Annotated in this window: 111 protein-coding genes and 1 tRNA gene (1 of these 112 cut by a window edge); 75 read left to right on the top strand and 37 right to left on the bottom strand. The window is 54.1% G+C overall.

Features of this window, described 5'->3' with window-relative positions; genetic code table 11:
• Together HZS80_RS10605 and HZS80_RS10600 are read left to right on the top strand one after the other, a co-directional pair.
• On the top strand, positions 1 to 499 hold the 3' portion of the coding sequence (locus HZS80_RS10605; protein WP_179916057.1) for a TetR/AcrR family transcriptional regulator. Its footprint begins 89 nt before the window's first position; only the last 499 of its 588 coding nucleotides appear in the window; the start codon falls outside the window, past its left edge; it ends in the stop codon at positions 497 to 499.
• Between the two features lie 41 nt (positions 500 to 540).
• Entirely contained in the window at positions 541 to 1,317 is a 777-nt protein-coding gene (locus tag HZS80_RS10600) for a ZIP family metal transporter (RefSeq protein WP_179916056.1), read from the top strand.
• Positions 1,318 to 1,324: 7 nt separating this feature from the next.
• Here HZS80_RS10600 and HZS80_RS10595 read toward each other — a convergent pair whose 3' ends face one another.
• Entirely contained in the window at positions 1,325 to 1,804 is a 480-nt protein-coding gene (locus HZS80_RS10595) for a MerR family transcriptional regulator (protein WP_179916055.1), read from the bottom strand.
• Between the two features lie 68 nt (positions 1,805 to 1,872).
• Between HZS80_RS10595 and HZS80_RS10590 the strand changes: the two genes are divergently transcribed.
• On the top strand, positions 1,873 to 4,080 hold the full coding sequence (locus HZS80_RS10590; RefSeq protein ID WP_179916054.1) for a heavy metal translocating P-type ATPase: 2,208 nt from the start codon (positions 1,873 to 1,875) through the stop codon (positions 4,078 to 4,080).
• A gap of 72 nt (positions 4,081 to 4,152) precedes the next feature.
• Here the strand turns inward: HZS80_RS10590 and HZS80_RS10585 are convergent, their stop codons facing one another.
• A complete protein-coding gene (locus HZS80_RS10585; protein ID WP_035559019.1) occupies positions 4,153 to 5,166 on the bottom strand; it encodes an isocitrate dehydrogenase in 1,014 nt (337 codons plus the stop codon).
• Between the two features lie 506 nt (positions 5,167 to 5,672).
• Here HZS80_RS10585 and HZS80_RS10580 point away from each other — a divergent pair.
• From HZS80_RS10580 to cfa, 3 genes are all read left to right on the top strand, one after another.
• On the top strand, positions 5,673 to 7,163 hold the full coding sequence (locus tag HZS80_RS10580; RefSeq protein ID WP_035559016.1) for a SulP family inorganic anion transporter: 1,491 nt from the start codon (positions 5,673 to 5,675) through the stop codon (positions 7,161 to 7,163).
• A 19-nt stretch (positions 7,164 to 7,182) separates the two neighbouring features.
• On the top strand, positions 7,183 to 8,040 hold the full coding sequence (locus HZS80_RS10575) for a universal stress protein (protein ID WP_179916053.1): 858 nt from the start codon (positions 7,183 to 7,185) through the stop codon (positions 8,038 to 8,040).
• A 204-nt stretch (positions 8,041 to 8,244) separates the two neighbouring features.
• Positions 8,245 to 9,408 carry a cyclopropane fatty acyl phospholipid synthase gene (gene cfa / locus HZS80_RS10570; protein WP_374730579.1) on the top strand — a complete coding sequence of 388 codons (1,164 nt, stop codon included), beginning with the start codon at positions 8,245 to 8,247 and terminating at the stop codon, positions 9,406 to 9,408.
• Here the strand turns inward: cfa and HZS80_RS10565 are convergent.
• From HZS80_RS10565 to crcB (HZS80_RS10555), 3 genes are read right to left on the bottom strand one after another with little or no spacing between them, the layout of a single operon-like run.
• Entirely contained in the window at positions 9,405 to 10,367 is a 963-nt protein-coding gene (locus tag HZS80_RS10565; protein WP_179916052.1) for an arsenic resistance protein, read from the bottom strand. The genes cfa and HZS80_RS10565 overlap by 4 nt on opposite strands.
• Positions 10,368 to 10,395: 28 nt before the next feature.
• Complete coding sequence (gene crcB / locus HZS80_RS10560; protein WP_179916051.1) at positions 10,396 to 10,782, bottom strand: fluoride efflux transporter CrcB; 387 nt, start codon at positions 10,780 to 10,782, stop codon at positions 10,396 to 10,398.
• Positions 10,779 to 11,180 carry a fluoride efflux transporter CrcB gene (gene crcB / locus HZS80_RS10555; protein ID WP_035559003.1) on the bottom strand — a complete coding sequence of 134 codons (402 nt, stop codon included), beginning with the start codon at positions 11,178 to 11,180 and terminating at the stop codon, positions 10,779 to 10,781. The genes crcB (HZS80_RS10560) and crcB (HZS80_RS10555) overlap by 4 nt, the downstream gene beginning before the upstream one ends.
• Positions 11,181 to 11,351: 171 nt before the next feature.
• Here crcB (HZS80_RS10555) and HZS80_RS10550 point away from each other — a divergent pair, with 171 nt between their 5' ends.
• Positions 11,352 to 12,206 carry a universal stress protein gene (locus tag HZS80_RS10550; RefSeq protein ID WP_179916050.1) on the top strand — a complete coding sequence of 285 codons (855 nt, stop codon included), beginning with the start codon at positions 11,352 to 11,354 and terminating at the stop codon, positions 12,204 to 12,206.
• A 130-nt stretch (positions 12,207 to 12,336) separates the two neighbouring features.
• Here the strand turns inward: HZS80_RS10550 and HZS80_RS10545 are convergent, their stop codons facing one another.
• Positions 12,337 to 14,028 (bottom strand): 2-isopropylmalate synthase, encoded by a 1,692-nt coding sequence (locus HZS80_RS10545; RefSeq protein WP_179916049.1) that lies wholly within the window; start codon positions 14,026 to 14,028, stop codon positions 12,337 to 12,339.
• A gap of 194 nt (positions 14,029 to 14,222) precedes the next feature.
• On the opposite strand from HZS80_RS10545, the gene HZS80_RS10540 reads away from it, so the two are divergent.
• Both HZS80_RS10540 and HZS80_RS10535 read left to right on the top strand, forming a co-directional pair.
• Positions 14,223 to 14,708 (top strand): Lrp/AsnC family transcriptional regulator, encoded by a 486-nt coding sequence (locus tag HZS80_RS10540; protein ID WP_035558994.1) that lies wholly within the window; start codon positions 14,223 to 14,225, stop codon positions 14,706 to 14,708.
• Positions 14,709 to 14,788: 80 nt separating this feature from the next.
• Positions 14,789 to 15,148 carry a RidA family protein gene (locus HZS80_RS10535; RefSeq protein WP_035558991.1) on the top strand — a complete coding sequence of 120 codons (360 nt, stop codon included), beginning with the start codon at positions 14,789 to 14,791 and terminating at the stop codon, positions 15,146 to 15,148.
• Between the two features lie 11 nt (positions 15,149 to 15,159).
• On the opposite strand, the gene HZS80_RS10530 is transcribed toward HZS80_RS10535, so the two are convergent.
• From HZS80_RS10530 to HZS80_RS10515, 4 genes are all read right to left on the bottom strand, one after another.
• Positions 15,160 to 16,023 (bottom strand): MurR/RpiR family transcriptional regulator, encoded by an 864-nt coding sequence (locus HZS80_RS10530; protein WP_035558987.1) that lies wholly within the window; start codon positions 16,021 to 16,023, stop codon positions 15,160 to 15,162.
• Entirely contained in the window at positions 16,013 to 17,779 is a 1,767-nt protein-coding gene (locus HZS80_RS10525; protein WP_179916048.1) for a two-component system response regulator, read from the bottom strand. Before HZS80_RS10525 ends, HZS80_RS10530 begins: the two co-directional genes overlap by 11 nt.
• On the bottom strand, positions 17,776 to 20,388 hold the full coding sequence (locus tag HZS80_RS10520; protein WP_179916047.1) for an ATP-binding protein: 2,613 nt from the start codon (positions 20,386 to 20,388) through the stop codon (positions 17,776 to 17,778). Before HZS80_RS10520 ends, HZS80_RS10525 begins: the two co-directional genes overlap by 4 nt.
• A gap of 88 nt (positions 20,389 to 20,476) precedes the next feature.
• A complete protein-coding gene (locus tag HZS80_RS10515; RefSeq protein ID WP_179916046.1) occupies positions 20,477 to 21,832 on the bottom strand; it encodes an aldehyde dehydrogenase family protein in 1,356 nt (451 codons plus the stop codon).
• Positions 21,833 to 22,011: 179 nt separating this feature from the next.
• On the opposite strand from HZS80_RS10515, the gene HZS80_RS10510 reads away from it, so the two are divergent.
• The 12 genes from HZS80_RS10510 to lpxL all read left to right on the top strand — a co-directional run bounded on the left by HZS80_RS10510 (position 22,012) and on the right by lpxL (position 32,874).
• Complete coding sequence (locus HZS80_RS10510; protein WP_035558973.1) at positions 22,012 to 23,163, top strand: GNAT family N-acetyltransferase; 1,152 nt, start codon at positions 22,012 to 22,014, stop codon at positions 23,161 to 23,163.
• 212 nt (positions 23,164 to 23,375) lie between these two features.
• A complete protein-coding gene (gene ftsB, locus HZS80_RS10505) occupies positions 23,376 to 23,714 on the top strand; it encodes a cell division protein FtsB (protein WP_035558971.1) in 339 nt (112 codons plus the stop codon).
• Positions 23,711 to 24,418, top strand: coding sequence for a 2-C-methyl-D-erythritol 4-phosphate cytidylyltransferase (ispD, locus tag HZS80_RS10500; protein WP_035558967.1), 708 nt, complete (start codon positions 23,711 to 23,713; stop codon positions 24,416 to 24,418). Before ftsB ends, ispD begins: the two co-directional genes overlap by 4 nt.
• 17 nt (positions 24,419 to 24,435) lie before the next feature.
• Complete coding sequence (ispF, locus tag HZS80_RS10495; protein ID WP_035558964.1) at positions 24,436 to 24,924, top strand: 2-C-methyl-D-erythritol 2,4-cyclodiphosphate synthase; 489 nt, start codon at positions 24,436 to 24,438, stop codon at positions 24,922 to 24,924.
• Entirely contained in the window at positions 24,917 to 25,951 is a 1,035-nt protein-coding gene (gene truD / locus HZS80_RS10490; protein WP_035558961.1) for a tRNA pseudouridine(13) synthase TruD, read from the top strand. The genes ispF and truD overlap by 8 nt, the downstream gene beginning before the upstream one ends.
• Positions 25,952 to 26,120: 169 nt before the next feature.
• Positions 26,121 to 26,867, top strand: a complete 747-nt coding sequence (gene surE, locus HZS80_RS10485; protein ID WP_008956324.1) for a 5'/3'-nucleotidase SurE — start codon at positions 26,121 to 26,123, stop codon at positions 26,865 to 26,867.
• On the top strand, positions 26,854 to 27,531 hold the full coding sequence (locus HZS80_RS10480) for a protein-L-isoaspartate(D-aspartate) O-methyltransferase (RefSeq protein WP_035558959.1): 678 nt from the start codon (positions 26,854 to 26,856) through the stop codon (positions 27,529 to 27,531). The genes surE and HZS80_RS10480 overlap by 14 nt, the downstream gene beginning before the upstream one ends.
• Positions 27,528 to 28,487, top strand: coding sequence for a DUF368 domain-containing protein (locus HZS80_RS10475; RefSeq protein WP_035558956.1), 960 nt, complete (start codon positions 27,528 to 27,530; stop codon positions 28,485 to 28,487). Before HZS80_RS10480 ends, HZS80_RS10475 begins: the two co-directional genes overlap by 4 nt.
• 7 nt (positions 28,488 to 28,494) lie before the next feature.
• Positions 28,495 to 29,562, top strand: coding sequence for a peptidoglycan DD-metalloendopeptidase family protein (locus HZS80_RS10470; protein ID WP_035558953.1), 1,068 nt, complete (start codon positions 28,495 to 28,497; stop codon positions 29,560 to 29,562).
• A gap of 165 nt (positions 29,563 to 29,727) precedes the next feature.
• A complete protein-coding gene (gene rpoS / locus HZS80_RS10465; RefSeq protein WP_035558949.1) occupies positions 29,728 to 30,702 on the top strand; it encodes an RNA polymerase sigma factor RpoS in 975 nt (324 codons plus the stop codon).
• Positions 30,703 to 30,846: 144 nt separating this feature from the next.
• On the top strand, positions 30,847 to 31,947 hold the full coding sequence (gene alr, locus HZS80_RS10460; RefSeq protein WP_179916045.1) for an alanine racemase: 1,101 nt from the start codon (positions 30,847 to 30,849) through the stop codon (positions 31,945 to 31,947).
• A 12-nt stretch (positions 31,948 to 31,959) separates the two neighbouring features.
• Entirely contained in the window at positions 31,960 to 32,874 is a 915-nt protein-coding gene (gene lpxL, locus HZS80_RS10455; RefSeq protein ID WP_035558944.1) for an LpxL/LpxP family Kdo(2)-lipid IV(A) lauroyl/palmitoleoyl acyltransferase, read from the top strand.
• A 62-nt stretch (positions 32,875 to 32,936) separates the two neighbouring features.
• Here lpxL and speD read toward each other — a convergent pair whose 3' ends face one another.
• The 5 genes from speD to HZS80_RS10430 all read right to left on the bottom strand — a co-directional run bounded on the left by speD (position 32,937) and on the right by HZS80_RS10430 (position 36,614).
• On the bottom strand, positions 32,937 to 33,731 hold the full coding sequence (gene speD / locus HZS80_RS10450; RefSeq protein WP_035558939.1) for an adenosylmethionine decarboxylase: 795 nt from the start codon (positions 33,729 to 33,731) through the stop codon (positions 32,937 to 32,939).
• A gap of 259 nt (positions 33,732 to 33,990) precedes the next feature.
• Positions 33,991 to 34,410: an OsmC family protein gene (locus tag HZS80_RS10445; protein ID WP_179916044.1), complete on the bottom strand. Its 420-nt coding sequence runs from the start codon at positions 34,408 to 34,410 to the stop codon at positions 33,991 to 33,993.
• A 102-nt stretch (positions 34,411 to 34,512) separates the two neighbouring features.
• Positions 34,513 to 34,923: a gamma-glutamylcyclotransferase family protein gene (locus HZS80_RS10440; protein ID WP_179916043.1), complete on the bottom strand. Its 411-nt coding sequence runs from the start codon at positions 34,921 to 34,923 to the stop codon at positions 34,513 to 34,515.
• A gap of 3 nt (positions 34,924 to 34,926) precedes the next feature.
• On the bottom strand, positions 34,927 to 35,607 hold the full coding sequence (murU, locus tag HZS80_RS10435) for an N-acetylmuramate alpha-1-phosphate uridylyltransferase MurU (RefSeq protein WP_035558933.1): 681 nt from the start codon (positions 35,605 to 35,607) through the stop codon (positions 34,927 to 34,929).
• Positions 35,604 to 36,614, bottom strand: coding sequence for an aminoglycoside phosphotransferase family protein (locus HZS80_RS10430; protein ID WP_035558931.1), 1,011 nt, complete (start codon positions 36,612 to 36,614; stop codon positions 35,604 to 35,606). Before HZS80_RS10430 ends, murU begins: the two co-directional genes overlap by 4 nt.
• 70 nt (positions 36,615 to 36,684) lie before the next feature.
• Here HZS80_RS10430 and HZS80_RS10425 point away from each other — a divergent pair, with 70 nt between their 5' ends.
• From HZS80_RS10425 to apaG, 5 genes are read left to right on the top strand one after another with little or no spacing between them, the layout of a single operon-like run.
• Positions 36,685 to 39,135, top strand: a complete 2,451-nt coding sequence (locus HZS80_RS10425; RefSeq protein WP_179916042.1) for an LPS-assembly protein LptD — start codon at positions 36,685 to 36,687, stop codon at positions 39,133 to 39,135.
• A 39-nt stretch (positions 39,136 to 39,174) separates the two neighbouring features.
• Positions 39,175 to 40,200, top strand: coding sequence for a peptidylprolyl isomerase (locus tag HZS80_RS10420; RefSeq protein WP_179916041.1), 1,026 nt, complete (start codon positions 39,175 to 39,177; stop codon positions 40,198 to 40,200).
• Positions 40,200 to 41,264 (top strand): 4-hydroxythreonine-4-phosphate dehydrogenase PdxA, encoded by a 1,065-nt coding sequence (pdxA, locus tag HZS80_RS10415; RefSeq protein WP_179916040.1) that lies wholly within the window; start codon positions 40,200 to 40,202, stop codon positions 41,262 to 41,264. The genes HZS80_RS10420 and pdxA overlap by 1 nt, the downstream gene beginning before the upstream one ends.
• Positions 41,265 to 41,317: 53 nt before the next feature.
• Entirely contained in the window at positions 41,318 to 42,145 is an 828-nt protein-coding gene (gene rsmA, locus HZS80_RS10410; RefSeq protein ID WP_035558921.1) for a 16S rRNA (adenine(1518)-N(6)/adenine(1519)-N(6))-dimethyltransferase RsmA, read from the top strand.
• Positions 42,142 to 42,519 (top strand): Co2+/Mg2+ efflux protein ApaG, encoded by a 378-nt coding sequence (gene apaG / locus HZS80_RS10405; protein ID WP_008956340.1) that lies wholly within the window; start codon positions 42,142 to 42,144, stop codon positions 42,517 to 42,519. Before rsmA ends, apaG begins: the two co-directional genes overlap by 4 nt.
• On the opposite strand, the gene HZS80_RS10400 is transcribed toward apaG, so the two are convergent.
• A complete protein-coding gene (locus tag HZS80_RS10400) occupies positions 42,488 to 43,963 on the bottom strand; it encodes an FAD-dependent oxidoreductase (protein WP_035558917.1) in 1,476 nt (491 codons plus the stop codon). The genes apaG and HZS80_RS10400 overlap by 32 nt on opposite strands.
• A complete protein-coding gene (locus HZS80_RS10395; protein ID WP_035558915.1) occupies positions 43,963 to 44,142 on the bottom strand; it encodes a hypothetical protein in 180 nt (59 codons plus the stop codon). The genes HZS80_RS10400 and HZS80_RS10395 overlap by 1 nt, the downstream gene beginning before the upstream one ends.
• A 200-nt stretch (positions 44,143 to 44,342) precedes the next feature.
• On the opposite strand from HZS80_RS10395, the gene HZS80_RS10390 reads away from it, so the two are divergent.
• Together HZS80_RS10390 and HZS80_RS10385 are read left to right on the top strand one after the other, a co-directional pair.
• Complete coding sequence (locus HZS80_RS10390) at positions 44,343 to 45,161, top strand: symmetrical bis(5'-nucleosyl)-tetraphosphatase (RefSeq protein ID WP_179916039.1); 819 nt, start codon at positions 44,343 to 44,345, stop codon at positions 45,159 to 45,161.
• Entirely contained in the window at positions 45,161 to 46,285 is a 1,125-nt protein-coding gene (locus HZS80_RS10385) for a tRNA nucleotidyltransferase/poly(A) polymerase-related protein (RefSeq protein WP_281662316.1), read from the top strand. Before HZS80_RS10390 ends, HZS80_RS10385 begins: the two co-directional genes overlap by 1 nt.
• Before the next feature lie 4 nt (positions 46,286 to 46,289).
• On the opposite strand, the gene folK is transcribed toward HZS80_RS10385, so the two are convergent.
• On the bottom strand, positions 46,290 to 46,838 hold the full coding sequence (gene folK / locus HZS80_RS10380; protein WP_035558909.1) for a 2-amino-4-hydroxy-6-hydroxymethyldihydropteridine diphosphokinase: 549 nt from the start codon (positions 46,836 to 46,838) through the stop codon (positions 46,290 to 46,292).
• Complete coding sequence (folB, locus tag HZS80_RS10375) at positions 46,835 to 47,215, bottom strand: dihydroneopterin aldolase (protein ID WP_035558906.1); 381 nt, start codon at positions 47,213 to 47,215, stop codon at positions 46,835 to 46,837. The genes folK and folB overlap by 4 nt, the downstream gene beginning before the upstream one ends.
• Positions 47,216 to 47,318: 103 nt before the next feature.
• On the opposite strand from folB, the gene plsY reads away from it, so the two are divergent.
• Entirely contained in the window at positions 47,319 to 47,891 is a 573-nt protein-coding gene (gene plsY / locus HZS80_RS10370; RefSeq protein WP_035558904.1) for a glycerol-3-phosphate 1-O-acyltransferase PlsY, read from the top strand.
• Positions 47,892 to 47,898: 7 nt separating this feature from the next.
• Here plsY and tsaD read toward each other — a convergent pair whose 3' ends face one another.
• Complete coding sequence (gene tsaD / locus HZS80_RS10365) at positions 47,899 to 48,954, bottom strand: tRNA (adenosine(37)-N6)-threonylcarbamoyltransferase complex transferase subunit TsaD (RefSeq protein ID WP_035558901.1); 1,056 nt, start codon at positions 48,952 to 48,954, stop codon at positions 47,899 to 47,901.
• 224 nt (positions 48,955 to 49,178) lie between these two features.
• Between tsaD and rpsU the strand changes: the two genes are divergently transcribed.
• The 3 genes from rpsU (at position 49,179) to rpoD (ending at position 53,673) form a co-directional block, all read left to right on the top strand.
• Positions 49,179 to 49,394 carry a 30S ribosomal protein S21 gene (rpsU, locus tag HZS80_RS10360; protein WP_008956349.1) on the top strand — a complete coding sequence of 72 codons (216 nt, stop codon included), beginning with the start codon at positions 49,179 to 49,181 and terminating at the stop codon, positions 49,392 to 49,394.
• A 347-nt stretch (positions 49,395 to 49,741) separates the two neighbouring features.
• Entirely contained in the window at positions 49,742 to 51,595 is a 1,854-nt protein-coding gene (gene dnaG / locus HZS80_RS10355) for a DNA primase (protein ID WP_179916038.1), read from the top strand.
• Positions 51,596 to 51,822: 227 nt separating this feature from the next.
• A complete protein-coding gene (gene rpoD / locus HZS80_RS10350) occupies positions 51,823 to 53,673 on the top strand; it encodes an RNA polymerase sigma factor RpoD (RefSeq protein WP_035558896.1) in 1,851 nt (616 codons plus the stop codon).
• A 119-nt stretch (positions 53,674 to 53,792) separates the two neighbouring features.
• On the opposite strand, the gene HZS80_RS10345 is transcribed toward rpoD, so the two are convergent.
• Positions 53,793 to 54,428: a hypothetical protein gene (locus HZS80_RS10345; RefSeq protein WP_035558893.1), complete on the bottom strand. Its 636-nt coding sequence runs from the start codon at positions 54,426 to 54,428 to the stop codon at positions 53,793 to 53,795.
• Between the two features lie 187 nt (positions 54,429 to 54,615).
• On the opposite strand from HZS80_RS10345, the gene HZS80_RS10340 reads away from it, so the two are divergent.
• Complete coding sequence (locus HZS80_RS10340) at positions 54,616 to 55,983, top strand: L-serine ammonia-lyase (RefSeq protein ID WP_179916037.1); 1,368 nt, start codon at positions 54,616 to 54,618, stop codon at positions 55,981 to 55,983.
• Here HZS80_RS10340 and HZS80_RS10335 read toward each other — a convergent pair.
• A complete protein-coding gene (locus HZS80_RS10335; RefSeq protein WP_035558887.1) occupies positions 55,980 to 56,891 on the bottom strand; it encodes a LysR family transcriptional regulator in 912 nt (303 codons plus the stop codon). The two genes, HZS80_RS10340 and HZS80_RS10335, sit on opposite strands and share 4 nt — an antisense overlap.
• Before the next feature lie 132 nt (positions 56,892 to 57,023).
• Here HZS80_RS10335 and HZS80_RS10330 point away from each other — a divergent pair, with 132 nt between their 5' ends.
• From HZS80_RS10330 to mtgA, 4 genes are all read left to right on the top strand, one after another.
• The gene (locus HZS80_RS10330) at positions 57,024 to 58,007 is read left to right on the top strand and encodes an MBL fold metallo-hydrolase (protein WP_179916036.1); all 984 of its coding nucleotides are present in this window, start codon (positions 57,024 to 57,026) and stop codon (positions 58,005 to 58,007) included.
• Positions 58,008 to 58,052: 45 nt separating this feature from the next.
• A complete protein-coding gene (locus HZS80_RS10325) occupies positions 58,053 to 59,162 on the top strand; it encodes an S-(hydroxymethyl)glutathione dehydrogenase/class III alcohol dehydrogenase (RefSeq protein WP_035558881.1) in 1,110 nt (369 codons plus the stop codon).
• Positions 59,163 to 59,247: 85 nt separating this feature from the next.
• Positions 59,248 to 60,102, top strand: a complete 855-nt coding sequence (gene fghA, locus HZS80_RS10320; protein WP_179916035.1) for an S-formylglutathione hydrolase — start codon at positions 59,248 to 59,250, stop codon at positions 60,100 to 60,102.
• Between the two features lie 10 nt (positions 60,103 to 60,112).
• Positions 60,113 to 60,829: a monofunctional biosynthetic peptidoglycan transglycosylase gene (gene mtgA / locus HZS80_RS10315; RefSeq protein WP_035558874.1), complete on the top strand. Its 717-nt coding sequence runs from the start codon at positions 60,113 to 60,115 to the stop codon at positions 60,827 to 60,829.
• A gap of 80 nt (positions 60,830 to 60,909) precedes the next feature.
• Here the strand turns inward: mtgA and HZS80_RS10310 are convergent, their stop codons facing one another.
• Both HZS80_RS10310 and HZS80_RS10305 read right to left on the bottom strand, forming a co-directional pair.
• Positions 60,910 to 61,227 (bottom strand): EAL domain-containing protein, encoded by a 318-nt coding sequence (locus HZS80_RS10310; protein WP_479694279.1) that lies wholly within the window; start codon positions 61,225 to 61,227, stop codon positions 60,910 to 60,912.
• 31 nt (positions 61,228 to 61,258) lie between these two features.
• The gene (locus tag HZS80_RS10305) at positions 61,259 to 62,197 is read right to left on the bottom strand and encodes a DMT family transporter (RefSeq protein ID WP_179916034.1); all 939 of its coding nucleotides are present in this window, start codon (positions 62,195 to 62,197) and stop codon (positions 61,259 to 61,261) included.
• A 145-nt stretch (positions 62,198 to 62,342) separates the two neighbouring features.
• On the opposite strand from HZS80_RS10305, the gene HZS80_RS10300 reads away from it, so the two are divergent.
• The 3 genes from HZS80_RS10300 to HZS80_RS10290 all read left to right on the top strand — a co-directional run bounded on the left by HZS80_RS10300 (position 62,343) and on the right by HZS80_RS10290 (position 65,653).
• Positions 62,343 to 62,735 (top strand): DUF4168 domain-containing protein, encoded by a 393-nt coding sequence (locus HZS80_RS10300; protein WP_035558867.1) that lies wholly within the window; start codon positions 62,343 to 62,345, stop codon positions 62,733 to 62,735.
• A 280-nt stretch (positions 62,736 to 63,015) separates the two neighbouring features.
• On the top strand, positions 63,016 to 64,926 hold the full coding sequence (locus HZS80_RS10295) for a DUF294 nucleotidyltransferase-like domain-containing protein (protein WP_035558864.1): 1,911 nt from the start codon (positions 63,016 to 63,018) through the stop codon (positions 64,924 to 64,926).
• Position 64,927: 1 nt separating this feature from the next.
• Positions 64,928 to 65,653: a 3'-5' exonuclease gene (locus tag HZS80_RS10290; protein WP_179916033.1), complete on the top strand. Its 726-nt coding sequence runs from the start codon at positions 64,928 to 64,930 to the stop codon at positions 65,651 to 65,653.
• A 70-nt stretch (positions 65,654 to 65,723) separates the two neighbouring features.
• Here the strand turns inward: HZS80_RS10290 and HZS80_RS10285 are convergent, their stop codons facing one another.
• The 4 genes from HZS80_RS10285 to HZS80_RS10270 form a co-directional block, all read right to left on the bottom strand.
• Complete coding sequence (locus HZS80_RS10285; protein WP_035558858.1) at positions 65,724 to 67,364, bottom strand: BCCT family transporter; 1,641 nt, start codon at positions 67,362 to 67,364, stop codon at positions 65,724 to 65,726.
• A 220-nt stretch (positions 67,365 to 67,584) separates the two neighbouring features.
• Positions 67,585 to 68,460 carry a glycine betaine ABC transporter substrate-binding protein gene (locus tag HZS80_RS10280; RefSeq protein WP_179916032.1) on the bottom strand — a complete coding sequence of 292 codons (876 nt, stop codon included), beginning with the start codon at positions 68,458 to 68,460 and terminating at the stop codon, positions 67,585 to 67,587.
• 140 nt (positions 68,461 to 68,600) lie between these two features.
• Positions 68,601 to 69,428, bottom strand: coding sequence for an ABC transporter permease (locus HZS80_RS10275; protein ID WP_035558852.1), 828 nt, complete (start codon positions 69,426 to 69,428; stop codon positions 68,601 to 68,603).
• Entirely contained in the window at positions 69,428 to 70,630 is a 1,203-nt protein-coding gene (locus HZS80_RS10270; protein ID WP_035558849.1) for a quaternary amine ABC transporter ATP-binding protein, read from the bottom strand. The genes HZS80_RS10275 and HZS80_RS10270 overlap by 1 nt, the downstream gene beginning before the upstream one ends.
• Before the next feature lie 418 nt (positions 70,631 to 71,048).
• Here HZS80_RS10270 and HZS80_RS10265 point away from each other — a divergent pair, with 418 nt between their 5' ends.
• Positions 71,049 to 71,552 carry a hypothetical protein gene (locus HZS80_RS10265; protein WP_246361921.1) on the top strand — a complete coding sequence of 168 codons (504 nt, stop codon included), beginning with the start codon at positions 71,049 to 71,051 and terminating at the stop codon, positions 71,550 to 71,552.
• 162 nt (positions 71,553 to 71,714) lie between these two features.
• Here HZS80_RS10265 and HZS80_RS10260 read toward each other — a convergent pair whose 3' ends face one another.
• The 5 genes from HZS80_RS10260 to HZS80_RS10240 all read right to left on the bottom strand — a co-directional run bounded on the left by HZS80_RS10260 (position 71,715) and on the right by HZS80_RS10240 (position 77,827).
• A complete protein-coding gene (locus HZS80_RS10260; RefSeq protein ID WP_179916030.1) occupies positions 71,715 to 73,115 on the bottom strand; it encodes a sigma-54-dependent transcriptional regulator in 1,401 nt (466 codons plus the stop codon).
• Positions 73,116 to 73,126: 11 nt separating this feature from the next.
• Entirely contained in the window at positions 73,127 to 74,572 is a 1,446-nt protein-coding gene (locus HZS80_RS10255; protein ID WP_035558838.1) for a sensor histidine kinase, read from the bottom strand.
• A gap of 52 nt (positions 74,573 to 74,624) precedes the next feature.
• On the bottom strand, positions 74,625 to 75,821 hold the full coding sequence (locus HZS80_RS10250) for a PQQ-dependent sugar dehydrogenase (RefSeq protein ID WP_179916029.1): 1,197 nt from the start codon (positions 75,819 to 75,821) through the stop codon (positions 74,625 to 74,627).
• 130 nt (positions 75,822 to 75,951) lie between these two features.
• Positions 75,952 to 76,827 (bottom strand): AEC family transporter, encoded by an 876-nt coding sequence (locus tag HZS80_RS10245; protein ID WP_179916028.1) that lies wholly within the window; start codon positions 76,825 to 76,827, stop codon positions 75,952 to 75,954.
• Positions 76,828 to 76,912: 85 nt separating this feature from the next.
• On the bottom strand, positions 76,913 to 77,827 hold the full coding sequence (locus HZS80_RS10240) for a LysR family transcriptional regulator (RefSeq protein ID WP_179916027.1): 915 nt from the start codon (positions 77,825 to 77,827) through the stop codon (positions 76,913 to 76,915).
• Positions 77,828 to 78,017: 190 nt separating this feature from the next.
• Here HZS80_RS10240 and HZS80_RS10235 point away from each other — a divergent pair, with 190 nt between their 5' ends.
• On the top strand, positions 78,018 to 79,976 hold the full coding sequence (locus HZS80_RS10235) for a ligand-gated channel protein (RefSeq protein WP_035558826.1): 1,959 nt from the start codon (positions 78,018 to 78,020) through the stop codon (positions 79,974 to 79,976).
• A gap of 154 nt (positions 79,977 to 80,130) precedes the next feature.
• Here the strand turns inward: HZS80_RS10235 and HZS80_RS10230 are convergent, their stop codons facing one another.
• Positions 80,131 to 82,263, bottom strand: a complete 2,133-nt coding sequence (locus HZS80_RS10230; RefSeq protein ID WP_179916026.1) for a TonB-dependent receptor domain-containing protein — start codon at positions 82,261 to 82,263, stop codon at positions 80,131 to 80,133.
• 243 nt (positions 82,264 to 82,506) lie between these two features.
• On the opposite strand from HZS80_RS10230, the gene HZS80_RS10225 reads away from it, so the two are divergent.
• The 5 genes from HZS80_RS10225 (at position 82,507) to HZS80_RS10205 (ending at position 88,361) form a co-directional block, all read left to right on the top strand.
• Positions 82,507 to 83,478: an ABC transporter substrate-binding protein gene (locus HZS80_RS10225; RefSeq protein ID WP_374730578.1), complete on the top strand. Its 972-nt coding sequence runs from the start codon at positions 82,507 to 82,509 to the stop codon at positions 83,476 to 83,478.
• A gap of 53 nt (positions 83,479 to 83,531) precedes the next feature.
• Positions 83,532 to 84,500, top strand: coding sequence for a FecCD family ABC transporter permease (locus HZS80_RS10220; RefSeq protein ID WP_179916063.1), 969 nt, complete (start codon positions 83,532 to 83,534; stop codon positions 84,498 to 84,500).
• Positions 84,501 to 84,508: 8 nt separating this feature from the next.
• A complete protein-coding gene (locus HZS80_RS10215) occupies positions 84,509 to 85,624 on the top strand; it encodes a FecCD family ABC transporter permease (RefSeq protein ID WP_246361919.1) in 1,116 nt (371 codons plus the stop codon).
• The gene (locus HZS80_RS10210; protein WP_179916024.1) at positions 85,621 to 86,439 is read left to right on the top strand and encodes an ABC transporter ATP-binding protein; all 819 of its coding nucleotides are present in this window, start codon (positions 85,621 to 85,623) and stop codon (positions 86,437 to 86,439) included. The genes HZS80_RS10215 and HZS80_RS10210 overlap by 4 nt, the downstream gene beginning before the upstream one ends.
• Before the next feature lie 113 nt (positions 86,440 to 86,552).
• Positions 86,553 to 88,361 (top strand): ABC transporter ATP-binding protein, encoded by a 1,809-nt coding sequence (locus HZS80_RS10205; protein ID WP_179916023.1) that lies wholly within the window; start codon positions 86,553 to 86,555, stop codon positions 88,359 to 88,361.
• A 31-nt stretch (positions 88,362 to 88,392) separates the two neighbouring features.
• On the opposite strand, the gene HZS80_RS10200 is transcribed toward HZS80_RS10205, so the two are convergent.
• Complete coding sequence (locus HZS80_RS10200) at positions 88,393 to 88,983, bottom strand: hypothetical protein (protein WP_179916022.1); 591 nt, start codon at positions 88,981 to 88,983, stop codon at positions 88,393 to 88,395.
• A 112-nt stretch (positions 88,984 to 89,095) separates the two neighbouring features.
• Between HZS80_RS10200 and HZS80_RS10195 the strand changes: the two genes are divergently transcribed.
• The 19 genes from HZS80_RS10195 to HZS80_RS10105 all read left to right on the top strand — a co-directional run bounded on the left by HZS80_RS10195 (position 89,096) and on the right by HZS80_RS10105 (position 105,631).
• A tRNA-Ile gene (locus HZS80_RS10195) sits at positions 89,096 to 89,172 on the top strand.
• Positions 89,173 to 89,269: 97 nt separating this feature from the next.
• Complete coding sequence (locus HZS80_RS23855) at positions 89,270 to 90,322, top strand: site-specific integrase (RefSeq protein WP_179916021.1); 1,053 nt, start codon at positions 89,270 to 89,272, stop codon at positions 90,320 to 90,322.
• Between the two features lie 504 nt (positions 90,323 to 90,826).
• Complete coding sequence (locus HZS80_RS10185; RefSeq protein WP_179916020.1) at positions 90,827 to 91,042, top strand: plasmid-related protein; 216 nt, start codon at positions 90,827 to 90,829, stop codon at positions 91,040 to 91,042.
• Positions 91,042 to 92,007, top strand: coding sequence for a helix-turn-helix domain-containing protein (locus HZS80_RS10180; protein ID WP_179916019.1), 966 nt, complete (start codon positions 91,042 to 91,044; stop codon positions 92,005 to 92,007). The genes HZS80_RS10185 and HZS80_RS10180 overlap by 1 nt, the downstream gene beginning before the upstream one ends.
• Before the next feature lie 73 nt (positions 92,008 to 92,080).
• Entirely contained in the window at positions 92,081 to 92,410 is a 330-nt protein-coding gene (locus HZS80_RS10175) for a hypothetical protein (protein WP_179916018.1), read from the top strand.
• Positions 92,407 to 93,057 (top strand): TrbJ/VirB5 family protein, encoded by a 651-nt coding sequence (locus HZS80_RS10170; protein WP_179916017.1) that lies wholly within the window; start codon positions 92,407 to 92,409, stop codon positions 93,055 to 93,057. Before HZS80_RS10175 ends, HZS80_RS10170 begins: the two co-directional genes overlap by 4 nt.
• A gap of 9 nt (positions 93,058 to 93,066) precedes the next feature.
• The gene (locus HZS80_RS10165; protein ID WP_179916016.1) at positions 93,067 to 93,360 is read left to right on the top strand and encodes an EexN family lipoprotein; all 294 of its coding nucleotides are present in this window, start codon (positions 93,067 to 93,069) and stop codon (positions 93,358 to 93,360) included.
• Positions 93,357 to 94,352, top strand: coding sequence for a TrbL/VirB6 family protein (locus HZS80_RS10160; RefSeq protein ID WP_179916015.1), 996 nt, complete (start codon positions 93,357 to 93,359; stop codon positions 94,350 to 94,352). Before HZS80_RS10165 ends, HZS80_RS10160 begins: the two co-directional genes overlap by 4 nt.
• A gap of 3 nt (positions 94,353 to 94,355) precedes the next feature.
• Positions 94,356 to 94,649 (top strand): hypothetical protein, encoded by a 294-nt coding sequence (locus tag HZS80_RS10155; RefSeq protein WP_179916014.1) that lies wholly within the window; start codon positions 94,356 to 94,358, stop codon positions 94,647 to 94,649.
• Entirely contained in the window at positions 94,646 to 94,840 is a 195-nt protein-coding gene (locus HZS80_RS10150; protein ID WP_179916013.1) for a hypothetical protein, read from the top strand. Before HZS80_RS10155 ends, HZS80_RS10150 begins: the two co-directional genes overlap by 4 nt.
• A gap of 240 nt (positions 94,841 to 95,080) precedes the next feature.
• Positions 95,081 to 95,683, top strand: a complete 603-nt coding sequence (locus tag HZS80_RS10145) for a hypothetical protein (protein ID WP_179916012.1) — start codon at positions 95,081 to 95,083, stop codon at positions 95,681 to 95,683.
• 17 nt (positions 95,684 to 95,700) lie between these two features.
• A complete protein-coding gene (locus HZS80_RS10140; RefSeq protein WP_179916011.1) occupies positions 95,701 to 95,973 on the top strand; it encodes a hypothetical protein in 273 nt (90 codons plus the stop codon).
• Positions 95,974 to 96,600: 627 nt separating this feature from the next.
• Entirely contained in the window at positions 96,601 to 96,876 is a 276-nt protein-coding gene (locus HZS80_RS10135; protein WP_226938607.1) for a FitA-like ribbon-helix-helix domain-containing protein, read from the top strand.
• A complete protein-coding gene (locus HZS80_RS10130; RefSeq protein ID WP_179916010.1) occupies positions 96,873 to 97,298 on the top strand; it encodes a type II toxin-antitoxin system VapC family toxin in 426 nt (141 codons plus the stop codon). The genes HZS80_RS10135 and HZS80_RS10130 overlap by 4 nt, the downstream gene beginning before the upstream one ends.
• Positions 97,295 to 100,045, top strand: a complete 2,751-nt coding sequence (locus HZS80_RS10125; RefSeq protein ID WP_179916009.1) for a class I SAM-dependent DNA methyltransferase — start codon at positions 97,295 to 97,297, stop codon at positions 100,043 to 100,045. Before HZS80_RS10130 ends, HZS80_RS10125 begins: the two co-directional genes overlap by 4 nt.
• Positions 100,046 to 100,090: 45 nt before the next feature.
• A complete protein-coding gene (locus tag HZS80_RS10120; RefSeq protein WP_179916008.1) occupies positions 100,091 to 101,125 on the top strand; it encodes a hypothetical protein in 1,035 nt (344 codons plus the stop codon).
• 226 nt (positions 101,126 to 101,351) lie between these two features.
• The gene (locus tag HZS80_RS10115) at positions 101,352 to 102,362 is read left to right on the top strand and encodes a virulence RhuM family protein (RefSeq protein ID WP_179916007.1); all 1,011 of its coding nucleotides are present in this window, start codon (positions 101,352 to 101,354) and stop codon (positions 102,360 to 102,362) included.
• Positions 102,363 to 102,450: 88 nt separating this feature from the next.
• Positions 102,451 to 104,439: a DEAD/DEAH box helicase gene (locus HZS80_RS10110; protein WP_226938608.1), complete on the top strand. Its 1,989-nt coding sequence runs from the start codon at positions 102,451 to 102,453 to the stop codon at positions 104,437 to 104,439.
• A complete protein-coding gene (locus tag HZS80_RS10105) occupies positions 104,432 to 105,631 on the top strand; it encodes a GIY-YIG nuclease family protein (protein WP_179916005.1) in 1,200 nt (399 codons plus the stop codon). Before HZS80_RS10110 ends, HZS80_RS10105 begins: the two co-directional genes overlap by 8 nt.
• A gap of 259 nt (positions 105,632 to 105,890) precedes the next feature.
• Here the strand turns inward: HZS80_RS10105 and nadS are convergent, their stop codons facing one another.
• Both nadS and HZS80_RS10095 read right to left on the bottom strand, forming a co-directional pair.
• Positions 105,891 to 106,175 (bottom strand): NadS family protein, encoded by a 285-nt coding sequence (gene nadS / locus HZS80_RS10100; RefSeq protein WP_179916004.1) that lies wholly within the window; start codon positions 106,173 to 106,175, stop codon positions 105,891 to 105,893.
• On the bottom strand, positions 106,172 to 106,489 hold the full coding sequence (locus HZS80_RS10095) for a type II toxin-antitoxin system RelE/ParE family toxin (RefSeq protein ID WP_179916003.1): 318 nt from the start codon (positions 106,487 to 106,489) through the stop codon (positions 106,172 to 106,174). The genes nadS and HZS80_RS10095 overlap by 4 nt, the downstream gene beginning before the upstream one ends.
• On the opposite strand from HZS80_RS10095, the gene HZS80_RS23990 reads away from it, so the two are divergent.
• The 9 genes from HZS80_RS23990 (at position 106,452) to HZS80_RS24135 (ending at position 112,729) form a co-directional block, all read left to right on the top strand.
• Positions 106,452 to 106,676 (top strand): site-specific integrase, encoded by a 225-nt coding sequence (locus tag HZS80_RS23990; RefSeq protein WP_328515436.1) that lies wholly within the window; start codon positions 106,452 to 106,454, stop codon positions 106,674 to 106,676. The two genes, HZS80_RS10095 and HZS80_RS23990, sit on opposite strands and share 38 nt — an antisense overlap.
• The gene (locus HZS80_RS23515) at positions 106,612 to 106,782 is read left to right on the top strand and encodes a hypothetical protein (protein WP_246361917.1); all 171 of its coding nucleotides are present in this window, start codon (positions 106,612 to 106,614) and stop codon (positions 106,780 to 106,782) included. The genes HZS80_RS23990 and HZS80_RS23515 overlap by 65 nt, the downstream gene beginning before the upstream one ends.
• 13 nt (positions 106,783 to 106,795) lie before the next feature.
• The gene (locus HZS80_RS23510) at positions 106,796 to 106,930 is read left to right on the top strand and encodes a hypothetical protein (RefSeq protein WP_226938609.1); all 135 of its coding nucleotides are present in this window, start codon (positions 106,796 to 106,798) and stop codon (positions 106,928 to 106,930) included.
• Positions 106,931 to 107,289: 359 nt separating this feature from the next.
• Positions 107,290 to 108,147, top strand: coding sequence for a tyrosine-type recombinase/integrase (locus HZS80_RS10085; RefSeq protein ID WP_179916002.1), 858 nt, complete (start codon positions 107,290 to 107,292; stop codon positions 108,145 to 108,147).
• Complete coding sequence (locus HZS80_RS10080; protein ID WP_179916001.1) at positions 108,140 to 109,291, top strand: IS91 family transposase; 1,152 nt, start codon at positions 108,140 to 108,142, stop codon at positions 109,289 to 109,291. Before HZS80_RS10085 ends, HZS80_RS10080 begins: the two co-directional genes overlap by 8 nt.
• A gap of 328 nt (positions 109,292 to 109,619) precedes the next feature.
• Positions 109,620 to 110,681, top strand: coding sequence for a pentapeptide repeat-containing protein (locus tag HZS80_RS10075; protein ID WP_179916000.1), 1,062 nt, complete (start codon positions 109,620 to 109,622; stop codon positions 110,679 to 110,681).
• A 476-nt stretch (positions 110,682 to 111,157) separates the two neighbouring features.
• On the top strand, positions 111,158 to 111,694 hold the full coding sequence (locus HZS80_RS10070; RefSeq protein WP_179915999.1) for a hypothetical protein: 537 nt from the start codon (positions 111,158 to 111,160) through the stop codon (positions 111,692 to 111,694).
• Positions 111,695 to 111,792: 98 nt separating this feature from the next.
• Positions 111,793 to 112,170, top strand: coding sequence for a hypothetical protein (locus HZS80_RS10065; RefSeq protein WP_179915998.1), 378 nt, complete (start codon positions 111,793 to 111,795; stop codon positions 112,168 to 112,170).
• A 97-nt stretch (positions 112,171 to 112,267) separates the two neighbouring features.
• Positions 112,268 to 112,729 carry a plasmid fertility inhibition factor family protein gene (locus tag HZS80_RS24135; protein WP_374730575.1) on the top strand — a complete coding sequence of 154 codons (462 nt, stop codon included), beginning with the start codon at positions 112,268 to 112,270 and terminating at the stop codon, positions 112,727 to 112,729.
• Positions 112,730 to 112,867 lie beyond the last annotated feature (138 nt).

Genomic DNA, 112,867 nt, shown 5'->3' with positions numbered 1-112,867 from the left:
ATCCATGCGCGATTTGCTGGATGCGATGCAGCTATCGCGTAGTAGTTTGTACCAAGCCTATGGTAATAAAGAGGCGCTGTTTTTATTGGCGCTGACCCGCTACCGGGAAGAGCTGCTTGCGTCTCTGCGGGCAACGCTTGCCCAGGAAGCGAGCGCCTGGCAATTTATTGAGCAATTGCTGTTACGCATGGCCCAGCAGGCCCAAAGCGAACAGGCGGCGCTGGGTTGCCTGATCTTTAACTCGGCCACCGAATTGGGCAATAGCGGCTCCTCCGTTTCGAATGCCGCGGTGCAGAGTGTTCAGGCCATTACCGATTTTTTTGCTACGGTCATTGAGCAGGCGCAGCAAGAGGGTAGTATTTCCCTAGAGCGTGATGTACAAAGCTCAGCATACTTCTTAACCCTTTCTATATCGGGTCTGCGCATGCTGCTGAAAAGCGGTGCTAACCAGCGTCAGGCCGAACAATTAGTTGATAATATTTTGCGTGGATTGCGCTGAGCCAAGGGCACATTCAGCAGGGTGTTTCTGTAGGCTCAATAATGGAAAATACGTTGTTACTAGGATTTTTGGGCAGCCTAACCGCCGGGTTATTAACGGCGGTGGGTGCGCTACCGGTGCTGCTGGGTAAAACACCTAGCCGGGGATTTCGTGATCTGGCGCTGGGTTTTGCCGCTGGTGTGATGCTGGCGGCGTCGTTCTTTTCGCTGATTATTCCAGCGCTCGACGCTGCGGAAATCTATTATTCCGGTGGCCCTGTGCCCGCCGCGATTGTATGTGTCGCTATTTTGTTGGGTATGGGCGCGATTGCGCTCCTGAACGAACACCTTCCCCATGAGCATTTTGCCCAGGGGCGCGAAGGGCCGGAAGCAGCATCGCTTCGCCGGGTGTGGCTGTTTGTATTTGCGATTACTATCCACAACCTGCCGGAAGGCATGGCGGTGGGCGTCGGCTTTGGGGCCAATGGGTTAGAGGGCGGTATGCCCCTGGCGATCGGTATTGGCCTACAGAACATGCCAGAAGGGCTCGCCGTAGCGGTCGCCTTAATGGGCGAGGGCTACTCAAAGTGGCGCTCCTGGTCGATTGCTGCGCTAACCGGCCTAATTGAGCCCGTTGGCGGGCTATTTGGTGCCAGTATTGTCAGCGTTTCCCAAATACTGCTGCCTTGGGGCCTGGCCTTTGCCGCTGGTGCCATGTTGTATGTCATCAGTCATGAAATCATCCCCGAAACTCACCGCTGCGGGCACCAGAAAAAAGCCACTTTTGGTTTGGCGATGGGTCTGGTGATTATGCTGTTCTTGGATGTGTGGCTGGGTTGATCGCGCGTTAACCGATGACATCGGCGCCGCCGTGAGGCCCCGCTTGATGGCACAACCGGTGATCGCTGAGCACGTCAATAATATGGCACTGGCCAACATTGCCCCCCGCACACTGATTGATCATGCGTTTGAGCTCATCGCGTACCGAGGTGAGTCGTGCAAGTCGAGCCTCGACCTCGGCTAGGTGACGCTTCGCTAGCGTGTCTACCTCTTCGCAGGGCATAGTGGGGTAATCCGCCATTTGTAACAGCTCCCGTACCGCCTCCACTGAAAAGCCAAAATCCCGCGCATGGCGAATAAACGTCAAACGGCGGATAGCAGCAGTAGTGTAGCGCCGCTGATTGCCTTCGTTGCGCGGTGCTGAAGGCAGTAGCCCAATCTGTTCGTAGTAGCGCACCGTTTCTGGCTTGCAGCCGGACTCGCGTGCCAGCTCGCCAATGCCGATATAGCGCTCAGTGGGGGAGAGCGCTGGGGAATGTTCTTTCATTACTTGAACCTCTAGTCGCTATAGGTATTACGCTGCCTTTAAGATAGTCGAACAGGGAGTTCCATGCGATGAGTAACACGACCCCTACTAAAACCACGCAAGACAAGACCCCACAAGCGATGCCCACGCCCACCACCCTGCGCGTGCAGGGCATGGACTGCGGCGGCTGCGAACGTAAAGTCGAAGCGGCGTTAACGCGCTTAAACCATGTCGAAGAAGTCTCCGCGAGTTCTGTCGCCGGCTCGGTGCGATTGACCGCGCTGCCTGGGAAAACGCTGCCCCATTCCGAGATAGAGTCGACCATCACTGCATTGGGTTACCAGGTAATTGATGAGTCGGCGGACACGGCTGAAGCGACAACACATACGCCTTGGTGGAAAACGCCTAAAGGGCGTTTAGTGCTTGTGAGTGGGGTATTGCTGGCGCTTGCTTGGGCGCTTAAATTTGCCTGGCCCGCCTTGGGCACTTGGCCGTTTGTCGCCGCGACGGTGGTTGGCCTTGTGCCGATTGTTCAGCGTGCTGGGCAGGCGCTGAAGATGGGGAATCCCTTTACCATTGAAATGCTGATGAGCATCGCTGCCATTGGAGCGCTGGCGATTAACGCCGTCGCCGAAGCCGCGGTCGTGGTGTTTCTGTTTGCGGTGGGGGAGATGCTGGAAGGGGTTGCCGCCGCCCAGGCACGGCGCAGTATTTCTGTGCTTTCCAAACTGACGCCCTCTACTGCGCGATTAATGGAGCAAGGCAACATTCGTGACGTCGCTGCCGCTTCGCTTCAGCCCGGCCAGCGGGTGCAGGTACGCCCTGGTGACCGGTTACCCTGCGATGGGCTTATTATAGCGGGACGCTCCTCAATTGATGAAGCGCCAGTCAATGGTGAATCGGTGCCGAGTGAGCGTGGCGAAGGCGAGTCAGTATTTGCTGGCACCGTCAATCTGGATGGCGTGCTTGAGGTTGAGGTAACCCGCAGCGCTGGCAACAACACCATCGCCCGGGTGATTAAGCTCGTGGAGGAGGCTCAGGCGGCCAAAGCACCGGTGGCGCGTTTTATTGACCGCTTTGCGTTTTACTATATGCCTGCGGTAGTTGGGGTGGCTCTGCTGGTCGCGATCGTGCCGCCGCTGGTGTCGCCAATGCTGTGGTCGGAATCCATCTACCGCGCGCTGGCGCTGCTGTTGATTGCCTGCCCCTGTGCATTGGTGATCTCGACCCCCGCGGCCATTGCAGCAGGCTTGTCGGTGGGTGCTCGTCACGGCCTGTTGATGAAAGGCGGCGCGGTGTTAGAGCAGTTAGGCAAGCTTAAGCGAGTCGCGCTGGATAAAACCGGTACGCTAACCGCTGGCACGCCCACGGTGACAGATGTTGAGAGCTTTGAAGCTGACGGCAGTGTTGATAAAAACAGGCGGGATGAAATAGTGCGCCTCGCCGCTGCGCTGGAGCAGGGTTCGAGCCACCCCCTCGCCGTGGCGATTAGTGATTATTTTCACTGGCAGCAGGATGCTCCGCTGCCTACTGTGCAAGGTGCCCATGCGCTAGCAGGGCATGGCGTTGTTGGGCGGGTGGATGGACGTGAATTAATGCTGGTAAGTCCGCGCTACTTGCAACGTTTCAACCGGCCCACCAGTGACGGCGATAAGCGCATTGCCGCGCTGGAAGCGCAGGGCAAAAGCGTGGCCGTCTTGATAGAAACAGAGGTAGAAAGTGAGCGCCCGTTAGGGCTGATTGCCTTGCGTGATGAGCCCCGTGAAGATGCTCGCGAAGGAATCCAAGCGCTTGAGCGCCTAGGCGTACAGGCCGTAATGCTAAGTGGAGACAACGCCCGTACCGTGGCCGCCATTGGTGAGCAGTTGGGCATCGAAGCCGAAGGCGAGCTGATGCCCGAAGATAAAGCCCGGCGTGTGCGCCAATGGCAGGCACAAGGGCTTGGGCCGATAGGTAAAGTGGGCGATGGTATTAACGACGCACCGGCGCTCGCGGCAGCAGAAGTAGGCATCGCAATGGGCAGCGGTACCGATGTGGCGCTTGAAACCGCCGACGCCGCTTTGCTTAAAAACCGCGTAGTGGGCATTGCCGAAATGATAGCGCTTTCCCGGGCCACCATGCGCAATGTCAAAACCAATGTGGCCTTGGCGCTCGGCTTTAAAGCGCTGTTTCTGGTCTCTACGGTGCTGGGTATTACCGGCATGTGGGTAGCCGTGATGGCGGACACTGGGGCGACCGTGCTGGTCACCCTCAATGCGTTGCACTTATTGCGCTACCGCTTTAATGACCTGGACTAAATAACGACCGTGTTAGGGCTGGGCTCAAGCGAGCCCGGCTGTTTAGCTTTGTATCTGCTAGCGCTGTTGGTACTAGCTCTGTACGTATTCAACCAGTGCCTGGGCGAAGGAGTCGGTAGTGCCAGTGCCCCCCATATCAGGAGTGACCATGTCGCGACGGGTTTCCAGCACGGTACGGATACCCTGGCGGATAGCGGTGCCTTTTTCGTTCATGCCCAGGTGATCGAGCATTTGCGCGGCGGCCAGCAGCAGGGCACAGGGATTAGCAATGTTTTTGCCTTCGATATCCGGTGCGGAGCCGTGCACGGCCTCAAAAATTGCCGCTTTTTCGCCGATGTTTGCCCCAGGCGCCAGGCCCAAACCACCGACTAAGCCTGCACATAGGTCAGAAAGAATATCGCCAAACAGGTTGGTAGTGACCACTACATCGAACTGATGCGGGTTCATCACCAGCTGCATGCAGGCGTTATCGACGATCATCTCCTGGAATTCAATCTCTGGATACTCTTTGGCTATTTCGCGTGCCACGTCCAAGAACAGCCCAGAGCTGGTTTTGATGATGTTGGCTTTATGTACCGCGGTGACTTTTTTGCGGCCGTTGTTTTTGGCCAGTTCAAAGGCGTAGCGCACAATACGTTCAGAGCCCTTGCGGGTGACTTTAATCACCGAAATGCCGGTATTGCCATCGTCGATCATTTCCTGACCGTCGGAAAGGTAGGCGCCTTCGGTGTTTTCGCGCACGGTGATCATGTCGATGTCGTCATAACGCGATTTAGTGCCGGGGAAGCTAATCGCCGGACGCACGTTGGCGTAAAGATCAAAGTGACGGCGCAGCTGTACGTTGATTGAGGAGAAGCCCTTGCCAATCGGCGTCGTCAGCGGGCCTTTAAGGGCAATGCCGTATTTTTCGATGGCATCCAGCGATTCCTGGGGAATCAGCGTGCCGTGCTTTTCAAGCGCGCCCAGGCCGGCGTCAATATGTTGGTAGGTCAAGCCGCAATCTAACGCGTCGAGTACTCGTAGCGTGGCCTGCATAATTTCGGGGCCGATACCGTCGCCTTTGATGACTGCAATAGATTGGCTCATGTGCTGCTCCTCTTTAATCGGCAGGCTTATTCGGTAAAGAATGGCGTGCCGCTTCAACGTGAAAAGTTGGGAATTGACATCTCTTTTGGTGGCGCAATGGTACGCCAAATTGAACCTAGAGGGCACCCTGCAAAGGGTGTAGGACGGGTGCAGTCAGCAATAATTGCTGCTAGAATGCGGCGGCTTATTACAACGCGATTAACATTGCGTTCTTCTGACAGCAAGGCATAACGGTAATGACCCTCTCAAATTCAACACAAGCACTATCCACTTCAGGGCTGATGACTCCGCCCTAGGTTTTCCCCTCCCCAAGCGATACGTCTAGACACGTTAATTGCGTTGTCATGGCGTTACGGCATGCTATTGCCATTCTTCCGCCGATTGGCGGGCCGAACCTTAGATTGCTCCAGCACTGGCTCATTAGTCTGATACCGCGCGTCTTGCGTGCGCCACTGTGTCGCGTCGAGGGTTTGTAATATTTTAACCTCCAGCCATGGACTCCCTGAATGTCTCTCTATAGTAAGCAAGAGTGGTTTTCCAATATTAAAGGCGACACGCTCTCGGGAATCGTGGTCGCCCTCGCGCTGATTCCCGAGGCGATTGCCTTTTCAATCATCGCAGGCGTTGACCCCAAAGTTGGTCTTTATGCCTCATTCTGTATCGCAGTGATTATTGCCTTCACCGGTGGTCGCCCCGGCATGATTTCAGCGGCAACCGGCGCTATGGCGTTACTGATGGTGACGCTGGTGCGCGAACATGGGCTTGAATATCTACTGGCGGCAACGCTGCTTACCGGTGTCCTGCAGATTATAGCCGGTTACCTGAAACTCGCGGATTTGATGCGCTTCGTGTCACGCTCCGTGGTTACGGGATTCGTTAATGCGCTGGCGATTTTGATTTTCATGGCACAGCTACCGGAGTTGACCGATGTGACTTGGCATGTGTATGCCATGACGATGGCCGGATTAGGCATTATCTACCTGTTCCCCTATTTACCTGTCATCGGAAAGTCCATTCCCTCACCGCTGGTCTGTATTGTGGTGCTTACCGCGGTCTATATGATCAGTGGGATGGATATCCGCAGTGTCGGCGATATGGGTGAACTGCCCGATACGCTGCCTGTTTTTCTGTGGCCCAGTGTGCCGATGAACCTGGAAACATTATGGATCATTTTACCTTACGCGTTGATGCTGACTGTGGTGGGCCTGCTTGAGTCGATGATGACCGCCACCATTGTCGATGACCTGACCGATACGCCGAGTAATAAAAATCGCGAATGTAAGGGGCAGGGGATTGCCAATATTGGCTCTGGCCTACTGGGCGGCATGGCGGGCTGCGCCATGATCGGCCAATCGGTGATTAACATAAAATCCGGTGGGCGCACGCGCCTCTCTTCACTCATCGCCGGTGTGGTGCTGCTGATGATGGTGGTCTTCCTGTCGGATTGGGTATCGCAGATACCCATGGCGGCGCTGGTGGCGGTAATGATCATGGTGTCGATTGGTACCTTTAGCTGGGAGTCGATCCGCGACCTGAAAAAACACCCCCTCAGCACCAATATCGTCATGCTGGCTACTGTGGCGGTGACGGTCAGCACACACAACTTGGCCATCGGCGTGTTTGTCGGTGTGCTGCTGGCGGCGCTGTTCTTCGCTAACAAAGTGGGGAACATTCTCTACATCGGTTCACGAGAGATCGAAGCTGGCAAAGAGCGTGAATATCAAGTAGTCGGCCAAGTGTTCTTCGCCTCTTCTGAGCGTTTCACGGCCGCTTTCGATCTCAAGGAAAGTATCGAGAAAGTGACGATTGATCTTTCCCGAGCACACTTCTGGGATGTGACTGCCGTACAGGCGCTGGATCGGATCGTGATTAAATTCCGCCGTGAAGGCACTGAAGTAGAGCTTGTTGGTTTGAGCGAAGCCAGCGCGACGGTGGTGGATCGTTATGCGGTTCATAACGACCCCGAAGCGGTTGAAAAGTTGATGGGCGGCCACTAACCAACGCAAGGAGCGCAACATGACAGATCAAGTATTAGCCGCTATTGATGGCTCCCAGTTTTCTGAAGGTGTTTGTGATTACGCCGCCTGGGCAAGCTTGGCCATGGATGCACCGTTGACCTTTGTGCATGTGGTCGACAACCATTCGGACGTACCCGAAGAGCAGAACCTTTCCGGCAACCTGCGCTTCGGTGCCCGCGAACGGCTGATGAAAGAGCTTTCCGAGCTTGATGAGCAGCGCGCGAAGATAAACCGCGAGCAAGGCAAGCTGATGCTGGAAGCCGCCAAAGAGCGCGCAATAGAGGATGGGGTCAGCGACCCCATCACGCGCCAACGTAATGGCACCCTGGTGGAAAGCCTGTTAGAGCTTGAGAAAGACATACGTTTGCTGGTGGTGGGCAAGCGCGGTGAAACCGCCCACCAAGCCAGTGGCCATCTTGGCTCTAACCTTGAGCGGGTGGTGCGTGAATTGCACCGCCCGATCCTGATGGTGCCGAAAACCTTCAAGCGGCCTGAAAAAATATTGATGGCCTTTGACGGCAGCAAAACCGCCCGAAAAGGCGTCGAGATGCTGGCCCGTTCACCACTTTTTGCAGGCACCGAGTGCCATGTGCTGATCGTGGGGGCAGAAACGGCTGAACGCCGCTCCGAGCTTGAGTGGGCGTTAAGCACGTTGCGTGAAGCGGGTCACCAAGCCGAAGGCGCTATTCGTGCTGGCGAGGTAGACGAAGCCCTGCAAGCCTACGAAAAAGAGCACAGCATTGACCTGCTGGTAATGGGCGCCTACGGCCACTCGCGTATTCGCCACTTGCTAGTAGGTAGCACCACAACGGCCATGCTACGAGGTAGCCGCATACCGGTACTGATTTTGCGCTAAAGCTCAATAAGCAAAAGCGCATCAACGTTTAGCTCGCATTGCGTATTTCCCCGCAGCCGGCCCTCGCTTCTTGAATGGCCGGTTTTTTTGCATTTAATTGGCGTTAAGGTAGCTTATTTAACAATGCTAATGTTGCAATGCGGTTCTATGCTGATAGTCAGGTTGTTATCTATTCACACACTGGAATAGTACGAGGAGCCTGCCTTGAATATGCCTATCTTAGAGAGAACAGTCCCTGTTGGTTTCGATGAAGCCTCTCCCTCTCATCGTTTTGTCGCTGAGTTGCTGGCCCAAGCCGATATTCAGTTGGATGGCCAACGCTCCTGGGATATACAGCTAAAAGCACCCGGCGTTATCGATAGCGCCCTTTCGCGAGGTAACCTCGGGCTTGGCGAAAGCTATATGAAAGGGGATTGGGACGCTGAGCAACTAGACGAGCTGTTTTACCGCTTAATGCGTGCCCAGCTTGGGCAGCGTATCAAGCCTACTCAGCTGGTGTATTACTCATTACGTTCGCGCCTGCTGAATCGCCAAACGGTTAAACGCGCGTGGGAAGTGGGCGAAAAGCACTACGATCTGGGTAATGACTTTTACGCTGCCATGCTCGATCAGCGCATGACATATACCTGCGGTTACTGGAAACATGCTCAAACGCTGGATGAAGCCCAGGAAGCCAAGCTCGATCTCGTTTGTCGCAAGCTTCAATTGAAACCAGGTATGCGCGTGCTGGATATCGGCTGCGGTTGGGGCAGCTTCATGGCCTACGCTGCCGAGCATTACGGCGTTGAATGCGTAGGCCTTACGATCTCGAAAGAGCAAGCCGAGTTCGGTCAGCGGCTGATCAAAAAAGGCTTGCCGGTTGAGTTTCGCTTGCAGGATTACCGTAATGAGCACGAACAGTTTGACCGCATTGTCAGCATCGGCATGTTTGAGCACGTGGGGCATAAAAACTATCGTGAATTTATGAGTGTCGTAAACCGCTGCTTAAAAGATGATGGGCTTTTTTTGCTACATACCATTGGCAAAAACCTGAGTAATACAGTCACCGACCCCTGGATTGATAAATACATTTTCCCCAATGGGGAATTGCCCACCTTGGGGCAAGTCACGGACGCTGCTGAAGCGCTTTTCGTGGTAGAGGATGTACATAACTTTGGGGCTGATTACGACCGTACACTGATGGCTTGGCATCAAAACTTTGAGGTTCATTGGCCGACGTTTAAAGCCCAGTATGGCGAGGGTTTTTATCGCATGTGGCGCTACTACTTATTATGCTGCGCCGGTGCTTTCCGTGCTCGGGAAATCCATCTCTGGCAGTTGGTGATGAGCAAGAAGGGGGTGTTGGGGGGCTATCACCGCATCAGTTAATGTATTTTCTCTGGCAATAGCTTGCTAGGCACCCAGCGTAAGAATGCCACCATGCCAAAGAGCTCTATTAGTGATTGAAACACAATCACAACTACTGCTGCCTGCCAAGCGCTGGGTAGCGTTAGAGCGATAGGCAGCATTACGAAGGAGTTGCGCGTGCCAAAGCTAAAGGCCAGGGTTCGGGCGCTAGCGGTGGGTAATGCAAACAGCTTGCCTAGCCCTTTTCCCAGCAGGGCCGCGAAGAGTAAAAAACCGATAAAGATAAAGACGACCTGAGCCAACACCTCGCTAAGCCCGAGCACAGTGTGAACCTGCGAAGCGGCAATCATAAACACCACGAGCGCCAATAGCGGCACGGGCAGCAGCCCCAGGCAGGCAACGCTGCGTTTGATGCCGCGGTGGCGTTGGGCAAGGTATTCAGTCAGCCAAGCGAGCACTAACGGCGTAACAATAAGGCCGGTCAAGGCACTCAGTAGCTCTTTAGAAAGCGTTAACTGAAACCATTCACTGCCTAAAAACAGCCAAAGATAAATCGGTAGCGCAACCATCTGCACCAGTAGCAGTAGCGGGGTGGCAGCCATCGCCCGGGCGGCATCGCCTTTGCCTAAATGCGTGAAAGTGATAAACCAATCGGTGCAGGGCACCAGCAGTACCAGCAGAACGCCTGCCAGCACCGCGGGAGAAAGCGGTAGCCACAAAACGAAAAGCGCTAAAAAGGCGGGAATGGCGATAAAGTTGCCGGTCAGTAACGCCGCCATAAAGCGCTTGTCAGTGAAGCTGCGGGCAATGTTCAGTAAGGGGATTTGGGTAAAGGTGGCATACAGCAGTATGCCTAATAGGGGCCATACTAACGGCGCTAGCCGCTCGGCAAATCCCGGTGCCCCGATGCCCAGTGCTAATCCCAAACCAATGAATAGCAGGTAGAGCCAAGACTGATGCTTTTCCATTTGATCGCGCATACTGGCTCATCCTTGGCTGACGGTTTTGCTAACGAGAAAGCGCCATACGTTCACCCACCACGGCGGCGCCCAGCCAAAGCGGCAGGCTGACCACAATATAAACCAGCGCCATTGCTGGTTTGCCCACCTGCACCAAATGCAGCGTTTCTAAGCTAAACAGCGAAAAGGTGGTAAAGCCGCCGCAAAACCCGGCGACCAGTAACGGTTGTAAGCGAGCGAGTGGGCTGTGGGGGGAGCGCGAGAAGGTGGCGGCCAACCAGCCGATTAAACAAGAACCCAGCACGTTGACGATGAGTGTTCCCCACGGGAAATAACCCCCTAATGCCGCCTGCGATAACAGCGAAACGCCGTAACGCAGCACGCTGCCCGCACCGCTGCCGATGCCTACCGCAAGATAAGCCTTCCAGGCACTCATAAGCTCGCTCCTGACAGAGAAGCGCCTGATAACAACCAGCCAAAGGTGACCATGGCTAAGCCAAGCAGCAGCGTAACCGCTACATTCACACTGGCGCGCAGCTGCTGGCCGCCTTGCCATAGCTCGATGGTCTGCAAACTAAAAGAAGAAACGGTGGTGTAGCCACCCAATAAACCGGCGACAGTGAATAGCCATACAGGTGAAGGGGCGTTGGCGATACCTAGGCTACCGAGCAGCCACCCTGCTAAAAACGCGCCGCTGGCATTAACCGCTAGGGTTCCCCAGGGAAAGGCCTTACCGAGATAGCGGGCCAGTAAATTGGAAACCGCAAACCGCCCCATGCCACCCAGCGCGCCGCCGAGTGCGACTAATAGGACGTTTGTTAAGCCATAACCCATGCTTTTCCCCCTTAGGCGCTAAACAAATAGGCTGCTAAGTTTAGCATGTGCTTTTTATAGCGTCCGAAGCACGTAAGAACGTTTTAGGGTGTCGCACGTCAATCAGTTCGTGTAGAAAAGAACGAGAATATAACAACAATGTTGATGCACCCGCTCAAGGAGAAGTACCCCATGTCAGATCGCGTGTTGGCCGCTATCGATAGTTCGCAGTTTTCAGAAGGTGTGTGTGATTATGCGGCTTGGGCCGCCAAAGCCCTGGATGCGCCGCTTAGTTTTATCCACACCGTCGATAATCACGCTCAGGTCACCGAGCCCGATTTAACCGGTAACCTAGGATTCGGTACCCGAGAGCACCTGCTGGAAAAACTGTCAGGCATTGAAGAGCAGCATGCCAAAGTCTCCCGCGAGCGTGGCCGCCTGCTGCTAGATGCGGCCAAAGAGCGTGCAGTTAGCGCCGGTATTGCCGAGCCGCAGTGCTTGCAGCGCAACGGCACGCTGGTGGAAACCCTGGTCGAGAACGAAAAAGAGGTGCGTTTGTTGGTGGTTGGCAAACGAGGTGAAACCGCTCACCAGGCCAGCGGTCATCTAGGTTCAAATCTTGAACGGGTGGTGCGAGAAATGCACCGGCCAATCCTCATGGTGCCGAAGCAGTTTACTCAGCCGCACAAGGTGATGATGGCATTCGATGGCAGTAAAACGGCCCGTAAAGGCGTGGAGATGCTCGCTAAAAGCCCACTGTTTGAGGGGGCCACCTGCCACGTGGTGATTGTGGGCGCTGAAACCGCAGAAAATCGTTCACAGTTAAACTGGGCGCTGGAAACCTTACGTGAGGCAGGCCATACCGCTGAAGGGGCCATTCGAGCGGGCGAAGTAGAAGAAACGTTACGCACTTATAAACAAGAGAATGGCATTGATATGTTGGTGATGGGCGCCTACGGCCGCTCGCGGATTCGTCACCTGTTGGTCGGCAGTACTACCACCACGATGTTGCGCAAAGCGCAGCTGCCGGTGCTGATTTTGCGCTAATCCACGTGAGAAATGCCGAAAGTAGAGCAGGGTGTGCAATATTTGTCTTCGACATCCTTGCTGGCGATGTAGATGAATCCCTGCTTAAGACAGGCTACATCGCCAGTTGAGGTTTAGGTGGCAGCGCTGGTTACAGCGTCAGCTCTGCTTCTTTGGAAGATGATCCCTTTGCCACTGTTTGAGCGGCGAAATTGATACCCGCGATGATCGCCTTAAGCGATGCACTGACCGTATCGCTATCCTCGGCTACCGCGCAGAGCCGCTGACCATCGATATTGAGCTGTACAAAGGCAATGGCATTGGCCTCGCTGCTGGCACCGAGGGAGTGCTCGCTGTAATCGATAATGCCTACGCTACTACCGGAGTGGCGCTGCCACGCATCGGTAAATGCGGACATCGCGCCATTACCCTTGCCTGAAAGACGTAGCGTTTCGTCACCTTGTTGCAGCGTGAGCTCAATACCTTCCTGCTGGCCTTTGGAAAGCCGGTAGTCGACTAGCGAGAGCGGCGCTTCCTGGGTGAAGTGGTCGAACATCACTTGGCGAATCATTTTGCTGGAGAGTTCGCTGGCGCGTTTTTCGCTCTCTTGCTGCACGTAAGGCGCCAATGCCAGCATCATCCAGCGCGGCAGGTTAATGCCGTAATCCCGCTCAAGCAGGAAAGCCATGCCGCCCTTGCCGGACTGGCTGTTGACGCGAATCACCGCCTGATAGTCGCGGCCGATATCGTGGGGGTCGATGGGCAGATAAGCCACTTGCCACGGCTCGTCGGTTTTTTGATGTTTGAGGGATTTACGAATCGCATCCTGGTGGCTACCCGAGAAGGCGGTGTAAACCATCTCGCCCACCCAGGGGTGACGGGGATGAATTGCAATGCCGGTACACTCGTTAACTACTTGAATGATTTCGTCAGGATTGGATAGATCCAGTTCAGGATCAATGCCCTGGCTGTAGAGATTCATCGCCAGGGTGACGATATCCATATTGCCCGTGCGCTCGCCATTACCCAGCAGGGTGCCTTCTACCCGCTCGGCACCCGCCAGCAGAGCGAGTTCGGCAGAGGCCACCGCGCCACCGCGGTCATTGTGGGTGTGCACCGAGATAATCACGCTGTCGCGGCGGTTGATGTGCTGGCAGAAGTACTCAATCTGGTCGGCATGATGGTGCGGGCCGGCCACTTCCACCGTGGTAGGCAGATTGAGAATACATTTATTGTCTGGCGTTGGCTGCCAGACATCCATCACCGCTTCGCAGATCTCCAGCGAGAAATCGATCTCGGTACTGGAAAAACTTTCCGGGGTGTATTCGAAACACCACTCAATTTCGGGATATTGGTCGGCGTAGGTTTTGACCCAGGTGGCGCCCTGTACCGCGATATCCACAATACCGGCGCGGTCCATCTCAAAGACCCGCTCGCGCTGAACCGTTGAGGTGGAGTTATACAGGTGAACAATGGCGCGCTTGGCGCCTACCAGGGAGGCAAAGGTCTTCTCGATCAGGTGTTCGCGACACTGCACCAGCACCGCAATCGTGACGTCATCAGGAATTTGCTCCTCTTCGATCAGCCAGCGCACGAAGTCGTAATCGGGCTGGCTGGCCGAAGGAAAGCCCACCATGACTTCTTTAATGCCTACTTTAACGATCTGATGCCAGAAACGCTGTTTTTGCTCAACGGTCATCGGCTCTAGTAGCGCCTGGTTACCGTCGCGTAGGTCCTCACTCACCCAAATCGGGGCGTGTTCAAGGTCACGATCCGGCCATTGGCGGTTGAAAGCAGGTACACGGGGTGCAGGGCGATACTTGCGATGATCGAAAGCGGACATGGTGGATTTCCTAAGCGTAGCTGGTTGATTGAATCGGCTGCTTGTGGCGACCGCACTACTTCGTTGGCTGCTTTTGACAGCCTATCCAGTGTATGCGGTTTGCCGCGCTAGGTTCTTGCGAAAATAGGTCCGAAAGGCGCATAATTAGCATAAAATATCGCTATTATTTAATTTTATGGTAGGAGCTGCTATTTATGTCCGTGTCGCCACTGGTGTTGGATCGTTTTGATCGTCATATACTGGATATCGTGCAGCAGGAAGGACGGATCAGTAATCAGGAGTTAGCTGACCGTATCGGGCTTTCTCCTTCGCCTTGTTTGCGTCGGGTGAGAGCCTTGGAGGAGCATGGCTTGATTCTGCACTACCGTGCAGAAGTCGATTCCCGTCAACTCGGCTATCAACTGATGGCGCTACTGCATATTTCCATGGATCAGCATACGCCGGAACGCTTTGATAATTTCGAGCGCCATATACGGGAAATACCCAATGTCATCGAGTGTTTGATCATCACTGGCCAAGCGGCGGATTTTCAACTCAAAATTCTGGTGCGTGATATGGATGACTACCAGCACCTGCTCCTGCACGTGATCAACCGGATTGAGGGGGTGACGGGGGCGCACACGAGCTTTGTCCTGCGCCGTGTCTTTGAACATCGTCCGGTGCCCACTGATCGGATGTGATGATCTAAATACCTTTGGCATCGTCAACGTTAAGCCAGCGGTTTAGACTGCTTTTTTAAAATTATTAGGAGTTTTTGACCATGAAGATTCAGCGCCACGATACAAAATCCCGTATGAGCCGTGCGGTTATTCATCAGGGTGTGGCTTATCTATGTGGCCAAGTCGCTGGCCCAGAGGCCCGTAATGGCGATATTGCCGCTCAAACGGAAAGCATGCTGGCACGGGTGGATGCGCTACTGAAAGAGATAGGTTCAAGCCGTGAACAGTTGCTTAGCGCGACGGTTTATCTAAAAGACGGCAGCGACGTTGCTGCCATGAACGAAGTATGGGACGCCTGGGTGCCGGAAGGCTACGCCCCGGCGCGCACCTGCGTATGCGCACCGCTGCCAGCCGATGAACTGAAAGTGGAAATTACCGTCACTGCCGCCGTCAGTGAGTAAACACTCACCATTCACTTGCCAGGCTTTTCCACCGGAAAGCGGGTGTCGCGTAGGCTGTCTTTGATTTTCTTGAGATGGGGTAAGAAGTCTTCACCACGCCTCAGGGTCACCCCGGTGGCTAGCGCATCAATCAGCGTCAATTGGATCACCCGCGAGGTCATCGGCATGTAGTGGTCGGTGTCTTCGGGCGTTGCCACTTCAAGCGTGGCAGTACACTCATGTGCTAACGGCGAATTGGGCGCGGTAATGCCCAGCACCACGGCTCCGGCATCTCTCGCCAGGCGGGCAATATCCACCAGTTCCCGGGTACGGCCGGTGTACGAAATAATCACTACCACATCACCGGTATGGCAGGCGGCGGCAACCATGCGCTGCATCAGCACATCGATGTAGGCCATCACCGGCAGGTTGAAGCGGAAGAACTTGTGTTGGGCATCCTGGGCCACCGCACCGGATGCGCCCAAGCCAAAAATATGGATCTGTTTTGCCTGGGTGAGGTAGTCGACCATGCGCTCGATGGCAGCCATATCGATTTCTCGCTGAGCCTCATCAAGTGCAGCAATAGTGGCGCCAAAGATTTTTTGGGTGTACTGGGTGGTGGTGTCGCCAGGCTCCACGGCGCGGGTAACATAGGGCGTGCCACCCGCCAGGCTTTGGGCTAGCTTTATCTTGAAATCGGGATAGCCTTTGGCACCGAAGTTGCGACAAAAACGATTAACTGTGGGCTCACTAACGCTGGCTGCTTGAGCCAGACTGGCAATGCTAAGACTCGTGGCGACCGTGGGGTCTTCAAGAATTACATTGGCGACTTTACGCTCCGAGCGGTTGAGTTCTTCTAAACGTTCGCGTAAGCGGTCAAGTAAGTCATGAGCCATTAATGGCCTCCCTAGGAGAAGTAGAAAGAAGCGGCTGCCATTCGCTGCACCAGGTCACAAAGGCCTCAGCAGGCAACGGGCGAGCGTAAAAGTAACCTTGTGCAGCCTCACAGCCAATTGAGCTTAAATACGCCGCTTGGGCGGAATTTTCGATGCCTTCTGCCACCACATCGCAGCCTACACTATGCGCAAGCTGGGCTATCGTTTGCGCCAGTTGGCGATCAATGGCGCTGGTTTCCAGATCCATCACAAAGGCGCGATCGATTTTGAGTGTCGAGAAGGGCAGCGTTTTAATATACGCCAGTGACGATTGGCCCGTACCAAAATCATCAATAGCGACAGCGATATTCATTTGGGCCAGTTGTGCGAGCTGTTGGCGAGCGTGGTCCATATCGCTCATCAACCCGGATTCTGTCACTTCCAGGGCAAAGAAGCGTTGGGGAATCTGCTGCTCTTCAAGCCGCGCCAGTAGCTGTTGGGCAAAGTCTTTACGCGTTAGCTGGCGGGCGGCCACGTTGACGGCAATATGGAAGTCATCATTGAGCAGCCCTTGCGCCCGCCAAAGGTTGATGTAGCGCATCGCCTCATTGAGCACCCAGTCACCGATGGCAAGAATATCACCGCTGGCTTCTGCCAGTGGAATAAACTCACCAGGGGAGATAAGCCCGAACTCCGGGTGCTGCCAACGCAGCAGCGCTTCCGCGCCTAGAATCTTGTGGTCAGCCAGCGATAGCTTGGGCTGGAAAGCGAGCGACATTTCACCTCGCTCGGTGGCGCCGCGTATCGCCTGTTGAATATGTAGCCGATGGCGCTGCTTCTCCTCAATCGCTGGCGTATAACATTGGACGCGTAGCGACCCTTGGGGCGGCAACGCTAAGGCAGCCATATGCACCAAGCGCTCAGTCTCAAAATGGCCCGTTTCACCGCTAATCCCGATACGTGCGCTAAGGGGAAGCAGCAGCTCATCCAACGCCTGATCTTGCTCAAAGCAGTGCAACAGCTGTTCAGCCAGTTGCGTCAGCTTGGCTGAATCTGCCGTTGGTGTGATAACCAGGAGTTCGCTGCCGCCCCATAAGCCGAGCAGGCAATCAGCGCTAAGCTGTTGTCGCAGCTGCTGGCTAATGTGACGCAGCAATTGGTCGGCGACCTGATAGCCGTGCAGGCGCACCACATCATCTAATTTATCGAGCGCAATAAACAATAGCCCTGTGCCGGAGGCTTGAAGGGCCGCCGCTTGCAATGCCTGGCTTAATCCGCGGCGATTAGGTAATTGGGTAATCGAGTCAGTGCGCGACTGGCTATCAAGCTCTTGGGTGCGTTTAGCGACCGTCAGTTCTAACGTATCGGCCTGCTTATCGCGTATTTGATAGCGGTGCTCAATATTCAACGTATTGCGTATACGCTGCAGGACTTCATCCTGCTTAAAGGGTTTGGTGATAAAATCACGAACGCCCAAAGCGAGAGCGCGTTGACGGGTGGCATCATCGATTTGCGCGGTGAGCACAATGATCGGAGGCATCTGCTCTTCAAAGTGGGCACTCAACTGCTCGATAACCGCGTAGCCATCTAAATGGGGCATACGGATATCCAGCAGTAGCAGGTCAGGCATCTGCAACTGACAGTGGCCAAGCACTTCCCGTGGATCATTAATACCATGAACATTCTCGAAGCCATACTCGTCGAGTAGGTCGAGCAATAATTCGATATTAACCGTGTTGTCATCGATAACTAGCAGATGTTTTTCGGTAAGGCTCATGGCACCTTCCTTAACACAGCCGGTAAAAACTGGCGAAGTGTACGGCTAAGCTTCTCGATATCGATGGGTTTCGTCAGGTAATCAGCAAACCCGGCGGCTAAACCATAGCGAAGATCGCGATCCATAGCGTTGGCCGATAGGGCAATCACATTAATATGCTGAAGTGCGGGTGTTTTCTGCATCTCCGCTAACGCTTGATAGCCATTCATACCGGGTAAATGAATATCCATTAACACTAAATCAGGCGGCGAGTGACTCATGATTTCAAGCCCTAGTTCTGCACTGGACACCGTCTGAAGGTCAATATTGGGATAGTCTTCTATAATGTCATCCATCAACCGTTGGTTAGTTGGATTGTCCTCAATATAAAGCAGCTGGAAGATGTGCTCAGTCTCGTTGGCGGTCTCTGCGACTTCGCTAGGCAGCATGTTTTCTTGCGGTAGGCTCTGTTCGTTAATGGGTAACGTAAACCAGAAGGTGGATCCTTCTCCTGGCGCGCTTTCCACACCGATACGTCCTTGCATCCGCCCAATGAGTTCGCGGGTGATGGCTAAGCCGATACCCGTACCTTCCGTTGTGCTCTGCTCGGCATCGAGGCGATTAAACGGTTCAAATAGCTCATGTAGGCGCTCGGCAGCAATCCCTTTTCCCAAATCGGTAACGCTAATACATAGCTCATCGCTCTCTTGCGTTACTGCGATTTCGATAGTGCCGTAATGACTATTATATTTAATCGCATTGGAGAGCAGGTTAAGCAGCACTTGTTTGGTGCGGGTGTAATCCGCGCTGACTTGCCAGTGGGGAGGGTGGGGTGTGCGAAGTAATGTAATACCCGCCGCTTCAATATTGGCCTCAAGCGTACTGCAAGCATCGTCAATCACGTTGGCCACTACGATCGCCTCAATGGACAGCGTCAGATGACCTGCTTCTATTTTGGCGAGATCGAGTACCTCATTAATTAAACTCAGTAAATGAAGCCCGCTTTTCTCAATTTGTGTTACTTGGCGCTGCTGCTTTTCAGTCAGTGGGTCGCGTCGTCCTTTGGCTAGCAACTGAGAAAACCCAATGATGGCATTGAGCGGTGTGCGCAACTCATGGCTCATCGAGGAGAGAAATTCGCTTTTAGCCTGATTGGCTATTTCCGCTTGATCTCTGGCGTTAGCCAAGTCTTTGGTGACCTCTTCGCGCTCTGCCATTTGGCTGTAAAGGTTGATCAGCAGAGCACAGGTATCGGTAAACGGCTGCAGCCAATCCAGCAGTGCCTGATTGAGCGGCTGTTTACTATTGGCGATGGCAAACATGCCGATCAGTCGCTCGCCGCTGAATATGGGTACACCCAGGTAATTATGCAGCGGTGGGTGTCCCGGGGGGAAACCGCCGCGTTTGACGTGACTATAAACGTCATCGGTCATAATCACTTCGCCAAACGCAAACACGCGGCCAAGCAGCGATTTGGGGTTGGTGAGGGTCATATCGCCGCTACGCAGTCGCTCCATCAGGTGGCGGGACTCTTCACTCCAGGACAGGTCGGTAATCGCATGGATTTTAAGCGCATTGGTGGTCGTGGTGGGCATTACTTCACCGATCAGCGCGTAGTCACTGTCGGTAAGGTCGCGAAGCGCCTCCATTAAGAAGGTCCATAGGCGTTTTCCCGACATTAATGCTTGATAGTCGGTAACGCCCTGGTGGAGCACTTTGAGCAAGTTCTGCTCTTTACGCATCCTGCGGTTGGCGTTGTAAACATCGGTTAAATCGGTGAGTACGCCTAAAAACTCGACCACTTTTCCGTGATCATCGTGGATGGCATTAATCGCGAGATGAACCGGTATGTAACCCCCCTCTTTATGTAACGCCTCTACTTCACGGCCACGCCCAATGACTTTGGGCTCATGACCGGCAATATAGCGGGCGATAAACGAATCGTGCTGTGAGCTAATGTCTGGGGGAGTGAGTACAGCGACATTTTTCCCGAGTAGCTCGCTCTCTTCATAACCGAGAAGGTTCAGTGCGAAGGGGTTGATGCCAATAATCAGGCCCGCGTGATCAATACGTATCTTGGCGGTGGCGCTTTTGTTGAACAGCGCCTCAAAACGGCGCGCGGTATGGGTAAGGTCCACCTGCAGCTTATGCTGGTGCAGTAGCTCTTCTACTTGACCGGCCAAGCTACCGAGTAACATTAAGTCACGCTCGCTGAAGACGCGAGGCTGGCGATCAATGATGCACAGTGTGCCTACCGGCATGCCATTTAATGGCCGTAGTGGGTAACCTGCGTAAAAACGGATATGTGGCAGGTCGCCGACCAGTGGATTATCTCTAAAACGCTCGTCGTGAAGCGTATCTTCGATCACCAGTGGCGCATCAAGCGCAATGGCATGGGCGCAGAAAGAGACTTCACGGCTGGTTTCACAGGTATCAAGTCCCTGATGCGATTTAAACCATTGGCGCTCTTGATCGACTAATGAAACCAGCGCAATAGGCACATCAAACAAGTCACGGGCCAATTGCGTCATACGCTCAAAAGCCGTATCGAGAGGGGTATCGAGTACCTGTAAAGCATGCAAGGCCGCCAAACGCTGTGTTTCGTTATCAGGTGTTTCTGTGGCTTGCATGACCATTCCAAAGTTGAGAATTAAAAAAACATACCATAAGGGTTTTATGCCAATGTATAACTAAATATCGGACATTAACCCGTAAGCTTTAACCAAGCCCAATCAGTTTCATTAGCCAGCGCCGGTAAGGCGGATAAAGCATGTGGCTAAGTGTTCGTTTTGGTTGATAAAAAATACTACGTAAATGACTAAATCGCTCAAAGCCGTGGCGGCCGTGATAGGCGCCCATGCCACTTTCACCTACACCACCAAAAGGTAAAGACGGCACTGCGTGATGCAACAGCGTCGTATTAAACACCAGTGCCCCAGAACGAGTGGTTTCCAGCAGCTGTTGCTGTAAACCTTTATCGTGAGTAAACGCGTAAAGGGCTAATGGGTGGGGGCGGGCGTTCACAACGTTGATAGCTGCCGATATATCACTGACGCCAATCACCGGTAGGCAGCGGTTAAACGTTTCTTCACGCATCACCTGAAGGCCTTGATGGGGGTCGATAATCAGTGCAGGCGCATGCGGTCCGTGATCAATGATTCTACAGCCATGATCGTGGGCTTCTTGTAGCATGGCCTCTTGCCGCTGTTGATGAGCTGCATCAATGGGAGACGTGGCTGCGTGGTCGTCGGGCCGCTGCTGCTGAATGGCATGGCTTAGCGCCTTAACCAAGCCGGTAATATGGCGGCTCTCTACCAGCACATAGTCTGGGGCAATACAGGTTTGCCCGCCGTTCATGCCTTTGCCGAAAATAATCGCTGCGGCCGCTTGATCCAGGTCGGCATCGCCCGCCACGATAGCAGGCGATTTGCCGCCCAGTTCCAGCGTAGTTGGGGTTAAATTCGCCGCCGCCGCTTGGGCGACCTGCCGTCCCTCTGCGGTAGAGCCAGTGAATATCAAGTGATCAAATGGTAAGCCACTAAAGCGACGCGCGACCTGCTCATCGCCCTCCACCACGTTGAACTCTTCAGGGGTAAAGTATTGCGGCACTAATCGCTTCAGTAGAGCGCTGGTAGCGGGGGAGTGCTGGCTAGGTTTGAGCAACACCCTATTGCCCGCTGCAAAGGCGTCGACCACCGGCATTAACGACAAACACCATGGGTAGTTCCAGGGAGATATCACGCCGACAACGCCCAGTGGCTGAGGTGCAATGCGAGCCCGTGCCGGCAGCAGCCGCCACGGCATACTAACCGCCCAAGGGCGCATCCAGCGCCATAGATTGAGCCTTGCGTGACGAATGGCATAAAGTATCGCGCTGATCTCGGCTAAGCGTATTTCCACGTCGCTGCGCTGACCAAAATCGGTTTGAATCGCACGAATAATCTCTAGCTGGTGATGCTTGGTCATGCGCGCAAGGCGGGCCAGTCGTTCACGCCGCACCGTTAGCGTCGGGTAGGGCATTTGATCGGCAGCATGACGCTGCGTTTGAAAGTCACCCGTTAGGTCGCGCTTCATGGCCTCTCCTTGTACGCCGCTATCGGCGCGAGTGATAAGCGTGGGTATCAATGTCGGTATCAAAGGTTGGTATAAACGGCTGACGACAATGATTAATGTAAACGGTTAATGCGGTCAGTTAGTGTAAAGTGGTACTGACAATTTATATTGCGTTAGCCCCACACTCCCTGGAAGGTGCTATGCCGTTAGATCCACTGTCGCTCACTATTCTACCCACCATTGGGGCCGTCGCGGCAAGCCAGTGGGATGCCCTCGTCGATAATGATCAGCCCTTTTTACGCCATGCTTTTTTACACGCTCTTGAAGCCAGTGGCTCGGTTAGCGTGGCTACCGGCTGGGAGCCTTGTCATCTGAGTGTATGGCAAGGCGAGCAGCTAGTCGCGGCGATGCCTATGTACCGCAAGCATCACTCCTACGGTGAGTATGTGTTTGATTGGGGCTGGGCGGAAGCGATAGAACACGCCGGTGGTCGTTATTACCCTAAAGCGCTTAGCGCGGTGCCGTTCACGCCGGTACCCGGCGTGCGCACGCTGATTGCTGAACATGCCGATGCCACGGCAGTGCGAGCGTTTCTTGCCGAGGCATGGCGTGAACAGTGCGCAAGCCAAGCCCTTTCAAGTTGGCATTTGCTGTTTGCCAATGAAGCAGATGTCACCGCTTGGCAGGCACAGTGCCCCGAGCTTATCACCCGTGAAGGCGTCCAGTTTCAGTGGCGTGATCGTGGCTTTGGCGACTTTGATGGCTTCTTGGCCAGCCTGACCTCAAAGCGACGCAAAATGATCAAGCGCGAGCGGCGCTTAGTCGCTGAGCAAGGCTTAACGGTATCACGCCTGGAAGGCGAAGCGATTACCCCCGTCGATATGGCGCATTTCTATCGCTGCTATGCGATTACCTATCATGAGCGTGGCCGTCCGCCTTATTTAAACCATGGTTTTTTTGAACAACTACGCCAAACCATGCCGGACGCGCTAGTGCTGGTACAGGCCCATAGTGAAGGTCGCCCGGTAGCAGCTGCGCTCTATTTTCGTGGCAGTAGCACATTATATGGCCGCTATTGGGGAAGCGAGGTAGTCGCTGATTGCCTCCACTTTGAGGCGTGCTACTACCAGGGGATTGAATACTGTTTGCAGCATGGCTTAACACTGTTTGACCCAGGCACCCAGGGTGAGCACAAGCTGGTGCGTGGTTTTGCCCCTCAACGGGTGCGCTCGCTGCATTATATTCGCCATCCGGGCCTTGCCGCCGGTGTCGCTCAGTTTTGCCAGGAAGAGGGCGAGCATGTCAGCGCGTATCGCGAAGCGGCCCAGCAAGCGCTGCCATTTAAGCAGTGATTTGAACCATCATTTACGTCGTCATTTAAGCCGACACTAAAACCGATATTAAAACTGTTATTAAAACCGACATTAAAGCAAGGCGCGGCTCGCTGGTGTTGCCCCTTAATGGCATAATGCGCGCCGATAAGCGCTCTTTAGCGGATCAGCCCAGAGGTTGATTCAGCCAGTGCTTTTAATAAACCCAGCCGATATACCAAGGGAGAGCAATGATGCGCAAATGGCTAGTGATAACATTGCTCGCGGTGGTGGCACTGCTTCAATACGAATTGTGGCTAGGTAACGGCGGCTGGAGCGATTTACAGCGTGTGGAGCAACGTGTGGCGGTGCAAGAAGCGGCCAATGTACCCATGCGCGAGCGCAATGCGCGGCTGGCGGCCGAAGTGACAGATTTAAAAAACGGTTTAGACGCCATAGAAGAACGGGCGCGTAGCGATATGGGCATGGTGCGTACCGATGAACAATTCTTCTGGGTACCTGGTGTGGCAATTGAGAATGAGCTGATCGGTATCAATGCCGGGTTAGTCGCTCCCCAGGAGCCGCCGCAGTGAGCCAAACCTGGCTAATCGTTCCTGCGGCGGGCCAAGGTCGCCGCATGGGGGCAGACAAGCCTAAACAGTATTTAACCTTGGCCGATGAACAACCGGTATTGGCGCATACCTTGGCGCGGCTGCATCACGCCTTTCCCCACGCCCGCTTGGTACTCTGTTTAGATGCTGATGACCGCTGGTTTTCACCGGGCTGGGTACCTTTCGCGGACTGGCAGCGAGTACCGGGAGGCAACGAGCGAATGGACAGCGTGTTAAATGCGCTGCACGCCATGGCGGCCGAAGATGACGATGTGGTGATGGTGCATGATGTGGCGCGTCCCTGTATTACCGTGAACGACTTGCAGGCGCTCTATCAAGCCGCTTTGACACACCCCGCTGGCGCGCTCTTGGCGATGCCGGTAGCCGATACCATGAAGCGTGCTGATAACCAGTGCCTGAGTTCGCGAACCGAACCCCGGGATGGCTTATGGCATGCGCTAACGCCACAAGGCTTTCGCTACGCGCTGCTGCGGCGAGCGCTGGAAACCGCCCGCCAGCAGCAAACACTGGTAACCGATGAAGCCTCGGCAGTCGAAGCCCTGGGCGAATGGCCACAATTAGTAAGCGGGCGGCGCGATAATCTGAAAATTACCCACCCAGACGACTTAGCGCTGGCAGCTGCGATTATGGCGGCGCAAGCCGCTAACCTGCCTGACAGGCTTTAATCCTTAGGAGCTTAGTAATGCGTATTGGCCACGGATTCGATGTCCACCGTTTCGGCCCCGGCGATCACCTGATGATCGGTGGCGTTAAGCTACCGTTTGACCATGGCTTCGTGGCTCACTCCGACGGCGATGTGTTGCTGCACGCGGTGAGCGATGCGCTGTTAGGTGCCTGTGCGCTGGGCGATATTGGCCGTCATTTTCCCGATACCGACCCAACGTGGGCGGGGGCTGATAGCCGCGAATTGTTGCGCCATGTGGTCGCTCTTGTTCAGGGCCAGGGCTATGGCGTGGTCAATCTGGACGCCACGCTAATGGCGCAAGCGCCTAAAATGGCGCCTCATATTGATGCAATGCGGGCCATCATTGCCGCTGACTTAGGCGTCGCGCTTAGCCACGTTAACGTTAAAGCCACCACTACCGAGCGGCTGGGCTTTACCGGGCGCGGTGAGGGTATTGCTGCTGAGGCAGTGGTGCTGCTAGACCGTGCAGAGGCGCTTAATGATTAATATGCCTATATGGCAGCGCAGCTTAGACCCTCTGTTCGGCCCGCCTAAAGCCGGTCATTACCGTGCTCAGCCGGAAGACTTCTGGGTTGACGAGCAGCTTGATTTTACTCCCGAGGCGCACGGGGAGCACCTGTGGTTGCGGGTTGAAAAACGCAACCAATCCACGTTAGAAGTGGCTAAGTTATTAAGTCGGCTTTGTGACGTAACGCCCCGTGATATTGGTTACTCCGGGATGAAGGATCGCATTGCCGTGACCCGCCAGTGGCTGAGCGTGCATCTGCCAGGGCGCGATGCGCCGCTTGACTTAGAGCAGTCGCTTAATGCCCAGGGCATCACGGTGGTTGAGCAGGCGCGCCACCCGCGTAAGCTTAAGCGCGGGGTTCACCGCACTAATCGATTTGTCTTACGCCTGAGCGGTGAGGCCATAGCAAGCGACGACTTTATCAGCCGCTGGGAAGCGCTTTGCCAGTCCGGTGTGCCCAACTATTTCGGCCCCCAGCGCTTTGGTCACGAAGGGCATAATCTACAGCGCGCAGAAGCACTACTTAACAGAGGTTGGCGTAAACGGGACGACCGTCAAGGTATGATGCTTTCTACCGCACGCAGCTTTTTGTTTAACGAACTGCTTAGCACTCGCATTGCGGATGGCACTTGGACGCAACCCCTGGCGGGCGACACCTTAATGCTGGACGGCACGCAAAGCGTGTTTCATATCGACGCCACCGATGCGACGCTTCAGGCCCGCGCCATGGCGCTGGATGTGCATCCAACGGGTGTGCTCTGGGGCGTTGGCGAACCCGGTCAGGGTGACGCGGCTAGCTATGAAGCGTATTTGCAGCAGCAGTATCCCGGCTTGTGTAGTGGCCTGGAGCGCAGCGGGGTTAAGCAGGCACGCCGTGCGCTGCGGATGCGGCTACTGGAACCACAGCTTGATTGGGAAGCAGGCGCCGTACGGCTTTCGTTTGCGTTGTCTCGCGGTAGCTTTGCTACCGCTGTGCTTGGTGAGCTGATAGAAATAAGTGGATAGCGGTGAGCTACGTCAGTCGTCAGAACGGTTATAAGTCGTCAGAATAGCTATAAGGCGTTAAAAAGTTTACTAAAAGTGATGGATAGGAGTTGTCACCTTTCGCGTTTATGCTTTGTGCTTATGACGCTGACGCTAATGACTCTTGTGCATATAAAAAGGGAGAGCCACAATGCGGCGACTACTGCTTTCAAATGATGACGGTGTTTACGCGCCTGGGTTGCGTGCGCTACATGATGCGCTGCTGTCGCACGCCAATATGCGCGTGGTGGCGCCTGACCGAGACCGCAGCGGTGCCAGTAATTCGCTTACCTTGTCACGGCCGCTCTCATTAACGGCGCTTGATAACGGTTTTTATAGCGTTGATGGTACCCCTGCCGACTGCGTCTATTTAGGCGTTCACGGTGTATGGGATGAAAAGCCTGATTTAGTGATCTCAGGGATTAATCACGGCAGTAACCTGGGCGACGATGTGCTCTATTCCGGCACCGTTGCGGCGGCGATGGAAGGGCGCAACCTGGGCATGACCGCGATTGCCATGTCGCTATGCGGCGAGCGCCATTTCGCTACCGCCGGAAGAGTGGCCGCCACGTTGATTGGCGCCGCGGATCAACTCTCGCTACCGCCGCGTACACTGCTGAACGTCAATGTCCCTGATGTACCCTGGGAAGAGATCAAAGGCGTTAAAGTTACCCGCCTGGGCTACCGCGGGCCAGCTGAAAAACCGTTGCCGGTAAAAGACCCGCGAGGACGTACCCGCTATTGGATTGCGCCGGTAGCAGCCAATGCCGATGATGGTGAAGATACCGATTTTGCCGCTGTTGAAGCGGGCTTTGTGTCGATTACACCGTTACAAACAGACCTGACGCGCCACCCCGCGCTTAACGATGTGCAGGATTGGTTGGATGTTTTTGCCTAATATCTCCCCTGCTGAGCTGCGCGGTCGTGGCATGACCTCCCAGCGTACCCGTGACCGAATGGTCGAGCGCCTTATGCGCCAAGGCATCAACGATGCCCGCGTGCTGGAGGTCATGGCCAGTGAACCGCGCCATTTGTTTGTGGATGAGGCGCTGGCGCATCGCGCCTATGAAGATACCGCCTTACCGATTGGCTTTGGCCAAACGTTATCGCAGCCGTTCATTGTGGCGCGGATGACCGAGCTTGTGCTGCGCGCCAGGCCACGCCAGGTATTGGAACTGGGCACCGGGTCTGGTTATCAAACGTTAATATTGTCGCGCTTGGTAGAAGAGCTCTACTCCATTGAGCGCATTGGTGCACTGCACGAGCGTGCGGCCGAGCGGTTACGGCGGCTTACGGCCCCCGCCACGCTAGCAGTGGCGGATGGAGGCTATGGTTGGCCTGAAGTGGCACCGTTTGATGTTATTTTGCTAACCGCCTGCGCTCATACACTGCCCTCATCGCTACTAGAGCAATTGAGTGACAACGGGGTGCTGATCGCCCCCTTGGAAGATCCCGATGGCAGCCAGTGGCTTACTCAGGTAAAGCGCATCGGCAGTGCTTTTGAAAAACGGCGGCTTGAGCCCGTACGTTTTGTACCTTTACTACAAGGAGTAGTGGATTGAAGCGGCAACCCTTGGGAATATTTTTACGTGGCGCAGGGATGGGCGCCGCCGATGCGGTACCCGGTGTGTCGGGAGGTACCATTGCGTTTATTAGCGGTATTTATGAAGAGCTGATTAACACCATCAAGCAGTTTGGCCCAAGTGCGATTGGTGTATGGCGTCAAGGTGGTTGGAAAGCCCTGAGTCTCCATTTGAACCTAGCCTTTCTGGTGCCGCTATTGGCGGGTGTTGCGGTTAGTCTATTTAGCGTTGCGCATTTAGCCCTGTGGTTGATGGAGGCGCATCCACTGCTGTTAGACGGGTTCTTTTTTGGCCTTGTAGCGGCCTCCGCACTGGTAGTCGGGCAGGCAAGTAGCGGCTGGAAGCTATGGTATCTGCTGCCGTTATTGGTGGGGTTAGTGCTAGCCCAAGCGTTACCAGGCATGATGCCGCTGGTGCTGCTGCTGGGCAACGAGGCGCTGGTAGTGATGGTGGCAGGCTGCATTGCCATTAGCGCCATGCTACTGCCAGGGGTGTCAGGCAGCTTTCTATTGCTGACAATGGGACTCTACGGCACCATCATGGGGGCAATTCGCAGCTTTGATCTGGGCATTATTATTCTGTTTGGAATGGGCTGTATGGTTGGTTTAGCGTTGTTTTCACGGTTATTGTCCTGGCTGCTACGGCGCCACCACACCTCGACCATGCAACTGCTGCTGGGGTTTATTGTCGGCTCGTTACCGGTTCTCTGGCCATGGCGTGAACTGTTACGCTATCAAATAGGGCCAGAAGGACAAATGATCCCTTTGGAGCACCGTTATTTGTTGCCCGCTGACTATGCCGTATTGACCGGTGCCTCGGCACAAGTAGCTGGCGTTGTCGCGCTAATGGCCTTGGGGGCACTAATTGTTGTGTTGCTCAACCGGCACGCGGATCGTCGGCCAATCGATACCAAGCTTGGCGCTGAAAAGGAGTAAGGTTTATATGCGTAAAGGTTATAGTCTTAAAGTACTGATGATGTCGGCGCTGGCATTAACAATTGCTGGCTGTGCCAGCCAACAAGGCGGAAGCCCTCAAGTGCGTGATTTAAGCCAAGCACGCCAAGCGGTGGAAAACTCACCCCAGTACACCGTTAAAGCGGGCGACACGCTGTATGGCATTGCATGGCAGCACAATTTGGATTATCGCCAGTTGGCGGCAATGAACAATATTGATGCGCCGTACCAAATTCGGCCAGGGCAAACCATTGCCCTGCGCGAAGGCGCCTCAACGTCATCAGCCACCAGTAGCCAGCCAGCTGCTAATAACACTAGTAGCAGCGGCGCCGTGGCGACCGGACTGAACCCGCAAGCAGCCTCTGTTGCGAGTGATGACCAGGAACTCGACTGGCTGTTGCCCGACGAATCCGCGATTCAACGTAACCAGCGCCTAACCGCTGAACGTGATGCCGTAGAGGCTGCGGAACAAGTGGCTGATTCTTCGCCTAGCAGCAATACCTCTGCCTCCACGCCTGAGCCTGAAGAGGTCGCAGCTGCCGAACCTGAGCCAGCCGCTCAGCCTGAACCTGAGCCAGCGTCAGAACCTGAACCGCAGCCAGTATCAGAACCCGAGCCTGCAGCTGCACCTGCTACACAAAGTGCCAGCGTTGACCGCTCTTCGCGTACCTATACGCCCGCTGAAACGATTAATTGGCAGTGGCCGACCGATGGCAACGTCGTTGGGGAGTTTGGACAAGGCGATAGCATCACTGCCGGGATTGATATCACCGGTGAAAAGGGGCAACCTGTTAAAGCGGCTGGCCCTGGTATTGTGGTTTATGCGGGCAGCGGCGTCAGGGGTTATGGCAACCTCATCCTTCTCAAGCACAACGACCAATTCCTGAGTGCGTATGCGCATAACGACAGCTTGCGGGTCAGTGAAAATGACGTGGTAGAAGCTGGTGAAGTGATTGCGACGATGGGGGATAGCGATGCAGAAAATGTCCGATTGCACTTCGAGGTTCGCCGTGATGGCCAGCCTCAAGATCCCATGGACTTTCTGCCTTCCCGCTAATGCACTCACCGGTAGCGTGAGAGGCCAGCGTTTAACTTGGAAGTTGCCCGAATCGCTGTATTCGAGCGTCATATAACAATTGTCACATAATAATATGGTGTGCGCCTTAGAGCACACCCCTTTGACTTTCTAAATGGCGGGTAGGCGAAACACGGGGGTAAGGCCATGAGTATGTTGGAGAAAGATCTACAGGAGGTTGACCTGGAGGCTGCTGAGGAGGCACTTGATAATACCGATGATGATATTGCGGTAGAAGAAGATGCTTTTGAAAAAGCGCTAGGGCGTGAGGATCGACAATCGACCCAAAGCTTGGATGCAACGCAAATCTACCTCAACGAAATCGGCTTTTCGCCACTATTAACGCCAGAAGAGGAAGTATATTACGGCCGCTTAGCGCGTAAGGGCGACCCGCTGGGGCGCTCACGAATGATTGAGTCCAATTTACGGCTAGTGGTAAAGATTGCCCGCCGCTACCTTAACCGCGGCTTAACGCTGCTGGATTTGATCGAAGAGGGTAATTTGGGCTTGATCCGCGCCGTTGAAAAGTTTGACCCCGAACGGGGGTTTCGTTTTTCAACGTATGCCACTTGGTGGATTCGACAAACCATTGAGCGTGCGTTGATGAATCAAACGCGGACGATCCGTTTGCCGATTCATGTGGTCAAAGAGCTCAATATCTACCTGCGCGCAGCGCGCGAATTGACCCAGAAGTTTGACCATGAGGCCACTGCTGAAGAGATCGCCGAGCACTTGGACAAACCGGTCGAGGTGGTCAAAAAGATGCTCGGCCTCAATGAGCGCGTATCGTCGGTCGATTACCCGATGGGCGGTGAGAGCGATAAGCCGCTGATTGATACGTTGACCGACGATGAGGTGCAAGGGCCTGAAGCGCGTTTGGTGGATGGCGATGTCAAAGAGCACGTTGATCTATGGCTTGATGAACTGAGCGAAAAACAGCGTGAAGTTGTCGTGCGCCGCTTTGGCTTACGGGGTCACGAATCCGCCACTCTTGAAGAAGTCGGTGCCGAAATTGGTTTGACCCGTGAGCGGGTACGTCAGATTCAAGTCGAAGCGCTGAAAAAGCTGCGTCGTTCGCTGGAAAAACAGGGTCTCTCGTTAGAAGCTTTGTTTGAAACTTAAGTGTTTGAAGCGCAACAAAGGTGATTATTAAACGCGCCTTCCCTCTAAGCCGAGCAAGTACCTATAGGTGCTTGCTCGGTTTTTTATCGCTGACATTTTTTGTTAATAAGCATTTATTGCTGAATCAGGTAAGTGAGAAAACCTATGCGCCCCCTTGTGGCCGATATTGATCTGGACGCGCTGCGTCACAACTATCAATTGGCGTGCCGCTGTGCGCCACAAAGCCGCTCAGTGGCCGTTATCAAAGCTGATGCTTACGGCCATGGCGCGCTAGCGTGCGCTCAGGCGCTGGAGGCCCATGCTCCTGCGTTTGCCGTCGCCTGTATCGAAGAGGCTCTCGCGTTGCGTCAAGGTGGCATTACGACACCTATCGTGCTGCTTGAAGGCATCTTCAGTGCTGATGAGCTGGCGCTGGTGGACACCCACGGTTTCTGGATCGCGGTGCATAGCCAGTGGCAGGTTGATGCACTGTTGGCGGCCGCGCCACGCCAGCCCATCCCGGTATGGTTAAAAGTCGACTCCGGCATGCACCGCCTGGGCTTTGCCATTGAAGAGGCCGCTGCCATCTGGCGCCAGCTTCTTGCTGCGCCGAGTGTGGCTTCGCTGCACCTGATGAGCCATTTTGCCACTGCCGATGCTCAGGATAGCCGCTATTTCAATCAGCAAATGGCACGGCTCCAGGGGCTGGCCAGTGAGCTAGAAGCGCCACTATGCCTGGCCAATTCACCGGCGACCCTGGCGTGGCCGGTGGCGCATGGTGACTGGAACCGGCCAGGCGTCATGCTCTACGGCAGCGACCCGTTAGAAGTCGCCAATAACATCACCCGGCAACTGAAGCCAGTGATGACCCTGCGCTCTGAAATTATCGCCCTGCGGGAGCTAGAAGAGGGCGAGCCCGTGGGCTACAGCGGGCGCTGGCGTGCGCCGCGGCGTTCACGCATTGCCGTGGTTGCCTGCGGTTACGGTGACGGCTACGACCGCCACGCCCGCGATGGTACGCCAGTGCTGGTAAACGGCCAACGCTGCGCGATTGCCGGTAAAGTCTCGATGGATATGCTCACGGTGGATGTAACAGACGTGCCCGATGCCGGCATTGGTAGCGAGGTCGTATTATGGGGTAGCGCCAGCAACGGCGAAGTACTGCCGGTGGATGAAGTGGCCCGTTACTGCGATACGATCAGCTATACCCTGCTGACGGGGGTACTGCCCCGGGCGCCTCGGCTTTATCATGGGCGCTCTGATTAAACGGTTGTTTTTATGTCAAAATCACGTTATCCACGTTCGTTTGCCCACCCGCGTTACTGGCCCACTTGGCTCGGGATTGGCGCTATGTATGTTGCCGCCTGGCTGCCCTGGCGGTTAAAAATGAGCATTGGCAAAGGGCTTGGGTTGCTCGCATGGCGCTTTGCCAAGCGGCGGCGGCGCATTACCGACACCAATATAGCGCTGTGCTTTCCCGAAAAGAGCGCCGAACAACAGCGGCAACTCGTCAAAGAGTCATTCATCGCTAATGGCATTGGTCTCGTCGAAACCGCGACGGGCTGGTGTCGAAATGGCGAAAGCTTACGCCACCGGGTTGCTTATATTGGTGAAGAGCATATGGCCCGCGCTCAGTCGAGAGGCAAAGGGGTGATCATTATCGGTGTTCACTTCTCGTCGCTCGATTTAGGCGGCGCTTTACACGCGCTATTTTTCTCTGCTGATGCGGTCTATCGCCCGCATAACAACCCGCTGTTTGAGCGCTTTATGACCCGCGCTCGTGGACGCAACTTTGGGGTCGCGATTGACCGTTACGATCTGCGTGGGGCTGTACGGCAGCTTAAGGCAGGCCGGATGGTTTGGTACTCGCCGGATCAGGATTTTGGTCGCGATGTCAGTGTGTTTGCACCGCTGTTTGGTCAGCAGGCTGCGACGATTCGCTTAACGGCCAAGCTTGCGCGTATGACCGGCGCGCCGGTGGTGCCGATGATGTTTCACCGCAACCCCGATAATGCGACGTACACCATCGAAAGCCTGCCAGCGTTAGAAGGGTTTCCGAGCAATGACGAGGTTGCCGATGCGACCAAGGTCAATCAATTTATTGAGCAGGCCATTCGCAAGCACCCGGAGCAATATTTGTGGCTGCATAGACGCTTTAAGACCCGTCCCGAAGGCGAGTCCAGCGTTTATTGATCCCACATAAGCGCCACAAAAAAAGCCAGTGTGAGCTGGCTTTTGGCATTCAGAGGCGACGCTTAATCCAAATTGCGGGAGTAGAAAATCTCCAGCATCTCTTTACGCAAACGGCTCTCAATGTCACGCGCTTCTTCAAAGGTAATATCGCGCCGTGACGTACCGAACAGATAATTTTCCAGCTCGAAATCTTTGAGCAGCATCTTGGTATGGAACATGTTTTCCTGATACACGTTTACATCCATCATCTGATACGCATGCTTGGTATCTTCAGCAAGGTAGTCTTGGATGGAGGTAATGCCGTGATCGATAAACAGCTTCTTGCCGTCTACGTCACGGGTAAAGCCGCGTACTCGATAATCCATGGTGACGATGTCGGAGTCGAAGCTGTGGATCAGGTAATTCAGCGCTTTAAGCGGGCTGATATGACCACAGGTCGAGACATCAATGTCCAGACGGAAGGTGCTGATGCCGTTGTCAGGGTGCGACTCAGGGTAGCTATGCACCGTAACGTGACTCTTATCTAAGTGCCCAACCACCGTCTCTGGCAGTGGGCCGGGGCCCGGCTTAATCTGCTCAGGCGCGGCGTCATCCAGCTCATGCTCAGCGATCAGGATCGTCACGCTTGCGCCGTGGGGCTCATAGTCCTGGCGGGCGATATTCAGCACATGAGCGCCGATAATGTTGGTGACGTCTTTCAGAATCTGCGTCAAGCGTTCGGCGTTGTAGAGCTCATCGATATAGTCGATATAAGCCGCACGCTGCTCTTCGGTTTTGGCGTAACAAATGTCGTAAATGTTGAAGCTCAAAGAGCTTGTCAGGTTGTTAAACCCGTGGAGTCGGAGATTATCTGTCATGTCCGAGCCTCCTTATGGCAGGTGAAGACACCCCGACGAGCCAGCGCCGGAACCGATAAGACGTTGCCACCATCGCTGCGGTGTAACCCCACTCGATAAAGCAGGGTGGCGACAGCACAGGTGAAGGTAAAACAAGCGGGCGTATTATGCCCGTCAAGGCGTTTGCTTGCATCCGACTGAACTACTTTTTTTGCCACCGCGGTTGGGTAAGCAGCGGCGCTAGCCGAGAGAGCCAAGCGCTGCACGTACAAACAGCCGCTCAAGCCTCGATAATCTCAAAAGAGTGAGTGATCTCTACGCCGCCATTAACCAACATGATCGACGCACTGCAGTACTTTTCAGCGGAGAGTTCAACGGCGCGTTGAACCTGCTTCTCTTTCAATGCATGCCCGGTCACCACGAAATGAACGTGGATCTTGGTAAAGACGGCGGGGACTTCATCAGCGCGTTCGGCGTCAAGTTCCGCAACGCAGTCGGTGACATCGGCACGCGCTTTATCGAGAATGTTCAAGATGTCAAAAGCGGTGCAACTGCCCATGCCCATCAACAGCATTTCCATTGGGCGGGGCCCTGTATTACGGCCACCGTGGTCGGGCGGGCCGTCGATGACAACGCTGTGCCCGCTACCGGATTCCGCCACAAATTGACGGCCTTCTGTCCATTTTACCCGTGCTTTCACGCGGCTCTCCTCATCTAGGCGACGAAAGGTAAGTCGCGCAGCATAACATTTCTTGGCCTGCGCGCCTCTTCTCAACGCTTCTGTTGTTTATCACCGGCATTATTAATCATGGCCAGTGTAGGGCATCTCCCAGCCGCCTTCGCAAATGGCTCGCTTACCCGCTACTCCTGGATTGTAAAGATAGACCCAGGCACGACCAAAATGGGTGGCTATTTGCTGGCGGTCATACTCGCCCTGCGCAGGGGCGTCGATACGGTAGCCCTCCAGCCGGTCTAGCTGGGCCAGCTGGTCAATGCTAATCTCATAAATCTCTATAATGACGCCTTTGGACGCTTGCCACTTGGCGCCAGGGTAGGGGCCGATATCGTAGAGTGTGAGGGCGCGGGTGGTATCGCTACCCAATCTTCTGGCGCCGCTTAACCAGTGGGCGTTGTTGAAACCCTGCTTCAGCGTGCCGTAGACCGCTACCCGTGGCGTATCAGCGATTGCCGCATGTAAATAGTCCGGATGCATCAGCTACTCTTTCCCGCGCTGTCGTTGCAATTGAAGCTGGCTTTCCAGCGCCGCCAGCCGTTCAGGCGTGCCCACATCGACCCAGTGTCCGGTATAACGTTCACCGCTCACCCGTTGGTTATCAATGGCGGCCCTGAGCAGTGGTGCTAATGCAAAGGCGCCTTGAGGTTGCCCGGCGAGCAGCCCAGGGTGAATCACACTGATGCCCGCATAGGTCAAGCGCTCATTACTGGTTTGATTGACACGCCCACCCGCTAGCCCAAAATCGCCGTCGGGATGGTGAAGTGGGTTGTCTACCAGCACCAGGTGGACCAAGTCGTCGCCGCGCAGCGCTTGCGGGTGGGGCAGCGTTTCGCACCAGACATCGCCGTTGATGAGTAGAAATGGCGCTTCACCCAACATCGGCAGGGCTTGCTGAATGCCGCCTCCCGTTTCCAGTGGCGCTGTTTCTCGACTCCAGTGAATGCGCAGCCCATAGTCATCGCCGCCGCCGAGGGCATCAATAATCTGCTCGGCACGGTAGCTAACGTTGATGACGACGTCATCAATGCCCGCCTCGCGAAGCCGCTCCAGGTGATGCACGATGAGCGGTTTACCCGCCACCGGCAGCAGCGGCTTGGGGCAGTGGTCTGTAAGCGGACGCATCCGCTTGCCGAGCCCCGCGGCTAGGATCATTGCTTTCATTGCGGCATTTCCGTTAGTCGCTTCATGAGGGCGGGGCGAAAGGTGAGTTTGACCCACTCAGCGAACTCAGCCTGCTCGGTCAGGCACGAAAGACTATCCTCCAGATGATCCAAAAAGTGCGGCAAGCGCTCAAGATAGCCACTTTTTTGATCGCGCAGCGTTAAACGGCAAAATATGCCCAGCACTTTCAGCGAGCGCTGAGCGGCCATGGCGTGGCACTGGGTCAGGAAGGTGGCAAAATCGACCCGGCCGGGAAGGCGGCCATCGCGGCGGGCCTGCTGATAAAATGCGTCGACGAAGTCGCTAAACTGCTCATCGCTAAAGCGGCAGTAGCGGCCCCGAAGCAGCGAGATCACATCGTAGCTTAGCGGGCCCGCCACCGCGTCCTGGAAGTCGATCATGAACAGGCGCTGATCGTGTATCATCAGGTTCATAGCATCAAAATCACGGTGCACAGTGACCACCGGCTGAGCCAATGCTTGCTGAATAAGCTGCTCGCGCAAGGGTTGCCAGCTTTCGGGTGGCGATAGCTTCAGCCAGGCACCCAAGCACCATTCAGGAAACAGGTCGAGCTCCCGGCCCAGCAGCGCCGAGTCATAAGCGGGCAGTGATTCGGGGTTGGCGCGGTTTTGCAGCTCGGCGACCAGCGTTAGTGCCTGCGCATGGTACGTCTGTGTGGTAGCGTCATCGGTAAACATATCCTGTAGCGGTGTGTTGCCCAGGTCATCAAGCAACAGAAAACCGTCCGCCAAATTAGCGGCGTGCACCTTGGGTACCGCTAGCCCTGCGCTGTGCCAACGCTTGGCGATGGTCACAAAAGGGTGGGAATCCTCCTGTTCAGGCGGGGCATCCATCACCACCTGGGTGGCGCCGTCAGGTAACGTAAGGCGAAAATAACGCCGAAAGCTCGCATCGCCCACGGCGGATGAAAGCGTAATATCGGCCTGGGAAAGGCCGTTTTGCTGGGCAGCCCACGTGGTGAGGGCGTTAATCCGATAAGAGGACATGCAAGCTCCTTGCTGGTCGGGCATCATGCGGGCTGTATAATACCGATTCTGGATGCCAAGGATAACGAACATGGGCAAGCGATTTTCGCGCACGTTGCCGGTTGCGCATACGCTGATGAGCAGTTTGCTTGCTGGCGCCTCGTTTACGGCGGTGGCTCAAGACCAAGACATGCCTGCGGAAGCGTTAGATTGGCAAGCCTGGGGAGAAGAGGAAGCGGCCAATCAATTGTGCCGTGGGCGCTACGTCATGCCCAGCTACCGCTTACCCGCAGAAGAGAACCCGGAAACCCTCTCGCTTGAGGCCAGCGACGTCGATTACGCCGCCGACGGCGAGGCACTGCTGCGTGGTGATGTGGTGCTGCGTCGCGGCAATGAAGAAGTGGAAGCGGAGCGTGTCTTTTTACCCGCCGACCGCCAGCAGGTTGACGCCGAAGGCAATATCGCCATACGCGATGGGCGTGCGCTGGTGCGCGGCGAGCAGGCCATGCTCAGGCTAAACGAAGACCGTGCGACGTTGGGGAATAGCCATTATGTGCTTTACGACCAGCACTTGCGCGGTCAGGCAAATCAGTTAGAGCAGACGGCAGAGGGCGAGTATCGTCTGCAGGACGCCAGCTTCACGACCTGTGACCCGGGCGCCAATAGCTGGGAACTGGTCAGTAGCGATATTCGTCTGTATCAGGCCGAAGGTTACGGTACGGCGCGTCATGCGCGTTTACACGTAAAAGATGTGCCGGTGTTTTACTGGCCATGGCTACGTTTTCCCATTGACGATCGTCGTCACACTGGTCTGCTCTCCCCATCGATAGGTTTTTCATCGGATGGTTTTGATTACGCCCAGCCGTTTTATTGGAATATCGCCGCTAACCACGATGCGACCATTACGCCACGCTGGATGAGCGACCACGGTTTGCTGATGAACGGTGAGTACCGCTATCTGCTTGAGGAAAGTTCAGGCATCGTCGAAGGCGGCTATTTAAATAGCGATAACGGCGGCTCCGGCGGTGGAGAAAATCGCTTTGAAGGCGAGGATCGTTGGTATGTGGATGCCCGCCATGCAGGGCGGGTAAACGAGCGTAGCAATTACCGGCTGCGCTATGGTGCAGCCAGTGACGGGCGCTATTTTGATGACTTTGGCGGCGAGTTCGGCGAAAATGATCGCGCCAGCATGGAGCGCTTGGCCCAGGTCGATTACCGCGGCCAACGCTGGCAATTAGACGCCCGGGCCCAGGGTTTCCAGCGTTTGGAAGATCCACTTAGCGATAGCGATAAACCCTTTTATCAACTGCCGAGCCTGAGCGCCAATGCGAACTGGCAGTTCGACAACGGCCTCTATACACAGTGGCGTTCTAACGCGACCTATTTCTGGCGCGATGTGGATGAACGTCGTGTGCCGGAGCGTGAGGCGGCCACCGGTAGCCGATTGCACCTCACGCCTGTTGTTGGCTGGCGCTTTGAACGGCCCTGGGGCTATTTAGAACCGCGTACTGAACTGTGGAACACCGCCTATGAGCTGGATTATGGCGAGCGTGAAACGGAGCGGGGTGACTCACCCAGCCGCAGCATTGCGCTAACCTCGGTCGATAGTGGCTTGATCTTTGAGCGCGAGCTTGCCCTCGGCGGGCGCGAGTATCGCCAAACCTTAGAGCCGCGTCTGAACTATGCCTACGTGCCACGTACCGATCAAACTGAGCTGCCGGACTTTGACAGCCGCGAACGTGCGTTTTCCTGGGATCAGCTCTGGTCCGCCCAGCGCTTTTCCGGCGCTGACCGAGTGGGTGATCTCAACCGGATCTCTTATGGCGTGCAGTCGCGCCTGCTTGAGGATGCGTCCGGTCGTGATCGACTCTCGTTTGGGGTTGGGCAGAGTGTTTACTTTGATGATCGCCGAATCGATAGCGAAGGCGATGCGGATACGCTGCCAGATCGGCCGGAAGAAAACCCCAACGTTAATCCTGAAAGCTACTATCAGGCCACCCGGGATCGCTCACCACTAGTGACCCGCCTTGATTGGCAAATTAATGATCGCTGGAGTAGTGGCTACGAATGGCTCTACGATGATCATCGTGATCGCACTGAACGCTCAAGCGTTGATGTACGTTATCGCCATCCCGAAGGGCACGTAGTGAACCTTGGCTACCGTTGGGAGATCGAAGGGTTCGACCCGAGCGTGTTGCAGGGCGATGATGGCTTTCGCGACTATAACCGTGAAGAGTGGGATCTGTCGTTTGCCTGGAAAGCCAGTACTAGCATTGATTTGATCGGTCGCTACCTTCACGATCAAACCAATGACCGCTCGCTTGAGCAGCTGGCAGGCGTACAGTGGAACAACTGCTGTTATGGCCTGCAGCTTGTCTGGCGTGAATGGGTCGATGACGATGATACTGCCCGCATTGATGATGACTTTAATGATCGTGGGCTATTTTTGCGCTTCGTGTTCCGTGGCTTAGGTGGCATTGGCCAGAATGCGGACAGCTATTTTGAACAGACCATTCCTGGCTATCGTCCGACTGCCCTGTAAATGACTTCCATAGAATGGCTAATGAAAGAGACGTTTGTAATGAAAATGAGACAGCCCTTGCTAGGCCGAATGAAGCAGCTTTCTGCTGGTAGCCTACTCGCCCTCTGCGTTGGCGCTAGCTTTGCGTTGGCCCCGCTGGCGCTCCAGGCGCAGAACTTCCAGTCCACTCAGCGTCAGGCGCTGGATAGTGTGGTGGCCGTGGTCAATAACGATGTGATTATGCGCAGCGAACTAGACGATCGTATGGCGAAAGTCGAGCAGCAGGCGCAGGCCCAAGGCGGTAACCTTCCCCCGCGCTCCCAGTTGGAGCGACAGGTGCTTGAGCGCATGGTGATGGAAGAGATTCAACTACAGATGGCGGAAGATGCCAGTCTGACTATTGATGATACCGAGCTAAACGGTCAGGTGCGAGCGATTGCCGAATCCAACGGCATGACGCTGGATGAGTTTGCTGATGCGGTGGAAGCTGACGGCATGACGCTGGCGAGCGTGCGCGAAGATATTCGCCGCGAAATGCTGATGCGTCAGGTGCAGCAGCGCCAAATCAGTAATCGTGTGACGGTTAGTGATCGTGACGTTGAGCGCTTTTTAGACCAGCAGCAGGGGCAGACCGGCGAGCAGAACTTCATTGAAGAGACGCGGGCCCGCCACGTATTAATCGAGCTGACGCCTAACCGGGATGAAAATCAGGCGCGTGCCCGAGCCGAAGAAGTGCGTCAGCGCTTGTCTCAAGGTGATGATTTTGCCTCTGTAGCGCGCGAGTATAGCGATGACAGCGGTACGGCACTCAACGGGGGAGAGCTTGGCTGGGTGCGCCCAGGGCAAACCGTTCCAGCGTTTGAGGAAGCAATGCGTGACCTAGGCGTTAACCAGATATCACAACCGGTGCGCTCTCAGTTTGGCTACCACGTGATTGAGGTAGAAGAGCGTCGTCGTCAGAACGTTACTCAGGAGAGCCAGCGCGAGCAGGTGCGCCAAGCAATCTTCCAACGCCGTGCCAATGAAGAGCTTGAAACCTGGCAGCAAGAGATTCGCTCACAGGCTTTTGTTGATGTTCGTCTCTAATGGTAGCTGGTACTTCAAGGGCTGATAGCGCGCTGCCGGTGGTCGTCACCACCGGCGAGCCAGCGGGCATCGGCCCTGAACTAACGTTAATGCTGGCAGCCCGGGGGCTTCTGCCTCCGAATACCGTGGCCATTGGCGATCCGCAAATGCTGCGCCAGCGCGCAATTGCGCTGGGGCTGGATGTTACGGTGGTAGAGTGTTCGGTGGGTGAGTGCCCAAGTGGCGACAATGCCTTACCTGTTTGGTCCGTCGCTCTTAATGCCCCTACCTCGCCAGGTGTGCTTAATCCAGCCAACGCCGATTACGTACTTGCCACACTGGCAATGGCGGTCGATGCTTGTCAACGCGGCCTTGCCGCTGCCATGGTGACCGCACCACTGCACAAAGGCGTAATTATTGACGGCGGTCACCCAGGCTTTACCGGCCATACCGAATGGCTGCGTGATGCCTGTGGCGTTGATGACGTCGTGATGATGCTGGCCACCGACGCGGCGCTACATGCGGCATCGCCAAGCTGGCAGGGTAGTGGCGATTTACGTGTTGCTCTGGTGACCACCCACTTGCCTCTGCGCAACGTCGCCGACGCTATCACCTTTGAGCGGGTTACTCGGATTAGTCGCTTACTGGAGGCTGATTTGCATTGCCAGTTCGGGATTGCAAAACCGCGCATTGCCGTGTGTGGCTTAAACCCGCATGCCGGTGAAGATGGCCACCTGGGCCACGAAGAGCTGGATATTATTATTCCCGCGCTTGATGCTCTTCGTGCTGAGGGAAGGGATATCCTTGGTCCGTTGCCCGCCGACACGCTATTTACCCCGCGTCACTTGGCCGGTGTCGATGCGGTGCTGGCGATGTACCATGACCAGGGCTTGGCAGTGTTAAAATATGCAGGCTTTGGTCAGGCCGCCAATATTACCCTGGGCTTGCCATTGGTACGCACTTCGGTCGACCATGGCACCGCGTTGGATCTGGCTGGCAAAGGCGTGGCAGACCCCGGCAGCCTGAAAGTCGCTATCGCCCTTGCACGCCGTCTAGCTACCCAGCGGTTGTCTGCTACTGTCTAGCATTTGCTGCGAAATACTCCCGATTGAATCCGCACTCCAAGGAACACCGTTTGATGTCTACTGTGCCCCAACACCGCGCTCGTAAACGCTTTGGTCAGAACTTTTTGCGCGACCTTGGCATTATTTCGCGGATCGTTCGTGCCGTTGGCCCGCGCTCGACGGATCGCCTTGTCGAAATTGGCCCAGGGCAGGGCGCACTAACCGAGCCGCTGCTGGAAGCGGCGGGACATCTGGAGGTAATTGAACTCGACCGCGATCTGATCCCTGGCCTGCGAGTGCAGTTTTTTAACTACCCCGACTTTGTGATACATGAAGGCGATGCGCTGAAGTTTGATTTTGCCGCGCTGAAAGGCGATGGACCTGCGCTGCGTGTGGTGGGCAACCTGCCCTACAACATCTCCACGCCGCTGATAATTCACCTGCTGGCTGCAGGAAGTGCGATAGAGGATATGCACTTCATGCTGCAAAAAGAAGTCGTTGAGCGCTTGGCTGCTGAACCGGGCGGTGCCGACTGGGGGCGTCTGTCGGTTATGGCGCAGTACTACTGTAGTGTCGAGCAGCTATTTATTGTGCCGCCGGAAGCCTTTGTGCCGCAGCCCAAGGTTGAGTCGGCCATCGTGCGCTTAACGCCTCATGCGACCCTGCCTCATACTGCAGAAGACCCCACGCTGCTGTTTGAGTTGGTGAAGCTCGCGTTTGGCCAGCGGCGCAAAACGCTGCGCAATAACTTTAAAGGGCGCGTGAGTCCTGAAATCCTTGAAGAGTTGGGTATTGATCCTATCCGCCGTCCGCAAACACTGACGGTCGCCGAATACGTGGCGATTGCCAATCGAGTCGCCGCCGATGAACAGGCGAGCAGTGAGCGGGGCAGCCAAGCGTGAGTGGTCTAACTATCGAGGTAAACGTTGCGCCTAGCTACCGTGCCGATGAGTCCAATGATGCGGAGTCGCGTTACGTCTTCAGCTATACCATCACCGTCCACAATCAAAGCCCCCATAGCGTGCAGCTCATGGCGCGCTACTGGAAAATCACCCAGGGCAGCGGCGAGTGCCAGGAAGTGCGCGGCAAAGGCGTCGTCGGGCAGCAGCCACTGATTGGCCCTGGCCAGAGCTTTCGCTATACCAGCCGTGCCATTCTGCAAACGCCGGTGGGGGTCATGGAGGGCGCCTATACGTTGCTGGACACTTCCACGCAACGCGCGTTTGAAGTGGCTATCACACCGTTCAGGCTGGCGGTGCCGCTCCAGCTTCACTAGCGTTTTGCGCTAACCTACTCTCCAGATGATCGCAAAGTCGCAAGGCCAGCTGTACCAGCGTTAACGTGGGGTTGGCGTGCCCTGCGCTAGCAAAAACGCTGGAGCCCGCCAAGTAGCAATTTTCCTGGGCAAATAGACGGCAGTCGGGGTTAACGATACCCGTCTCGGCAACAAGGCTCATGCGCGTGCCGCCCATGTGGTGACGTCCAGCAAGTTCGCCTTCCGTGGGCAGTTGCACCGGCGTATCGGCAAGCCAATCAGCCATCTGTAGCCTGCCCACCTCGTTATCACGCAGGTATTCACCCAGCAGTAGCATGCTCTCGCGAATGGTGTGGCGATCCAGCTCAGATTGCCGCCACACCAGCCGGCTACGTGGCACTCCCAGTTTATCCAGCTCATCGCTTAGCTCAATACGGTTGTCATAGCGAGGTTCCTGCTCCCAGGCGGCTCTTAGAAACGCGCCGTGCACCACCCGACCTTGGGCCTGCCAGATACGCAGCCGACCCACCAGCGCGGGTGCCTGTTCTGCGAGCTCGTCAATCAGTTCCTGGGTAGCTTCAGCGTTCATGCGGTGCAAGCGCAGCCCACAATTGAGTATTTGTCGTGAGCGCAAGGAGCGAGCAGTGGGGGAGAGGAAAACGTTGTAATCCTCGTCCAGACCCAGTGCCGCAGGCTCAAAAATGAGCGCCTTCCCCACTGTGGCGTGGGGGTGCTCCATCCAGTAGCGTCCCAGGGTGTCGGCTTGGGGGATTAGCTGGCCATCTAGTTGTTGGTTGCACCACAGCAGCAGGCGCGAGTTTTCGATGCCGCCGCAGGCCAGTACAAAGTAGCGCGCCTGAACCTTGCGGTAGTCGCCCCGGTAATTGCTAAAAGTGGCGCTGGTGACTTTGCCAGCCTGGGTTTCCAGTGCCACCAAGTTGGCTGTTAGGCAGCACGTCAGAGTGGTCGAATCGCTCAACGTAGCGGCATACTTCTCTTTCATGCGTGTGGGGTGACCCAGCGAAAAATAGATGCGTTTTAGCCCCGCTTCAGGGACCACATGATCGGCTGGCGTAGGTTCCAGACCGAGCATAGTAACGGCCGCGCTGTAGTAAGGAACCAGCGCATCGCGGCCTATAGGCCAGGCCGTTTCGCTGGCGACGGCTTTGGCATTGAAGTCGTAGCGATCCAAAGGGCGACAAATGCCGCCCCAGTGGTTGGTCGACCCACCCAAATGGCGCAGCCGAGCGCCATACAGGGGAATATAGGGGTCGCCGACGACGTCGCCCCGGTAGCACTCCTGGGAGCGTTCGCTGTAGTCCGCATCGCCACCTTCACAGAGCAGTACCCGGTGGCCTCGCTCCGCTAGGGTAACGGCCATGGAAATGCCCGCCGCACCCGCGCCGATAATGCAGACATCCCAGGCGTTGCTGTGTTCGTTGATATCCTCAAAGGCGATATACATCAGCGGTCACTGCTGTTCAGTAGCCAGCCATTAACCGTCACCGCAACGGGGGGCGGGCCAAGCTTGGTAGCAGTGGCACGTGCGGCAGGAAGAAGCGCTGTGCCGGGAAGTATGAGGGCACCAAGGCCCGCCAGTGTTGCAACTCGCAGCAGGCTGCGTCGAGAGTGATCCATTGCCATAGGCGTATCGTTTTCCTTAACAGTTATTACCAGGTGGCTAACTATCGAATGGCTTAAGAGCATCAAAGCGTACTTTTATAGTGAGCCAGGTTCACTCTTTTAACCAGTGTTAATCATCAACATAAACCGTCTACAACAGGCAGAGGGTCTCGGTGAAGTGGTAGTATTAGTCCACTTATTTTATGAAAAAGGCCTCCCGCATGAGTACCTATGCGATCGGCGATCTGCACGGCTGTCACGCCGAATTTGTAGCCCTTCTGGAGAAGCTCAGCTTCAACCCCACGCGGGATGCGCTATGGCTGGTCGGTGATTTAATTAATCGTGGCCCAGGCTCTTTAGCGTGCCTGCGCGAAGTGCGTGCTCTGGGGAGCGCTGCACGCAGCGTACTGGGCAACCACGATTTTCATTTGCTGGTGGTGGCGCGCGGCGGCGGCAAACTGAAGAAAAACGACACCCTTAGCGATATTCTGGGCGCCCCTGATCGCGAAGCGCTACTGGATTGGCTACAGAGCCAACCGCTTTGCGTGATTGAAAACGGTACGCTCATGACCCATGCCGGGCTGCTTCCCCAATGGAGTGTGGCTCAGACCGAGTCGCTGGGGCGTGAAGTGCAGGCAGCTCTGGGCAGTGACGCCTCTGGTAAGTTTTTAACCCAACTGTTTGGCAACCTGCCGGATAGCTGGCGCGACGATCTAGACGGCATGGATCGTCTGCGCCTGATTGTTAATGTGCTCACCCGAATGCGCTTTATTGATGCCCAAGGGCGTTTGGACTTTGCCGCTAAAGAGGGGCTAGATAGTGCGCCTTCGGGTTTTCTGCCCTGGTTTCAATACCCGCGAGATGATAATACCCGGCTGCTTTTCGGCCACTGGGCGGCACTGGAAGGAAGAACCCCGCAGGCGCGGGTGCCCGTCGAGGCGTTGGATACGGGATGCGTTTGGGGTGGGCGGTTAACCGCGCTTAATCTGGACAGCGGAGAGCGAACCAGTGTGGCGAGCCAGCAACGGAGTAGACAGTAGTGAAAGAGACCAATAGCGATCCACGTTTAGCGGGTTTGAGCGTGTTTCGGGTGGGCGGCGCTGTGCGCGATGCGCTACTGGGCTGGCCGGTCTATGACAATGACTGGGTGGTGGTGGGCGCTACGCCAGACGTCATGCGCAAACGTGGCTTTAAACCCGTGGGGCGCGACTTTCCGGTCTTTCTGCATCCGGATACGGCCGAGGAGTACGCGCTCGCCCGCACCGAGCGCAAATCTGGCCATGGTTATGGCGGGTTTGAAGTGCACGCCAGCCCCGATGTCAGCCTGGAAGAGGATCTTTTGCGGCGGGATTTAACCATTAACGCGATTGCCCAGAGCCCCGAGGGTGAATTAACCGACCCGTTTAATGGTCAAGGCGATATCGAACGGCGCGTGCTTCGGCATATCTCTTCTGCGTTTAGCGAAGACCCGCTGCGCGTACTGCGTACCGCACGCTTTTTGGCCCGTTATGCAGGGCTGGGCTTCACCATTGCCCCTGAAACCCTGGCGCTGATGCGTCAGGTGAGTCATAGCGGTGAACTTGAGCATTTGGCCGCCGAACGGGTGTGGGTGGAAACTGAAAAGGCGCTGGGCGAACCAAGCCCGGACGTTTATTTTACCACCCTTGAGCGCTGCGAGGCGCTGCCTATCTGGTTTCCCGAACTCATGGGGTCGGTGTTGCCGCGAGGTTTAGCTGCGCTGGATCAAACGCCTCGAAACAGCACGATAGCAGTGGCTCACTGGCGCTATGCGCAGTTGGTGTCACCGCTCACCGCCGAACAGCGTGATGCCTTAGCAACGCGGTTAAAGTTGCCTAACGCCGTGGCTCAGCTTGCCCGTCATACCGCGCTCACTTATGCGCTGCTTACCGCGCCACTGGAGGGCCCGAATGTGCTGCATTGGCTTGAAAGGTTGGATGGCTGGCGCAAGCCCGAGCAGGTCGAGGCGCAGTTGGCATTAGTGAGCGTGCTGGCGCCGGAGCAAGTGGAGCGGCTTGGCAGCGCTTGGCTAGCGGCTCGCGAGGTGGGGCCGCAGGCGTTAATGGCGGAAGGATATCAGGGGGCAGCGCTGGGTGAGGCAATACGCGTGCGGCGCGGGCAAGCCGTGGCGGTAGCACTTGAGTAACTGGTTATCGACGGGCCGCTGCCAAGCGAGGCAGCTCGTCTGACTGAGAGATCCAGCGGCCACGCCAGCTAAAATCAACCGCCCAGAGGCGTTGGCTGCCTAGTTCGAAGGTTTTCCATAGCGAAGCGTAAGAGGTGTCACACAAGGGGTGGCGCTCTGTGGGTAGCAATTCCGCAAGCGGCTGCAGCACGAACGCATTATGAGTGATTTCGCTGCGTGGCAACGTGACATCATCGACGGTGCCGCAGAGGCTGCCCACGGTAAGCAAGTCGATATCCAGCGCGCGGGGGCTAAATTTAGCAGTGTCAGGAAGGCGGCCGTGCTCTATTTCCAGCTGCTTACTCCAAGCCTGAAGCTCCCCGGGTGTCCAGTCACTGTGGAAGGCCACTACCAAATTATAGAAATTGCGACTGTCGGTAAAGCCCACTGGCTCGCTTTCAAACACACGTGAGATTTGCAGCGAGCCAAAGGTGTCCGCGAGCGCATCAAGGCAGTAGCGGATATGCCGAGTGGGGTAAATATTGCTGCCTAAGCTGACAGTGACCAGTTTCATGCGCTGGGCTCCTGCATTGCCTCTGGTAAGGCGCCGCGGGTAATTTCCAAACCGACGCTGACAGCGTTGGGCACTGCGCCGGGTTTACGCACGGTGAGGCGCAACCCATTGATTGGAAACTCTGTACGTAAGCACTCTGCGAGGCGTTCGGCGAAAGTTTCGACCAGGGCGAATTGATGAGCATCGGCAAATGTCTGGATGCGCTGACAAATGGCCGCGTAATCCAGCGTGAGGCGTAAATCATCGGTCGCTGCCGCTGAACGTATATCGGTTGCCAGCACTAAGTCCAGGCTCAGCGACTGCTGAATTGAACGCTCCCAAGCATAGACACCGATAACTGTGTCGACGGTTAACGCTTCAATCAAAATGCGATCCATCTGCCTTCCCCCAGCTGCAACAAGCGGGCGATTGTACGTTAGGATGGGGCTAAACGACAGCGAGCCAGGCTATCGAGACGGTCTATAAAGCGAGCAGAGCGCCATGGTATGGATAGTAGTGGGTTATTTAAGCGGCAGTTGGTTGGCAGCGCTGAGCGTTTGCCGCCTAGCGGGTGTGGGGGACCCACGCCAACATGGTTCGTTTAACCCTGGGTTTTCTAACGTATTGCGCCTTTATGGCCCCCGTTTGGCGGCCGTTACTCTGCTGCTAGATGCCTTAAAAGCCATGCCCGCTGTTATAGGAGCCAAGCTCATGAGCTGCCCAGTATGGTTGCAAGGGCTGGTTGGGCTGGCCGTGTTGCTAGGACACAGTTTTCCCTTATGGCACCACTTTCGTGGCGGAAAGGCAGTCGCCAGTGCGTTTGGTGTACTGCTGATATTGGTGCCCAATGTTGCGCTATTAAGCGCCATTATTTGGGCGCTACTGGCGTGGCGGCTAAAGACGGCGGCGATGGCATCGCTGGCCAGTGCTTTGGTGGCGCCGCTAATATGCGCTTGGCTAGCGCCTGCGTATTTTATGGTGGTCGGCGGCTTCAGTCTGCTGGTGTTGGCCCGCCACGGGCTTAATATTCGTCGACTGCGACGCGGTGAAGAGCCGCCATTTCGCGGCTCCTAGAGCGCAGTTAGCTGTCAGCGGCAGCCGGGGGTGACAGTTGATCCAGCGGCCAGCGGGGGGTCGCCTGCATTATGCCGTAGGTATCGCACTCGCCCGCTGCCAAGCGCTGAGCGCCTACGTAGGCAATCATGGCGCCATTGTCGGTGCAAAAGCGCCCGCGTGGGTAGTAGGCGCGGGCTTGGCGTTTTTCACACTCAGCGTGGAGTCGTTCACGCAGGCGATGATTGGCGCTAACCCCACCCGCTACCACTAAACGTTTCAAACCGGTTTGATCCAGCGCTCTGCGGCACTTAATGACCAGCGTATCAACCACGGCTTCTTCAAAGGCGCGGGCTACATCGGCACGTGCTTGGTCGTCGAGTTCCCCCACTGCCTCCAATTGGCGAATGGCGGTCATGGTGTGGGTTTTTAAGCCTGAGAAACTGAAATCGAGCCCTGGTCGGTCGGTCATCGGGCGCGGGAAGCGAAAGCGCTTGGGATCCCCTTGTTCCGCCAGTTTGGCGACTTGAGGCCCACCTGGGTAGGCCAAGCCCAGCATTTTGGCAGCTTTATCAAACGCTTCACCCGCGGCGTCATCCACCGATTCGCCGAGTAGCTGATAGCGCCCCAGCCCCTGCACTTCGACCAGTTGGGTATGCCCGCCGGATACCAGCAGCGCCACGAAGGGGAACGCAGGCGGCTCGTCTTCCAGCATCGGTGCCAGTAAGTGACCTTCCATATGATGCACGCCAAGTACGGGAATATTTAACGCTCGTGCCATACCGTGGGCGGTGCTGGCGCCTACCATTAATGCACCGACTAAGCCCGGGCCAGCGGTATAAGTAATGCCGTCCAAGTCGTGACGCGTTAGCTTGGCATCGCTGAGCACCTGCTCAATTAGCGGTAGCAGTTTGCGGGTGTGGTCGCGAGAAGCGAGTTCGGGTACCACACCACCAAATTCGGCGTGCATGGCGATTTGACTGTAGAGCGCGTCGGCCAGCAGCCCTTTGCCGCCGGTTAGCGAAGTGTCATAAAGCGCAACGCCCGTTTCGTCGCAGGATGTTTCAATGCCCAGAACACGCATAAAAAGGGACTCTCAAAGGATGTGCAAAAAATATAAAGGTGAAAATCACAAGGCCAGTAGTCTAACATTGTCGCTGCAAACGAGCGTAAGCATTTGCAAAGATGGCCAACGGCGACTAGACTACTGTGCGCTGTAAAACTGGGTCGTACACTGTATTCTGAACCGCAATATCGCAGTGTACGTACTATCCGAACTCAAGACTCCTTAAGGTAGGTGAGTGCTTAATGCCTTCTGTAAAAGTACGTGATAACGAGCCGTTTGACGTCGCCCTGCGTCGCTTCAAGCGTTCTTGCGAAAAAGCCGGTGTTCTTTCTGAAGTACGCCGCCGCGAGCACTATGAGAAGCCGACTGCTGAGCGTAAACGCAAAGCGGCAGCTGCCGTAAAACGCCACGCCAAGAAAGTCCAGCGTGAGCAAAAGCGTTTCGAACGGCTCTATTGATCCGTACCCGAGGGGGCCGGAGCAGTTAGCTGGTCGTCTCAAGAGGGATGCCAAGCGGCCGCCACTAGGTGGCCGTTTGTTTTTGACTGTTGTTTTCATGATCGCTGTTTTTCAAGGTTATTGTTTTTCGAAATCACGGTTTTCAAAATCACCGTTTTTTAAGACTGTCGCTGTTTATGATGATCTGATCTGGCAATAGGTCTGATGACCTTAAGCAGTTATTAAGATCAGTTTTTAAATACAATTTTTTAAAAACAGTATTTTGACGATAGTATTTTGAAGATAGTTTTAGAAAGCAGTCTCGAAAGTCAGCGAATTAGCGCTTTGCGCGAGGATGCCCGTAGTTCATGGCAGGCCAAATTCCACAGCGTTTTATTGATGATCTGTTAGGCCGCGTTGATGTGGTCGAGGTGGTCGGTGAGCGTGTGCAGCTTAAAAAAGCCGGCCGTAACTACTCCGGGCTATGTCCCTTTCATCAAGAGAAGACCCCGTCGTTCACCGTCAGCGCGGATAAGCAGTTTTATCACTGCTTTGGCTGCGGCGCTAATGGGAATGCACTACGCTTCTTGATGGAGTACGACAAGCTGCCGTTTCCCGAAGCGGTAGAGCAGTTGGCCGGGCGCTTGGGTATTGAGGTGCCTCGCGAAGGTGCTGACGACCCACGTGCCCAGCAACGCGAAAAGAAGCGCAAAGAGGGCGTTAACCTGCTCGAACTCGCCGCCAGTTTTTATCGCGAGCGATTAAAGATGCAGGAGGGCCAGTCTGCCCAACGCTATTTGTCGGGTCGTGGGCTCACGGACGAGGTGATCAAGACCTATGGCATTGGCTATGCCCCGAGTGGTTGGGAGGCGCTAAAGCAGCATCTCAGCGAACGCGGTATTGGTGAGCCGGTGCAGGTAGAGTATGGCCTGCTGATTCATCGTGAAGATACCGGGCGTACTTATGACCGCTTTCGGGATCGGGTCATGTTTCCGATTCGTGATCTGCGTGGTCGTACGATTGCGTTCGGCGGCAGGGTAATGGGGGATGATCAGCCCAAATACCTCAACTCGCCGGAAACACCCGTGTTCCACAAAGGCCGTGAGCTTTACGGCCTGTATGAAGCGCGCCAAGCCTCTAGCAAGCTTGAGCAGCTTGTTATGGTCGAAGGCTATATGGATGTGGTGGCGCTGGCGCAATTCGGTATTCATAACGCCGTGGCGACGCTGGGCACCGCTACCACGGAAGACCATTTGACCCGCCTGTTTCGACTGGTGAGTCGCGTAGTATTCTGTTTTGACGGTGACCGTGCGGGAAGGCAGGCGGCTAGCCGGGCGTTGGAAACAGCGTTGCCGCAAATGATTGATGGCCGTGAAGCGCGTTTTCTGTTTCTGCCTGAAGGTGATGATCCGGATACCCTGGTGCGCCGTGAAGGCACCCAGGCGTTTCAGGATCGCGTCACCTGTGCCATGCCGCTGTCGGAGTTTCTGTTCGAGCAGGCGGCCCAAGGGCGCGACTTGAATACCGTGGAAGGGCGCGAACGATTTGCCAGTCAGGTGCTTGAAGCATTGAACAAAGTACCTGATGGCATGCTCAAATCACTACTGCTTGAGTCTTTGGCACAGCGTAGTGGGTTGGCACAAGAGCAGTTGAAAGTACTGCTCGAAAAGCGTGCCCAAGTGTCGCAGCACCACGCTTCGCAGAGACAGGCGGAGCAGGTAGAGCCCGATTCGGCGTCATCAGCGATGCAGGGTGCGGTATTGGCAGCGCCAGCCCACTCATCGCGCTCACGTTCCCAGGCGCTCTCCCCGGTTGGGCGTATCGTGCAGCTGTTGCTGCATGAGCCCAATTTGGTGACTTCGCTCCCGGATCATTTGGAGTGGCTACCGGAAGATGATGACGCACCGCTATGCAGAGAACTGATCGCACTGCTAAAGGCGGGGCGCTACCGCAGCCCGCAAGTAGTGTTGGCGCATTTTCAAGGCAGTCAGCAGGGGCAGGCATTGGCGGTCTTTGCTAAGCGCGAGCTGTTGATTCCCAAGGCAGATAGGGAAGCAGAGCTGAATGGCTGGGTGGAACATCTGCAGCATGTTCAACGTCAGCGTTCTCCTCAAGAGGAGTACACGGCGTTGCTGGCGCAGGAGCGCGCCGGGCAAAAGTTAGATAAGGAGCAGCGCCAGCGTTTGGCAAGCTTGGTAATGGAGCTTGCTCAGCGTCAATGAGGCGGTGTCTTGGGCGATGGGGGGTTGAATTCCTAGCGTTTCAGCACCAGATATAGGCTCAGCTACCGAGCGCTGGCCTAACCGAACAAACTAACACACCTGAATTACCGCGCAAATACGTCGAGCTGGAAAATTTCCTGCTTTTTACGCTATACTGTACGGCTTGTTGAGTTTAATCGATTCAGCGCTCCAGGTGTTTCATTCTTCTTCGTCGAGATAGGGTTTCTATGGCTGGAAATGCGCAGCAGCAGTCGCGTCTGAAGGAGTTGATCGCTCGAGGCAAGGAACAGGGCTACCTGACCTATGCCGAGGTCAACGACCATCTACCCGAGGATATCGCCGACCCGGATCAAGTGGAAGACATCATTGGCATGATCAACGACATGGGTATAAGTGTCGCTGAAGAAGCGCCAGATGAAGACACTTTGATGATGTCGGATCAGTCCACGGACGAGTCCGCTGCGGAAGAGGCCGTAGCGGCCCTTGCCGCCGTGGAAAGCGATGTAGGCCGCACCACTGACCCCGTACGCATGTATATGCGTGAAATGGGCACGGTTGAGCTTTTGACCCGTGAGGGCGAAATTGAAATCGCCAAACGGATCGAAGAGGGCACCCGTGAAGTGATGTCGTCTCTGGCCTATTTGCCGGGAGCCGTCGCGTCTATTCTGGACGCCTATGACGCCACCCAGGATGAAGAAGCGCCGGGGCGTCTTTCGGATCTGTTTTCTGGTTTCATTGATCCCGATGAGGGCATCCCCGGCGTTGCCGAAGCAGAGGTGCCGGAGCCGGAGCCCGAGTCCGAACTTGAAGATGACGTGGAAGGCGACGGCGATGATGAGGACGAAGACTCCACGGCCAGCGAGGGCGGCCCGGATCCCGAAGAAGCGCGTGCGCGTTTTGAGCAGATTCGCGAGCAGAAAGCCTTAGTCGAAGCGGCGTTTGCCAAGCATGGCCGAGGTAGTGCCGAGCTGAAGGCCGAGCAGGCTCGCTTGGCGGTGCTTTTCTCGCCCATCAAGCTGGTACCTAAGCACTTTGAGCGCCTCGTCGGCCAAGTGCGTATCAGCGTTGAGCAAGTGCGCGCCCAGGAAAAAGCGGTGATGCAGCTGTGCGTGAAGAAAGCCAAGGTGCCGCGTAAAACCTTTATCAAGTCGTTCCCTGGCAACGAATCGCGTAAAACGTGGCTGGATGATTTCCAGGCAGCGCAGAGCAAGTACGCTGACCGTCTTGAGCCGCTGCGCGCCGATATCGCCCGTGCCCAGCGTAAGATCGCCTTTGAAGAGGACATGGTGCAACTCTCGGTTGCCGACCTTAAAGAGGTGAATCGCAAGCTCTCGATTGGTGAGGCGAAAGCTCGTCGTGCCAAGAAAGAGATGGTTGAGGCTAACTTGCGTTTGGTTATCTCGATTGCCAAGAAGTACACCAACCGCGGTCTGCAGTTCCTGGATCTCATTCAGGAAGGCAACATCGGCTTGATGAAAGCGGTCGATAAGTTCGAATACCGCCGTGGTTACAAGTTCTCGACCTATGCCACTTGGTGGATTCGTCAGGCAATCACCCGCTCCATCGCGGATCAGGCGCGCACCATTCGTATTCCGGTGCACATGATTGAGACGATCAACAAGCTCAATCGCGTATCACGCCAGATGCTCCAGGAAATGGGCCGTGAGCCGACCCCGGAAGAGCTCGGCGAGCGCTTGGAAATGCCGGAAGATAAAGTACGCAAGGTGCTCAAAATCGCCAAAGAGCCGATCTCCATGGAGACGCCGATTGGTGACGATGATGATTCACACCTGGGCGACTTTATCGAAGATGGCACCATGTTGCTGCCGATCGATATGGCCACCGGTGAAGGTCTTATCGAAGCGACGCGTAACGTGTTAGGCGGCTTGACCGCTCGCGAAGCGAAAGTGCTGCGTATGCGCTTCGGTATTGATATGAATACCGACCATACGCTGGAAGAGGTGGGCAAGCAGTTTGACGTGACACGTGAGCGAATTCGTCAGATTGAAGCCAAAGCGCTGCGTAAGCTGCGCCACCCCAGCCGCTCTGAACCGCTGCGTTCGTTCCTCGACGAATAAATGCCGTGAAAAGGTAAGCGGTGAATAGCAAGCAGTAGCCGCTAAGATCAAAAAGCCCGCCGTTCATTGAACGGCGGGCTTTTTCGTGGTGGTGATCGGTACCTAGCTTAAGTGGATAGCTACCGAGCTTTATAAATGCGGCGCGTCAATAGTAGTAGCTCTAAGGTGGCGATCAAAATTAAGCTGTAACCGAGTAGCTCAACCACTTCCTCTGCGACACTCTTAAAGGTTCCAGAGTAGCTGTCTTCAAGAATGGCTTGCCAGAATTCCTGTCGCCCATAGAGGCGCGAAAAGATATAAGTAGTCAGCACGCCTGCCGTAAACAAACCGAAAGCGAAGGTGTTGCTATAATGGGTAAACTCCGCAAGAAAGCGTTGGCGCTGCTTCACCACCCAAAAGAGTGTCGGGAGAATAATCAGCGCCACCAGTACCTTCCAGGTGTTTTCAGCCACATAGTTATCTAAAAAGTGATCCTGTTCGCGCACTAAAGAGGCGGCCACAAACGCTAGTAGCAGTAGGGTGACGGTGGGCCAGACTTTAAGCACTTGGCGAATATAAATCAGCATTGCACAGCAGGTGGCAAGCACCAGTGTTTGCGTAAACTCGGTAAAGCCCAGCTCAGAAAACCGTACTGAAGGGAGATAGAGTGCTTCTAAATAGGCACCTTGGGCAATCGCGCCGATAAATAACACGTACAGCACTGCACGCACTAAAATGGTTTGAAACCCTATTGGCCAGGGAGGGGGAGAAGACATACCAACATCCTTTGTGGTAAGCAGCGTCGCAATTCGCATATATTAACATGCAAGGGTGAATGTTCATTATATCGTCACACTTGTATGTTCGCACGTCGATATTGCGGTTAATCACGCGATGTTTGGTCATCGTCCCTGCAAAGTGTCTATTAGACAGGCAATAACAACGTTTTGAGGCGTCATCGGCATGGCTATTAGTGTGTTTGATCTTTTTCGTATCGGCATCGGTCCTTCAAGTTCCCACACGGTGGGGCCGATGCGCGCTGCTCGTGACTTTGCCTTGGCGCTGGGTGATACAACCATCACTCGGCTGGTGGTAAGGCTGCATGGTTCATTGGCCGCCACTGGGGTGGGGCACGGTACCGATCAAGCGGTGATCATGGGGTTGATGGGAGAGGCACCCGAAAGCATCGATCCCGACACTATTGCATCGCGATTAAAACAACTTGATGAGGGTGAACCACTGTTGCTTGTCAATGGCCAGCCAATCGCCTTTGAGGTTGGCAGCGATGTGGAGTGGGATGAAACCTGCCTGCCGTTTCATCCTAATGCCATGGTGTTGAGCGCTTACTGCCATAACACACTGGTGGCGACGAACACATATTACTCACTAGGCGGCGGCTTCTATGTTGATCAAGCCAAAGCGGATCAAGGCGAACTGGGCGAGGACAGCACGCCGCTGGCATATCCCTTCAATACGGCGGCCGAGCTGCTCGCGCTATGTCAGCAGCATCAGCTGCGCATTAGCCAACTGATGCTTGAAAATGAAAAAGCCTGGCGCAGCGAAGCGACCATTCGTGAGGAGCTGCTGACCATTTGGCACGCCATGAGCGACAGCATCGAGAATGGCCTGCGCGCCACTGGCCATTTGCCGGGTGGTTTAAATGTGCGCCGTCGTGCGCAGTTGCTCCATCAGCAGTTGCTTCATCCACCGGCTAATCAGCGCCTGATTGTGTCGAGTTTTACCGTCATGGATTGGGTCAACGTATTCGCGCTGGCGGTAAATGAAGAGAACGCCGCCGGGCGGCGGATGGTCACTGCGCCAACCAACGGTGCAGCGGGTATTGTGCCCGCCGTATTGGCGTACTACTTGAAGTTTGAACCCGACGCTAGCGAAGCCGATGTGGTGGATTTTCTGCTAACCGCCGGCGCAGTAGGCATTTTATGCAAAAAGAACGCCTCCATTTCCGGTGCGGAGGTGGGTTGCCAGGGCGAAGTAGGCTCCGCCTGCGCCATGGCAGCCGCAGGACTCGCCGAGGTGCTAGGCGGCTCGCCGGGCCAGGTGGAGAACGCCGCTGAGATTGGTTTAGAGCATAACTTAGGTTTGACCTGCGACCCGGTCGGTGGGCTCGTTCAAGTGCCTTGCATCGAGCGCAATGCGATTGCCTCCGTCAAAGCTATTAATGCCGCGCGTATGGCGATGCACGGCGATGGCGAGCACTTTATATCGCTGGATAAAGTGATCCGCACCATGCGCGATACGGGACGCGATATGCAGGATAAGTATAAAGAAACATCCAAGGGCGGGCTCGCTGTCAATGCCATTGAGTGCTAATCAGAAGCTTCTTCACTAAGCGGGTTTTGGGGCAGCACGCTGTTAATATTGGTAACAAGATAGTCGACCAGCTGTCGGATTTTAGGTGACAAGTGGCGGTGGCGGGGGTAAACAGCCCAAACGGCGGTATCGTGGTGCTGAAAAGGCTCAAGCACGGTCACTAGCTCACCGCTTGCCAGATAGGGAGCCACGTAATAATCAGGCAACTGCGCCAAGCCCAGCCCTTTGCGAGCAGCATCTAGCAGTGCTGGGCCAGAGTTGCCTGTCCAGCACCCCTCGACACGCACTTCGCGGCGTTGGCCGTTGACTTCAAACAGCCAGTTGGGTCGTGAGCCAATCAAGCAGCGGTGCTGGTTAAGCTCGGCCAAGGTGTGGGGGCGCGGCGCTTGGCGAAAATAGCGTTGAGAGCCAACGATATACTCGCGGCGGTCGCATAGTCGCCTGGCGATCAAGCTGGAATCTTTCAATACCCCCATCCGAATGGCAATATCGTAGCCTTCTTCAATCAGTTCTACCGGTCGATTAGTGAAGTGCATGTGCACATCCAACTGAGGATGCAAACACTGAAAGTCGTTAACCAGTGGGGCGATAAAGCGCTCGCCGAAGGTAGTAGCCGAGGTCAGTTTAAGCAGCCCATTGGGTTTGGCCTGGAGCTCGCTCAGTGCCTGCTCGGCATCGCGCAGCCCATCAAAGAGATGGCGGCAGTGCTCGACGTAGGTAGCGCCCGCGTCGGTCAAACGGATCTGGCGGGTGGTGCGATACAGCAACTGTACACCCAACTGGTTTTCAAGCTGGCTGACCAAGCGGCTGATATGAGAGGTGGACACTTTCAAGTGGCGGGCTGCGGCAGAAAATGTGCCTAAACGCACTACTTCGACAAACGCTTCGATACGGCTCCAGTGCTGCATGTTGAAATTCCTTAGGTCGATAGCGATTGTTGCTGAGCGACAATAATCTTATGAGTGTATCCCGCTTTATCTACTGCGCCTAGCTGGCCTACACTGCTAGCATCGTTAGTGTATCCAGGGAGTGTATAGCTTATGTCTAAATCCTTTTCTCAGTGGTCGCGCGGTGCACTGGCTGTCGCTATTAGTGCAGGCTGGGCCATTAGCGCTCAGGCAGAGCTACCTACACAGCAGCCGGAGCAGGCACCGGGTTGGTTTCGTATGATGGTCGGGCAGTATGAGGTGACCGCTTTATATGATGGTCATACCGCTATTGATACCTCGTTGCTAAAAGGCATGGAGCAAGACGAGATTCTTCGCCACCTGGATGCGCTATTTATTGATGCGGAAAACGGCATGCAAACGGCGGTCAATGCTTTTCTTATTCACACGGGTGAGAACTTAGTGCTGGTCGATGCTGGGTCTGCCGCCTGCTTTGGCCCCTCGCTTGGCCAGGTAGAGAGCAACCTACGCGCATCAGGTTACTCGCCAGAAGACGTCGACACGGTGTTGATGACCCATTTACACCCGGATCATGTGTGCGGTTTAGCCAACGAGCATGGCGAAGCGGTATACCCCAACGCTGAGCTACGAGCGAGTCAAGCCGATGCTGATTTTTGGCTGGATGAGGAGCGTGCGGCTGCGGCACCTGAAGCCAATCAACCCTTCTTTACCATGGCTCAAGAGGCAATAGCGCCATACCAGGAAGCGGGTCGCTTTAATCCCTTCACGGCAGGTGATGAGGTGTTGATGGGTATCGTCGCACAAGACACTCATGGGCATACCGTGGGTCACTCAAGCTTTATGCTTAATAGCGATGATGGCGCCATGCTGGTATGGGGTGACGTGGTGCACAGCTACGGCGTTCAATTTGCCGACCCTACTGTGGCTATTGAGTTTGATTCTGACCCTGAGCAGGCCATTCGCACTCGAGAAGAAGTGCTCGAAAGTGCCGTTGCAGATAAGCACTGGATCGCCGGTGCCCATATGCCTTTCCCCGGCATTGGTCATATCGTAGAAGATAAAGAAGGCTATCGCTGGCTACCGATTGAGTTTGGCCCGGTGGCAGCTGACGAGTAACGCATTCGTAAGAGTGGTTGAAGTAACGAACATTGAGGAGCCGAAATGAAGTCACGCGCAGCTGTTGCACTAGAGGCGGGTAAGCCGCTCGAATTAGTTGAGATTGATGTTGAAGGCCCAAAAGCGGGCGAAGTGCTGGTTAAAATGGCCGCTACGAGCGTTTGTCACACTGATGCCTACACGCTTTCTGGAGCTGACCCGGAAGGTAATTTCCCCGCAGTATTGGGTCACGAAGGCGCAGGCGTCGTTCAGGAAGTAGGCGAGGGCGTCACCAGCCTTAAGCCGGGCGACCATGTGATTCCGCTCTATACCGCCGAGTGCGGTAAGTGTAAGTTCTGTTTGTCGGGTAAAACCAACCTGTGCGGCAGCGTGCGCGCTACCCAGGGTAAAGGGGTCATGCCTGACGGGACCTCGCGGTTCTCCCTAGACGGTAAGATGCTTCACCACTATATGGGCACCTCTACGTTCAGTGAGTACACAGTGTTGCCCGAAGTCTCCCTGGCGGTGGTATCTAAAGAAGCGCCCATGGATAAAATCTGCCTGTTGGGCTGCGGTGTGACTACTGGCATTGGCGCGGTGCTTAATACCGCCAAAGTAGAGCCGGGCGCTACCGTAGCGGTGTTTGGCCTTGGTGCGATTGGTCTTGCTGTTATTCAGGGTGCTGTGATGGCCAAAGCGGGACGAATTATTGCCATCGACGTTAATGCTGATAAGTTTGAGCTGGCCAAGCAGTTTGGCGCCACCGATTTTGTGAACCCGAAAGAGTATTCAGACCCGATCCAACAAGTCATTGTCGATATGACCGATGGTGGCGTTGACTACTCCTTCGAGTGTATCGGTAACGTTAACGTGATGCGTTCGGCGCTGGAGTGCTGCCATAAAGGCTGGGGCGAATCGATCGTGATTGGTGTCGCTGGGGCCGGTGAAGAGATTTCGACACGGCCGTTTCAACTGGTCACCGGGCGTGTATGGAAAGGATCCGCCTTTGGTGGCGTCAAAGGGCGCAGCGAGTTACCGGGTTACGTTGATCGTTATATGAACGGGGAGATCAATATCGACGACTTCATCACCCACGATATGCCGTTTGAGAAAATCAACGAAGCGTTTGATTTACTGCATGCAGGTAAGAGCATTCGTACCGTACTGCATTACTGAGTATCATTGCTGAAGCTGATAGCTAGCACGTTTAAAACGCGGCGGGGAGACCTGCCGCGTTTGCTGCATTTAAAGGAACCTGCCCATGAGCATGAGTGAAACTTTAGAACTGGTGTCTGCTAACCGTAGTTTTGGTGGCTGGCATAAGCGCTACCGCCATTACTCCCGTGCGCTGGATTGCGACATGGTCTTCGCCGTTTACTTGCCACCCCAGGCGGAAAACGAGCGCGTACCGCTGCTGTGGTGGCTCTCGGGGCTAACCTGCAATGACGAAAACTTTATGCAGAAAGCGGGCGCTCACCGTATTGCCGCCGAATTGGGTGTGGCGATTGTCTGCCCTGACACCAGCCCCAGAGGCACGGATTTGCCTGGCGAGCACGAAAGCTTTGATCTAGGTTCCGGGGCTGGGTTCTATGTCAACGCGACTGAGGAGCCTTGGAAGTCTCACTATCGCATGTACGACTATGTGATAGAGGAGCTGCCTTCGGTGGTACGCCAGCACTTCCCGGTGAATGGTCGTGAATCCATTAGCGGCCATTCGATGGGTGGGCATGGCGCCTTGATTCTGGCACTGCGCCATCCAGGTCGTTTCCGCTCAGTATCGGCCTTTTCACCGGTGGTGAATCCAATGAACTGCCCCTGGGGGCAGCAAGCCTTTACCGCTTATCTAGGTGAAGACCAATCACGCTGGCGCCAGTATGACGCCTGTGAATTGGTGGCTAATGGCGCATCACGTCAGCGACTGTTTATCGACCAGGGCGAAGCGGATCAGTTCTTAGAAGAGCAGCTGCAGCCAGAGCGTTTGGAAGCCGTTTGTGAGGAGCACGATCATCCGTTAACACTGCGCCGTCAGCCGGGCTACGATCACAGTTACTTCTTCATTGCCTCGTTCATTGAGGATCATCTGCGCTATCATGCAGACCACCTCATGAAGCGTTAAGGATAACTGGATGCTCAATCGTTCGCTGCGCCGTTTTATGCGTCTGCTATGGCGGATTGTATGGCGCGGCGTATTAGCGTTTGTGCTGCTATCAGTCGCGCTGGTACTGCTTTTTCGCGTTGTTCCTCCACCGGGTTCGATGGTGATGGTTGAGCGCAAAATACAGAGCTGGATCCATAGTGAGCCGATTCGACTACAGCGCGAGTGGCGCGGTTGGGATTCTCTCTCTGACAACGCCAAACTGGCAGTGATTGCCGCAGAGGATCAGCGCTTTCCACACCACAGTGGGTTTGATCTTGTCGAATTACGCCGCGCGTTGCAGGCCAGTCGGGACGGCGGAAGGCTACGGGGTGCCAGCACCCTGAGCCAGCAAACGGCGAAAAACGTGTTTCTATGGACCGGCCGAAGCTGGACGCGCAAGGGACTAGAGGCGTGGTTTACGTTGCTGATTGAGATACTCTGGAGTAAGCAACGTATCCTTGAGGTTTATCTCAATGTTGCTGAGTGGGATCGCGGCGTGTTTGGGTTGGAGGCAGCGGCTAAGCACTATTTTGGCGCCTCTTCCCATTCGCTTACCGAGCGCCAAGCCAGCTTGTTGGCCGCTATTTTACCCAGCCCGCTAACGCGTAGCGCCGCAAGGCCCGATGCTCAGGTTGAGCGGCGCAGCCAATGGATACGCCAGCAGATGCGTAACTTAGGCGGAGCTGATTACCTGCAACAACTATAGTTTAGGATGCTGATATAAAAGCATTTATAAACGATTTGGTCATGGTCTTTACTCACATGACCTAATCGTATTTGGCGCGGTCAATTTCCGCCAATGCCTCTAAATTTGGGTAGAAAGTTGATAGAAAGTTTTTCTTGCATACCTAGTTCACTGGCTAGCTCTATAGCTTTGATACGGCACGCTTGATCAAAGCGGTACATCAAATCCTTTGTCACTTGCTCAAGTATTGAAAAGGCAGATTCACCATTGGGTCCGCGTACTAACGCTTCGTAGTAAATAATTTTTCGCTGACTAACATCGACGATTGGTTGAAATGCCATCGTAAATGTAAAAGGTACCGGTGAATCGCAATGGTTACAGTGTCCGTTCACCCTGGCACAGTGGTGTTGTGCTGACATGTTTATCCAAACCCTGGTCTACAAAACCTTGTTATCGTTTAGTCGTCCCATGGGCGGATTTTCGAATCACCATCACTACCCCAGTGATGGCAATCACCATTCCCGCAAGCCCCAGTAGGGGTAGCCGTTCGTCAAACAGCCACCACGCCTGAAGCGCCGTGACAGGTGGCACAAGATAAAAAAGACTCGCTACCCGCGAGGCTTCCCCCTTTTTAATCAAGGCCATAAGTAACAGGATAGCGGCAATTGAGAGAATCAACACCAGCCAGGCAAGGGTTAGTATAAAAGTACTACTCCATTCCACTTGGCGTGTCTCAAATAGCAGTGCGCCACTCCCCAGTAGGCCACCTGCCGCCAAGTATTGAATAACCGCCCCAGAAAGCAGCGGCATACTGGTGCAATATCTTTTCTGATAAAGCGTACCCAACGAAATGCCCATTAAAGCGGCAGTGACGCACAGTAAAGCGCTAATGCCGAAGCCATCAAAGAGGGATTCACCAATCTCTAGCTTACTGCCGAGGACTAAGCAGATTCCGATTAAACCCAGGCTTAACCCCACCCATTGAAGCCGTGTCAGCTTTTCCCCTAATAGTGGTCCGGCAAAGGCGGCGGTTAAAAGCGGCTGAAGACCGACAAGCAGCGCCGCTAGCCCGGCCGGCATGCCTAAGTAAATGCCATAGAAGACGCCACCCAAGTAGGCACCGTGGACTAGAAAACCCGATATGGCGATATGTGACCATAACCTAGGCGATGATGGCCAAGGAATACGCATTAAAAGTGCCAACGGGATTAACAGCAGTAAGGTCAGCACGAAGCGTATGAACAAAAATGTGAAGGGTTCAGCATAAGGCAGGCCAAATTTGGCGCCAATAAAGCCTGTGCTCCAGAGAAGAACAAAAATAGCGGGCATAGCCGCCAAGCCCGCAGAAGAGAGGTCGTTGTATTTTAAGCTTTTGAATTTACTGGTCATTATTATTCCGTGGTGGCGTGTTTAAATCATCTTTTTGATACGTATAGTTCTTTTTGTTACTAACTTTTACATAATAAATTGAACCTGCTCGAAAACAGCGCGTCACACTGGGCACATACATAACGCAATATTGAGGTTTATTATTATGCAACGTATGACTGCTCTGTTCTCTGCTGCCCTGCTCGCTACTGGTCTAATGACGGCTACTGCTCATGCCCAACAAGAGCAAGGCTCGGCACAAGATCCAATGGCAACCCAGCAAGCAGCACCTGCCCAGGATTTTTCTGACGATCAGCTCCAGCAGTTCGCCGATGCTTCTCAAGAAATTGCGGTTATTTCTCAAGAATATACCCAACGTCTGCAGGAAGCGGAAGATGAATCAGCGCAGCAGGAAGTGCGCACTGAAGCTAATGACCGCATGATCGAAGTGGTCGAAGACAGCGGTTTAGATGTTGATACCTTCAATGCAATTGGTCAATCTATTCAGCAAGACCCAGAAATGATGCAGCGTGTTCAGGAAATGGCTAGCCAATCCTAAGCTTAGCGTTTGATATTGGCTGATAGTGTTTTGGATGTAGCTAGTTTAGTAAATTAATTAGCCATTTAACTATCAGTTTGGCTTCGGCCACCAAAGCCCGGTGCAATATGCATCGGGCTTTTTATTGCTTGTCTCTTTTGCAGGTCTCTTTTTCTTAACCCCTCTCGGCATGGTCGTCTTTATTGTATGTCTCGGGGTTTACCTTACCCGGCCTTCCCGCCACACTTTACATTATGTGTTGATTCTCCAGTCAATTGACCGGCAAGCCTAAGGAGTCCGTATGGATGTCGAACTGCTAGAAATACGCCAGCATATGGGACGCTTCCCCCCTTTTGATGGGCTGTCGGACGATCTTCTCGATGCCATTGCTGAACAGGTGGAAGTGAGCTACTTCAAAACCGGCAGCAATATTTTAGAGCTCAATGAAACGCTAAATGAGCTTTGTTACATCCGCAGTGGCGCAGTAGAAGTCTATCGTAGAAATGGAGAGCTATATAATCGCCTGGGGGAAGGCGATATCTTTGGGCACTTCAGCTTGCTGCGTAATCATAAAGTAAGCCTTCCTGCAAAGGCTATCGAAGATACCCTGCTTTATTTTATTCCAGATGCGGTCTTCCAACGTCTGTGTGAAGAAGATGATCATTTTGCTGATTTTGTTGAGTTAGAGCGGCCGCGGTTAGAAACCGCTGCCGAGCAGCAAAAGAAATCCAATGACATGATGGTCACGCGGATACGCAAGTTGCTGACGCGTTATCCGGTGATGGTCGAAGTCTCTACCAGCGTTCAGCAAGCCGCCCAGCAAATGAGCGAAGCCCAAGCCTCTGCGCTATTGGTATTGAAAGAGGGGAGTGACAACCCACGCTTTAGCTTTAAAGACAGCGAAGGCCAAACATGGCAGATGTGTGGAATTTTAACCGATAGTGATTTTCGCACTCGTGTTGTGGCTGAGGGACTATCGCCGCAAACCACGGTGGGCGAAGTGGTTTCCTCACGCTTAATTACTATTCAATCAGATGCTTCTGTCTATGAAGCCATGCTGACGATGCTGCGCAGTAACGTGCATCACCTGCCTGTGCTCTATCGACAGCGTCCGGTAGGCGTCGTGCATCTTTCCGATATCATTCGTTATGAAACCCATAGCGGCCTCTATCTGGTTAGTAATATTTTTAACCAATCCAGTGCCCAAGGGTTAGCACGCTTAGCGCCGGATGTACGCGCGGCGTTTGTACGGATGGTACAAGAAGGGGCCAATTCTCAGATGGTGGGTAGTGCACTTTCCACCATCGGGCGTAGCTTTACCCGCCGGCTGCTAGAAATGGCCGAAGCGGAACTAGGCCCGCCGCCAGTGCCTTACTGCTTTATGGTCAATGGGTCCATGGCGCGAAATGAGCAGAGCATTGTTACCGATCAAGACAATGCGCTGATCCTCTCCGATGAGTTTGTTCCCGAACAGCACGACGCTTACTTTCACGCCTTGGCGAAAATTGTTAGCGATGGTTTGGACGCCTGCGGCTACACCTACTGCAAAGGTGACGTTATGGCGACCAACGCTCAGTGGCGTCAGCCGCTCAGCGTTTGGAAGGGGTATTTTCAGGATTGGATGGCCAATCCCACGCCTGAACGGCTGCTGCACAGCTCGATTTTCTTTGACCTGGATAGTTGCTATGGCGAAGACCTCTATGTGGAAACGCTGCAGGATTTGATTGCCGAGACAGCGCCAAAATCACCGCTGTTTTTAGCCGCCATGGCGCGCAATGCTTTAAATCGTACGCCGCCATTAGGATTTTTCCGTACCTTTGTGATGGAACAAGATGGTAAGCACAACAACTCCATCAACTTGAAACGCCGCGGTACCGCACCGATGGTGGATTTGGTGCGGATTCACGCCTTGGCCTGCGGCTCCAAGGCACAGAACTCCTTTCAACGCTTGAATGACATCAGCAAGACCCAGCTATTAGCGACCGGTATGAGCGACAAGCTAAGCTACGCATTTGAGTTTTTATGCATGTCGCGGATTCGCCATCAAATGATCGATCTGCAAGAGGATCGCCTGCCGGACAACAATATCGAGCCCGAAAACGTTGCTGATAGCGAACGCCACACCCTGAAAGACGCTTTCCAGGTGCTGAGCAACGCGCAAAAATTTCTCAAATTCCGCTACCCGATGCCCGCTCAGCGGCAGGGGCGCTGAAATGTTTGGAATACGACCACGTCAGAAAATCACTCAGGCTGACTGGGCTGGCTATATGGCCCAGCGGGCTCAGCAAGCCGCCAGTTCGGCGATCCAACAGTTTTTTAGTACCCCGCTGCCTGATCCGGAAACCCCGATTGCCGAGGTGCCCATGGTGGCACTTGATATGGAAACCACCGGGCTGGATGAGCGGCGCCATGCCATTGTCAGTATTGGTCTTGTGCCGTTTACCCTTAATCGCATTAAGCTTGCCGAGCGGCGCTACTGGGTGGTGAATCCTTCGCGGCCGCTGGCGGAAGCCTCGATTGCCTATCATCACATTACCCACTCGGAGATTGCCCAGGCGCCAGATTTAGAAGTGATATTGGATGAGGTGTTAGCGGCGTTAGCGGGTCGATTAGTCGTCGTTCACTTCCGCAATATCGAGCGGCCTTTTTTAGATGCCGCTATCAAAGCTCGCCGTGGGGAAGGGGTGCTGTTTCCGATGATCGATACCATGTCGCTGGAGGCGCGGCTCCATCGCCAAACGCTTTGGGCGCGCTTTCGTCGCTGGTTGGGTCGCCCACCGGTTTCGATACGGTTGCACGCTAGCCGCGAACGCTATGGTTTGCCCGCTTATCAAGGACATCATGCCCTGGTGGATGCGTTGGCCACCGCAGAGCTATTGCAGGCGCAAATTGCTACCCATTACCGGCCCCACACACCCTTAAAAGACATTTGGTGTTAAAGGTTATCAACAAAAAAACGGGCAACCCAGTGGGTTGCCCGTTTGCTTTACGGAGTATGTATGCGAAGGCTTAAACCGCTTTTGGCTCGCTCATCAACCCCTTGATAATGGCATAGCAGGCCACTAGCAATATGATGGTGAACGGGAAACCGGTGGAGACGGCCATGGTCTGTAGTGCCGTTAGACCACCACCTAATAGCAGTGCAATGGCAATCGCGCCTTCGATGATCGCCCAAAACACGCGCTGTGGTTTCGGTGCATCGACCTTACCGCCCGCGGTAATCGAATCGATAACCAGCGAGCCGGAGTCAGAGGAGGTCACAAAGAAAATAATCACCAGTATGATCGCAATGAACGAGGTGATTTGTGATAGCGGCAGCTGCTCCAGCATGACGAACAGCTGTAGATCCACTCCAGCGTCACGCACGGCTTCAATGCCCTGGCTCACATATTGATCAATGGCGGTTCCGCCGAAGGTGGTCATCCATAGCACCGACACGAAAAAGGGCACCAGCATAACGGATATCAGGAATTCGCGAACGGTGCGGCCACGGGATACCCGGGCGATAAACATGCCGACGTACGGGGACCAGGAGATCCACCATGCCCAATAAAAGGCCGTCCAGCCTTGGCTAAAGTTGGCATCTTCACGGCCGAAGGGGTTAGACAGCGCAGGTAGGTGCACCGCATAGTTCCACAGGTTTTCAAAGAAGCCGGTGGCAATCAACAGAGTAGGGCCGACTGCAATCACAAAGAACAGCAGGGCTGCCGCCATGGCGATATTGATTTTTGAGAGTAGCTGAACACCTTTATCGACGCCCGCTAGAATCGAGCCGATGGCGATAATCGTAATACCAACGATCAACAGGATCATGGTGATATCGCTTTCTGGCGCGTCAAACAAGTAGGTAAGACCCGCCGCGGCCTGGGTAGCGCCTAGGCCCAATGAGGTAGCCAGGCCAAACAACGTTGCAAACACAGCCAAAATATCAATCACATGGCCTGGCCAGCCCCAGACGCGTTCACCTAAAATCGGGTAAAACACCGAACGCATAGAGAGCGGCAAACCCTTATTGAATGAGAACAGCGCTAGCGAAAGCGCCACTACCGCGTAAATTGCCCAAGGGTGCAGGCCCCAGTGAAAGATGGTTGCGGCCATAGCTAACGCTTCAGCACCGGCAGCATCACCTTCCGCACCTGCAAGCGGCGCCCAACTGCCGCCGTCAAAGGATGTGCCAAAGTGCGTCAGCGGTTCATTAACGCCGAAGAACATCAGGCCAATGCCCATGCCTGCGGCAAACAGCATTGAAAACCAACCTATATAGGTAAAATCAGGTTTGGCATCGGCGCCACCAATACGGATTTTACCTAATGGGGAGAAAATCAGACCAATACATAAAATGACGAATATATTCGCCGCTAATATAAAGAACCATGCCAAATTTCCGGTCAAGAAACCGAAAATAGCGTCATAAATAGGGGCGATGGTGTCTTGCAGTGCCAACGTCAGTACTACAAACAACAGCACCACAACCGCCGATATGCTAAATACCTTGCCGTGCAGGTCAAGATTAAGACCCATAGCATTCGTGGTGATGTTGTCTTGACCGATGACATAATCGGTATCGATCAGATTCGCCGCGCCATCTGGGGCGGGTATGCCCTCAGTGACCGGCTCTTCAGGGGGACGTTTATCATCGTGGTTATCCACAGAAGCCTCTCTATTTCGAGCAAGAAGTGTCGATCAAAAATGTTGAATAGAAACCCGAATGTGGCCATCAACCAACATTACATGGCTCGCGTTAAGGCGCTCACAATAGCAAATCTGTTAAGACAGCCTTCAACGTAGTATGAACCTATTCGCTAAAACATTGCGTTTATAACGACAACAGAGGGCCGAAGCCCCCCGTTATAGTTACTGCACAGGTCGTTTAGCTATCGAGCCACTGCTCAACTACGTCCTGATTATCTTCAACCCACTGCTTCGCGTTCTCGTAGGGGTCGCTGCCATCTTCTTGGTTCATCAGCATGACTTCCCCCATCTGCTCTGGCGTCCATTCAAAAGCATCGAGAATGGCATAGGCTTCCGGCATGTCATCTTCCAGGCCTTCGCGAACCGCAGTATGGATCTGCTCTGCGCCACCGTAGACGTTTTCAGGGTCTTCTAGGTATTTGAGGTCAAAGCGGGCGAACATCCAGTGAGGCGTCCAACCAGTAACAACAACATCTTCTTCGTTATTAATAGCACTCGACAGCGCTGCCGTCATCGTAGCGCCACTACCGCTACGCAGTTCCAGCTCAAGGTCATAGGTATCCACAACCTTTTCGGACAGCGACATTAAGCCTGCGCCGGGGTCAATGCCGATGATCTCGTTATTAAAGCTGTCAGCGTTATCGTTAAGATCAGCAATGGAGTCGACGTCGGTGTACTCAGGTACAACGAGGCCTAGCTTGGTGCCGTCCAGATTGGGGCCCAGATCTTCTATGCTATCACCCAAGCGTTCCATGTAATCGGCGTGAGTGGTCGGCAGCCAAGCGGCAACGATCGCATCCGCATCGCCAGAAGAGAGCGCTTGGAACATGGCAGCAGCCGAAAGCGAGGTTAGATCAACCTCATAGCCTGCTTGCTCAAGAACCGCGGCAACCACGTTGGTGGAAGCAACTTCAGATGACCACTCGACGTAGGCTAGGTTAACGGTGCCTTTCTCTTCCTCGGCTTGCGCTGCACTGCTGATAGCGACGCCTGTACCGGCTAACATTGCCAGTGAAGCAATACGGATACGGAGGTTCAATGTGCGATGTTTCATTCACTTTCTCCCTTGGGTATACATTTATTGATGTGTCAATCTGCTGCCAAACACAGCATGGTTAGCCAGAAGCGACTTAGCAAGCGGTTGGCTCAACACAGTCGCTTTTGCCGTTTTGCTTAGTTGATGCGTTTTCCCGATTATCGGGTCTTTCTCAGTGACTGCGTCAAGCGGTCAAGCAGCATGGCTAGAATAACCACTGCTATGCCCGCTTCAAAACCATCGCCAGGACGCAGGCGTTGAATAGCGCGCCATACTTCGCTGCCCAAACCATCCGCACCAATCATGGCGGCGATCACCACCATCGAGAGCGCCAACATAATGGTCTGGTTGATACCCGCCATTACCGTGGGTAGTGATAGCGGTAGTTGCACTTTAAACAGTTTCTGGCCACGGGTGGCGCCGTAGGCATCGGCGGCCTCGATTAGCTCCACCGGCACTTGACGAATGCCCAACGTGGTAAAGCGAATAGCGGGGGGCATCGAGAAGATCACCGTCGCAAAAATCGCCGAGACCGAGCCAATCCCAAAAAACGGAATAGCCGGAATCAAATAGACGAACGCGGGCATGGTCTGCATAAAGTCCAGAATCGGCATAATCACCCGGTAAAGCCGATTAGACAGCGCCGCCGCAATGCCGACCGGTAGCGCGATAACGATCGCCACCAGGGTGGCAAACACCACCAGCGTAAGCGTTTCAATCATGGGCTCCCACAGGCCCAGGTTCCAAATTAATGCTAAGCCCGCGATGGCCCCAATAGCTAAGCGAGTGCCGCCTAACCGCCAACATAGCAGGGCAATCAGGCCTAGCAGCGCCCATTCAGGTAGCCAAAAAAGGCTACTGTTTAAAGTATCAATGCCGGTTTGGGTAAAGCGGGAAATGCCGCGGGTAACCATGGAGAATTCGCTGGTCAACCAAGTTAGGCCGCTTTCAATCCAATCACCTAGCGGGATGCGTGGGATCTCCATTATTGCTCTCCTGCTCGTGCCAGTTCATCAAGTACTGCGCCTTTTACCACCACGCCAAGCAGTTGCTCTTGCTGATCAATCACGGCAATAGGGAAGCTCTTTTCACTAAACATGGCAAACAGGTTATGCAGCGGCTCATCCATAGGGACTTTGCGGAAATCTTGAGTTAAATAGGGAATGATTGAATCAGACCCTTCTTCAATCGCGCGGCTAGCGGCATCCACTTCCAGCAGGCCGAGCAGACGACGGTCGCGATCAACGACATAGATAGAGTCGATAGCATGGTCACGCATACGGTGTAACGCCGTACGCGGCCCATCGCTTTCGCGGGCGGTGGAGCGCAGAGGCCGCATGGCGCTTTCAGCGGTCAGAATACGTGACCGATCAACCCCTTCGATAAAGCGCCGCACGTAGTCATCCGCAGGTTTAGTCAGAATTTCTTCCGGCGTGCCGATCTGCACCACTTCACCATCTTTCAGCAGCACGATGCGATCGCCAATGTTGAGCGCCTCATCCAGGTCATGGGTAATGAAGACGGTAGTCTTTTGCATTTTGGATTGCAGTTGCAAAAGCTCTTGCTGCATGTCTTTACGAATCAGCGGGTCGAGTGCGGAGAAGGCTTCATCCATTAACAGCACGGTGGCATCGTTGGCCAACGCACGGGCTAGGCCAACGCGCTGCTGCATGCCGCCGGAAAGTTGATTGGGGTAGGCGTCTTCCCAGCCCTCTAAGCCAACCTGTTTCAGCGAGTCATGAGCAATCTTGTGTCGCTCTGCTTTCTCTACGCCGCGAATTTCCAAACCGAACTCGGCGTTTTGCTGCACAGTGCGGTGAGGAAATAGCGCGAAATTCTGAAACACCATAGAGAAGTGGCGGCGACGGCACTCCAGCAACGCTTTCTCTTTCAGCGTCGGAATATTTTCACCGTCGATGACGATCTCACCTTCGGTCGTTTCAATCAGGCGGTTAAGGCAACGAATCAACGTCGACTTGCCCGACCCTGAAAGCCCCATGATAACCAGCAGTTCGCCTTCATAGACATCAAACGAAATATTCGATAGCCCCAGCGTCTGGCCTGTTTTCTCCAGAATTTCTGGACGCTTCATTCCCTGGTTACGTAGCTCGATTGCTTTTTGAGGGTGCTTGCCAAAGACTTTGCTTAAGCCGCGCACTTTAATTTTGACGGGTCGTGTCTCGTCCATCGGCGGTGCCTTTTTGTTGAGCAGAATGAATGTGCATTGATGGCAGCGTTAGCCGCGGCACAACGTCATTCATAAAAGAAAAGATAACTTGTGTTGGTTAATTTATTAATAATTATTATACATAGGTAGGGCCTGTGTGTCACAACGGCTCGCTCAACGGGGCAATTAACGCTACATGTGTCATTTTTTACCCACCTGATTTCGAGTAGCTGCTGTCGATGCTGATATTTATTATTATTTAAATTTATGATTTTAAAGTGTTTGTTTTATTTATGCGGAAGTTGGCACATTAAATGAATGTGCTTAATAAGCGTGTCACAATTTGTATAAGACAAATTTTCATTTAACCAAGTAAACGTTTTATTAATTGCATGTTGCAGAGTAGAGATTAACGGTCTCATCAATGGAGGTGGGTATTATGGATAATCAACATGACCAAATTGAAAGTCAGCAAGCTACCAAGCGCCCACGTTGGTTAACGCTGTGCATGATGGCAACCGCAGCAAGTGTCATCGTATTGGCTGGTTGCGGTGATAATGAAGAACCGGCGACACCCACGGAAGAGCCTTCTCCGTTGGAGCAAGACCCTACCGCTGAGCCTGAGCCTGAGCCGAGTATGAGTGAAGAGCCTGCTGCAATGGAGCAGGATCCAGGTCTTGAAGAGAATTCAGGTTCAGAAGGGTCTATGACGCAAAGTACAGGCGCTGAATCTGAAGCGCCTATGTCTGAAGAGAGCATGTCAGAAGAGAGCATGTCAGAAGAGAACATGCCTGAAGATACAATGGATGAACCCGCCACGGGAACAATGGACCCCGAAGAAGATGCAGCGGGTTTCGGTGAAGGCACTGACCCGATGCCGGGAGACAGTGAAGATTCAGATGCCACCCCAGATGACGATGATGAGGAAACCAGTAATCAGTGATAGCTAGTCATTATTAATTGTTAGTGTACCGCTCCCTACGATGGTAAATCGCATCAGCTGTCTGTTCCCTGCGGCTGCTCCAAACGGTTTGCCATCCTTTTCGCCCCCGCGCCCGCGGGGGTTTTTTTAATCCTGTTTAATCAGCTAGCAGGGTCGCGTCAATTACTCTTCATTATCTTCAAGGCGGCGGTAGAGTGTTCTGCGCGCGATGCCCAGCACCTCTGCCGTGCGCCGCTTATTGCCCCCTGTGGCTTCCAAGACTTTGTTAATATAGCGTTTTTCGACTTCTTCCAAGCTGGGCCAGCGAATCGGCGGCGGTACTGGCAGTTGGCCTCCCGCGAGCAGTTCGCCACTGACGGAAGGCACTATAGGCGTGCCGGTTTCAACCGTTGATTTTTCCCGCAGGCGCTCGGGTAAATCCTTGTGGCTTAGCGAGCCATCTTCGCTCAGCGTAACGCCGCGCATAATGGCGTTTTCCAATTCGCGAACGTTGCCGGGGTAGGCGTAATTAAGCAAACTATTGAGTGCTTCGGGTTCGATTTGCTCAATCTGCTTGCCCTGTGCCTCAGAGTGCTTATCGATAAGGGCAAAAACAAGATGCTCGATATCGGTGTCGCGTTCACGCAGCGGCGGAATGCGCAGTGAAAAAGTTTCCAACCGGTAAAAAAGGTCGCTACGGAAGTTACCTTGTTCTATCTCTTTTTCTAGATTGCGATGGGTCGCAGCGATGATGCGCACATCCACCGGCTCTTCGCGCTCGCCACCCACTGGGCGCACGGTTTTCTCCTGAAGGGCACGCAATAATTTAGCCTGCAGATTAATCGGCATTTCACCAATTTCATCTAAGAACAGGCTGCCGCCCTGGGCGCTTTGAAATAGTCCTTTGCGCGCTTCGCTAGCGCCGGTAAAAGCGCCTTTTACATGGCCAAAGAACTCACTTTCCATCAAGTCGGCGGGAATGCTCGCGCAGTTAACCGGTACGAAGGGTTGGTCGTCACGCGGGCTTTCCTGATGAATGGCGCGAGCAAGTAGCTCTTTACCCGTGCCGCTTTCACCTAATATCAGGATGGGAGCGTCGCTCTTGGCAAGGCGGGAGGCATCATGAAACAGCGCCTGCATGACCTGACTTTTACCCACAATGCCGTGGAAGTGACTGATCTCTGAATCATGAGAAACGGCTAAACGCTGCCGTTCAAGCACACGAAAAACGGCCTCCCGAATAGCATCCAAATCGAGTGGTTTGGTTAAAAAATCGTCAGCCCCGAGTTTTAATGCCTCGACCGCCTGATCAATGGTACCAAAGGCGGTAATCACGATAATGCCCAACTCACTGCCCGTTTGGCGGAGTTGCTGAAGTAACTGTATGCCTGTCATACCCGGCAAACGTACGTCGGTGATTACCAGCGAGACGGTGGTGTGGCTCAATAAGGCAATAGCTTCTTCAGCGCTAGGGACACCCAGCGTGGTATAGCCTGCATCCTGCAGTTCTTCCTCTAATAACTCACGTATAGCGGCGTCATCTTCCACCACCAATAAAGGTAAAAGGTGTTCCTGATGGGTCACAAACGTTGTCCTCACGCGGATACGGTTTCACTAAGGGGTAGTGTAATTTCAAAACCAGCGCCACCAAGGACGCTGTCAAACACGCCGATCGTGCCGCCGTGGTCGTTAATAATGCGATGTACCATAGAGAGCCCCAAACCACTGCCTTGGCCGACGGGTTTGGTGGTAAAAAATGGATCGAACACTTTATGATGATGGGAGTCGGGTATGCCCGGGCCATCATCTTCTACCCACAGTATTAATTCATGTTCTTGCTGTTGGGCTCGAACCCTGATGCGGCTTACTTCGGGCGCTTGCGCCGCATTTCTGAGTAAATTGGTCAGCACCTGAATAAGCTGCTGACCATTAGCGATTAAGTTGGGTATCGGTGACGGTAATTCAATGTCTAGACGAATGTTGCGTGGTTCAAGCTCCTCTTCAACCAAATCGCTGGCACTTATAATAAGCTGGTCGAGTGCTAACTCGCCTTTCTCTACGTTATGTTGACGGCCTAATTCCATCAATTGACGCACAATTTCGACGATGCGTTCCACTTCGCCGCGAATGCGGCCTAGCCTTGCGCGTTCGTCATCACCAATCACATCGCGGCGAGCCAGGCGTTGAGCTTGGCCATTGATTACCGTTAGCGGTGCACCTATTTCGTGGGCAACCCCCGCTGCAAGAACGCCTAGTTCGGCTAGTTTTTTCGATTTGCGTAGACGCTTTTCAAGCTCTATTTCACGCCGCTGGCGGTCTTCGATTTCTTGGTCTTTCTCTGCCATCGCGTCCAGCATGCCATTTAACCCAGAGGCGAGGTGGCGATATTCGGTAGGGCCGTCTTCGGTGGCGCGCTGGCTGCGGTCACCATCTTCCACCAGCAACATTACGTGCAGCAGTCGATTAAGCGGGCGCTCGATATGGCGGCGAAACCCCCACCAGATACTAAATACAATCCCTGCAGCGCCGACCACAAAGACCAACACGGCCACAATGCTGATAAAGCCAGTATAGCTCTCAATGCCGGTATTGAGTCGGTTAACCTGCAGCACGCCATACACAGTGCCATCTTGTGAGCGCAGGGGTGTCAGCGCAGAGTAGTAATTCCAGCCATCGTGCTGTCGATAGTTGCTATATAAATCATCGCGCTCAATGACTTGCTGAATTTCTTCCCGGCTGAAAATGTCTTTGCCAAGGCCTAGACCGTAAATGTCGCGCCCGTCGGTATCGAATACATAGGCGCCATAAATGCGGTGGAACGAAAACGCCGATTGTAGCGCTTCTTCGAGCGGGGTGCTGCTGTCCGGCGTGACCGCGTAACTCAGCGAAGAGCTCAGCGTGCGGGTAATAATCTCTACTTCCGTTTGTAGCTTTGAGCGTACGTTATCCTCAAGCGATTTAATGGCGACTAAGCTAAACACCACTAGGACGACGAAAAGCGGCACAATTACCGTTAAAATTATTAAATTGCGTAGTCGCATGCGGTGCTCATAATGGTGTTAATACATTTAATATCTGCAAGTGCGTGAGGCGTTACTGATTCGTTGGCACCAAGCGATAAAGGCCACCCTGAGGGGCATCGGTAAGCAGATAGATAGCATCGTCCGGGCCTTGGCGAACATCACGAATACGACCAATGTCACCATTAAGAATCAGCTCCTCTTCGGCTACGTTACCATTCTCTAAGCGCAAGCGAAGTAGCTTTTCACTGCCGAGACCGCCAGCCAATAAATTACCTTTCCACTCGCCAAACGCGTCGCTAGTCACTTCTGCAAGCCCGGCGGGTGCAAAGCGTCCTTCAAACACATATACCGGGTTCACCATGCCGGGCAGCGAGTCTTCGCCAATCGGTTCATTGGTGGCGTAGTCATTGCCCTGACTAACGTCCGGCCAGCCATAGTTATTGCCTGCTTCGATATGGTTAAGCTCGTCGCCGGTTCGCGGGCCGTGTTCGGACACCCAAGCTTGGCCGTTACTCATCACGGTCATGCCCTGAATATTACGGTTACCCATGGTATAAATTTCGTCCAGTGTGGCGTCGTCGTCTACAAAGGGGTTGTCATCAGGCACGCCGCCGGTGGCGGTAAGGCGCAATGTTGAGCCAGCGTGGTCATCGCTAGCTTGGGCGCGAGGCGGCTCGCTACCGCGGTCGCCAATGCTCATTAGCAGCGTACCATCAGGTAGCCAAGCGAGTCGCGAGCCATAATGGCGGCCAGGCCCAGAGGCGCGATCCTGTTCAAATAAGTGTTCTACCTCACCCAGTTCGTCGCCCAGCCATTGTACGCGTGATAGCGCCGAGCGCGTGTTATTGTCATCGGGCTTGCTCCAGGTGAAATAAATCCAGTCGTTGTCACCCGCGCCATTGCCCCCTTTGAAATCAGGGTGCAAAACGATATCTAACAGGCCGCCTTGGCCCTGAGTGCTGACGTCTGGCATACCTTCCAGGGAGCGTGTTTCGCCACTTTCGGGGTCAACAAGCGTCAGTTGCCCGCTGCGTTCACTGACTAGCGAGCGGCCATCGGGTAAAAATGCAATCGCCCAGGGGTGTTCAAAACCCTCGGCGATACGCTCAATAGAAAGGGTTAAATGCTCGGTTTCAAGCGACGTCTGAATCACTTCTGCGTTCGCGTTGCTCATCGTAGCCGCCAGTATTGCCCCGCTAATCACCGCTACTCGAATCCCCGGCGCCAACCAGTGGCGGGTAGAGTGACTCTTATTGGCATAGTGCATAGCGTGCCCTCTGTGATGTTAGTGCCCGTTATCATTAGTACCCGTTATTAATAACAGTCTAGCAGTGACTCTTCACTCACGTCGGGGTTCCGCTAAGAGTGCTTAAACGGCGTTATTGATAAAATCGGGCTTACATGAGTATGGCGAGTAGCACCGGTATATAAACCAACGCTAGCAGCGTTGAGCAGAACACCAGGCTGGCAACATAGACAGGTTCGCGCTGAGCGCGTTGCGCAAATAAATAGTTAAATACCGCCACGGGCATACACATCTGTACCACTAAAATGCTTTGTGCCAAGGGTGGGAGGCCCACCCAGCCCGCAATAAACCAAGCCGCCAAGGCGGCGAGAGGGATGCGCACCAAGCTAAACCCCAGCCCCGAGCGCAGGTTTTTAACCTGAATACTGGCCAGTGATACGCCGAGAGTAATCAACATTAGTGGTACCGTGAACCCAGACATTAAATCTACTGTGTTCGCCAACCAAGGCGGTAGCGAGGTACCGGTCAGTAACAGCGCCATAGAAATAAGAATGGCGTAAACGGTCGGTGTTTTAACGAGGGTTTTGAGCGGATTGCCTTGGCTGTTAAGCGCAGCGCCTAAGGTAAACTGAAATAGCGATACGGTGACCATGACCGTGATGCCGTAGGCAAACCCCGCACTCCCAAACGCGTAAAGCACCACGGGTAAGCCCATATTGCCGGTATTGGGATACATCATCGGTGCCAGCAATACCCGCCAGCTGCGCCGCAACAGTTTTGCCACCAAAAAGGTCGCGCCCCCCATGGTAAGAATCACCAACGCGGCGGCAAGCATCGTTTGGCCAAAGGTGGCTGCATCAATGTCGGCACCCGCCAGGGATGCCAATACCAGCGAAGGGGTGCCGATGTTAAATACTAGCCGCGTGATGAAGTCGACCGGGTAGGGATGGCCTAAGCGGATCCATAAAAAGCCAAGTCCTGCCCCGGCAAGCACGGGCGCCATAACGGCAAAAAGTTCGGCAAGCATTACTTTCCTTGGCAATCAGCGGTTTGTTAGCAGCCTATTGTCGTTAATGAGCGGGCTAGCTGGCAAGGTAAACACTCGAATTACCCTAAACAGTAGCGGTTGAGGTACGCCATTGGGCGGGCACTTGGCTACGTAAAAACTCCAATAGCGCGTGGGTGCGTCGGGATTGATGGCCATAAGCGTACAGCAGCGTGATCGGTAGGGGGACTGGCTCCCAACCGGGTAGGCAGTTAATCAACTCGCCGGGATGATGCTGCTCCCGCTTTGCGGTTAACCAGTGAGCGAGCAGGCCGATGCCCTGACTACGAGCGATGGCATCAATATGCAGAGCGGTAAGGTCCACACGCAGCCGCGAGCGGGGCGGATCAAACGTGTAATCGCCATGTTCAGAATGAGACAGCAGCAGCCCATTCGAGGCCGAGCCCAACAGGTCGATCCACGCATGCTGAGTAAGCTCATCGGGGTGCTTAGGCATCCCAGCGGTCTCTAAATAGCGAGGGCTTGCATATAACCCGCGGGTTAAATACCCCAGCCGTTCCTGATTCAGCCCACACTCATGGGTTGGCCCTAGCCACACATGCACACTGTTGCTGTGCATTTTCGTCGGTGGCATTTCACGGGTTTGAAGCGTTAGCTCTACCTTTGGATGTCGATTTAAAAACGCATCGATAGCGCTAGCTAGCCAGCTACGGGCTAAAGCGCCATGCACCTCAAGGGTTATTTCACCGCTGATCTCCTCGCGCAGTTCAGCCAGCGCCTCCTGGCTATGGGCCGCCATCGCTAAAAGCTCGGTACAGTAATTGTGGAAAAGCAGTCCCGCTTCGGTTGGTATTAAGCGGTTGGCTTGCCGCCGTAGCAAGGGTTGATTGAGCCGGGTTTCCAATTGGCTGATGCGTCGGCTCAAGGTCGACTTGGCCAAGCCAAGTTTTTGCGCACTGCGGGTCAAGCTGCCCGTGGTCATCACATCAGCAAAGGCAGTGAGTTCATCGAAGTCATACATGATCAGGCCCACGGGCAGAGGATGAGACTTGATTGTGCCACTGTTCGGTGAGAATGAAAATAATAGGCATTTGTGTTCCGTTTCTTTGAACGCACTGTCTCACCCTATTGTGCAAAGAGTGTGTAAATATATAAATGCTAATAGTTCGCATTTATAGAGCGATCGCTCACACACTATGAAGGATTTTACTATGTCTCCCTGTTTGCGTCGCACGCTGCTGGCCAGCGCCGTTTCTAGCCTTGCCAGTGGCGCCTTGTTGGCACAAGAAGCGCCACGACTAGATGATATGGTCGTGACGGCCTCCGGCTTTGAACAGCAGATTACCAATGCACCCGCCTCTATTAGCGTCATTTCGCGAGAACAGTTAGAGCGGGGCTATTATCAAAATGTCACCGATGCTCTGCGTGATGTGCCCGGTGTGATCGTGACCGGTGGCGGCTCGGGAGATAACGGTCATGACATTTCTATCCGTGGCATGCCGTCACAGTACACGCTGATATTGGTGGATGGTCGCCCGCAAAATTCGCGTGAATCACGGCCCAATGGTAGCGCCGGGTTTGAGCAGGATTGGCTGCCGCCGCTACAGGCCATTGAGCGTATTGAAGTGGTGCGCGGCCCCATGTCGACGCTCTATGGCTCTGATGCCATTGGCGGCGTCATCAATGTGATTACTCGCAAAGTCGCCCAGGCGTGGCACGGTAATGTGCAGCTCGACACGGTGCTACAAGAAGACAGCGACGCTGGCGACAGCCGTCAAGCCAATTTTTATCTAAGCGGCCCGCTGGTAGGGGATCGGTTAGGGCTGCAGCTCTACGGGCGCACCTCTCAGCGCGACGAAGACAACATTCTTAACGGCTACGAAGATAAAAGCCTGCAAAGCCTTACGGCGAGGTTCAGTCTTGCCGCCTCGGATAACCACGACTTTACCGCGGAAGCTGGAATTACCGAGCAGCAGCGGCAATCACTAATGGGTAAGTCAGCGCCATCAGAAGGCTGCCGTGGCGGTTGTACGGACAGCTACAACGACTATACTCACCGCCATGTAGCGCTCACCCATAGCGGGCGCTTTGATCTTGGTACCAGCGAAAGCTTTGTCCAGCGGGAAACCAGCGAAAACCCATCTCGGGAAATTGAAATCACCAATACCACTGCTAAAACCAGCCTAGTAATGCCGCTAGGTGCACATATGCTCACCCTCGGTGCGAGTTACGAAGAAGAGTCGCTGGACGATTACCAAACCAACCAGATATCTGACCGTACCCATGTAGAGCAGCAGCAATGGGCTCTGTTTGCCGAAGACGAATGGCTGTTGACCGACACCTGGGCGCTCACTGGCGGGATGCGGCTAGATGATGCCGAGAACTATGGTAGTCACATCAGTCCTCGACTCTACAGCGTATGGAACATGACGCCTGATTGGACGTTAAAGGGCGGGATATCCACGGGCTTCCGTTCACCCAACCTACGTGAAGTCACCGCTGACTGGGGGCAAACTAGCCGAGGTGGCGATGTTTACGGAAATCCAGATCTAGAGCCAGAAACCTCACTCAATAAAGAGTTGGCGCTGTTATACGCCAATGATGCCGGGCTAAGTGGTGGTCTCACACTCTTTCATAATGATTTCAAAGATAAAATTACTCGCATTGCCTGCCCTGAAGGTCTATGTGCCGATGAGGCCAACGATTTTGGCAGTGATCCCACTTATCGCATCAACATCGATGAGGCCGTCACCCAAGGGGTTGAGGCAAGCTTAGCGGCGCCGCTAGGCGAGGCGGTCGAGCTAACAGCCAGCTATACCTTCACTGATAGCGAGCAAAAAAGCGGTGAATACGCAGGCGAGCCACTGACGCAACTGCCACGCCACCAGGTATCGGCCACGCTGGATTGGCAGGTTTCGTCTAAGCTGCGCCAGTGGACAAAAGTGACTTATCGCGGTGAAGAGAGCCAACCCAACACCGGCCCTTCGCAAAGCGCCATCGTAGCGCCTTCCTACACCTTTGTGGATGCAGGCGTTGGCTACCAACTTAATGAAACGACGCAACTCAATGCGGGCATTTATAACCTGTTTGACGAAGCGATCGATTACGACGAGTACGGCTATGTGGAAGATGGCCGTCGGGTTTGGCTAGGCCTTAACGTCGCGTTTTAGATGTAACGTTCAAACAATCAACGCATCACTGCAGCGGCTATCCAGCGATAGCCGCTTTTTTGGGGTTGAGAAAAGTATGTGCTAATAAACAAAAAAGCCCCGGCACATGGCCGGGGCAGAAATCAGCATTGAAACAGTAGCGAGCTGAAAGGGGTTAGAACTCGTAGCGGGCCGACAGCCACAGGCGGCGGCCCTCTTCGCTGTTGGCGTAGACATTGCCAAAGCTGGTGCCATTGCCATAGGCGCGGTAGTCGACAAAGTCCTTATCGAACAGGTTATAGATGGTCGCGCTCAGATTAAGCTGATTGGTGACTGCGTAACTACCGCCCAGATGGAACAGCGAGTAGGCTTTAAAATCACCTAAATCGTCGAAGGAAGGCGCGCCCCGAACGCCTTCACGATTACGGTAGCGCTCGCTGCGGTACTCCGCTGAAAGCCATGTGTCCAGCTTCGCAGTGGTTTGCCAGCGCAGCGTGGTATTGATCGCGTGCTCGGGTGTGTCGGTCAGTGGATCACCTTTATTTTCGCCGCTTTGTTGCTCGCTGTCGGTATAGGTGTAGTTGGCACTCAAGCGCCAATCCGTGTTGAACTGATAACCAGTGGCGAGCTCAACGCCCTGGGTGATCGCTTCATCGATATTGACGTCTTGGCCATACAGGCCGTCAGGAATCAGCGGGTCGTTTTCAATCAAGATATCGTTGCCGCTGGCAATCTTGTCGTCAAACTGGTTGTAGAACAGCGTCGCGCTAACGGTGAAGCCCTGTTGATTATCGTAGTGCGCGCCGATCTCGCTACTGGTGCTGGTTTCGGGCTCCAGGTCAGGGTTGCCTATGGTGAGCACCGTGCCTTGGCCTGTTACACCGTTAATGCCGTCGTGCAGGGCATTAAGTGTGGGCGTTTTGTAGCCGCGGCTAATGCCCCCTTTTAGCGTCCACTCCGGCGTCGTGTTCCAGACCAGGTAACTACGTGGGCTAAACTGGCTGCCAAAGGCATCGTGATGGTCATAGCGGCCGCCTAAAGTAAGCGCTAAGTTCTCTTGCAACAGCCACTCGTCTTCAGCAAATAGTGACCACGTGGTTTGCTCAAAGGTTTCCCCTGCCAGGTCGTCGTTAAGTTCGGCATCCCACCACTGCATCCCTACGGTGGTCATGTGATTGCCTAACGGCATGATGAACTTGCTATCGAGCACCGTGTTAGTCGTCTCAAGCTCGCGCGGGTCGCCGCCGACAATGCCGGGAAAACCATCGTAAGCTTCACCGATGGTGCCTGGAATGGTGCGCCCTTTGGTTTCAGTGGTATTGCGCATTAGGCTGGATTCTAAAGTGCCCGACGCAAATCGCCCCGTGTGGCCAATCGCGACTTGCTCACGCTCGAAACGCAGCTCATCAGAGTAGCCAAAGGCTTCGCCGGGTTCGGGGTCGCAACTGCGAGTACGGCCATCCAGCGTGCCCAGCTGGCACTCATCGTTGTTATAGCGCTGCCGGTTGATTTCACCATCAACCCAAAGGTCATTGTCGCCGTTCGGGGTCCAGGTCAGTTTGCCGCCCAGGTTGTAAATGTCGCTCTCGACAGGGCTGGGGCCTCGCTGGCTCACTTCGATCGGGTCACCGTTTTCGTCGCTGTAGACAAGCTCGGATGCGTCGCGCTCATAAAAGCGCCCGCGTAGCTGGACGCCCACGGTATCTTCAATCAGTGGCCCGCTGGTGTAGAGATTGATCTCACGGCGATCGCCGAAGTCACGATCCTGGTTAAAGGTGTTCTCAATACCTACTGAGCCAGTCCACTCACGGCCAACGCGGCGGGTAATGATGTTGATCACGCCGCCCATGGCATCGGAGCCATAAAGGGTCGACATCGGCCCACGTATTACCTCAATGCGTTCAATGCTAGAGACAGGCGGGAAGAAGCTGGTCGAGGTTTCACCAAAGCCGTTAGGCGTCACGCTGCCCGCTGCGTTCTGGCGGCGCCCGTCGATCAGTATCAAGGTGTAGTCGCTGGGCATGCCACGGATGCTGATATTACTGCCCCCCGTTTTACCCACTTGGCCGCCCACATCGACGCCTTCCACATCACGCAGGGCATCGGCAATGCTCGTCACCCGCGTGCGCTCTAGCTCCTCGCGTGTTATCACCGAAATGCTGGCCGGGGCGTCTACCAACGCTTGCTCAAAGCCACTGGCAGAGACCACCATCTTATTAAGCTGAGTGGCTTCTTGGGCATGGGCACCCGTAGATAATGTGGCGAGCGCGATGGCACTGGTTAATGTACGACGAGTGAAGTAGTGCATGTGTATCCCTTGGTAATACGATTTGCTTTCTAATGATATTTATTATCAAGTAGGTTTGTGATTCTAAAAAGAAAAGTTCCTATTTGCGATGCAAATTGTAGGAACGCTCCGTTGCGTAAAATGAAACCTTAAGTGCCTCAATGCGTTGCGTTAAATGGAACGCTCTATTCGTTCAAATAATAGTGCAAGAGTTTTTGAGAATCGTTACTATCTTTCTCTATCTTCTTTGTTCGAGAGAAATCAATGCTGGCTCAAATCACATCGTTAGCCTTCGCCCGTCCCAAGCGCGGGCGCCTGAGCATGGCTGCTGCGTTATTGAATGTTTTATTCATCAGTGCATTAGGCGTGTCTGCCGTGCACGCTCGCACGCTGGAAACGGCGTTTGGCGATGTAGAGGTTGAAGGAACCCCCGAGCGCGTGGTGACGCTTTATGAAGGCGCACTGGACGCCGCCGTGGCGGCAGGTGTGAAACCACTAGGCGCGGTTACCTCCCGCGGTGGCGACAATGTCGCCCGTTATATAGAGCCGCATCTGGGGGATGACCGACCAGCGATCATGGGTGTGGTGCGCGAGATCAATATTGAAGCCGTGCTGGCGCAGCAGCCGGATCTGATTCTGGCGCCAGCGCAACTGGCTGATGAGCAGTATCAGTTGCTTTCCCGCATTGCACCTACGGTGGTGCCACCCACTCAGCCGCTGGCACCGGATAACTGGAAAGCCGAAGCGCGCCTTTATGGCGAAGCCCTCAATCGCCAGGCCGCGATAGAAGACGCCATTGCGGCCGTAGAGCAACGTGCCGCTGAGGTTAGTCAAGCCGTGGACGAAGCAGGGGCGGCTGGTAGTGCTTTCCTTATTCGTTGGATGCCCGGCGGCCCCATGGTGATGTCGCAAAACCTTTTCGCCGCTGGATTGTTAGCCCAAGCTGGGCTGGACGTTCAGGACGGTGGGTTAGTGGGCGAGCGCGGTGTGCACAGCGATGTGCTTAGCCTGGAAAACCTTTCACAAGTGGATGGTGACTGGCTGTTTCTAGCAACGCTCAACGATGATGGTAAAGCAGCGTTGGAGTCGGCTAAGCAGAGTAGTGCCTTTACGCGCTTAAATGTGGTGCAGCAAGAGCGTGTTGTCCCTGTGGATGGCCAGCTCTGGACAAGCGCCAACGGCCCGCTGGCCGCCCAAGCCATTCTTGATGAGATTGAGGCTGCGCTGTTGCCGTGAGGGTTTCACAATTCGCAACCTTAGCCGTTAAAAGAGCTAACCCGCGCACGTTAATGCTGTTCCTGCTCACCGCCCTTGTGGCGGTGAGCCTCGTTAGCCTGTTGATCGGCGCGGGCAGCGTTGGCCCCGGTAGAGCCATGGCGCTGTTAAGCGGTTCCCAAGACAGTGAAGCACACTTTATTGTCTGGGAATTGCGCGCACCGCGAACGTTAATCGGCATTGTGGTGGGCATGGCATTAGGCGTGGCGGGGGCGCTGTTACAAGCGGTGGCGCGTAACCCGCTGGCTGAGCCAGGCTTATTAGGGGTGAGCGCGGGCGCGGCCTTTGCCGTGGCACTGGCCTTGGTGTTGGGGGCCAGTGCGGCCACGCTGCGTATTTCCGTTGCCCAGTTGGGCGCCTTGATGGGTTGCGTGTGCGTATTGAGCGTGGCGCGTTTTCGCGGTGTGGGTAACGACCCTATACGGCTCGTGCTTGCTGGCGCTGCGTTTTCGGGGCTACTGGCGTCCCTCACCTCGTTGATACTGCTTTATGACCAGCGCGCCGCTGATGAAATTCGCTTCTGGGTCATTGGCAGTTTGGCTGGCCGCCGCTTGGACGACCTGCTCTCGGTGCTGCCCAGTATGCTGGTCGCTTCCATTATCGTATTACTAATCGCCCGGCCGTTAGCCGCGTTAGCACTGGGGGAACGGGTTGCCTCGGGGTTGGGCCACCACCCCAACCTTATTCGTTGGTTGGTGGTTGCTTGTGTGGCGCTCTTGGTCGGCGCGGCTACCGCTATTGCAGGGCCCATCGCGTTCGTTGGACTGGTCGTGCCGTTTGTTGCGCGCGCGTTTGCCGGGCCAGATATTCGTCGCACGCTATGGTTCTGCCTTCCCATTGGTCCTTTGATGGTGTTGTCGGCGGACATTGTATCTCGTGTCGTCGTGGCCCCTTCAGAACTGCCGCTGGGCGTACTCACCGCGCTATGCGGTGCGCCCGTGCTCATAGCGGTGGTGCGTGCACGCCGTTTGCCGATGCTATGAGTGGAACAATGAAACCTACCCCAGTCCGCTCTTCTGCTCTCGATGCCGCTTCTACACGACCGGCTCGTATCTCCATTTCGCCACCCCAAGGCTATTGGCGCTTGGCCTGGCGAAGCCGCCATGGCGACCAAAGTGTGCTGCTGGAGCGGCGTGCGGTAACGGTCAATGCGAGCTTGTTAGGCGCGTTTCTGTTGGCCAGTGTGCTCTACCTGAGCCTGGGGAGCGTCAACGTCGCCCCGATGGGGGTGTTGCATGCGCTGTTTGGCAAGGCGGATATGATGGCGAACTTCGTGGTGCAGGAGCTCCGCCTGCCGCGGTTAGCCGCCGCCGCTTGCACCGGTGCGGCCTTTGCCCTGGCCGGCATTTTAATGCAAACGTTAGCCCGCAATCGCCTGGCGACCCCCGGCATTATCGGCATTGATAATGGCGCGACGGCGTTTGCGGTGGCCTCTATCGTAGGCATCGGCGTTTCCATTGCGCCCCCCGCCATGGCATTAGCCGGGGCGACCACCGCCGCGGTGCTCACGTTTGGCTTGGCGGCGGGCAGCGGCACCCAGGGTTATCGCTTTATCGTTGCGGGCATTGGCGTTGGTGCCGTGTTTGGCGCTGTCACTCAGCTACTTCTCGCTCGCGTGGCGATCGACACCGCCAATGCCGCCTACCCCTGGACCGTCGGTTCGCTCAATGCCCGCCCCAGCGGCGCGCTACAACTGCTGATGTTTGGGTTAGTGCTAGGTTTGATCACAGCGCTGATGTTAGCTCGTTCGCTTACGTTGCTACGTTTTAAAGATGCCACCGCCAGTGGTTTAGGGGTCAATGTTAAACGCCGTCGATTAGAAGTGTTGCTGCTTTCGGTGGCGCTGACCGGCCTGGCCGTCGCGGTGGCAGGGCCTGTTGGCATGGTGGGGCTGATTGGCCCAGAGATTGCCCGCTCGCTGTCGAGCTCGCGCGGAGTGCCGATTACGGCGGCAACGCTGGCAGGGGCCTTGGTGATGGTGCTGGCTGACCTGGCCGGGCGCACACTGTTGGCGCCGATTGAGATTCCGGTCGGTATTGTCACGGCCGTGGTCGGCGGGCCGTGGTTACTTTGGATATTAATGCGTCCTCAACGGAGCTTTACATGAGCCAACCTTCCAACTCTGCGTTACCGTCACTGTCGACCCAATCACTCGGCATGAGCTATGGCGCCCGGCAGGTGATCAACGGCTTGGATATCGCTCTACCCAGCGGCAAAGTGACCGCGATTGTGGGCCCCAATGGGTGCGGAAAATCGACGCTACTGGCCGGGCTTGCGCGCCTGCATAAACCTGATAGCGGGCTGGTATTGCTGGACGGTGGCGATATTCAACGCCTGCCCACTCGCCAGTTAGCCACTCAGCTGGCGCTGCTGCCCCAAGAGGCCGTAGCGCCGGAAGGCTTGACCGTGACCGAACTAATCCGCTTTGGCCGCCAGCCCCACCAGGGCTGGTTGCGCCAATGGTCGGCGGAGGATCAGCGCGTGGTTCAGCATGCACTGGCAGCCGCAGGGCTTGAGCCGCTCGCGGACAGGCCAATTGATGCGCTTTCCGGCGGCCAGCGGCAGCGCGCCTGGATTGCCATGACCATCGCCCAGCAAACCCCGCTGTTGTTGCTGGACGAGCCCACCTCCGCACTGGATCTAGGGCATCAGATTGAAGTGTTTGAGTTGGTCAAACACCTTGCTCACCATGGCCGCACCGTCGTGATGGTGTTGCATGACCTTGCCAGTGCCTGTCGCTATGCCGACCATCTCATCGCCATGCGCGAAGGGCAGATTGTTGCGCAAGGACCGCCCGCGCAGGTGGTGACGCCTGATCTAGTGCGCACGCTCTATCAAGTCGAGTGCACGCTACTTATCGACCCCGATACCGGCAGCCCCTTGTTGGCCAACGTGAGGCGCTGTTCAGAGCCCGCTTATTAGGCCATCAGCCAAGCGTGGCACGATCAATGTCTGCTAAAAGCGGATGCCCGCTAGAGATAGCGAGGCTATTTCATTACTCTAATGCCTCGATAATCACTCAGTAAGGAATACTTGTGTCCTCTCCTGCACACAGTTTTCAAGCCTTGGTGCGCCTGCTGCGCTATGCCAAAGGCTACCGGCGGCGCATCATGGCCGCCACCGCTTGTTCCGTTATCAACAAGCTGTTTGATATTGCCCCCGAGATTTTGATTGGTGTCGCCATTGATGTGGTGGTCAACCAAGAGCAGAGCTTTGTGGCGAGTTTGGGATTTGAAACGCCTCAGCAGCAGATCACCATGTTGGCAGTGCTGACGTTCGTTATCTGGGCAGGAGAATCGCTGTTCGAGTATCTGTTCCAAATCCTCTGGCGCAACCTGGCCCAGCGGCTACAGGCAGATATGCGACAGGATACCTACGAGCATGCCCAGCGCCTCGATATGGCGTTCTTTGAATCGAAAAGCTCCGGCCAGCTAGTGGCCACCATGAACGATGACGTCAATCAGCTTGAGCGCTTTCTGGACGGTGGCGCCAATGCCTTGATTCAGGTGGTCGTCACGGTGATAGCAGTGGGCGCGGTGTTCTTCGTGCTTTCACCGCTGATTGCGCTGTTGGCATTTACCCCGATTCCGCTGATTATCTGGGGTGCGTTCTTCTTCCAGCGCAAGGCCGGGCCGCTGTATAGCGATGTGCGCGAGAAAGTGGGGGATCTGGCCAGCCGGTTATCCAACAACCTAAGCGGCATTGCCACGATTAAAAGTTTTACCAGCGAAGACCGCGAAGCCGAGCGCCTGCGCGATGCTAGCGAAGCCTATGTTGAAGCCAACCGCCGCGCGATCAAGGTTAGCTCCGCCTTTATTCCGGTCATCCGCATGGCGATTTTGGCGGGCTTTCTCGCCACCTTTACCGTTGGCGGCATGATGGCACTCAACGGCTCGCTGAATGTTGGCGCTTACGGCGTGCTGGTGTTTCTGACCCAGCGGCTGCTCTGGCCACTCACCGGCCTGGCCCAAGTGATCGACCTGTTTGAGCGCGCCATGGCCAGCACGCGGCGCATCCTTGATCTGCTCGAAGTGCCGATTACGGTCAAAGACGACAGCACCACACCACTCGCTCAGCCGGTGCGCGGCGAAGTGACCATCGACAATGTGAGCTTTCACTACGCCACCAGCTTAGTCGGGGTCGATGGTATTCACCTACACGTGCCTGCAGGGAACACCCTGGCGCTGGTGGGAGCGACCGGCTCGGGGAAATCGACGCTGATCAAACTGCTGCTGCGTTTTTACGACCCGGAAAACGGACGAGTACTCATCGACGGCCAGCCGATTATCGATGTCAGCATGAACTCGCTACGCCAATCGATTGGCCTGGTTAGCCAGGACGTTTACCTGTTCGAAGGCAGCATTCGCGACAATATCGCCTACGGTAAGCCCGATGCGGATGAAGCTGAAATTATCGACGCCGCCAAAACCGCCGAGGCGTGGAGCTTTATCGAAACGCTGCCCCAAGGATTGGATACACCGGTAGGGGAGCGGGGCGTGCGGCTTTCCGGCGGCCAACGCCAGCGGCTTTCTCTAGCCAGGGCGCTGCTTAAAGACCCGCCTATTTTGGTACTGGATGAAGCCACCAGTGCGGTGGATAACGAGACCGAGGCGGCCATTCAGCGCTCGCTCAAGCGCATCGCCCATGGCCGCACGGTGATTATGATTGCCCACCGGCTTTCGACCATCGTGCATGCCGATGAGATCGTGGTGATCGAGAAAGGCCAAGTGGCTGAGTGGGGCAGCCACTCAAGCCTACTGGTGGCTAACGGCCACTATGCCGCCCAGTGGCGCGTACAAACCGGCGAAGCCCAGGCGGGGGATGTAGAAGCACTCAGTCGTTAATCTTTAACTGTTAACGACTACCGATTAACTATTACCTATTAACTAGGAGCGCATTGAGGGTGACGGGCACATGCTCGTCAATCTCCTTATAGCCCAGCATCGACAGCACGGTACGCACCGTGCTGTTGGCCATCAAAGCACGGCCATCCATTGCCATTGGCTCCGCGTGAGTCACGCGTATTGCATTTAGTCCTTCCCGGGTAAAGCGCAGCGGCACGGACTCCTGCTGATTAATCATGTCAGACTGAACGCGAAAAGTTAGAGTCTCGACCAGCGATTCGCCAATATCCAAACCGTCCAACCGCTCTGGCGGCATTTGCGCCTCTAGCGTCACCAAGGTGGTGTTCGCCAGCAAGCCTACCCACGGCGGAAGCTCGCCAAAGCGCTCCAGCACATCGGTTTGGCTGAGCTTTAACGGTAAGCGCAGGGTGCCATCGCTGGAGATATCACCCTGCAGATCGCGCACCTGATGGTGATGAGTTTGCGGTGCTTCGCCGTTCAACTGTGTAATCGATGCCTGCACCCGCGACTGGCCAGGATCAAGCTGCCAATCAGCGTGCACGGGCAGCGCCAACAATAAGGGGAATAGAGCAATCAATGCTTTCACAGCGCGTCTCCGCATAAAGAACTACTCACCAGACTGCCCAATCCCCATAAAGTGCCGTAATGACATCAAGATAGCGCAAAGGGGCTAGCCTCACCCGGCCACATTCGCTATGATATGCACGCTTTTCGGGCCTATAGCTCAGTTGGTTAGAGCAGGGGACTCATAATCCCTTGGTCGTAGGTTCAAGTCCTACTGGGCCCACCATTAAAATCAGTAGCTTAGCAGTTTTCTCTGGTGAGTCCCCTACTCCAAGGGTACAGTTTCGGTACAGTGCCGATCTTTCAGACCCTGGAGATTTCTTGTGGCCACTATCGTCAAGACCCCTTCTGCAACCTGGAAAGCCGTCATCCGCAAGTCGGGTTGGCCCACCATCGCTAAAACTTTCCGTACCAAACGCGACGCCCAAGATTGGGCACGCCGCACTGAAGACGAAATGGTGCGCGGCCTTTATATCCAGCGTAGTGCCTCAGAAAGAATGACGCTTGAAGCAGCGCTAAAGCGCTACTTGGCCGATATCACACCTACCAAGAAACCCAGCAGCCAGAAAAGTGAACGCCTCAAAGCCAATACGCTGATCGAGCATTTGGGTAAATACTCTTTAGCAGCTCTTACGCCAGAACTGGTCGCCAACTACCGTGACAAGCGTTTAAACAGTTTGGGACGCCGAGGTGAGCTAATCAGCCCCAATACCGTGCGCCTTGAGCTTGCCCTGCTTGGCCACCTATTTACGGTTTCAATTCAAGAGTGGGGGCTGGGCCTGACCTATAACCCTGTTCAGAATATCCGCAAGCCTAGCCCAGGGGAGGGTCGGAGTAGACGTCTTGATTCCGAGGAGGAGAAGCGGCTGTTCGCCGTGTTACGCCAGCACAGTAACCCTATGCTGGCATGGATCGCCAGAATCGCCCTAGAGACAGGTATGCGCTCGTCGGAGATCCTAACCCTCACTCGCTGCCAGGTAGACGTTAAACGCCGCCTAGTGCGCCTTACAGACACCAAAAACAACGAAGCCCGCCTTGTGCCGCTAACTCAAGCCGCGACAGAGGTGTTCAACCAGGCCCTGAATAACCCAGTGCGCCCACTCGACTGTAACCTGGTGTTTTTCGGTGAGCCCGGCAAAGAAGGCAAACGAGGCCCTTACGTCTATACGAAGGTGTGGAATCAAGCCAAGAAGAAGGCAGGGCTTGATGACTTTCGCTTTCACGATTTAAGGCATGAAGCTGTCAGCCGGTTGGTAGAGGCTGGGCTATCTGATCAGGAGGTGGCTGCGATCAGTGGGCACAAGTCCATGCAAATGCTGAGGCGATATACCCACTTAAGGACGGAGGATCTGGTCGCAAAGTTAGACCAAATATAAGGCAACATGCCAAGTCTCAAAGGTGCTTGATTGTGGAAAAAATTCTATTACTACCGTTATATCTGCTGTCTAACTCTACTTCCTCCTGTTTTAAGTCAGCCTGTTTCAGCCTGGCGAAAAGTATTAGGTGGAATGTCATGTTTTGTATCGTATTCCGTATTGTATTTCGTACTGTATAGAGTGTTTATATGAAATAAGCGGATAGTAGAAAGATAGGTATGTGTTTTTTAATAAGAATAATAATATTATTATTCTTATTATTATCTCCATGGTTTGGTCTGAGAAGGTGGTCTGATAAAAAATTGTGTTGTTTTACTGTTTTTTGTTAATTTATTGATTGGGTTGTGTTTTATTAATCTTTACGGGAGAGTGTGCTGGTCAAAGCTATATATCTTGAAAATCAATTTGTAGTATGTTGATTTATCTTTGTAACTTGCTTAGTTGAGCTTTTTCTTTGATTGGTTAGCATAAACTTCGTCTGTATTCGACTAATGAGTGCTAACCATGACTGTAGATGATTATCTTATCGCTCGATTCGGTCTTCTAATGAGCATAACTGACTTGGCAGACCTGCTTGGTCGCTCACCAGATGGCATCCGTGTCTCCCTATATAGCGATACTGAGGTTTCAAGAAAACTGAAGCCGACGATGGTGAAAGTTGGTCGGCGTGTTTATTTTAGGACGCTTCAGGTTAAAGACGCTTTAAGTCTGGACAGCTAATGAGTGTTCAAGCAATTACCTGGGCCTTACAACAGCAAATTGTAGCTGACGCTGGTGCTCGTCATGTCCTAATCGGATTAGCTAATCATGCAGATAATAAGGGGAGACATGCATTTCCTAGTGTGAGTTTGCTGTGTAGCTATACCGGACTAAAGCGCCGGACCGTACTGGAGAAGCTTAAGCTGTTGCAAGATTTAGGTGTTATAACCAGAGGGAATCAACGCATCGCTGAAACAATTATAGAGCGTGCTGATCGGCGCCCTGTTGTCTACGACATACAAATGGATTTTGAAACTTATGGAAAAAAAGATTGTGACGAGAATGAGGTTGTAGAACGGGATGTAAATGCTGCACCCCGTGATAATTCACGGGGTGCAGAAAAAATCCCTCGTCCTGGTGACGGGGTGCAGATGGCAGCAGTACGGGGTGCAGGATCTGCACCCGAACCGTCCTTAACCAAAAAAATACACACACACTTAGAAAGTTCATTAAACCAATCCCGTGACAAGTATCGGCTGAATTATGAGTGGGAGCCTAATCTTGAGATGTTTTATGAATCTTGCCTCCGCCGAAACATGAGTGAAGTTGTTAAGCCAAAGTCTGAAGAGTTAGCAAATTTTATTGGCTTCTATTCTGAAACTGATAGATGCCACACGGAAAGAGGTTGGAACGATCTGCTTGCACGCTGGTGTTCAGATAATCGAAAAAGAAAATCGAACAAAAAAGTGACTGAAAATAGTGGGGTGAAAAAGGGGGCATTGCTTAATGGTGAAAAGCAACAGCCATTTAATAAGGAGTCGATGCTAGGTCGTCAAAGCTCAGAAAAGAAAAGTAGAGCATTGCCACAAGCCGAATTAGCTGAGCGTCTGGGCCAAAAAAGAGCTGACGCCATCGTCAAGCGTTATGGCAGCGATAAGGTTGGAGCTCCTGCCGTAGAAGAAATGCGCAGAACCCTCCGTACATAGAATTCGAGCGGCGCGGAACGGGGGTGATGGCCCCGATCGCGCCTAACCACGGCTGCCTGCATAGGAGGCATACATGGCTAACAGGCAGGGTATCACACCCACCTACACCGACAGTGGTCTGTCACGGCTCTACCGGTCACACGCAGTCGAACAGCACGCTATCCAGAGTGAGATTCGAACTCTGGTGATCATTGCCGGTTACGCTTGCGATTTTCTCACCGAAGGATTGGAAGCCCTTCCCGAAGATTTCTTCACCTGCATCGAGGAGATGAAAGAGGTCATGGAATCCATCGATCTGAAAAGTCTGGATTTTGAAAAACGGTCACTCACGCTTCAGAGAACAAAAAGGCGACTGGAGGCCAAGGCGACCCGTCAGCATCATCAAAAGGAGATCTGCTCATGAGCAACAAAATTTCGTGCGCACGAAAAATGGCCGGTATCGCCCTCATGGCCACCACCGGTCTATCGCAGCCAGCCATGGCAGGCGGGGTTCCCGTCATAGACACGTCGAGCCTGGCCCAGCAGTTCCTGCAAGTAGAGCACATGCTGAGCCAGATCGAACAACTGCAAGACCAGCTCGAAACGGCCAATAGGCAACTGGACAGCATGAGCGGTTCCCGTGGCCTGGCTGGCGTCATCGACTCGGCCTATGACACCGCCGTGAACGTCGATCCTAACCAGGTGCTGAGCAACGCCGGCATCAGGAGCGCGAACGAACACGGTTTATCCGGTGACGTGGCGGACCTGTACGACAGCGGCAACCAGAACACAGCGACTTGGCTTGGCCAGTCCCAAAAGTCCCTGGAACAGGCCCAGGAGCGTTTTAGCGAGCTGACCGGACTAGTGGGCCAGGTCAACAACAGCCCGGACCAGAAGGACGTCCTGGACCTCCAGGCCCGTATCGGTGCTGAGGAAGTGATGCTGCAAAACGAGATGGCCAAGCTGTCCATGCTTCGTTCGCAGGCCGAGGCTAGCCAAGCCATGCACAACCAGCGAGTGCAGCAGATGCGCGTCACGTCATCAGGGGAACCTTTCGAGCTTGATTGGTAAGGAGGCTTTATGAGTACCAGGAAAATTTCGTGCGCACGAAATATTGCTGTTGTGGTTCTGATCAGCGTTGCGATGACCGGGTGTTTTGATGATACCCCGGCTACTGGCCAGGTTCAGACCGTGGATTGGTACAAAGCACATGACGATGAGCGCAAGGAAACCCTAAAAACGTGCGGCAATAATCCTGGTGAATTCCAGGATGCGCCGAACTGCATCAATGCACTCCAGGCAGAACGAGCACTGTCTAGCGGTGAACCTTTCGAGCTTGACCTGTCTAGTTTCAAGAGCGGGGAGGGATCATGAACCTTTTTGAAGGTATGTTCTCCGTCGTTGACCAGGCACTGGATCAGTACATCACCAACACGGCTACCGATCTCATCGCTTACATCACTCCAATGTTCACCAGCATGTTGATAGTCTGGATTGCCATCTGGGGCTATCTGATGATGTTTGGCAAAGTTAGTGAACCCTTGCAGGAGGGGGTGTTTCGTATCCTTCGCATCGGCTTCATCATGACGCTAGGGCTGACGGTCGGTACCTATATGGGCGTCGTGGTGGACGTACTGGCCCACGGTCCAGAAAAGGTAGCAGCAGTTATCACAGGGTCCAATGGAGGCGCAGCGGCCATTTTGGACAGCCTGTTCTCACGCGTTCTTGCTGTAGCTGATCAGGCCTGGGATAAAGCGGGAGTCATGAGTGGTGATTTCGGCATGTATTTGGTGGCAATTCTGATCTTGGTGTTTGGTGGTGGTGTTGCCATCGTAGTGGCGTTTCTCCTGCTGGCCAGCAAGGTGGCAACGACAGTGCTGCTGGCGATTGGTCCGCTCTTTATCATCGGCCTGCTGTTTAACAGCACCCAGCGCTTTTTCGAGAGCTGGCTGGGCATGGTGATCAATTTCGGCATGTTGCTGGTTTTGGGTTCAGCCATTGGCCGAATGGTCATCGATGTCAGCGAGGCGTTCATGAACATCGTGGAGTCCTCGGCAAGCAGCATGGCCAGTATGACCACAAGCGCCTATCTGATTGCTTTTTTTGCCCTTGGCATCTTGGTGCTGAAGCAAGTGCCGGGCATTGCTTCTGCATTGGGCGGTGGTGTGGCATTGGCTACTCAGGGGGCTCTGGGCTCTGCTATGTCCGCGATGCGCCCCTCAGCAATCCGCCGTCAGTATCGCGGCGTTCAACGCGATGCACGCTTAGCAGGCAGTGCGGCAAGCTCTCCTTACCGTGGCGCCAAGTCTGCCTATCGTGCCTACCAGAAGCGTTTCGGTGCTGGCAATACGATCACAGGAGGCTAATTCATGAATACCAATATAAAGTGGTTAGATGCTTGGCGTGTCCGCTGGGCGCGGGTAAAGCGTGGGGTGGAGATGGGGCTCTCGGGCTTACTTCTGATGGTGGGTATCCTGCTGTCCGTGGCGTTGCTCCCTGAACTGCCTGGTTTGGTCAGCGGCACCATTACTGGCGATGACGAGGCTGCTCGTACTTTGTTTGTATGTTTAGCAGGTATTGCTGTGTGCATGCTCCAGTGGCGATGGCGTGCAGCGATATATCTGCAGCTCCGGAGGGGCACATCTCAGGAGGAGCCACCATGAGCTACCGCCGTTTGACACCCGAGGAAATCGAGGATCTGCGTTCTGAGATGCGTGCCGCCGGCCTTTGGATGAGAGCTGAGCTGGCCAAGCGTCGTCGGGAGCATGGAGATACGAATGCGGTTGAGACAAGTGCCTCCCCTATTACTAATGGCGAAGCCTCCCGAGCAGCCCTCGGTGAAGATCAGGGTTGAGACAGGTCTTTCCGTATTACTAATGGCGAAGCCCTGCGGATTGAGAACGACAAAGCAGTCGCAAGGGCATGCATCTTTTCGTGCGCACGAAACGAAGTGGTTGTAACGAGGCAAGTCCGAGAAGTTTGAGACAGGTCCGTGCGTATTACTAACGGGGGAGCCTAGCGCGTCTCTGAACCCATTTTTCGTGCGTACGAAAAGAATGAATGGGTATAGAGCTAGGGCAGGATTCGCAAAGTGGTGGCAGTTGCCACCGACGTGCTGGCATTTGGTACCAGGTTCGATGGGCAGCACGTGATAGAGGATGACGAAATGACAGAAACAGCAGTGGTCAAGACCAGGCTGACACCAGCCGAGAAGGGAGCCTGGCAGCGCCTTTGTGAAGCATCAGGCCGCTCGGAGTCAGACGTACTAAGAGAAATGATTCAGCGCGTTTGCGGAGAGAGTATTGCCGAAGAAGGGCATGACATTGTCCGGGGGCCCAAGTCATGCAAGCTTACGGTTCGGCTTACACAGCATGAGCGCACCATGATCGAAGAGCGGGCAGATTATGAAGGGTTCAGAAATCGTACTCGCTGGGCTTCAGCGCTTATAAGAGCAACGTTGCTTCGAGAACCCGTAATGAATGAGGAAGAGCGCTCAGCTTTGCTGAATGCATCCTTTACACTTTCTGATCTGATTGAAAGCTCAGGAGGAGGTGTACTGGGCATAAATCGATTGCGCATTAAAGATCAGGATCGTGAGCAGATTCGCATAGAAGAGCTTCAGAAACGTGTCAGAGAGCTTCACGACAAAGTTATGGCACTGGTAGCAGGCAGCCAGAAGCGCTGGAACTTAAACTGAGTGAGAGAGGATTTGAAATGCCTCGTTACAGCTTCAAAATTGACCCTCTACCCCCTGAAGATGGTTATGGCTGGATTCTTCGCTACTTTGAGGATGATTGGGAAATACCTGGCTACGAAACCTTTTCAGCGCACAGAGGCATATCCTGGATGATTCAGAAAGAATTTGAAAACGCCAAGTTCACCGGCGAGCTATGGGTGGAGGAAATGACCTCAGATCATTTAGATACGGTGGGGAACCAATCCCTGTATGAGCCAGGTACTGAGCAGATGAAATTGTGGTTTGAATAGCCGATGAAGCGACCGCCAGAATCGTTATAGGTAGCGAACCGCTCAAAGTCTGATGCACTGCTGAAAGCCGTTCAGGAGCGCAGGACGGGGCAAAGCGAGCCTATTCTAACTGTTTCAGAGAGGGCTTGATTTTTTAATGTTACCTTGTTTATCAAGCACGTAGGCGCTACCTCCAGCTCGTTGTATCTCTTGCAATGCACGAACGTCGGAGCCGTCCAGGTATGCCAGAGCCTGCCATGGCATCTCAGCATGAGCCTGCTGTAGCTCTGGCGATAATTCATTCACTGGAATTTTACCCTCAAGAGCCATTTTCACTGTTCGAGTATTCAGTGAATTGGCTACTTAGTTAAGTTTGATTTGACTGTAGGTTGTGTTTCTCAATAAATATTCTATTGAATTGCAAAGTTAAGCATAACTTATGCTTTCGATGCGGTACAGAGTGGCACCGTGCTGTTGATCAAGCGGGCAGGATGTGTAAATGCTATACCGTCGCAAGCGTCGTCATAGCAAATACCACCAACTTACTCGCCCTGGCGGGCTCGACGCTATCTTGCTCTCTGAGGGGTTAGACGCTGCCGCGCCGTACCTTGTTTAGGTGCAGTCAACCAAATAGAATGAATGCACTGAATGCAATGCGAGACTCTTGCAATGGCCATGCTGACTGTTCGCAACCTACCCGATGAGGTACACCGAGCCCTGCGCGTCCGTGCGGCTCTGCACGGACATAGTATGGAGGCTGAGGTGCGCGAGATCCTGGAGGCTGCTATAGCGCCTGAGGGGCGCGTCAAGCTGGGTTCCTTGCTGGCCGACATAGGCAAGCAGGCCAAGCTGACTGACAATGAGTTTGCCGTGTTTGAGCAAGTCCGTGACAAGACGCCAGCCAAGCCGGTGAACTTTGAATGATTCTGCTCGATATCAACGTCATCTCCGAGCCACTGCGTCGGCGGCCAGAGGCTCGCGTTGTCGAGTGGATTGATGCACAGGCCTTGGAAACTCTCTACCTGTCAGCCATCACTGTGGCAGATCTACGGTCGGGCATTGCCTTACTGCCAGCAGGAAAGCGTCGTACTAGCTTGCAAGAAAACCTAGAACGGCGAGTACTCCCCCTGTTTGCCGGTCGTGTGCTTCCGTTCGATCTCTCTTCCGCACAAGCCTACGCCGAGCTTATTGCCAAGGCCCAAAAGACTGGGCTGGCGATTGCCGCCGATGATGGCTTTATTGCGGCCATTGCGGCTGCCAACGGCTTTGCGGTGGCCACAAAGGATGCCAGCTCTTTCGAGGCGGCGGGTGCAACAGTTATCAACCCGTGGGGTAAAGCGGAATGAACGCAATTGAAATCGAATCCGCAATCTCTGACTTGGCACAACAGTACTTTGATCCGGCTGAGTTTCCCTATGCCTTTTTGGAAGCTTTTGGCAACAAGGCGACCACCATCAAACGGTTGCGTTCGGGTACGTCTAATAAGTCGGACTTTTCTGGCTCCTGGGGCGGGGTATTACAGACCAACAATATCCATATTGCGGTGGCGGAAGCTGGTGCCGTTACCGAAGCCCTAGCTGAGTTGAAGGCTAGCCCCGCGACTACGCGTGCCAAGGCGAAGTTCGTGCTTGCCACCGATGGTGAGATGCTAGAGGCCGAGGAGCTGGAAAGCGGCGAGACGGTTGCCTGCAAATATGAAGAATTCCCTGACCACTTCGGTTTCTTTTTGCCCCTGGCGGGTATCACCACTGTTAAACAGGTGCGTGAAAGCTCGTTTGATATTCGTGCCACCAGCCGCCTGAACCGGCTGTATGTGGAGCTACTGAAAGATAACCCGAGTTGGGGCACGGAAGAGCAGCGCCATGAAATGAACCACTTCATGGCTAGGCTGATCTTCTGCTTCTTTGCCGAAGATACGGACATCTTTGCCGGTAGCGGGTTATTTACCGACACCGTCGCAGAAATGAGCGCCAGAGATTCTGCCAACACCCATGAAGTGATTAGCGAAATCTTCCGCGCCATGAACACGCGGCAAGAAGAGCATGCTGCTGCGAACACCCCCCGTTGGGCAGGGAAGTTTCCCTATGTAAACGGTGGTTTGTTTTCCGGCAGTGTCGACGTACCGCGCTTCAGCAAAATTGCACGCTCTTATCTACTCCACATCGGCAGCCTGGACTGGACACAGATCAATCCAGACATTTTTGGCTCGATGATTCAGGCGGTAGCTGACGACGAAGAGCGCGGTGCATTGGGCATGCACTACACTAGCGTGCCGAACATTCTAAAAGTGCTGAACCCACTGTTTCTGAACGATCTACGTGAGAAGCTGGAAGAAGCAAACGACAACGTCCGTAAGTTGTTGAATCTGCGCAATCGCATGGCCAAAATTCGTGTATTCGACCCCGCATGCGGTTCAGGTAACTTTCTGGTCATCGCCTACAAACAGATGCGTGCGATTGAGGCAGAAATAAACCAGCGTCGCGGTGAGCCTAATCGGCCTACCGATATCCCACTGACCAATTTTCGTGGCATTGAGTTGCGGGACTTTTCGGCCGAGGTTGCTCGTCTTGCGTTGATTATTGCCGAGTACCAGTGTGATCTGCATTATCGCGGCCAAAAATTGGCATTGGCTGAGTTTCTTCCGCTGGATTCCCAAAACTGGATTACTTGTGACAACGCATTGCGACTGAACTGGCTCAGCATCTGTCCGCCTACTGGAACGTCTGTAAAGCATCATGCGGATGACCTATTTGGTTCACCACTCGATCAAGCACAGATCGATTTTGAGAATGAAGGTGGTGAAACTTATATTTGTGGGAATCCTCCGTACTTAGGAAGCAAGTGGCAGTCAAGTGAGCAAAAGGCTGACCTGAAAGCAATTTTTGAGAGCAAAGGCGTAGCTTGGAAGTCTCTTGACTATGTCGCAGGCTGGTTCATGAAAGCGGCTGACTATGGTAAGCATACAAGTGCCAAAACCGCTTTTGTTTCTACAAACTCTATTTGTCAGGGGTTGCAGGTGCCTATTCTGTGGCCCACAATTTTTGAAACCGGCCATCAAATTGTATTTGCTTACACTTCATTCAAATGGGCTAATCTTGCGAGCCATAATGCGTGCGTAACCGTTGCCATTATTGGAATTAGTGCTAAGCCACAAGCAAATAAATTCTTGTTCTCTATTGGTGAAGACGGCCTCGTTCAAGAACGGCAAGCTGATTACATCAATCCATACCTAGCCTTAGGTCGCGTTAATTCAGTTGTACAAGCGCGTAGGCCCATATCAGAAATTTCTCCGATGCTCTTTGGAAATATGCCTCGTGACGGAGGGGCTTTCGTTCTCAATGGAGAGGAAAAAGCAGCTGTCTTGAACCAATATCCTGAGATTTCGAAATTCATCTGCCCGTATCTTGGATCAGAACAAATGATTCAAGGGAAGCCAAGATGGTGCATTTGGATTGATGACAACAACGCTGAATATGCACAGCAGCACCCTTATCTGAAAACCGTTTTAGAAAGAGTAAGAGACGTCCGTTTAGCAAGTGCGGCCAGCTCAACACGAGATTTTGCCGCGCGACCTCATCGATTTGTGCAGATTGCTGGAACGGCCAAAAAACATTCTCTTGCGGTTGCTAAAGTTTCGTCGGAGAGACGGGCTTACCTTCCTGTAGATTTATTAGACGGCAATTCAATTGTTAGCGATCTGCTGTTCGCATTATACGACGCGCCGCTTTGGAATATGGCTTTAATCGCATCGCGGCTGCACCTTGTGTGGGTTGCGACTGTTTGCGGGAAAATGAAAACCGATTTCCGCTACTCAAACACTATCGGCTGGAATACATTTCCTGTCCCTAAATTAACTGAAAAGAACAAGGATGATCTAACAAAGTGTGCACAAGAGATTCTATTGTCAAGAGAGCGACACTACCCTCAGACAATTGCTGAATTATATTTGTTGGAGTCTATGCCAGATGATCTCCAACTAGCACATAGCCTGAACGATGAAGTCTTAGAGAGAATATATATCGGACGAAGATTCAAAAATGACACGGAACGGCTTGAGAGACTATTCGAAATGTATTCCAAGATGTCCGGATGAAATACCTTAATCAATTTATACGCAGTTGGTAGATGGAGAGCTGAATTGGACTTGAAAACATTTTTGCATGGTGATGTTGACGCCCCTACAACTATTTCTGAAATTAGTCGCATTCATCAGCAAGTCGAATCCAATGAGTTTTTAGGCTTGTATGCTTATGCAACCCAGTCGGGAGCAGTCTTGTTTGATCTGGAACTGAGCCGGGACTTCTGGGAAGCGACACCCTCAAAATGGGTCTTTGGAATTGACTATGGGAGAACACAGCCACAAGCACTTCGATTGATAGCTTCGAAGATGAACGCAGAGGTAAGAATATACGATGGTGCTTGGGTGGTTAGTCAAAGTGGGTTTATCCCGAGACGCGATTTCCACGCAAAAATTGCGATATTGAAGAATCAAGAAAATAATTTTTCGGGAATGGTTGTGGGCTCTGGGAATTTTTCATCCAACGGGCTTAGAAAGAGTATTGAGGCTGGTGCCTCAATTTGTTCTAAGGATGGTGAAGAGTGCAATTTAGCGCTTCAGCCAACACTTTTACTCGCAAACCGTATTTGGGAGCAAGCCACCCCGGTTAACGAGATTTTGGATGCCTATGAAGAGCGATGGAGCGCTTCATTTTCTAGATCAGTAGAAAATGGTCAGCTAGGTGGCTACCTGGATTATACCGAAATAAAAATGTTCTGGATTGAGGCAGGATACGTCACCAAAAACCGTGGTTCAAATCGTCCTGGTAATCAAATTGACTTTCCGAAGGGGATGTCAAGATATTTTGGGTTCAACCCTCCTGAAAAATTAGCTGCAAAGGCTGTAATAGGAAAAATTACCTTTGAAACACCTGTTGGAGAGCATGTTTCTAATAATCTTCGCCTTGGGAATAACATGATGGAGAAGATCTCTCTGCCTATCCCCGAGAGACATGGGTTCGATATTTATGATGGTAAAATACTTGTGTTTGAAAGAGCTGTTGACCGCTTTTTTATGCGGGCATTAGAGGCGGACGATTTCGAAACGGCCTTTGGTGATAGGTTGGCAGAGGTTAGAGTTATGGGCAGCGGAAGACGCTATGGGCATATTTTTTAATAGATCGTTGAAATGGATCAAAAAAATGAATAAGCATGATAAGCTTCATTTTTCTTAGTTATCGGTAAAGCTATTGTTTATTTACAATCAAATGAGTTTTGCATTTGCGCGTATGAGCCCTTGGGTTCCGCACGTAGCTCAAAGAACTATGCTGATGTCATGAAAACCTGCTCAAATCATACATCGAACATGTGGCCCAAATGGGTGAGGGTGAGAGGTCGAAGTCATGAGTGAATTAATCCTCTATACCACAGACGATGGCCGCACCCAGCTGCACCTTCGGGTGGAAGGAGACAGTATCTGGCTAAGCCAGCTGGAAATTGCTGAGCTGTTTCAAACCACCAAGCAGAATGTCTCTCTGCATGCCAAAAATATATTCGAAGACAACGAGTTAGACCCTGCGGCAACCGTCAAGGATTCCTTGACAGTTCAATTTGAGGGTAAGCGTCAGGTTAAGCGGAAGATTAGTTACTATAACCTCGACTTGATCCTGGCCATCGGTTATCGCGTCCGCTCGTCTCGCGGCGTGCAGTTTCGCCAGTGGGCCAGCACTCACCTGAAAGAGTTTCTGATTAAGGGTTTCGTGATGGACGACGAGCGCCTTAAAAACCCAGGTGAATGGGATTTCTTCGATGAGCTCTTGGAGCGAATCCGTGACATACGCGCCTCTGAAAAGCGCTTCTACCAGAAAGTCCGCGATCTCTTTGCGCTTAGCTCCGACTATCAGGCTCGCGAGCGCGAGACGGCACAGTTTTTTGCCGAAGTGCAAAACAAGTTGCTGTATGCGGCCACAAGCTACACTGCTGCTGAACTGATCTTGAAACGCTCAGACCCGACTATGCCCAATATGGCGTTGACTAACTGGAGTGGCTCACGGGTTCGCAAGCAGGATGTCATCGTGGCCAAAAACTACCTAACGGCTGACGAAATCGACACGCTGAACCGTTTGGTGGTGATCTTCCTCGAACAGGCAGAGCTCAGGGTCAAGAACCAGAAAGAACTTACACTGGATTTCTGGCGTAACAACGTCGATAAGATGCTGGCGTTTAATGACCAGCCCATCCTCGAAGGCGCAGGCTCGGTTAGCCGTGAAAACATGGAAAAGATTGCCCGTGAGCGTTATGAGGTGTTCGACCAGCAACGACGTACGGCGGAAGCAAAAGCAGCCGATGCCGCTGACCTAAAAGAAATCGAACAGCTGGAACAAGACCTCAAATACAAGGGCAAGAAGCCTTGACAGGGATTGCATTATGACGAAGAGAGTACCCTCAGTTTCCGTCTCATACGCTAGCAATGGCAGTTCTACCACGTCCAATGAGCTTGGCATGCGGCCCATGCAAGAGCGTGCCTACGAACGGCGAGGCGAGCAGTACCTGCTGATTAAATCACCTCCCGCATCGGGCAAAAGCCGTGCGCTTATGTTTATTGCGCTGGATAAGCTGCACAACCAGGGGCTGAAACAGGCCATTATTGTAGTGCCGGAAAAATCTATCGGCTCCAGCTTTAGTAACGAGCCGCTCAGCATTTACGGCTTCTGGGCTGATTGGCATGTAGAGCCTAAATGGAACCTGTGTAACGCGCCGGGCACGGACAATGGCGGTAAGGTCAAATCGTTAGGCGCTTTCCTCGAAAGCAGCGACAAAGTGTTGGTGTGTACCCACGCCACGTTCCGTTTTGCGATTGATCAGTTTGGGTTAGCGGCCTTTGATGACCGCTTAATCGCCGTAGATGAGTTCCACCACGTTTCGGCCAACCCTGACAATAAGCTGGGTGCTCACTTGGGCGGCTTTATCAACCGCGATAAGGTGCATATCGTCGCCATGACCGGCTCCTATTTCAGGGGGGACACCGAAGCAGTGTTGGCCCCGCAGGATGAGTCGCGTTTTGATACGGTGACCTACACCTATTACGAGCAGCTCAACGGTTACGAGTACCTGAAGCAGCTCGATATCGGCTACTACTTTTATTCTGGCTCCTACGCGGACGACATCCTCAAGGTGCTCGACCCTGCTGAGAAGACCATTCTCCATATTCCCAACGTCAACTCTCGCGAGAGCTCTAAGGATAAGGTGCGCGAGGTTGAACACATCATCGAAGCGCTGGGGGAGTGGCAGGGGGCTGACCCGACCACAGGTTTTCAATTGGTAAAAACGCCGGAAGGTCGGCTGCTGAAAATTGCCGACTTAGTGGAGGATGATTCACCCAAGCGTGAGCGAGTATCGAGCGCACTGAAAGACCCCGCGCAGAAGCATAATCGGGATCATGTGGACATCATCATCGCGCTGGGCATGGCCAAAGAAGGGTTTGACTGGATTTGGTGTGAACATGCGTTGACAGTGGGCTACCGTTCCAGCTTAACGGAGATTGTGCAGATCATCGGGCGCGCCACGCGGGATGCGCCGGGTAAGACGCAGGCACGCTTCACGAATTTGATCGCCGAGCCGGATGCCGCTGAGCAAGCGGTGACCGAAGCCATTAACGATACCCTAAAAGCCATTGCTGCCAGCCTGCTGATGGAGCAAGTGCTGGCACCGCGTTTTGAGTTCAAGCCAAAGAACCCTACCAGCGGCCCGCAAGAGGGGTTCGACTACGGTGAAGGGGGCTACAACCCTGGTAAATGCAATGTGGGCGTTAACGAAGAAACCGGTAAGTATCACATCGAAATCAAGGGGCTGGTGGAGCCGAAAAGTGAAGAAGCCGCCCGGATTTGCCAAGAAGACCTGAATGAGGTGATTACCGGCTTCGTGCAGGACAAGACAACCATTGAGCGTGGCTTGTTTGATGAGGAACTGGTGCCCGAAGAGCTTACCCAGGTACGCATGGGCAAAATTATCAAAGAGCGCTACCCCAACCTGGACGAGCAAGACCAAGAAGCCGTTCGCCAACACGCCATCGCAGCGCTCAACCTCACCCAGCAGGCCAAACTATTGCTGGCGGGTAGCGAGGCCGTTGATATCGGTAGCAATGAGCCAAAGCCGAACACAGCGCTGATAGCAGGCGTGCGTAAGTTCGCGATGGACGTGCGGGAGCTCGATATTGATTTGATTGATCGCATTAACCCTTTTAGCGAGGCCTACGCGATTCTGGCTAAGAGCATGAGCGAAGACAGCTTGAAGCAAGTGGCCGCCGTCATCTCTGGTAAACGTACCAACCTGGCACCAGATGAAGCCAAAGAGCTTGCTATGAGAGCGGTCAAATTCAAGAAAGAGCGAGGGCGTTTGCCTTCTATTAGCTCCCAAGATGCCTGGGAAAAGCGCATGGCCGAAGGTGCTTCTGCATTCGTACGCTTTAAAGATGAGGGGCGTTATGACTGATCTGGACGACTTGCGCGCCGAGCTAGATGAGTTAGCTCAACCCGAGAAAAAGAAAGGCCTTTCAGCACGTGAAGAGCGCATCATCGCGGGGTTTGAAGAGATTCAGCGCTTTGTCGATCAGCATGACCGTGCCCCGCAGCATGGTGAAGGCAACGATATTTTTGAACGGCTCTATGCCGTGCGTCTTGATCGCATTCGTTCGCTTGAGGAGTGCCGAACCCTGGTGGAGCCCCTTGACCACCAAGGCTTGCTAGATGGCAACAGTATCAGCGATGTAGATGCGACAGAAGAGATGGACGATGACGCCTTGCTTACTGAGCTTTCTGGGATTTCCGGGGCGTCTGAGCTTACCGAGCTAAAGCATGTGCGTTCAAGTGCCGAGAAGCGTGCTGCTGAAGAGGTGGCCAACAGAGAGAAATGCGAAGACTTTACAACCTACCAGCCGCTGTTTGAGCAAATAGAAAGCGAACTGAAAAGTGGGCTAAGAACCACGCGACGATTCGGTAAGAACGCTACCATCGAGGTGGGGCAGTGGTTCATCGTGGATGGGCAGACGGCCTATGTAGCCGAAGAGGGGGCGGAGTTTGATTCACCCCAAGGCAAGAAAGATGCTCGCCTGCGGGTTATTTTCTCTAACGGTACGGAAAGCAAGCTGCTGCGCCTATCGTTAGTAAGAGCGCTTTACAAAGATGAAGCCAGCCGCCGTATTACCGAGCCTGATGCCGGGCCTCTGTTTGCTGAACAACAGCCCACTGAAAACAGCTTCAGCGAAACCTGGGAAGAGGACGACATAGAAAGCGGCACCATCTATGTGCTGCGCAGCCTGTCAGAACATCCGTTTGTGGCTGAGCACCGGGAGCTGATTCACAAAATCGGCGTGACAGGTGGCAAGGTCGAAGCGCGCATAGCCAACGCCGCCCATGATGCCACCTACCTGCTGGCGGATGTGGAGGTAGTCGCCACCTACAAGCTGGCCGGTATTAACCGCCGCAAACTGGAAGCGCTTTTTCATCGAATCTTCGCCCCCGCACAGCTTGAGCTGACGATTCAAGACCGCTTCGGGCACCCGGTTAAGCCACGCGAGTGGTTTTTGGTACCATTGCATGTAATTGATGAGGCGGTAGAACGGATTCGAGATGGGTCGATTATGGGGGTGGTTTATGAGCCAGAAACTGCACAATTGATTAGCTAAACTAACAAAATGGCAGGGGCACCGAGGTTGTCAAAACTGAAACCTGTGTATATAGCTACATCGTAAAATCTGGATGAGATGCTTGCAAAGGATGGGTGCGAGTTGAACTATAATTTTTTTCAAGAGGCGGGAAACGATGAAACTGTTTTTTACTGTGCCCGTGGGCCTTTTGCTGAGCGGCTGTGTGCCTTTCGTGCCAATTATTTGATAATGCAGATGCTTCCGTTTTGCACAAATACTCATGCAAGTTGATATTGCTTTAGTGCAAAGCAAGCTCGTTGAAAAAAGCGGGATTATCTTGAATCGTCGCCAGTACCTTAGCGGCTAGCCCCGTAGGGTTACGGCGCTTGGTTTCCCAGCTTTTGATGGTGTCCACACTGGTTCCCATGGCCTCGGCAAACTCCGCCTGAGAGACGTGAAGCTTGGCGCGAATAGCTCGTACATCAGCCACTTCATGGCGTGTGATGCGGCTCGCCTGTGCCTCACCTTGCTTAATCTCAACGGCTTCCTGCAGCGATGTTTGCAGCTCGTCAAAAATGCTCATTTAGAAACCTCCCCCTTCAGTTGGTGGGTCAGTGTTTTCAGTGTGGCCTTTTCAGCGGGCGTTAAGCTGTCTTTCATGCTCTTGGGGTAGGCTAGTATAAAGTAGATTCTCTCTGCCGTTGCCAAAAAGTAGATAACCCTGGCACCGCCGCTCTTACCTTGGTTGCTCAACGCCATGCGTATTTTGCGAAGCCCACCCGTGCCCTGAATCAAGTCACCTTTGTCGGGTTGAGCAATCAGGGTGCGTTGCAATTCTTTTAATTCGTCGTCTGTGGCAATGGCCTGGATCGCCAGAATCGCTCTGGAGACGGGCATACGCTCGTCGGATATCCTGACCCTCACCCGTTCGCAGGTCGACGTGAAACGCCGCGTGGTGCGCCTCACCGACACCAAGAGTAACGAAGCGCCTGGTACCGCTGACCAAGGCAGCAACCGAGGTGTTCAAGCAGGCGTTGCACAACCCCGTGCGCCCGCTCGACTGCAACTTGGTATTCTTCGGTGAGCCCGGCAGAAATGGCAAGCGCGGCCCCTACGCCTATACCAAGCTCTGGAACCAAGCGAAGAAGCAGGCCAGCTTGATGACTTCGCTTTCACGACTTACGCCATGAGGCCGTCAGCCGCTTGGTAGAGACGGGGCTATCCGACCAGGAAGTCGCCGCGATCAGTGGCCACAAGTCGATGCAGATGCTAAGGCGCTATACGCACCTGAGGGCGGAGGATTTGGTGGAGAAGCTGGATAGATTGAGGGAGGTCTAATACATTAGATGGTAGTTTGAAAAAAACTAGTAGGAACGCTCAGGCGGCTTTCGACCCAAAGCGGCCTTTCCAGCAAACGCGGCATTCTCGTTCGGCAGTGTTATGCAGCTGGCACGATTATTGATGTTATGCTTCTTAGCTATGCCTAATTTATTTTAATTTCAAAGGGATAGGTCGCTCATGGCGTGTGACATGAAATAAATGAGCGTGCTAGCGTGTTCAAGTCAATAAATGAGCTGGCAGCCTAACACCTGTTGAACTAAACCGCTTCGCGGTAGCTGTCGACGAACCACGTTTTTCGCCTCATCGGGCCACACTGTTGATTGACCCACGTGGGTCAATCAACAGGAGTGACGACGATGACTGCCTTGCGACAGAAGATGATCGCGGCCATGCGTCAGCGTGGCTTTGCGCAACGTACCCACAACACCTACCTGATGGTGGTCACTGATCTGGCACGTTATTTCCACCGTCCGCCAGACACGTTGAGTACCGACGATCTGCAACACTTCTTTAATCACCTGGTTCAGGAGCGCGGTTTGTCCGCCGCCAGCTGCCGTGTCTACCTGCACGGCGTACGGTTCCTGTACCTGCACGTGTTGCTGTGGCCGTCGTTTGATGTGCCGCTCACCGTCCCCAAAAAACCGCAGCGGATTCCAGAACTGCTGACCCGCGACGAGGTTCGGCGGATCCTGGCCGCCTGCCAAAACCCCAAGCATCGCATGATGCTCGAACTGTGCTACGGCTGTGGATTGCGTGTGACCGAGGTCTGCCACCTGCGAGTCAGTGACATCGACAGCCAGCGTTACCAACTCCGTGTGACGCAGGGCAAAGGCGGCAAGGATCGTATGGTGCTACTACCGAAGACCCTGCTTGATCGCTTGCGCGATTACTGGCGCGCCTACCGGCCCGTCACATGGCTGTTCCCGAGCGCTCTGTTTCCCGATCAAGCCCTGCACACCAGTGCGCCGCAGAAGGCCTTTACCCAAGCCAAGCGCCTAGCTAGAGTCGAGCGGGTGGGTGGCATCCACAGCCTGCGTCATGCCTATGCCACCCATGTCCTGGAGCAGGGCCTGCCCGTCCATCAGCTCCAGCGACTGCTGGGCCACCGTAACCTCCAATCGACGATGCGCTACCTGCACTGGCTACCGAACCAGCAAGGGGGAGATCAGTGTCATATTGACCTGGTGGCCGCATTGGAGGTGAGCCATGACTAAGGCCGCTACCTTGCAACAGGCGCTGACCCGCTTTCTCGATCCAACCGGCCTTGATCGCCAGCGCCAACGGGTGTGTACCCATCTGCTGGCCTGCCGAACGGAGGCGATGGGCGGGATGGTCTTGCAGTGCTCGGACTGCGCTCACGTGCAGCCACGCTACTTTGGCTGTCGCGATCGTCACTGCCCACAGTGCCAAGGCCGCGCCATGGAACAATGGGCTGAACGTCAGCAAGCCAATATCCTGCCGGTGCGCTATTACCACGTCGTATTCACGCTGCCGCACAGCCTTAATGGCTGGATCCAGCTTCATCCCGAAGTGCTTCACCGGTTGCTGTTCCAGAGTGCTTGGCACACGTTGCGCACTTTCGGACGAGATCCCAAGCGCCTTGACGGCGAGCTGGGGATGATTGCCGTGCTTCACACCTGGGGCCAGAACCTGAGCCAGCATGTGCACCTGCACTGTTTGGTTCCAGGTGGTGCTTTGGGGGACGATGGCCGCTGGCGTGGAGCGCATAGCAACTACTTGTTCCCGGTGCGGGCCTTGTCACGCCACTTTCGCGGGCACATGGTGAGCGCCCTGCGCCAGGCCGCCAGTGCAGGCGATCTCCACCGAGTCACCCGACCCGGTGACGTCGATGCTCAACTGAACACGCTGATGGCCACTGAGTGGGTGGTTTACAGCAAGGACTGCCTTGAACACACCCATGCGGTGGTTCGCTACCTAGCGCGCTACACGCGCCAAATCGCCATCAGCAACGCGCGTATCCTGGCTGTAGATGACCACCAAGTGACCCTACGCTACAAAGACTATCGCGACCACGACCGACACAAGCAACTCATCCTTGGTGGTGAGGAGTTCGTGCGCCGCTTCCTGCTCCACGTCCTGCCCAAGGGACTGATGCGGGTGCGTCACTACGGTTTTCTGGCCAATCGCTGCCGTCGGCAACGTTTGGTGCAGATTCGGCAAGCGTTAGCGGTTGTGGAGCAAGCCCCAAATGTCGATACGGCGGCCAGTGGCACGGAGCCGACCTACACCTGCCCACACTGCAAGCAACCCACATTACGGATGATCGGGACGCTCACACCCCAGCGCCCCCTCTACGATCAACCGCCTAACCACAAGGAGCAACGCTATCGAGGATGACGTAACGCGCTATACGCCTACAACCGATTAGCTATCCGACCCGTGCGCGGGTTACGGCGACGCTCGTCCCGGTGATGGATTTTAGCCATCAGGCGCGCTACATTAGGTTAATTAAGGTTCGGGGGCGCTGAAATGATGGCGAATCTCACTATTAGAGCGCGTTACCACAGACATGCCGATGCACGGCTTGGTGTCTCAGGCCGCATGCCAGTCAATACAATCCCCTATTAAATAGCCGCCTGATGGACGCGCCTTAGCCCAACAGGCATTTATACGCCATGCTCCGCACGGCGAATAAATGCTTAACTGTTAGATTTTTGGAAACAACATGCCATCTTCGAAGGTTATAGAGAAATTAAAGTCGGGTGCTGAATCCTGGAATGAGTGGCGAACCACAGACGAGGGGCGCTCCCCGGACCTTAGCGACATTGATTTCGTACGGGATTGTCCAAGCGAAGATGGTATCTACGGATTGCCCGAATTCGACAACTACAATTTTTCTCGTTTGAATTTGAATCGTGCTTCTCTCAGAAACGCCACCTTCGTCGGCTGCGATTTCTCTGGATGCCATTTTCATTTTTCTGACCTGGTAGATTCCTATTGCTTAAGGTGCAACTTCAGTGGATCTGGCCTGAATGTGTCGAAAATCGGGTCTGCCCAGTTTATAAGTTGTGACTTCTCACGAGCCGATCTCTCATACTGTAGTGCCGAGGAAACAGACTTCACGGGGTCGACGTTAGTGGGCGCAAATCTAAGCAATATGAGCTTGGTGAAGACCAATTTCACTAATGCTCATATTGAAGATGCTTGTGTTTATGGGATTTCTGCGTGGGATCTGAATCTTGACGGTTGTAAGCAAGCTAATATAGCTATTTCTGAATCAAGTAGAGCTATCACTGTCCCTACAATTGAGCTGGCCCAATTCGTTTCTCTCTTGGTCAGCAGTAAAAACCTACGCAAAGTAATAGAAACAGTGACGTCCAAGGTAGTGCTCATCCTCGGAAGGTTTTCTCCTGAACGAAAATCCGTGCTCGACCAAATAAAAACCAATCTTGACAGAAGCGGATATCTGGCTGTTTTATTTGATTTCGAGGTGCCCGCTGGCAGAGATTTGACGGAAACGGTTATAACAATAGCCGCACTCTCTAAATTTATCGTGGCTGATTTGTCAGATCCTAGGAGTATTCCGCAAGAGCTCACCTCTATCGTGCCTCATCTGCCTTCGGTCCCTGTTCAACCCATTTTAGAGTCACAGGATCGAGAGTATGGGATGTTTGAACACTTTAAGAGATATCCTTGGGTACTACCTGTAATGACCTACGTACCTGATGATTTGCCTCGTTTAGTTAAGCAGGTCGTAGAGAAGTGTGAGGCGCGCCTGGCTTCGTGAATCTAACCAGTAGCGCCAGTCGGACCGGTTTGTCACGCTGCGCGCGCCAAACCGGCCGCTGCGCATCGCGTTAGGGCTAAAAGGTCTGTTATGAAGCTTCTCAATCAAATAATGCATAGCGGGTCGAGACACTTCGTGCTGCTTCCTGTAGGACGGGTGCCACCTTTAAGCCTGATATCTCGTATTTTTTACTGTGGGATGCCTTTCCTACGGCGTACGTGCCTAGCTTCGCAGAGTGCTAGCTTGACTTTCGCTTTCTTGGCTTCCAGTTCAGCATCAATGACTAGTACGGTGATTAGAAGTTGTTCGTTGAGGATCCGATCCTACGTGTCCAGAATCAATCTTGGTAGAGGTGGCTCAGCATTTTGCGCAGGTCTTGGAGGTTGCGCCCTAACCAGTCAATTTTACTGGACAATTTCTCCACCCCTTCGCGGCTACAAATTTACCGCAAAGCTCTACGTTAGGAATTTATCAGTATGCCTGAAGCAATAACGGGAATTTTGCTTGGCTTGGGTGGGGTCATCGGTGCGTTTTTCGCGATCCGAAAGGCATGGGGGTGGTTATTCCCAATCAACGTATTCGCGGGAATCGGTGTGCATTACGATAAGTCAGACCAAGACGAAATTCTTGCAACAGTTACAAATCGAAGCTCCGAAGTCATCTATTTAGTCAAGTGCCGCGGACGTAGCGCGAACTCAATTAGTTACATTATTAAAACTCATTTTTGTCATCCATTTATCAAGCCCAGGCTCTACGGTAACGTGCGATTCGGCACACAGGTTTACGAAATGATCGGCCCCGAACCAATTTGCCTAGCGCCTGGCCAACCTGTAAATCTATCGCATCAACTTTCCTTTGAACTACCTATCTTCGCTTTTACGAACCCTATGGTCCAAATTGAAGTCGTTTTGTCCAATGGCAGAGTCTTTCGAAGCCAAAGACTAAAAATTCCAAATCGTTGGCACGCCATCAAACACATCCAGAAAACGCGTGAAAACGAAGCACATTCCTAACAAATGGTTCAAACCGTTCGCTTCGCTCACTTGGACGGGCTAAAGTCCGCCCCTTAATCATACGTTAGCATTACAAACCATCACTAAAGGATAATTGAATGGAAACTTTCAAAGCGTCAGTTCAGTACAATGATTTAAAAGGTAGTGCGGCAGCTGATCGCGCAGATATGACTGATGCAGCTAAATGGCTAAAAGACAACGGCCATATCACTGATGAATTTGTTCTAGGGATTTCTATGTGGGCTGGCGAAAATCATGGAGCACACAGAGATCCCGTAAGTGTTAAGTTCTTGGTCTCAGGCTTAAATGGCTACGATAACATCCCAGAAATGCTTCAAGCATCAGGTGAACCAATACAAGTTAAAGAAATTAGCGTTGATATGGACCTTTTGGATTTCTTCGCATTGTTCAAGCGTCTGGAAATCACACTTTCCAACAATGGCTTAATCGAAGGTAAGACATACACATCTATCTAAAAAAAGCTAACAAGGCCAAGCACAATCGCCAGCGCCAAAAGCGCGCTGGATGGACCTCGCTACGCTCGGCTTGTGTTGGCGGCGTTAGGGAGAGCAAATGACTGTCAAGGTAACTGAAAGGAACGGGGTATGGCACGTTCCTTTGTCTGCAAGCCACAGTCCGTACCAAGAAGTCCAATTTAAACGTGGCCGGGAAGGGTTTAATTATGGCGTTTTAATCGTAGATTCCGAAAAATTCATCGCGCTATATGACAATAACTCGGACAGCATTACCCCCATAGATAAAGCAAGCGAATGGTCAGAATCAAAACGAAATGAGATTTGTGCCTTTCTCGATCCGTCTGCTGGTCCTTGTGAGATGCCACGGGTTTCATTTTCGTGGAATGAGGCTAGATCCTGGCGTAGTTTGTGGCGCGCAAAGCAGCTTCCAGATTTATGTTTTGGTAACGGCCGTCATAGATCTCGATACCTTCATTATGCAGGAGCATCGTGTTTTCCAGTAGAAGTTGGGCTTGATGGAATAGAGTCACTAAGGGCTATATGCGGAGTGACCCCCTAACAAGCGGCTCAAACTGACGGCGGTCTCAATGAGCAAGTGCAACACGTGACCCATCAGGTACGGTGTTGCTATGACTTACTGCTATCGCCATCTCACTGCTGAAGACCGAGCCGCCATCATGATGATGCGAGCGACTCA

The organism is Vreelandella glaciei, assembly GCF_013415125.1.
Classification (GTDB): domain Bacteria; phylum Pseudomonadota; class Gammaproteobacteria; order Pseudomonadales; family Halomonadaceae; genus Vreelandella; species Vreelandella glaciei.
Note: the sequence above shows the minus strand (reverse complement) of the source record. Positions and strands in the feature narration are given on the sequence as shown.

What these genes read in the sequence shown, in the direction of transcription:
- HZS80_RS10065 (WP_179915998.1), top strand. Translation starts at nt 111,793, where the DNA reads ATGGAAACTTTCAAAGCGTCAGTTCAGTACAATGATTTAAAAGGTAGT.
- folB (WP_035558906.1), bottom strand. Translation starts at nt 47,215, where the DNA reads ATGGATCGCATTTTGATTGAAGCGTTAACCGTCGACACAGTTATCGGT.
- HZS80_RS10075 (WP_179916000.1), top strand. Translation starts at nt 109,620, where the DNA reads ATGCCATCTTCGAAGGTTATAGAGAAATTAAAGTCGGGTGCTGAATCC.
- HZS80_RS10225 (WP_374730578.1), top strand. Translation starts at nt 82,507, where the DNA reads ATGCTGGCTCAAATCACATCGTTAGCCTTCGCCCGTCCCAAGCGCGGG.
- HZS80_RS10115 (WP_179916007.1), top strand. Translation starts at nt 101,352, where the DNA reads ATGAGTGAATTAATCCTCTATACCACAGACGATGGCCGCACCCAGCTG.
- mtgA (WP_035558874.1), top strand. Translation starts at nt 60,113, where the DNA reads ATGCTCAATCGTTCGCTGCGCCGTTTTATGCGTCTGCTATGGCGGATT.
- HZS80_RS10275 (WP_035558852.1), bottom strand. Translation starts at nt 69,428, where the DNA reads ATGGAGATCCCACGCATCCCGCTAGGTGATTGGATTGAAAGCGGCCTA.
- pdxA (WP_179916040.1), top strand. Translation starts at nt 40,200, where the DNA reads ATGGTAGCTGGTACTTCAAGGGCTGATAGCGCGCTGCCGGTGGTCGTC.
- HZS80_RS10390 (WP_179916039.1), top strand. Translation starts at nt 44,343, where the DNA reads ATGAGTACCTATGCGATCGGCGATCTGCACGGCTGTCACGCCGAATTT.
- plsY (WP_035558904.1), top strand. Translation starts at nt 47,319, where the DNA reads ATGGTATGGATAGTAGTGGGTTATTTAAGCGGCAGTTGGTTGGCAGCG.
- HZS80_RS10600 (WP_179916056.1), top strand. Translation starts at nt 541, where the DNA reads ATGGAAAATACGTTGTTACTAGGATTTTTGGGCAGCCTAACCGCCGGG.
- HZS80_RS10525 (WP_179916048.1), bottom strand. Translation starts at nt 17,779, where the DNA reads ATGAGCCTTACCGAAAAACATCTGCTAGTTATCGATGACAACACGGTT.
- HZS80_RS10080 (WP_179916001.1), top strand. Translation starts at nt 108,140, where the DNA reads ATGACTAAGGCCGCTACCTTGCAACAGGCGCTGACCCGCTTTCTCGAT.
- HZS80_RS10220 (WP_179916063.1), top strand. Translation starts at nt 83,532, where the DNA reads ATGCTGTTCCTGCTCACCGCCCTTGTGGCGGTGAGCCTCGTTAGCCTG.
- HZS80_RS10230 (WP_179916026.1), bottom strand. Translation starts at nt 82,263, where the DNA reads ATGCACTACTTCACTCGTCGTACATTAACCAGTGCCATCGCGCTCGCC.
- rsmA (WP_035558921.1), top strand. Translation starts at nt 41,318, where the DNA reads ATGTCTACTGTGCCCCAACACCGCGCTCGTAAACGCTTTGGTCAGAAC.
- HZS80_RS10580 (WP_035559016.1), top strand. Translation starts at nt 5,673, where the DNA reads ATGTCTCTCTATAGTAAGCAAGAGTGGTTTTCCAATATTAAAGGCGAC.
- HZS80_RS10310 (WP_479694279.1), bottom strand. Translation starts at nt 61,227, where the DNA reads ATGTCAGCACAACACCACTGTGCCAGGGTGAACGGACACTGTAACCAT.
- HZS80_RS10545 (WP_179916049.1), bottom strand. Translation starts at nt 14,028, where the DNA reads ATGTCCGCTTTCGATCATCGCAAGTATCGCCCTGCACCCCGTGTACCT.
- HZS80_RS10160 (WP_179916015.1), top strand. Translation starts at nt 93,357, where the DNA reads ATGAACCTTTTTGAAGGTATGTTCTCCGTCGTTGACCAGGCACTGGAT.
- tsaD (WP_035558901.1), bottom strand. Translation starts at nt 48,954, where the DNA reads ATGCGTGTTCTGGGCATTGAAACATCCTGCGACGAAACGGGCGTTGCG.
- rpsU (WP_008956349.1), top strand. Translation starts at nt 49,179, where the DNA reads ATGCCTTCTGTAAAAGTACGTGATAACGAGCCGTTTGACGTCGCCCTG.
- dnaG (WP_179916038.1), top strand. Translation starts at nt 49,742, where the DNA reads ATGGCAGGCCAAATTCCACAGCGTTTTATTGATGATCTGTTAGGCCGC.
- HZS80_RS10215 (WP_246361919.1), top strand. Translation starts at nt 84,509, where the DNA reads ATGAAACCTACCCCAGTCCGCTCTTCTGCTCTCGATGCCGCTTCTACA.
- murU (WP_035558933.1), bottom strand. Translation starts at nt 35,607, where the DNA reads ATGAAAGCAATGATCCTAGCCGCGGGGCTCGGCAAGCGGATGCGTCCG.
- HZS80_RS10540 (WP_035558994.1), top strand. Translation starts at nt 14,223, where the DNA reads ATGTCCGTGTCGCCACTGGTGTTGGATCGTTTTGATCGTCATATACTG.
- HZS80_RS10575 (WP_179916053.1), top strand. Translation starts at nt 7,183, where the DNA reads ATGACAGATCAAGTATTAGCCGCTATTGATGGCTCCCAGTTTTCTGAA.
- HZS80_RS10550 (WP_179916050.1), top strand. Translation starts at nt 11,352, where the DNA reads ATGTCAGATCGCGTGTTGGCCGCTATCGATAGTTCGCAGTTTTCAGAA.
- HZS80_RS10070 (WP_179915999.1), top strand. Translation starts at nt 111,158, where the DNA reads ATGCCTGAAGCAATAACGGGAATTTTGCTTGGCTTGGGTGGGGTCATC.
- HZS80_RS10290 (WP_179916033.1), top strand. Translation starts at nt 64,928, where the DNA reads ATGTTTGGAATACGACCACGTCAGAAAATCACTCAGGCTGACTGGGCT.
- HZS80_RS10270 (WP_035558849.1), bottom strand. Translation starts at nt 70,630, where the DNA reads ATGGACGAGACACGACCCGTCAAAATTAAAGTGCGCGGCTTAAGCAAA.
- HZS80_RS10335 (WP_035558887.1), bottom strand. Translation starts at nt 56,891, where the DNA reads ATGCAGCACTGGAGCCGTATCGAAGCGTTTGTCGAAGTAGTGCGTTTA.
- HZS80_RS10520 (WP_179916047.1), bottom strand. Translation starts at nt 20,388, where the DNA reads ATGCAAGCCACAGAAACACCTGATAACGAAACACAGCGTTTGGCGGCC.
- crcB (WP_179916051.1), bottom strand. Translation starts at nt 10,782, where the DNA reads ATGAGTGCCTGGAAGGCTTATCTTGCGGTAGGCATCGGCAGCGGTGCG.
- HZS80_RS10085 (WP_179916002.1), top strand. Translation starts at nt 107,290, where the DNA reads ATGACTGCCTTGCGACAGAAGATGATCGCGGCCATGCGTCAGCGTGGC.
- HZS80_RS10095 (WP_179916003.1), bottom strand. Translation starts at nt 106,489, where the DNA reads ATGCCCGTCTCCAGAGCGATTCTGGCGATCCAGGCCATTGCCACAGAC.
- HZS80_RS10330 (WP_179916036.1), top strand. Translation starts at nt 57,024, where the DNA reads ATGTCTAAATCCTTTTCTCAGTGGTCGCGCGGTGCACTGGCTGTCGCT.
- HZS80_RS10585 (WP_035559019.1), bottom strand. Translation starts at nt 5,166, where the DNA reads ATGAGCCAATCTATTGCAGTCATCAAAGGCGACGGTATCGGCCCCGAA.
- HZS80_RS10135 (WP_226938607.1), top strand. Translation starts at nt 96,601, where the DNA reads ATGCAATGCGAGACTCTTGCAATGGCCATGCTGACTGTTCGCAACCTA.
- HZS80_RS10295 (WP_035558864.1), top strand. Translation starts at nt 63,016, where the DNA reads ATGGATGTCGAACTGCTAGAAATACGCCAGCATATGGGACGCTTCCCC.
- speD (WP_035558939.1), bottom strand. Translation starts at nt 33,731, where the DNA reads ATGACAGATAATCTCCGACTCCACGGGTTTAACAACCTGACAAGCTCT.
- ispF (WP_035558964.1), top strand. Translation starts at nt 24,436, where the DNA reads ATGCGTATTGGCCACGGATTCGATGTCCACCGTTTCGGCCCCGGCGAT.
- HZS80_RS10255 (WP_035558838.1), bottom strand. Translation starts at nt 74,572, where the DNA reads ATGCGACTACGCAATTTAATAATTTTAACGGTAATTGTGCCGCTTTTC.
- HZS80_RS10345 (WP_035558893.1), bottom strand. Translation starts at nt 54,428, where the DNA reads ATGTCTTCTCCCCCTCCCTGGCCAATAGGGTTTCAAACCATTTTAGTG.
- nadS (WP_179916004.1), bottom strand. Translation starts at nt 106,175, where the DNA reads ATGAGCATTTTTGACGAGCTGCAAACATCGCTGCAGGAAGCCGTTGAG.
- HZS80_RS10470 (WP_035558953.1), top strand. Translation starts at nt 28,495, where the DNA reads ATGCGTAAAGGTTATAGTCTTAAAGTACTGATGATGTCGGCGCTGGCA.
- ftsB (WP_035558971.1), top strand. Translation starts at nt 23,376, where the DNA reads ATGCGCAAATGGCTAGTGATAACATTGCTCGCGGTGGTGGCACTGCTT.
- HZS80_RS10175 (WP_179916018.1), top strand. Translation starts at nt 92,081, where the DNA reads ATGGCTAACAGGCAGGGTATCACACCCACCTACACCGACAGTGGTCTG.
- fghA (WP_179916035.1), top strand. Translation starts at nt 59,248, where the DNA reads ATGAGCATGAGTGAAACTTTAGAACTGGTGTCTGCTAACCGTAGTTTT.
- HZS80_RS10280 (WP_179916032.1), bottom strand. Translation starts at nt 68,460, where the DNA reads ATGAAACATCGCACATTGAACCTCCGTATCCGTATTGCTTCACTGGCA.
- HZS80_RS10245 (WP_179916028.1), bottom strand. Translation starts at nt 76,827, where the DNA reads ATGCTTGCCGAACTTTTTGCCGTTATGGCGCCCGTGCTTGCCGGGGCA.
- HZS80_RS10515 (WP_179916046.1), bottom strand. Translation starts at nt 21,832, where the DNA reads ATGAAGCGCGACCTAACGGGTGACTTTCAAACGCAGCGTCATGCTGCC.
- crcB (WP_035559003.1), bottom strand. Translation starts at nt 11,180, where the DNA reads ATGGGTTATGGCTTAACAAACGTCCTATTAGTCGCACTCGGCGGCGCG.
- HZS80_RS10185 (WP_179916020.1), top strand. Translation starts at nt 90,827, where the DNA reads ATGACTGTAGATGATTATCTTATCGCTCGATTCGGTCTTCTAATGAGC.
- HZS80_RS10420 (WP_179916041.1), top strand. Translation starts at nt 39,175, where the DNA reads ATGAAAATGAGACAGCCCTTGCTAGGCCGAATGAAGCAGCTTTCTGCT.
- HZS80_RS24135 (WP_374730575.1), top strand. Translation starts at nt 112,268, where the DNA reads ATGACTGTCAAGGTAACTGAAAGGAACGGGGTATGGCACGTTCCTTTG.
- HZS80_RS10565 (WP_179916052.1), bottom strand. Translation starts at nt 10,367, where the DNA reads ATGCGCGATCAAATGGAAAAGCATCAGTCTTGGCTCTACCTGCTATTC.
- HZS80_RS10425 (WP_179916042.1), top strand. Translation starts at nt 36,685, where the DNA reads ATGGGCAAGCGATTTTCGCGCACGTTGCCGGTTGCGCATACGCTGATG.
- rpoD (WP_035558896.1), top strand. Translation starts at nt 51,823, where the DNA reads ATGGCTGGAAATGCGCAGCAGCAGTCGCGTCTGAAGGAGTTGATCGCT.
- HZS80_RS10440 (WP_179916043.1), bottom strand. Translation starts at nt 34,923, where the DNA reads ATGCATCCGGACTATTTACATGCGGCAATCGCTGATACGCCACGGGTA.
- HZS80_RS10250 (WP_179916029.1), bottom strand. Translation starts at nt 75,821, where the DNA reads ATGCACTATGCCAATAAGAGTCACTCTACCCGCCACTGGTTGGCGCCG.
- HZS80_RS10110 (WP_226938608.1), top strand. Translation starts at nt 102,451, where the DNA reads ATGCGGCCCATGCAAGAGCGTGCCTACGAACGGCGAGGCGAGCAGTAC.
- HZS80_RS10305 (WP_179916034.1), bottom strand. Translation starts at nt 62,197, where the DNA reads ATGACCAGTAAATTCAAAAGCTTAAAATACAACGACCTCTCTTCTGCG.
- HZS80_RS10590 (WP_179916054.1), top strand. Translation starts at nt 1,873, where the DNA reads ATGAGTAACACGACCCCTACTAAAACCACGCAAGACAAGACCCCACAA.
- rpoS (WP_035558949.1), top strand. Translation starts at nt 29,728, where the DNA reads ATGAGTATGTTGGAGAAAGATCTACAGGAGGTTGACCTGGAGGCTGCT.
- HZS80_RS10325 (WP_035558881.1), top strand. Translation starts at nt 58,053, where the DNA reads ATGAAGTCACGCGCAGCTGTTGCACTAGAGGCGGGTAAGCCGCTCGAA.
- HZS80_RS10235 (WP_035558826.1), top strand. Translation starts at nt 78,018, where the DNA reads ATGTCTCCCTGTTTGCGTCGCACGCTGCTGGCCAGCGCCGTTTCTAGC.
- HZS80_RS10340 (WP_179916037.1), top strand. Translation starts at nt 54,616, where the DNA reads ATGGCTATTAGTGTGTTTGATCTTTTTCGTATCGGCATCGGTCCTTCA.
- HZS80_RS10510 (WP_035558973.1), top strand. Translation starts at nt 22,012, where the DNA reads ATGCCGTTAGATCCACTGTCGCTCACTATTCTACCCACCATTGGGGCC.
- HZS80_RS10105 (WP_179916005.1), top strand. Translation starts at nt 104,432, where the DNA reads ATGACTGATCTGGACGACTTGCGCGCCGAGCTAGATGAGTTAGCTCAA.
- HZS80_RS23990 (WP_328515436.1), top strand. Translation starts at nt 106,452, where the DNA reads ATGGCCTGGATCGCCAGAATCGCTCTGGAGACGGGCATACGCTCGTCG.
- HZS80_RS10480 (WP_035558959.1), top strand. Translation starts at nt 26,854, where the DNA reads ATGTTTTTGCCTAATATCTCCCCTGCTGAGCTGCGCGGTCGTGGCATG.
- HZS80_RS10165 (WP_179916016.1), top strand. Translation starts at nt 93,067, where the DNA reads ATGAGTACCAGGAAAATTTCGTGCGCACGAAATATTGCTGTTGTGGTT.
- HZS80_RS10265 (WP_246361921.1), top strand. Translation starts at nt 71,049, where the DNA reads ATGGATAATCAACATGACCAAATTGAAAGTCAGCAAGCTACCAAGCGC.
- HZS80_RS10395 (WP_035558915.1), bottom strand. Translation starts at nt 44,142, where the DNA reads ATGGCAATGGATCACTCTCGACGCAGCCTGCTGCGAGTTGCAACACTG.
- HZS80_RS10150 (WP_179916013.1), top strand. Translation starts at nt 94,646, where the DNA reads ATGAGCTACCGCCGTTTGACACCCGAGGAAATCGAGGATCTGCGTTCT.
- HZS80_RS10155 (WP_179916014.1), top strand. Translation starts at nt 94,356, where the DNA reads ATGAATACCAATATAAAGTGGTTAGATGCTTGGCGTGTCCGCTGGGCG.
- HZS80_RS10140 (WP_179916011.1), top strand. Translation starts at nt 95,701, where the DNA reads ATGCCTCGTTACAGCTTCAAAATTGACCCTCTACCCCCTGAAGATGGT.
- HZS80_RS10430 (WP_035558931.1), bottom strand. Translation starts at nt 36,614, where the DNA reads ATGTCCTCTTATCGGATTAACGCCCTCACCACGTGGGCTGCCCAGCAA.
- lpxL (WP_035558944.1), top strand. Translation starts at nt 31,960, where the DNA reads ATGTCAAAATCACGTTATCCACGTTCGTTTGCCCACCCGCGTTACTGG.
- HZS80_RS10400 (WP_035558917.1), bottom strand. Translation starts at nt 43,963, where the DNA reads ATGTATATCGCCTTTGAGGATATCAACGAACACAGCAACGCCTGGGAT.
- surE (WP_008956324.1), top strand. Translation starts at nt 26,121, where the DNA reads ATGCGGCGACTACTGCTTTCAAATGATGACGGTGTTTACGCGCCTGGG.
- alr (WP_179916045.1), top strand. Translation starts at nt 30,847, where the DNA reads ATGCGCCCCCTTGTGGCCGATATTGATCTGGACGCGCTGCGTCACAAC.
- HZS80_RS10300 (WP_035558867.1), top strand. Translation starts at nt 62,343, where the DNA reads ATGCAACGTATGACTGCTCTGTTCTCTGCTGCCCTGCTCGCTACTGGT.
- HZS80_RS10125 (WP_179916009.1), top strand. Translation starts at nt 97,295, where the DNA reads ATGAACGCAATTGAAATCGAATCCGCAATCTCTGACTTGGCACAACAG.
- HZS80_RS10200 (WP_179916022.1), bottom strand. Translation starts at nt 88,983, where the DNA reads ATGCGGAGACGCGCTGTGAAAGCATTGATTGCTCTATTCCCCTTATTG.
- HZS80_RS10535 (WP_035558991.1), top strand. Translation starts at nt 14,789, where the DNA reads ATGAAGATTCAGCGCCACGATACAAAATCCCGTATGAGCCGTGCGGTT.
- HZS80_RS10130 (WP_179916010.1), top strand. Translation starts at nt 96,873, where the DNA reads ATGATTCTGCTCGATATCAACGTCATCTCCGAGCCACTGCGTCGGCGG.
- HZS80_RS10210 (WP_179916024.1), top strand. Translation starts at nt 85,621, where the DNA reads ATGAGCCAACCTTCCAACTCTGCGTTACCGTCACTGTCGACCCAATCA.
- HZS80_RS10530 (WP_035558987.1), bottom strand. Translation starts at nt 16,023, where the DNA reads ATGGCTCATGACTTACTTGACCGCTTACGCGAACGTTTAGAAGAACTC.
- HZS80_RS10180 (WP_179916019.1), top strand. Translation starts at nt 91,042, where the DNA reads ATGAGTGTTCAAGCAATTACCTGGGCCTTACAACAGCAAATTGTAGCT.
- HZS80_RS10595 (WP_179916055.1), bottom strand. Translation starts at nt 1,804, where the DNA reads ATGAAAGAACATTCCCCAGCGCTCTCCCCCACTGAGCGCTATATCGGC.
- HZS80_RS10170 (WP_179916017.1), top strand. Translation starts at nt 92,407, where the DNA reads ATGAGCAACAAAATTTCGTGCGCACGAAAAATGGCCGGTATCGCCCTC.
- folK (WP_035558909.1), bottom strand. Translation starts at nt 46,838, where the DNA reads ATGAAACTGGTCACTGTCAGCTTAGGCAGCAATATTTACCCCACTCGG.
- HZS80_RS10240 (WP_179916027.1), bottom strand. Translation starts at nt 77,827, where the DNA reads ATGTATGACTTCGATGAACTCACTGCCTTTGCTGATGTGATGACCACG.
- truD (WP_035558961.1), top strand. Translation starts at nt 24,917, where the DNA reads ATGATTAATATGCCTATATGGCAGCGCAGCTTAGACCCTCTGTTCGGC.